Origin of the sequence: Streptomyces sp. 2323.1 (assembly GCF_900221035.1) — a bacterium.
GTDB classification, from domain to species: Bacteria; Actinomycetota; Actinomycetes; order Streptomycetales; family Streptomycetaceae; genus Streptomyces; species Streptomyces sioyaensis.
In genome coordinates this window covers 173,015-288,357 of the sequence record NZ_LT907981.1, presented here as the reverse complement: position 1 = coordinate 288,357, position 115,343 = coordinate 173,015, and the positions used below count along the sequence as shown (strand labels likewise).

The window sequence follows — 115,343 nt, the reverse complement described above, 5'->3', positions numbered from 1 at the left end:
GCCGTCACCGTCGCCCTGTCCAGAGCGGGCAGCGACATCCCGTGGTGCGCGCCGTCCTCCACCATGATCTTGATGAAGTGCGCGCCCTCCGCCTGTCTGGCGGCCACGAACGCGTCGGCCTGCTCAGGACCGGCCACCGTCGGCAGGTCGGGCATGGTGACGCCGGGGTGCCCTCCGGGCGCGCTCGCCAGCAGCCCCGCACTGCGCAGATCGGCGAGGTCGGCGCGCTCGCCGGCCGCCGCGCACAGGGCCCGGGTGGCGTCCGGCGGGCCCATGAACATGTCCAGTTCGGTCGTCACCCCGAAGGCAAGCGCCATTTCGAGATTGCTCTCGGCGCCGAATACGTGCGTGTGCGCGTCGATCAGCCCTGGCAGCAGGGTCATGCCCGCTCCGTCGATCACCTCGGTCGATGCCGATGTCGATGTCGATGAAGTTGCCGATGCCCGCGAGGCGGGATCTGCCATGACGCGCGTGATGAGACCGTCGGCGAACTCGACCGAGCCGCAGCCCAGCAGCCGCTCCCCGTCGAAGATCCGCACGTTGTCGATGATCACCTGCTGACCCTCTCGCACCTCTCCCACCGTTCTCTCACCGTCCGATTCCGATCGCTGTGGACCCGTAGAAACACAGCAAGTTGAAAAAGAGCACAAAGCCCATCGCCGGGAGCATCAGCCCGGAGGATTTTCTGCGCACGAGGAAGCGCCAGGCGCCGAGGGCGGGGAAGACGATGCTCAGCGCCGGCAACCAGCCCGCCGTCCCGAACAGCAGGAGCGCGAGTGCCACCGCGCCCACGGCGAGCGCGAGCGAGAGAGCCGCGCTGCCGCGTGGGCCGAGCACCTCCGAGTACAGCCGTGCCTGCGGGTCCCGCCGCCACTCGGTCTTCCGCGCGAACTCGAACTGGAGGAAGGCGCAGGCGAACATGGCCAGCAAGGGCACAGCCCGCCCGTCACCGTCGATCGCGTGGCTGGTCAGCAGCGAGAGATAGAGGTAGACGGAGAGCAGCAGCTGCACCGGGTAGCTGACGAGGAGATTGACGAGGAGGCCCTCGCCGATCCGCGGGGACCAGCGTTCCAGCGCGACCAGGAACAGCGTGTATCCGAGGCCGAGCAGGATCATCAGGACGGAGAGGGCCGAGACCAGCGTGTTGAGCACGACGAGGAGTACGGCGATCAGCGCCATGGCGCCGCGCAACTCCGCCACCGTGATGGCACCCGTCACCAAGGGCCGGTCCGGGTGGTGCCGGCGGTCGTAGTCCAGATCCTTCTGCTCATCGACCATGCGGGCGAACAGCAGGGCCAGCACCACGCTCACCGCGCGCACCACGGTTGACCAGGAGGGCGTCCAGTGCGAGGAGGGCCCCGAGAGTGCTTCCGCCGTGCCCTCCAGAGCCAGGGTCCACAGCACGCCATAGGTGACATAGATCTGCGGGCGGAACATCCGCAGGACGAAACGGCCCAGCCGTACCGGCACGCGGGAAACAGCCAGGGCGTCACTCAACTGTCCCACCGGTTCCAGGACATGACGTCGTCAAGCGGCTTCCGCCGGGTGCGGCGGAAGCCGGGGCCGCCCGTGACGTGCCCGACGGCCACCAGGGCGACCTGGGTGAACTCGTCGGCCGGGAGACCCACCAGCGCCGCCACTTCGCGTTCGTGGGCGAGGTGCACCGTGGTCAGTGCGGTGCCCAGGCCACGGCTGCGGGCCGCGAGCATAAAGCTCCACAGCGCCGGATAGATGGTGCCGAAGAAGCCGGACTGCCGGGCGAGTGGCGCGTCTGCGGGCAGCCGTCCGTGTACGCAGGCCAGGACGAGCGCGGGCACCTCGTGGAGATGGTCGGCGAGGTAGCGGACGCCGGCCACGGCCTTTTCACTCATCGCCGACGGGGGAGTGGCGGCGAGATAGTCGTCCGAGGCGGACTTGTAGTGCCGTGCGATCCCGGCCTTCGTCTCCGGATCGTCGATCACCAGGAAGCGCCAGTTCTGCCGGTTTCCTCCATTGGGTGCATGGAGGGCGAGCTGGAGGCATTCGGTGAGGAGCGGCCGGGAGACCGGTCGGGACAGATCGAGCCTGCGGCGCACGGTGGGGGTGCAGGTCAGCAACTCGTCGATGTCGAGGGTGGGGGGCGGCGTGCCGGGGGCGTCGGTCATCTCAACCCCGCGTCCCTGGCGCGGCGGTGAGGCGCACTTCACCGTCGGCGATGGTGCGTCCGTCCTGCTTCATGGCACAGCGCAGCACGGCGTTCGTCCCGTCGCCTGCTGTCCGGACGCTCTCGCAGGTGATCGGCAGATCCAGCTCGCCGAAGCCGGTGAAGCGCGCGCTCAGTCCGGTGAGGACGGCCGACGCCGACGGCAGCGTCCCGGTTTCGACGGCGGTGGCGATGCTCAGTTGCCGGAAGGCCTCAAGGATCAGCATGCCGGGGACATGGTCCAGGGGGTGGTCGAACAGGACGGGGTGGCCGGTGTCGACGACGAGTCGCGCGGTCCCCGTACCGTCCCCGCCCGGCGGGAGTCGGAGCGGGGAGATGACCACGTTCGCGGGATCCCTGCGGTCGACCAGGGCCTTGGGAATCCGCCGCTCCGAGTCGTGGGCCTCGAAGGGGGCATTGAGGGGCAGCCCCAGCGCGGCGCGTCGTTCCTCGCGCATCGCTTGCCATCGGGTGGCCGTCACCCAGGACATGTTGCACTCCAGCGTCGCCGCCACACGGTCGCCGATCAGCGCGCTGTAGCTCACCCGTGCCCCCGACACGCCCTCGCTGCCATGGAAACGGCGCAGGATACGGCAGCGCAGCACCACCTCGGTGGGCACGCCGCTTACCGTCAGTGCTGCCAGGTCCGTGTCGCGCAGGGCGATGTCCCGCAGGATGAACTTCGTGCCGAACGGCATCTCGAACAGCTGGTGGCCCAGCATGATGAGCGTTTGCCGGGCCGCCTCCACCAGGACCATCGGGTCGTAGACGTGATGGCAGCCCGCCGTGTCCCGGTAGAAGGCGTGCGAGCGGGGTATCTGCATCCCGACGTCGAGGGTGTCCTCGTCCCGGGCGAGCACGCCGGTCACGAATACCTCGGTGAGGCTCATCCGATGGACGAGCTCCCGTGGCACCGTGCGGCTGAATTCCACCGTGTCCATGCTTCTCCCTCCGCGTTACCGCACCGCGAGCTGCGCCATGTGGCGCTGCCAGTCGGGCACGCTGACTCCGTCGAGCACGGGGCCCAGCCCCGTGCGTTTCATCGGCAGCACATGAGTGCCGACGATCACCACGTCCCAGGGGTCGAGCGGAAGTCCGGCCCGCCAGATCGCTTCCATCAGCCGCCGGTAGCCGTCCTGGTCCCAGGCGGCGAGCCGGGCCGCGCGCAGTTCGTCCCGGACGGCACCGGAGGCCAGGGACTCCTCCGCCTCCTGCACTGCCCGCTTGAGCCGTTCCGCGGCCGGTTCGAAGGTGAGATCCCGCTCGGGCACCTCGGCGTGCAACTGCTCGGCCAGCTCACGCGCCCGGGCCGACTGGTCGTCGCCCGCCAGCGCGGAGGCGTAGACCCGCTCCCGGAGCGCGGTGTCGAAGTGAATGCCCAACTCCCGTGCCACATCGGCCGGTTCGTCCGGAGTGTGGACGAGATTGAGCAGATAGCTGTAGCGGCCGATCTCGTAGCGGAGCTGGCCGGGGATCCGGGCCAGCGGGTCGGTCGGGCCCTTCCGCTCGGTCACGACGACCGACGTCGGCGGAGCCTCGCCTTCGTCCGCTTCGGGGCGCACCACGAGCACCAGCGCGTCGCACGAGTCCATGAACATGTCGGCGAGTCGGCGGCGCTGCGGTGTGGCCAGGTTCCACTGGAAGTACCACAGCGCCCGTACGGCGGTACGGGTGAGCCGGGTGCGTTCCGCGGCCACGATCCTCAAGCCGCCGCGGGCCAGCCAGTCGACCGTCGTCGGTATCTGCCGGCTGACCACGGCATCGGGTTTGAGCAGCAGCGCGGCGTGCCGGTGGAGGAAGCCGTCGACATCGGCGGTGAGGGTGCCGAGCTGTTCGAGGCTCTCCAGGAAGTAGGTGTCCGAGCCGAACAGGGTGCGCTTGCGCGGATCGCAGCTGAGGGCCGGGGAGATGTCGTCGCCGAAGGGGCGGGCGTTCGCCGTGGCGCCGGTCATCGGCCGGCTCCGATCGCGTCGCTTCCGGCCGAGCCGGTCCCGTGCGCGATGGCGGCCGAGCCGGTCCCGTGCGCCACGACGGTCGCATGCGGTCCCGTGGTGTCCGGTCGGGCGCCGCCTGCCTCCGTGTCGTCGCCGTGCGGGACGCCCAAGTAGCCCGACTCCAGGCAGTGGTCGAAGATCGTGCGCAGGAAGTCCTGCCCGTTCTCGGGTGCCCTGCGGGCGGTCAGACCTGCCGTGTGGGAGTCGTCGAAAGTCATCCGGCGCCGGAAGTAGCTTTCGTACAGCGTCATGACGCGCTCGTAGTACAGCCGCTCCCGCCGGGACAGCCGCTGGGCGTCGAAGCTCGTCGGAGGGACGAACCGCGGCACCTGGAACGGCGGGTACTCGGCCATCACATCGGAGAAGTCCCGCAGCGTCAGCGGTGCGCCCACCGCGTGGAAGGTGCGGCCTGCCGCCTCCTCGAAGCGGTGGGTGACCTCCGTGATGACGTCCGCCACATAGTCCACGGGCACCAGGTCGAGCCGCGCCTCGTACTGGCCGGGGATGGAACGGACCCTGCCCTCGGTGGCCAGCTTGAGGACGGCGTAGATGTTCTTGTAGTCGCGCACCACGCCGGTGCGCTCCTCGCCGACCACGATGCTGGGGCGGACGATCGCGGCGCGCACCCCGTCGGCCTGGGCCTTGTGCACCAAGGTCTCGGCCCGGAACTTGCTCTGCTCGTAGGCGTTGGCGAGCTGCTGGCCCTCGTCCAGCTCCGTCTCACGGATCAGCCCGTCGCGCTCACCGCACACATAGGCCGTGCTCACGTGCACCAGAGGAACGCCGCCGGCGCGGGCCAGCTCGACGACGTGGGCGGTGCCGTCGACGTTGACCGCCTGGTAGACCTCGTCGGGGAGACCGAAGTCGGTGATCGCTGCGCAGTGCACGATCCGGTCGAGCCCGCCCGCAGCCAGCGCCTGGTATGCGGCCTCGGGCAGGCCGAGCCGGGGCTTGGTCACATCCCCGGACAGGCACGTGACTGCGCCGGTCTCCAGAGGGGTGCCGTCGTTGCGTACGAGCACCGGGTTGTGGTGGACCAGCGCGGTCACCTCATGTCCGGCCGCCGCCAGCCGGGCGGTGACCTCCGCGCCGACCAGCCCGGCCGCGCCGGTCACCAAAACCCTCAGATTGTCCTTCATCGAGCTGCCTCCTCCATCCGTGCCTCACTCCGGGCGCCGTCGCGCCGACGCGCGCGGACACCGTGCTGCGCGCCTCGTCCTCGTTCAGGGGGTGTGCTGGTGTGTGACGTCAACGTTCCTCCCGCAGCGTCAGGTGGTGGCCACATGCGGCTGCGCGCCCCCGCTGGACAGCAGATCGCTCGCCTCGTCGAGGGGCAGGTCCGCGTCGAGATGGGCGCCGAGGCGCAGCCAGTCGTAGCCGATCTCCAAGGTCTGCCGCCATCCGTCCGAGGAGCCGAAGGAGGACGGGAAGGTGTGCGCTCCCGTCGCCTGCCGGACCAGTGCGACAAAGCCGTCCAGCGCTGTGAGCGCCGCGCTGCCCTGCGCGACGGAGTCGATCGTGAGCGTTTCGAGGCGCCGGGCCTCCGCGCGGATCCCGTCGGTGCTGGCCCCCGCCGGAAGGAGGGCCAGCGCGCGGACGACCTCGGAGTCCGGCGGCAGCGGGTTGACGCCGTACGCGCTGAGCACCCCGCGCAGCGCGAACCGCAGCATCCTTCGGGCGCTGAGTTCGGCGACGCTCCACTGCTCGCGGTCCAGGGCGCCGACCAGGTCCTCGCGGGCGTTCTCCACCAGCACGTTGGACCACACCAGGATCATCGCCGCGGCGCTGAACCGGCGGGCCGGCATGGGCACGAGAGCGATGGCCTCCGCATCGCCGACCGCCGCCCCGCCCACGGCCACGAGGGGCTGCGCGGTGCTCGGCGGCGGTGTGACGGCACCCGAAGGGGCGGCGAGCGGCATGGCGGGCACGATCGGGCCTTCGCCCTTCCACGCCGCCTTCACCAGGCCGAAGCGGAGGAACCGGGCGATCAGCGGGCCCGCGTGCGGTGCTCCTGACGCGTCCGCCGCGGCCAGCACCATGTGCAGGGGCCGGCCGAAGACGAGGGAACGCCAGGCCCGCGCCACCCGGTCACCGAGGACGAACACATCCTGCTTGCCGCGTACGACGTGCACACGGTCGCCGGTCTGCCAGGTGGTCACCCCGTCGGCCCTGGCCACGGTGATCTGCTCGGAACCGGGCGCGGCGCCCGCCACCCCCAGATCGGCCAGGAGCCGCGCGCCCTCGGTGAGGTACGTGGCGGGGTCGAGACCGGACGCGTCCAGCGAAGCGAGCGTCCGGTACCGGGCGGACAGCGGGTGGTCACCGAGACGGTCCAACTGCAGGGGCAGCCACTTCGGCTCCAGGTAGGTCTCTCCCCGTCCCGCCGCCCACGACTTCACGGCCTGGAGCAGCCCGGCCTCGGTCCATGCTGCGGCCTCCTCTTCCTGGCCGAGTTCCCGCAGGACGAGCGCGTACCGCATCGACTGGCGCGCGTGGTGCGCCCACCACTCCTGAGCCGTGGCCTGGAAGTCGTCGAAGGACATCAGCCCCTTCACCTTCGCCACCAGCTCCACATTGCGCAGCGGGAAGCTGCGCAGCAGACGCTGACAGCGGTTCAGCAGGTCCTCCGGGACCGCGCCCGGGTCGCCGTGCGCGGCCGTCGTGACCGCGGAGAACTGCTCGGCCAGCTGCCGCACGGAGCGGGTCCGGACCTCGACCCGTCGCCCGTCCAGGAACAAGAGCGACGGCATGGTGGGCAGGTCCGCGTCGCTGTCGGCGATCAGCAGGAAATCGATGTCGGACGAGGAATTGCCGAAGCCCTCGGCGATCGAACCCTCCAGAACCACACCGCAGTTGGCCGCGGCGTGGAGGTGCGGAAGGGTCTTGTCGAACAGGTTCTGCAGATAGTCCTCGCTGAGGATCACTCAGGCCTCCCGGTCGTGACGTGGGCGCTTCGCGCTCTTCGTGTCCTTCGTGTGCGCTGTTTCCGTCGCGCCGTCCGTCCCGGCCGGGGTGTTCTCCAGCAACGTGATGGCCCCCGTGCCTCCGTCCAGCCGCAGCCGCATCCCGGTCGCGATCTCCGTGACCGCGCCCTTGACCTGGACGACCGTCGGAATGCCGAGCTCACGGGCGACGATCGCCACATGCGTCAGCGGGCTGCCCCGCTCGATGACGAGCGCCGAAGCGGACGGCAGGGCGGCGACCCAGCCCGGATCCGTGCGGTAGGTCACCAGCACACCGCCGTCCACATCCACGGGGGTGTCCGTGACCACGGCGCGGGCCTCCACCACACCGGGGCAGGACGGGGTGCCGCGCAACTCCCGGACGCCGGTGGGCGCCGCGGTGCCCCGCACAAACCCGGCCTGCTCCAGATTGCCCCGCCAGTAGGCGGCTCCGCGCGTGGTGAACCGGGACGGCGCGGACAACTGCTCGTCCTCGACCCGTTGCCGCTTGCGCAGCTCCACGAGGCGGCGCAGATCGGTGTGCGCGGTCGTGCTCTCGTAGGCGCCGCGCAACTCCTCAAGGCGCAGGAAGAACACGTCGTTCCCGTGGTCGATCGCTCGCATCCGGGCGAGATCGCGCCCCATGGCGCGCAGCATCCGCTTCGCCGAGCCGAATGCGCGGGTGCGGCAGAACCTCAACCGCTCCCGGTTGTACAGGGAGCTTTGTGCCTTGCGGCGGACGACGTTGTAGAGCAGCCGGCGCGGCCCGTGCAGGTGCGCGTCCAGATAGGCGTCGGCCTTCTCGCCGGGATGGGCGTTCACCTCGGGCAGTGCGGCGCGCACCATGGCGAACAGGCTGGACGGCTCCTCCCGCAGATCGGGTACTTCGAGCTTGAGCTCGTCGAGACTGCGGTAGCCGTACGCGGCGATGTACGCGTCCACCGACGCCAGGAACGCGGTGTGGCCGCCCTCGCGCAGCGCCTGGTAGGTGTCCGCGGCCCGGGTTTCCTGGATGATGCGGCCCAGTTCGGCATCGTCACGGACGGCGACCGCGAGGTCCGCCAACGCACGGGCGGGTTCGATGGACTCCACCTGGGGACCGGGACTGGCAGCGCTCCACGTGAGCCACTCGGGTGCGTTCGGCAGCCAGCGCCGGTGCAGCAGGGCGAGCCCGCCGATGGACCACAGGATCGCCGCGTCCAGCGTCTGCATCGGACCCCACTTCTCCAACAGGTCCTTTTCCAGGGCGCGGAAACGCCGGTAGACGTCCTGGCCCTCCATGGCGTCGTAGTCGACGTGGTCGAACTTCTCGTACGCCTGGTAGAAGTAGGCCATGAACCGCTCGACGGAGCGGTTCATGGTGAGGAAGCGGCGCACGAACGCGGCTACCGTCCTCGCGCGCGACAGCCGGCCGCGCAGGGACGAGGAGAAGGTGTACGGGTAGAGCGACTCGGCCGTTTCGTCGTCGAGCGGTTCCTCGACGCCGATCGCTATCTCCAGGACTTTCCTGTTGAGTCGGTAGAGGGGCGCGATCCGCACCATCCGGTACCAGTTGAGCAAGTTGTAGTACACCCGGCCATGGAAATAGCCGAGCATGTGCGGAGTCCATTCCTCCATTTCACGCAGCGCGGTGTGCGGGACCCGGAGCCCTCGGGCGTAATTGTCGTAGACCTTGCCGTAGACATGGGCCGCGAAGCTGTAGGTCAGCGGTGAGACGATCCCGGAGAAGCTTTCGATGATGTTGGCGTTGTCCCATATCCGGAGTTCGCCCTCGCTCGGCCCGCACTCCGCCTCCGGCGGCTGGACCGCATTCGGCAGCGCAGTGATGGGGCGGGCCTGCAAAATCCACAGCACATCGTCTTTGAACGCCCACTCGATGTCCTGCGGAGTGCCGAAGACCGCGGCGATACGCGCCCCGGCTTCATGCAGCCGTGCCACGTCCTTCGGGTCGAGCGACAGTTTCTCCCGTTCGGCCGGCAGCACTTCGCTGACCCGATATCCGGAACCCGTATCGTCCGAGTGGTAACGCTCCTGCTTGTCGCCGAGCACGGTGTCGTGCACCGCGCCCGTCGCCGCGTCGAGAACGATGGTGTCGGCGTCCACCGCGCCCGAGACCAGCCCCTCTCCCAGTCCGTACACCGAGCTGATCACATACTGCCGCTGGTCGCCGGTCACCGGGTGGGCGGTGAACATCACGCCGCTGCGCTCGGAATCCACCATGTCCTGCACGACAACGGCGATGCCCGCGCCGCGCAGCGGCAGCCCGTGGCGCAGCCGGTACTGCAGCGACCGCTCGGAGAACGCGGACGCCCAGCACCTCTTGACGTGCGCTTTCACCTCGGCGAGCCCGGACACATTGAGGAATGTGGCGAACTGCCCGGCGAAGGAGAGCTCCGAGCCGTCCTCCTCGACACCGGAGGAGCGCACCGCGACCCGGGAGCGCCCCACATGCGCATACGCGTCTTCGACAGCCGCCGCGGCCTCGTCGCTCCATTCGCCCGACTCGATGAACTCCGCCAGCTGCCCGGAGATTCGGCTCACGTTGTCCTGGGTGACCTCGGCGAGCAGATTCTCGATGCGCCCCGCCCCGTCGAGCGCGGCGAGGAATTCATCGAAGACATCGAGGCCCACGACTGCCCACCGGGGAACGCGGAAACCGTTCCTGGACAGCTCATAGAGATTCTTCCCCTTGCCGCCCGCCAGCCTCTCGGCCTCATCTTGAGGACTGTCGTCGACTATGGTTCCCATCCGATCCCTGCCCTTCGGGCACCCGTCGTGAATGCCACCCCGCTCGGGAATGAAGATGCCTCACCGTAGCGCGGGAATCCACACGGATTCAGATCGTTATCCGCCTCTATCAGTTCCCCTAGTGTTCACCACAAGTTCCCCTTCATCGCTATCAGTTCCCCTAGTGATCGCTGATTCACGGAGGAGTAGCCTGCTAGGTGAAGCGACGACTCCCGTCAGTGCTCCCGCCCCGATTGCTGCCCTCACGCCCCTTGTTCTCCCTGGCCGGCGGCGAATCCCCGGTGGCCAGGAATCCCGTGGCCGCTCCCTCGCAGACGCCGGAGAACTGAGCAGACGCTGGACGACTGGAGAAATAGATGCCCCACCTTCCTCCCGGCTCGCGGCAGCCCGCCTTCCTGCAGACCATGCAGCTGCGCGATCCTGTCCGGTATTTGGAATCTCTACGGCGGCGCCATGGTCCGGTGTTCCGGATGAAGCTGCTCGGCTTTCCGCCCCAGGTGGTGGTTTCCACTGCGGAACTCGCCGCGGAGATCTACCGCACGGACGGCGACGGCAGCCGGGCCGGCGCACTGCGCGCGGGATATGTGCCGTGGCTCGGGAAGTACTCGCTGTTCACGAACGACGGCGAGCCGTGGTGGCGCCACCGCAAGCTGCTGAGCCCGACCCTGCACGGCCGGTCCCTCGCGAGCTACCCCGATCTGATCGCCGAGATCGCCGCGGAGGACATCCGGACGTGGCCGCTCGGCACGCCCTTCGCGCTGCAGGAACGCATGCAGGCCATCACACTGGAGGTCACCCTGCGGCTGGTCTTCGGGGTCCGCGACGTCAACCAGCAGGCACGGCTGCGGGCCTCGCTCCTCGCCCTGTCCAGGGCCAGCGGCTCGCAGGCGTTGTTTCTGATGCCTGCGCGACTGCGTGCCTGGGCGGAGAAGTCACCGCTGGCGATGCGCCTCCCGTTCCTGCCGACGACCCGCACCATGAAGGCCAGCGCCGCAGTGGACAAGGTCGTCTTCGGCGAGATCGCCAGGCGCAGGGCCGAGGAGGACCGCGAAGCCACCGATGTGCTGGGCCGGTTGCTCCAGGCCCGCGACGAACAGGGCCGGTCGATGAGCGACGTGGAGATCCGCGACGAGCTGATCACCCTGCTGGAGGCCGGACTGGAGACCACGGCGACCGGCCTCTCCTGGGCCTTCGAGCGACTGATGCGCTCCCCGGAGGTACTCGGGCGATTGCGGGAGGAGTGCGAGCGGGGCGAGGACGACCGCTACCTCGAAGCGGTCGTCAAGGAAGTGCTGCGGCTGCGCACGGTGATATACGGCTCGGGACGTCTCCTGGACAAGCCGCTGCGGCTCGGCGGATACGACATCCCTGCCGGATGGGCGGCCATCCCCATGTTCTCGCTCATCCATCAGGACAGCGAGGTGTATCCGGAACCCCAGGAATTCCGGCCGGAGCGGTTTCTCGACGAGAGCGCCAAAGCGGCACAGAAGTCCTTCCTGCCCTTCGGCGGCGGCCGCCGCTACTGCGTCGGCGCGCAACTCGCCATGATGGAGATGAAGGTGATCATTCGCGAGGTACTCCAGCGGGTGGAGCTGACACCCACCGACCCCGCCCCGGAGACCCAGCGAATGTGGCACGCCACGCTCATCCCAGGGAAGCACGCCGTCGCCGTGGCCCGCCAACAGCCGCTCAGCCGCAGGCCGTTGGCGGAGGAACCGAGGTGCCCCGTACACCCCGCCGCGTCGGAATAGGCCCGTACCGAATGGCCGGGTACCTGTCCGGCGGCTCATGTGACGGCCCCCCTGGCCCCGACCCCCGGCGGCTCAAGAACTGACTGCAGCTACAGCCTCAGACGCGATCTACAACATCTGGCACTCCGGCAGCACCACTGACCTCATCCTGGGACGCGTGCTCGCGGCGAGGAAGCAGCAACGGGGTGGCCAGGAGGACGACTCCGGCGGCGGCGATCGCGGTGCGGGGGCTGGTGACGGTGGCCAGCAGACCCCATAGGGCGGTCAGGGCCGCGATGGCGGCGCTGCTGCTGACCGACCACGCGGCCAGGGTGCGCGCGACCCGGTCGGGGGCGGTGTGGTCGAGCCGGCAGGTCGCCAGTAGCGGGTTGAACAGTCCACAGCAGGTCACCAGGCCGAATTGGACGACGATGATCAGGACGATCCCCGGGACGCCGGGCTGGACACATGCCAGGCCGAGTGGCCAGAGTGCGCGCAGCACCCCGGCGGTGCGCAGCACCCGGTGCCGGCCGAACCGCGCCACGAGTGGGTGCGCCAGGCGTGAGCCGAGCAGGCCGCCGACGCACGGCGCCGCGAATACGAGACCGTACTGCCAGGGCGCGAACCCGAGGGGGCCCAGCAGGAGTACGGCGAGCAGCGGCTGGGAGGCCATGATCAGGCCGTTGACCACGATCGAGTTGAAGAACAGCGGACGCAGCGTGGGGTGGGTGAGGATATGCCGCCATCCTGCGAGCAGGTCGCCCGCTCGCAGCCGTGCTGCACCGGTCCGCGCGGGGTGCGGTTCCGTCCCGCCGATGGCGCGGATGCCCAGCGCCGAGAGCAGGTAGCTGACCGCGTCGGCCACCACGGTCGTCACCGGCCCGAACAGTCCGATCGCGGCCCCGCCGAGCGGCGGTCCGACCGTCGTCGAGGTCCATGTCGTGGACTCGAACCGGCTGTTCGCGACGAGCAGGTCCTCCGGAGGCACGAGCGCCTTCAGGTACGCGCCGCTGGCCGCCTTGAAGGCGATGTCGGCCGCGGCGGTGACCACGGAGACGAGGAGGAGCTGGGCGAAGCTGAGCAGGCCGAGCGCGAACGCGGCGGGGACACTCAGCAACGCCGCGAACCGGGTCAAATCCATCGCCACCATGACCGGCCGCTTGCGACGGAACTCCACCCAGGGACCCAGCGGCACCGCGACCAGGGCTCCCACGGCCCGCCCGGTGGCAGCCAGCGTCGCCACCTGGGCCGGCCCGCAGTGCAGCACCAGCACCGCGATCATGGGAAACGCGCCGAAGCCGAGCCCCGAGCCGTACGCGCTGACCGCATACGCCGCCCACAACCACCCGAACCGACGCCCCAGCGCCCGCCTGCCCGTCATGCCCACCGTCCCCCTCGCCGAACCGGCCAACCAGCGCTGGCCACCCGCATCTAAGCGAGTCGGAGCCGGCGAGATCAAACAACCGATCAGCCAGGAAGCACAACCATCCGTTGTGCCGATAGCGTGGCCGGTGTGGATATCGAGGCTGTACGCACCTTTGTGGCCGCTGCGGACGCGGGGCGCTTCCAGGACGCCGCCGCGGAACTGTCGATCACCCAGCAGGGCGTCTCCAAGCGCGTCGCCTCGCTGGAAAAGATCCTCGGCGTGCGGCTGTTCACCCGCACCGGGCGAGGGACGCAGCTCACCATCGACGGTCAGGCGTTCCTGCCGCACGCCCGCGCTCTCCTGCGGGCCGAAGAGCGGGCAGTGGCTTCCGTACGCCCCGGCCGCCGCGCGCTGCGCGTGGACGTGATCGGCCGACGGCTCGGCCCGGCTGTCGTACTGGGCGACTTCCATCGCGCGTGCCCTGAGGCCGAGCTCGATGTCGTGACCCTCTTCGATGCCGAGGCGGCCGTCGACGCCATCCGCTCCGGCACGATCGACGCGTCCTTCCGCGCCGTCACCATGCCCGGCCGGCAGCTCCCCGACGACATCGGGGCCGCCCGGGTCTTGGACGAGCCCGTCCAGCTCCTCACCGGACCGGCCCACGAGCTCGCCGCCGCCCGCGCGGTCACGCCCGCCGAGCTCGTCGGGCACCGGATCTGGATGCCCGGTCTTGTTCCCGGAACCGAGTGGGCCGCCTTCTACGGTGACCTCGCCGCCGCGTTCGGGCTCACCATCGAGATCACCGGCCCCGACTTCGGCACCGAGCCCCTGCTGGACACCCTCGCCGACTCCCGGACCTTGGCGACCTTCGTCGGCGCACACACCCGTCTCATCTGGCCCGCCTACCACGACCTGCGCCGCATCGCCGTGCGTCATCCGACACCGGTCTACCCGCACTCACTGGTATGGCACCGCGACAACCCGCACCCGACACTCGCCGCACTCCGCGACCACCTCCGCACCGGGCGGGCTCAGCACGCGGACGCCGAGACCTGGACACCGACATGGGCGTAGGGGCAGGACCGGCGCGTACCCCAGCGCCAACAACATGTGGCGGCATCGACCAGGCGAGACCGCCAGTCAGCTCCACCAGACGCGGAATGTGGTGGGCAACGCCCTCAGCCCGTCCAGCTCTGCCGCCAGCTCGGGTGCGGCCACCTCGATCCGCCGTCCTTCCACCAGCGGCGCGGAGCTGTAGATCTTGCGCAGTGAGAAGTCCCAGCCGGAATGATCACTGGGAGCAGATCCGGCCCTGACCTCCAACCGGTGCAGCTCATATCGGATCATGGCGCTCTCCGCTCGCGTACGGGCGCAGGAGTCGAACGCGGACCACAGCTGTGGATCCGTCATCCGAGCGAGCTGGGCAGGGGTGAGGGTTGCGCTGTCGAGGAGTTGGGAGGCCAGGCGCCGCACCACCGAGGACGGCCCCACGTTGTCCCACGAAGTGTGCAGCCGTGCTTCCGCGCAGATCAGGTCGACGAGCGCTGCGGCGGTCGCACGGTCGGCCGAGGCCGCGGCGTCCCTGATGTCGAGTCGGCGCAGCATGACGGCTGGATCGGTGTCGAGGCGTCCGGCGGCACGCCCACTGCGTACGTAGGAATCGAGATGGTCGAGGTTCAGCAGGCCCGATCCGTTGGTGAGCGGCGAGTGCGGCTGCTTGCCGAGTGCGGCGGTGACGGCCTCGACGCTGATCCCGTGCTTCTCCAACACCGGACGGACCGGGTCGGTCCGCAGCAGCTGCAAGCCGATGGCGTGATGGTCAAGGCCGGAAAGGCCTTCGAAGGTATGGCTCAAGGGCAGGTGGCCGATGTCGTGCAACAGCGCCGCGACCCGCAGAAGTTCGTCCTCCGGACGGAAGTGCGCGACCAGTGCGAGGACGCCGAGGGTGTGCTCAAGCCTGGAGTACGACTGCAAGGTGCTGATCGTCGAGGCCCCGCCGTGCGCAACGAAGTGCAGGCGCCGTAGCGGTTCGGTACGCAGCAGGCTGACTTCCACGGGATTCAGGCGGACGGGTATCCGCCACAGTGGGTCGGTGAACACCGCGGTACGGCCCACCACATTGGTCGGGACGGACCAGGCGGTGGCATCCCCGTTCTCGCGCAGCGAGCTCGGCTCCTTTTGGCTCTCCACCAGGTCACTCTAGAGCGGACGCCGACTGCCGGATGCCGGCCGATCACCAACTCCTCTCGGAGCCGCTTGCACCAGCAAGAACCGACCCGTGGGATTGTTAGGCAAGCCTTACCTCATCTATGCTCCACGGGCTGGGTCCCTGCCGCGTGCGCCGAACGGCTGGGGCCCAGCCGTATGGCCTGACCGCGGAGTCCTACCCGAATCGGAGAATTTGCCGTGCCCATATCCGCACAATCTGCCCCTGTCACTGTTGAGGGTGCCGGATGAAGGGCAACCGGCTGGCGCTGGAGTCCGCCCTGACGGCGCTGGCCCCGGCAGTGTGGGGCAGTACGTACCTGGTGACCACGGAGCTGCTGCCGCCCGGCAGGCCGCTGCTGGCCTCCACGGTGCGGGCGCTGCCGGCCGGGCTGGCGCTGCTCGCCTTCGGCCGCGTACTGCCGCGTGGGGTCTGGTGGTGGCGCGCCCTCGTGCTGGGCGTGCTGAACATCGGCGCCTTCTTCTACCTGCTGTTCGTGGCCGCCTACCACCTGCCCGGCGGCGTGGCGGCGTTAGTGGTTGCGGTGCAGCCGATGATGGTGCTGCTGTTGGCGGCACTCCTGCTCAAGGACAGAATCCAGCCGCTGCAGGTGGCAGCGTGCGGGCTCGGTGTGGCGGGCGTCGCGCTGCTGGTCCTGCGGCCGCAAGCGGGCATGGACACCGTCGGGGTCCTGGCCGGACTGGGCGGGGCGGTGTGCATGGCGTCCGGCATCGTGCTCACCAAGCGGTGGGGCCGCCCGGAGGGTGTGGGCGTGTTGACGTTCACCGGTTGGCAGTTGACGGTCGGCGGCCTCGTTCTGGCACCGGTCACGCTGGCCGCCGAAGGACTCCCCAGCCACATCACCGGTACGAACGTCACCGGGTTTGCGTATCTAAGTGTGATCGGCGCGCTGTTCGCGTACGCGATCTGGTTCCGGGGCATTGGACGGCTGCCCGCGCTGGCGGTGTCGATGCTGGGATTCGCCAGTCCGCTGACCGCGACGGTCCTCGGATACGTGGTGCTGGGGCAGGCATTGACGCCCGTGCAGATGGCCGGCGCCCTTGCTGTCATCACTGCTGTCGTGCTGGCCCAGCCCAGGCGGCGAAAAGTCCCTGCGACGACGACCGAAGAACCCGTCTCCCATGCGTCCCAGCACGCACCGGCCACCAGGGGAAAGCTGTGAAGACCGCACTGTTGACCGCACGCACAGGCGACATGCACCGGGGCCGCTGCCTGCCCGATCTGCTCAGGGAACAGGCTGAGGCGCAGCCTGAGTCCCTTGCCGTCGTCGGCGGCGGCCGGGGCCTGACCTTCCGGGAGTTGGAGCAGGCAGCCGGCGGGCTGGCGGCCTCCCTGCTGCGCCTGGGTGTGGGCGCCGATGACTGTGTGGGCCTGTTCGCCGAACCGTCGGTGGACCTGATGACCGGTGCGTGGGGCATCCTGTTCTCCGGGGCCGCCTATCTGCCGCTGTCCCCGGAGTATCCCGAAGACCGGCTGCGCTACATGATCGAGGACAGCCGCACCCGGGTGATCGTCGCCCAGGATCATCTGGCCGCCCGCCTGAAGGAGCTCGCCCCGCGCGGGACACGGGTCGTGACGCCGGCCGACGCGGCAGGGTGCTCCGAGGTCCGCCCGGTCGCGCCCCGGGCGGACTCCCTGGCGTACGTCATCTACACCTCCGGCAGCACGGGCCGGCCGAAGGGAGTGATGATCGAGCGCCGCAGCATCCTGTCCCAGATGCGCTGGATACACGCCTGTGGGCACCTGGGCAAGGGCACCACGGTGCTGCAGAAGACGCCGATGAGTTTCGATGCGGCGCAGTGGGAGATCCTGGCCCCCGCGATGGGTGCCCGTGTGGTGACGGGCGCGCCGGGTCTCTACCGGGACCCGGAGGCCCTGATCACCACCATCGTCGAGAACGAGGCGACCACGCTCCAGTGCGTGCCCACTCTGCTGCAGGCGCTGCTGGACACCGAAGAGTTCCAGCAGTGCACCACGCTCAGACGGGTGTTCTCCGGAGGCGAGGCACTGTCCCGGCAGCTCGCGCGGACCTTCTCGCGCGACCTTCCGTGGGCGTCGCTGGTCAACTTGTACGGACCGACCGAATGCACCATCAACGCCACCGCCTGCCTGGTCGACCCGGACACCCTCGGAGACGGCCCCGGCACGGTCCCGATCGGCGTGCCCGTCGACAACACCCAGTGCTTCATCCTCGATGCGGACCTGGCGCCGGTGGACATCGGCGAGACGGGCGAGCTGTACATCGGCGGCGCCCAGCTGGCCCGCGGCTACCTGCACCGGCCCGACCAGACCCAAGAACGCTTCATTCCCTCGCCGTTCGTTCCCACCGAGCGCCTGTACAAGACCGGGGACCTGGCCTACTGGAACCCTGACGGGACCATCCAGTTCGCCGGCCGGGTGGACAACCAGGTCAAGCTGCGCGGCTACCGGGTCGAGCTGGACGAGATCGCCGTGGCCATCGAGGAGCACACCTGGGTACGGCGGGCGGCGGCGGTAGTCACCGACGACCCGAGGACCGGTTTCCAGAACCTGGTGGCATGCATCGAGCTGAATCCGAAGGAAGCAGCCTTGATGGACCAGGGGAACCACGGCGCCCATCACCAGTCCAAGGCGAGCAGGCTTCAGGTCAGGGCGCAGCTGTCCGACCCGGGGCTCAGGGAGTCCGCGGAGCTGACGGGCAGGCCGGTGGTGGAGCTGCCCGGCAGGCAGACCTCCCAGCGCCGGCGCCGCGAGGTCTTCGCCCGCAAGACCTACCGCTTCTACGACGGCGGCCAGGTCACCCGGGCCGACATCCTGGAGCTTCTCGACCCGCGGCCGGCCCGTAGTTTCTCCCGCGCCCTCGATGAGCTGAGGATCGCCGAGCTGGGAGAGATCCTTCGGTGGTTCGGCCAGTTCCACAGCGATGAGCGGCTGTTGCCGAAGTACGCCTACGCCTCCCCGGGGGCGCTGTACGCGACGCAGATGTACCTGGAGACCGGAGGAGGCGTAGCCGGTCTCGCGCAGGGCGTGTACTACTACCACCCGGCGGACCACACCCTGGTGCGGGTCGGTGAGGCCGGGGAGCGCTCCGGCGGGTATCTCTCGGTGCACTTCGCCGGAAAGAAGCGCGCCGTCGAGCCGGTGTACAAGAACAACATCCAGGAAGTGCTGGAGTTCGAGACCGGGCACATGGTCGGCGTGTTCGAGGAGGTGCTTCCCGAATACGGGCTGACCATCCGCCCCCTGGCCCACCAGCCCTCTCTCAAAGACCGGCTGGACGTCGACGAAGAGGACTACTACCTGGGCACGTTCGAGATCCGTTCCGACGACGGTGCGCCACGACAGGACCCGACCGAGGTCTATGTGCAGGCGCACCCTGGAGGGGTGGCGGACCTGCCGACGGGCCAGTACCGCTACGCGGACGGGGAGTTGCAGCTGATCTCGGACGCGCTGGTGCTGCCCAAGCACGTGATCGCCATCAACCAGCAGGTTTACGAGCGGGCCGGCTTCGGCATCACCGCCGTCAGCCGGGCGGACCAGAAGTGGCTGGAGTACATCAGCCTCGGGACGAAGCTGCACCACCTGCAGCGCAACGACCTCGGGCTGGGGTTCATGTCGTCGGGCTACAGCTCCAAGACCGGCCACCCGCTTCCGGCGGCGCGGCGCATCGACGACATCCTGGCCGCATGCGGCATCGCCTCGGGCGCGTCGTACTTCTTCCTCGGCGGCCGGGTCAGCGAGGAACAGATCCGCAGCGAGGGCATGTACGAGGACGCGGTCCACATGAAGGGCCCGGCGGAGATCATCAAGGATGAGCTGGCGCACTTCCTGCCCGACTACATGATCCCGAACCGGGTTCTGGTCCTGGGCGAGCTCCCGCTGACCGCGAACGGAAAGGTCGACGGGAAAGCCCTCGCCGCTTCCGAGGACCTGCGGTCGGCGGACAGCGCAACCCCGTACGTGGCTCCCGCGACGCGCCACGAACGGTGGCTCGCCGAAGCCTGGGGGAAGGCGCTGAAATACGACCACGTGTCGCTGGCGGACGACTTCTTCGCCGCCGGCGGGAACTCACTGACCGCCGTCACGCTCGTCAACAAGATCAACCGCGAGTTCGGCACACAGCTGCCGTTCCAGGTCGTCTTCGAGTGCCCCAAATTGGGCGACCTGGCGGCCCGGATCGCCGGCAACCGGACCGAGCCGGCCTCGCGGTTGGTACCGCTGCACGCCGGGAGCACCGGCAGCGCGGTGTTCTGCTGGCCGGGGCTGGGCGGCTATCCGATGAACCTGCGCCTCCTGGGACGCGAAACAGGCCTCGGCAACCCGTTCTACGGAATACAGGCATACGGCATCAACGCCGGCGAGGATCCCTACCCGACCATCCGGGAGATGGCCGCCGCCGACGTGGCGGAGATCCGACGCGCGCAGCCCGAGGGGCCGTACACCCTCTGGGGCTACTCTTTCGGCGCCCGGGTCGCCTTCGAAGCGGCCTGGCAGCTGGAGCAGTCCGGCGCACAGGTGGAGAACCTGTTCCTGATCTGCCCCGGCAATCCGGAGGTCCGCGAGGCCGACGGGGACCGCTACGGGCGCGAGGCCGCCTACCGCAACCCGGCGTACGTGACGATCCTCTTCTCCGTCTTCGCCGGCTCGATCAGTGGGCCCGACCTGGATCAGTGCCTCGAAGCAGCACGCGACGAGGACAGCTTCATCGCCGTCGTCCAGCGCCTGCTCCCCGCCCTGGACCAGGAGCTGATCCGGCGGATCACGCGGATCGTGGCGCAGACCTACGAGTTCGAGTACAGCTTCCACGAGCTGGCCGAGCGGCGCGTGCACGCGCCGGTGACGCTCTTCAAGGCCGCGGGCGACGACTACTCGTTCGTCGAGAGCAGCTCCGGCTACTCCGCGGCTCCCCCCAGGGTGGTCGACCTGGACGGCGACCACTACAGCGTGCTGAAGGAACAGGGCATCGCCGAACTGGTCTCGGCGATCCGCGCCCGTCTCGGCAGGTAATCGTCTCACCCCTCGTAGAAGCCCCCGTGCACCGAAGGGAGCAGGTGGAGCCGACGCGCCGCGAATCCGATTCGTGGGCGCGTCGGCAACAAGCACACGGGCAGTCACCGGCCGGGGACCGCTGAGCCGCGCCCCGCGCGCCGTGCCACCACACAGCCGTGCCGGGACCGCGCACTACGCCCCCGCCTTGCGGAAGATCCGGGCGCCGAGGAAGACCGAGATCGCGGCGAGTACCGCCGCGACCAGCGCGCCCCGGATCATCGCGGTGCTGCTGTACTGGCCGAGGAACGCGGCCCGGACCGCTTCCACCAGGTAGCGCAGCGGCACGAGTTGCGACACCACGTCGAGCCACCGGGGCGCCAGCGACATCGGCAGCAGGATGCCGGAGAGCAGCATGACCGGCAGGTTGATGGTGTTGACCACCGGGGCGAACTCCTCGGGGGAGTTCAGCCGCATGGCCAGCCCATAGGACAGCGATGCCAGCGCCACCGTGAGGGCGGCGACGAACAGAAAGCCGATGAGGACGCCGAGCACCGGGGCACGCAGCCCCATGACCATGCCTGCCAGTACCAGCAGCAGCGACTGGGCCAGCATCTGCACCACATCGCGCAGCACCCGCCCCATGAGCAGCGCCAGCCGGCTGACCGGGGTGACCTGCATCCGCTCGATCACACCGTGCTGCTTCTCGATGAGAATGCCGATGCCGGCGAAGGCGGCGCTGAACATGCCGAGTTGCACCAGCAGCCCCGGCACCAGCGTCTGCCAGGCGTCACCGCCCGTACCGAGCTGTACGTGTGTCAGCAGGGGACCGAAGAAGAACAGCACCAGCAGCGGCATCAGGACGCCCACCACCAGGCCGATCTTGGCGCGCAGCGTCTGCCGCAGATAGCGCCCGAGGATCAGGCGGGTGTCGGCCACGAGGTCGGCCAGGCCGGAACTCTTCCTGGCGGCATGGCGTCGGGACGGTACCTCCGCGGGCTCGGATGCCGTCGGCACCGAGGACGCGGCGGGGGACGAGTGCGGCACGTCAGCCTCCGTGGGGAGCGGGCGGTCAGACAGCGACAGGGGCGTCGGGAGCGGGGGTGTGGTGGCCCGTGATGGCGAGGAAGGCTTCGCGCAGGCTGGCCGATTCCGAGCCCGCGTACCGCACCTTCAGGTCCTGCGGGGCGCCCTCGGCGGCGACCAGGCCGTCGTCGACGACGATGAGCCGGTCGGAGAGGACGTCCGCCTCGTCGAGGTAGTGCGTGGTCAGAAAGACCGTGGTGCCCTCGGCCCGGATGCGGTGCACCAGATCCCATACGTCGGAGCGGCTGCCGGGGTCGAGTCCGGTCGTCGGCTCGTCGAGGAACAGCAGCTCGGGCCGGTGGGTCAGGCCCAGGGCGATGTCGAGGCGGCGCCGCTGGCCTCCGGAGAGCGCACGGGTGGGCCGGTCGAGGAGATCGGACAGGTCGAGGTCCGCGGCGAGTTCCCGTGCGCGGTTCTTGGCCGCGGTCTTGCCGAGCTTGTACAGCCGGCCCTGGGTGACCAGCTCCTCGCGCACGCTGATGGCCGGGTCGACCCCGCTCACCTGGGCCACATAGCCGATGCGGCGGCGCACCCCGGCCGGGTCGCTCGCCAGATCGTGCCCGGCGACCGTGGCGCTTCCCCCGGTGGGGGGCAGCAGTGTGGTGAGCATGCGCATCGTGGTGGTCTTGCCGGCGCCGTTGGGGCCGAGGAAGCCGAGGATCTCCCCGGCGGCCACGGTCAGGTCGATCCCCCGCACCGCCTCGACCGGGCCCTTCTTGGTCGTGTACGTGCGGGCGAGCCCCTTGGCGCTGATGATCGGGGCGGTCATGGCGGCCTCCTGCCTCGCGGATGCGCATCTCGTCCGGTCGTTCACCGCGCACTCGAATGATTTGCTCGCTTGAGCATATTCTGACATGGCTGAGCAAAACTCTTCGAGTTCTGTCGCGCCGAGCACGAACTCCGCGGCAAATCCCTAGCGTTTGCGCCGCCGCGCAGGAAGCGGCGCATCCGCCGAGCTCAGCCGAGGTGCCGGGCCGGGAGCGGCTGGTCCGCGCACACGGTCTCCCACATGGCCCGCATGGATTCCCCGATGGTGTACCGGGGGTGCCAGCCCAGGAGGCGTCCGGCACGGGAGATGTCGACCTGGATCCAGTCGGCGCCCCTGCTGCGCACCTCACCGCGCTGCTCACGGATCGTCTCCGCCGGCAGTCCGGCGGCCGCGACGAGCTCGCCCACCAGGGTCCGTACGTCCATGGCCCGGCCGCAGCCGATGTTGACCAGTGGGTCGGCGCGCGTCATCCGGGCCGCCCGGACCACGGCGTCCACGGCGTCCCGGACATCGACGTAATCACGCCGGGCATCGGCGATCGTCAGCTCGATGCCGGTGGCCGCGTCGGCACCGCGGAGCCGGACCGCGAGCGACCCGAAGAAACTCTCCAGCGCCGGGTGCGGCCCCAGGGTGTTGGCCAGCCGGAGGACCACGACGTCGAGGGCGCCGTCCCGGGCGGCGTCGAGAACCATCCGCGAGGCGGTGAGCTTCGCCTTGGCGTAGGGATTCTCCGGGGCGGGCTCCGTGTCCTCGCGGATGGACGTCCCGAAGGGGACCGGGCCGTACTCGTGGATGGTGCCGAGGTGGACCAGCCGGGGAGGGGCCGGCAGCTTCACCAGCGCGCCGATCAGCCGTTCCACCAACTGCACGTTGGTGTAGTGCAGTTCGTCCCCCCAGCCGAGGGTGGCATTGACCACCACGTCGACCTCTTCACGGGTCAGCACCCGGGCGAGCTCGTCGCTGGTGCTGCCCGCGACATCGAGGGACAGGAACCGGTGGGCGGCGACCTGCGGCGCATACCGGCGGGCGATCGCGACGACCTCGCACCCCTCGGCCGAGAAGGCGGCACACAGGTGCCGGCCCATGCAACCGGTGGCCCCCAGCACCGCGACACGGACGGGGCCGGGAGACGGCATCAACGGTGCCACGGCACCTTCCTCATCACTCACCGATCCGGATATTCCTCAGTCACCGAGCCGGACCGCCGACCGGTCGGGGTGCCCCGCCGGTTCGCCGGCCGGCCCGGCCGACAGACAGTCGGCGTACTTCGGGAGCATGCCCTGTGCCTCGGCCTCCGCCAGGCTGGGCGCGACGGTGTCCCGCGCGGAGAGGAGGAACTCCACCTCGGACGGCCAGGGCAGCCCGATCGCGGGGTCGAGCGGGTCGATCGCATGCTCCAGCTCGGCCTGATAGGCGCTGCTGACGAGGTACGACATGACCGTGTCGTCCTCAAGTGCCAGAAAGGCATGGGCGAGCCCGTCGGGGATGTACACGGCCCGGAAGGACTCCGAGTCCATCTTGACGAGGTCCCACTGTCCGAAGGTGGGTGATCCCACCCGGATGTCCACGACGGCGTCCAGCGCCTGCCCCCGCGCGCAGTAGACGTACTTGGCCTGGCCCGGGGGAGTGGCCGTGAAGTGCAGCCCGCGCAGCACCCCTCGCGCCGACCGGCTGTGGTTGGTCTGTGCCACGGGGAACCGGTGGCCGACCGCCGCGACGAACGCCTCGTCCTGCAACGGCGAGACGAACAGGCCGCGATGGTCCGAGTGGATGTCGGGCGTGAACTCGAAGCCGCCGGCGACGGCGAGTTCTCGGGTACGCATCACGGATCACCTGCCCGTCGCGTCGTGTGCGGACGACGCCGCGGGGCGCGCCCCGGGCCGCTGCGGCCGGATCGGTTCGGTGCGCCTCATGTCACTCACGTTTTCGCGCTCCCACCACGTTCGGAATCAGGTTTGTGCCTTGCGCAGGCAGGTGCAGCTCGTCGCCGCACCGCGCACGGTCCGTGTGCTCCGACCGGAGGGACGGGCCGGACCCGGCTGTGGCTGCCTCAGTATGGGCGGGACCCATGTGGAAGATTCCCTAATGCCGGGTCCGGACGGTCCCTGTCGGGCGGAAGCGGCACGGTCAGACGACGGAGAGCTCGGGCAGCGGGAAGACCAGCTTGCCGCCGCCGGCCAGGAAGTCGCTCTCCCGCTCGATGAAGCCCTCCCGGTAGATCCAGGGAAGCACCAGCAGCTGGTCGGGGCGCCGGGACTTGGCCTCCTCCTCGGACACGATGGGGATGCCCGTGCCGGGCGTGAAGCAGCCGGACTTGTCGGCGTTGGGCTCGCCGATGCACGGCAGATCGTCCTCGGTCAGCCCGCAGAACTGCAGGATGACATTGCCCTTGGTCGAAGCGCCGTACCCGAGGGTTACCTTGCCCGCCCTGCGCGACTCGTCGAGGAAGTCACGAAGGCCGTCGCGATAGCCATGGACGCGCTTGGCGAAGGCCTCGAACGGGGCCATGGTGTCCAGTCCGAGGGCGGTTTCCCGGGCGCGTACGGCGGCCAGCCCCGCCTCGTCCACGGGGTAGCGGCCGGGCCGCTTGGCGAGGGTGACACAGAGGCTGCCGCCGTAGACCTCGGTGAGCTCGGCCTTGAGGACGGTGAACCCGACGCGCTCGGCCATCCACTCGATCTGCTGCAGCGCGTAGTACTCCAGGTGCTCATGGCACACCACGTCGTAGGCGGTGCCCTCGATCATCGCCGGCAGATAGCTCTGCTCCATCACCCAGATGCCGTCGTCGTCGAGGACGTCGTACACGTCCTGCATGAACGCCATCGGCCGCGGCAGGTCGTAGAACATCGCGATGGAGGTGACGACCTTGGCGCGGCGCGTGCCGAACCGTTCGGTGAACAGGTCGCGGGAGAAGAAGTCGGGAATCAGCTCGACGTCCGGCGGGTAGTGCTCGCGGAACTTCGGCCCGGTCGGATCGATCCCGACCCGCGCCGGGCCGGGCGTGGGGTAGCCGCGCAGCAAGGTGGAGTCATTGCTGCCGATGTCCAGGACCAGATCGTCGGGGCCCAGGTCGACCAGGCCGGTGATCGCCGCGACCTTGCCGTGCAGATGCTGGACCATGAACGGGCGTATCCCGGAGCGGTATCCGTAGTTCTCGTTGTACATCAGCCCGAAGTCGGCGGTGTGGCGGAGCTGGACGAGGCCGCAGCCGTCCGGTGAGCACTTGAGCAGTTCGAGCGGGACCGTCGGGACGGCCTCCTCCCGGGTGCGGGGAAAGACGCCGGTGAGAGCCTGCGGCCCCAGGTCGAGGACCGGCAGCAGGTTGCGGTTGCCGCAGATACGGCAGTCTTCGATGATCATGGATTCTCCAGGTCGCGTTCCACCATCGGCTGGACCGGATCGGAACCGGCGTCGTGATCCCACGCCAGGCGCGGCGAGCCCCGCCAGGTAACTGCCGGTGACCCTAATGCCGAAGTCCCGGGTCCTCCTGATTCCGAAGCGCATTCTGGAAAATGCTCCAGAACCCGCACGCCGGAGCCACCTTCCTGAGGAGCCGGTGGCAAGCTCTGCGCCCCGGGGAGCCCCGGCCGCACCACCGCACCACCCCGGCGCAGGGTCGCCCCGTCTGCTTGCGTGTGCTAGTTTTTGCTTAGCTATGCAACTCGCCGTGGTGTCAGGGTCGATCGAGCTCTGGTGGCGCAGACTCTTCGGAGAGTGGTCCGATCCCGCACGGACGGGCAGCAACAGACGAGTCAAGGAGCAGCGATGGCTGCACTGCGTGACGAGACCGAGTTGACAGAAGACAGCAATCAACGTGAGCAGACCGCAGCCCGCCGGCAGTTCGCGGTGACCCTGCTCTGTGATGTCGTCCTTCCCGTGGGCCTCTACTACGTACTGCGCAGCGCGGGCTTCAGCGAACTGGTGGCGCTGCTGATCAGCGCCGCAGCGCCGGCACTCAGCACCGGATACTCCATCGTCAAACAGCGCAGGGTCGACAGCGTCGGCCTCTTCGTCATCGCCATCCTCGTGCTCGCCGGGCTCGGCTCCCTCATCTCCGGCAGCCCCCGCCTGGCCCTGGCCAGAGGCGGCTGGTTCACCGGGCTGATCGCGCTGTGGATCCTCGGGTCGCTGTTCACCTCGCGCCCGTTCACCTACCGGGCACTGAAGACGCTGCTCCCGGGCAAGTCGGAGACCCTGGAAGGGCTTTGGCACACCGATCCGCAATTCCGCCGTATCTGGCGCGGCCTGACCGTGCTGTGGGGATGCGGGCTGCTCGTCGACGCGGCGCTTCGCGTCATCATGGCGTACACGCTGTCCGTCGATACGGTGCCGGCGCTCGACGGTGCGCTGTATTTCGTGACCTACATCGTGCTCCAGGTGATCACGCACATCATCCTGCACAAGACCGGTGTGTTCCAGCTGCTCTTCCCCGGACGGGGGAGGCGGCCGGCCAGATCCCGGGCCTCCGCGGGCACGAAGGGCGACGGAACGGCCTGACAAGAGCCGAGGGAAAGCTTCCGCACCCGGGTGGGCGATCACGCAGCCGAAAGCTCGTGACCGCCCACCCGGGTGTTGTGCTGTCACGCCTTTTCCATACGCTCTTCCGGTGCATCCGGATGTTGCCTGGACTTTCTCCGTGCGGGGAATTCCCGAAACCCAGAAGAATTCCTAGTTATTCCTGAACAGCCTTGCCGGGTGTGCACAGCGCGTGACCAGAATACCGGCGATCGGTTCACCGCCATGGGAGAAGTTGATGCTGACCCACGTGCCGCTTCCGCAACGTCAAGAGCTCACCTCACGTGGCATGTTCCTGGCACACCCGCGCCTGCCGTGGCCGCTCAGGGCGATGAACGCGCTGCTCGGGCCGCTGGCGCCGCGGCTGTGGCCGCTGGAACCCGAAGCGCTCAAGCGCAAGGCGGCCCTCAGAACCAAGGTGCCGGCCGCCGCTGAGGGCAGCGCCTTCGAGGAACCGCTGGCCCTGCTGTGCCACTCGCTCACCAATGAAGTCCAACTGAGCGCGAACGGCAGATTCATGCTCCACAGCCAGCTGGTCAAGAACCTGTCGACCCGGCTCCGACTGGCGGAACTGGCCGCACGGCGCCCGGAGATCTTCGACACCCCGGTACCCGAACCGCTCTTCATCACCGGCGCACCGCGCACCGGCACGACCTTTCTGCAACGGCTCATCGCCCGGGACCAGCGCTCCCGTTCCCTCCCGCTGTGGGAATCGACGCACCCTCTGCCCGACGGTGAGCTGACCGCGCCCCGCAAGGACCCCGACCCCCGGATCAAGGCCAGCCGGGTCGAGGTCGGGATGACCAACCGGATCCTGCCCGAGCAGGCCTCGATGCACGAGCTGGTGTACGACGAGGCCGAAGAGGACAACCTGCTGCTGTCGCTGAGCCATTGCTCACCCATGTACGAGGACATCGGGCTGGTCCCCGCGTACGCCCAGTGGTACACCACCGCCGATCACGCCGAGGGCTACCGCTACTTCAAGCGCGTCCTGCAGTTCCTCCAGTGGAGCCGTCCGGCCGGTGACCGCTGGGTCCTGAAGTCCCCTGGCCACGCCGAAATGCTGGTGCCGCTGTTCGGCGCCTTCGGGGACGCCACGGTGGTGCAGACCCACCGGGACCCGGTGACCTCGGTGATCTCCTTCAGCAATATGGTCGCCTACGGCGCCAGGGTCTACTTCGACCACCCGAACCCGCATCTGATCGGGAAGTTCGCCGCCAACATCATCGAGCGGTCGCTGCGCGCCGCGCTGCGCGACCGCGCCGGCCACGAGCACCAGGTCGTGGACGTGCTCTTCCGCCCGCTCGTCGAGGATCCGATCCGCGAAGTGAGCCGGGTGTACGAGGCGGCCGGCCGCGAACTCGACGACGTCACCGAGAAGGCGATGCGCGAGTACGCCACGGCCGAGAAGCATCGCAGCGGCCGGCACCGCTACGCCGCCGAGGACTTCGCCCTGAACGTCGGCGAACTCAGAGAGCGCTTCGCCTTCTACTACGACCGCTTCGACGTACCGCAGGAGAAGCGCTGACATGAACGATGACGGCCTCAGGTGCGGATGCGCCGGCGCCACGGTCTGGTTCACCGGCCTGCCGGGCTCCGGCAAGACCGCCGTCGCGCGGGCCCTCGCCAGCACCCTGCGCGCCCGGCGCCACCGGGTGGAACTCCTCGACGGCGACGCCCGGCACGCGACGCTGCCCACCGGGCCCACCCGGGACGACCCGGGCCGGCACGCGGAGCGCACCGGCCTCGCCGCCGAAGTCCTGGCCCGTAACGGCTTCCTCACCCTGGTGTCCGCCACCGCCCCCGGCGCGGACAGCCGCGCCGCCGTACGCCGGCGCCATGAGGCGACCGGAACCCCGTACGTCGAAATCCACTTGGACGCACCGCAGTCGGTCTGCGACAAGCGCCGGTCCGCCCGGGAAGCGGCCGGGCCCGCCGCCGGCCCGACGGCGGCGGACGCCGCGTACGAGCCACCGGCCGAGCCCGACCTGCGCCTGGCCACGCACCACATGTCGGTCGCGGAATCCGCGGCCGCCGTCTACGCCCTGCTGGCGGACAAGGGCGTGGTGCGCTCCCGCTGCGACGAGACTTCGGACCGACTCCTGCTCGATCCCGACCCCGGTCCCGATCCCCATGCCGGTCAAGGGACTTGGAACCTCTGACGGAATGACCCTGGAAGCCGGTGCCGTCGCCTGCCGGCCCCTGGCTCAGCGATTCCGGGCGGTTCCCGCGGACCCGGGCGGCCTTTCCCGGCCGGCTGCTGCGTCGAGCAACATTTTCGCGGCCAGCGTCGCACCGTCGGTGCGGATCGTGCCGGCCACGGCCCTCGCTCGTGCTCCGGTCTCAGGGGCCAGAGCCGTGGTGAGTGAGTCTGACAGGGAGCTGACGGTCGGTGTCGGACCGGCGTGTGCCGCGCCGATGCCCAGCTCGGCCACCCGGGCGGCCCAGTACGGCTGGTCCACGATCTGGGGCACCACCACCTGAGGCGCGCCGGCCCGGGCGGCCGTCGTCGTGGTGCCCGCGCCGCCGTGGTGCACTACGGCGGCCACCCGGCCGAACAGCGCCTGCTGGTTGACCTCGCCGACGACGAAGCAGTCGTCCCGGTCGTCGATCAGGGCCAGGTCGGCCCAGCCACGGGCCACGACCGCGCGACGCCCCTGCGCGCGGACCGCGTCGATGGCCACCCGGCCGACGTCCTTCGAGGTGTGCATGGCCATGCTTCCGAAGCCCACGTACACCGGCGGTTCACCGGCCTCCAGGAACGCCTCAAGGCCTTCCGGGAGCGGGCGTTCGTCCGGCAGGATCCACGCCCCGGTCGGCACGAGGTCGAGTTCCGTCATCTCCCGCCACGGGCCCAGGACCGGATCCGCCGCCAGCCACGGCTGATCGGTGAAGACGTGGTCACGGACGTTGTCCACCGGTGGCAGGCCGATCGCCGCCCGGTGACGGTTGAGCGCCTCCCCGTACAACGCGTTCACGCGCTGGGCGTCCTGCTCCCACAGCACCTTGAGGTCCGTCTCCTCCCGCGGGGACGGCGTGCCCGGCCGTGCCCCCGGACGGAAGTGCCGCGACGGCAGTCCGAACGGATGGAAGCACGCGAAGACGTAGGGGATGCCCAGCTTCTCGGCCACATCCCGTGCGCCGGCCGGCATCAGGCCGGTCGCAAGGAGCGCGTCACCTCCCTCGGCCGCCGCGGTGAGCGTGTCAAACCGCGCGGCGACCAACTCGGGCGCGAGTCGGAACGCGTCCTGCGCCGTCGGCGGCCGCTCGCCGGTCACCACTGACCGCACCGAGGGGCCGAGCGGCACCAGCTCCACGCCGACACCGGCCAGCAACGCCGCGAACTCCTCGTCCGGCGGTGCGCACACCCGTGCCTCCGCGCCGAGTTCCCGCAACCGCACCGCGACTGCCGCCAGCGGTTCGACATCCCCGCGCGACCCCCACGTCGACAACACCACACGCATATCGCTGATCCCCCATTTCCGCAGGTCCTGGCTTTCGGCCGCCGATTCTGCGGTATGACCCGGGTCTTGCCGCAAGCCCCCCTGTGCGCTATAGGTTGAGAGTGGCAGGGAGAGGAACTCCTTGCCTTTTTCTTTTGTGGTCCGCTGTGGACGGACGGCCTTTCGCGAAGCGGCGGCCCGCCGTGCCACCCTCCCGGGCAACAACTCCTGGCCGCATCAGAGTTGACCATTCCGCCCCAACAACGTCATCATTGATGACAACATCGATGATTTGGAGTGTGGGGCGGATATGGCAGGGGGCAAAGGCCGGGCTGTGCGGTTGTCGCCGGAGCTGATCGTGGAGGCGGCCGTGCGGATCGCGGCGCGCGCGGAACCGGACGGGCTGACCGGACGGGCTCTGGGCGAGGAGCTGGGCGTGGACCGGTCGGCGGTGTGGCGGCATTTCGCGGACCGGGACGCACTGCTGCTGGCTGTGGGTGACCGACTGCTGGCCATGGCAGTGGAGCGGGTGCCCGACGACCTGGGGCCGCGGGAGATGCTGCAGGAGCTGGCCCGCTCCTTGGTGGAGGTCTTCGAGGCACACCCCTACGTCGGTGCGGCCGTCGCGTGCCGGACCACCCGCGGCCCGGGGGAGTTCGCCGCGATCGAGACGATGCTCGCGGCGCTGGAGGAGATCGGTCTGGACCAGCGCAGCGTGGCCCGATACCAACGGATGCTCGCCGACACCGTGCTGGCATACGCGGGCATGCGTGCCGGGTATGCCGCGCTCCCGCAGGAGGTACGCGCCGCTGACGAGCATGCCTGGGCCGGGGCGTACGCCACCGTCTCCCCCGAGCGCTATCCGGCCCTCACCACGCATCTGCCCCACCTGGCCGCGCAGGACGACGAGGCCGTCTTCCAGACGCTGATGGAAGCGTTCTGGCTGGCCGTTGACGCAACCGCCCGCGCCACCCCCAAGGACGCCGATGTCTGACCAGCACCCCGCCGCAGAAGCCGCCGACGAGGCTGTCGACACCGACCACAAAGCCCCGCAGGGCAGCGGCCCCGAGCCGGCAGCGCATCCCCGGCCCGCTTCCGCCGCCGACACCGCCTCCCGGATATCCGCGCCGACCGACAGCACCCCTGGCACCTCGCGGTCCGGGAGGCCGTGGGCACGGCGCGCACTACGACGCACCCTGATCGCGCTGCCGGTCGCGCTGGGCGTGCTGGTGGCCGGCTCCTACCTGGCCACCGCGCTGCTCGACATCCCCTCGCCGCCCACGCTGGCCCAGCTGTTGACCACCGAGCCCTCGCAGCAGGGAAGCCTGTTCGCCACCCGCACCATCCGCGCCTCGGCCGCACCGGCGCCCCTGCCCGTCCACCACGAGCCGCTTCCTGCCACCGTGCCGTGGAAGGGCAAGCGGGTGCCGACCGAGCAGTTTTTGGCCACCACCCGTACCAACGCCTTCCTCGTCCTCAAGGACGGCCGGCTGACCCACGAGTGGTACCGCGACGGGGTCGGGCCCACCACCCGCCTGTCCTCCTGGTCGGCCGCCAAGTCGGTGGTCTCCCTGCTCGCCGGGCAAGCCATCGAGCAGGGCAGACTCCGGGAGGACGATCGCCTGGTCGACCTCCTGCCCCAGCTGAAGACCGGCGGAGCCTACGACACCATCACCGTGCGCAACCTGCTGGACATGACCTCCGGCGTCGACGTCCCGGAGAACTACAACGAGCACTACCCGCTGACCGGTACCGCCCGGATGTACCTCACCCGTGACCTGACTGCCTTCGCACACGACCATCGCGCCCTGCAATATCCGCCGGGCAGCCGCGGGTCCTACCGCAGTATCGACACCGAACTCCTCGGCCAGATCCTGGCCAAGGTCGAAGGCCGACCCCTGTCCGACCTCCTGGCGGACAACATCTGGGCACCCATGGGAGCCCAGGACAGCGCCACCTGGAACCTCGACCACGACAACGGCAACGAGAAGGCGTTTTGCTGCATCAACGCCACCGCGCGCGACTACGCCAAGCTCGGCCAGCTCGTCCTGAACCACGGCAGCGCCCAGGGCAAACAGATCATCCCCCTGGCATGGATCACACGCATCGCCACCCCGGCACCCCACAAAGTCGACGGCTGGGGCTACTCCGCGCAGTGGTGGCACCCCGACGGCGGCAACGGTAAGGACTACTCCGCCCTCGGCGTGTACGGCCAGTACCTTTACGTCGACCCCGTCAGCAGGACCGTCATAGTGAAACTCAGCGACTACGGGGACCAGCAGGACGAACAGGAGACGTTCGACGCCCTGCGTGCCATCGCTCAGTCCGGCTGAGCTCTACCTGCTTTGCCGCCACGGGCACCCCGCACCTTCTTTCGGGCTGTCAGACCTGCGGCTGCCGTTCCCCGGTGGCCGCCGCGCGGGACAGCGCGACCACCCGGTCGAGGGTCGGGTCGCTGATGATCGTGGCGAGCTGCGCCATGAACGCCTCTTCCCGGCCGGACTCCAGCACCTCACGGCAGACACCCGCGACCATCGCGAGCAGCGACAGCGAGTCACCGCCCATCCGGTGGAAGTCCGCCTGCCCGTCGAGCCGGCAGCGCTCCACGCCCAGGGTGCGTGCCCAGACCTGGGCCACCGCCTCCTCCACCGGATCCACCGGCGCGGCCACCTCCGCGCGGAGCGGTGCGGCGCCCGGCTCCTCGGTGAACGGGTCCGGCAGCGCCTTTTCATCGACCTTGCCGCTGACCGTGTACGGCAGCTCCGGCACGAGGACGATCGCGGCCGGCACCATGTAACGGGGGAGCCGTTCGGCGGCGAAAGCGGTCAACTCCTTCGGTGTCACCTCCGCATGGGCCAGTACGTACGCGAACAGGGACTTGCCCGGTCGGCCGGGCCTGGCCCGGGCCACCACCACGACCCGGGCGGCCGCCGGATGGCCCTCCAGACACTGCGCCACCTCCGCCGGCTCCACCCGGTGGCCCCGCACCTTGACCTGGTTGTCGATCCGTCCGATGAACTCCAGCCCGCCCGAGGGAAGGACCCGGGCCAGATCGCCCGTGCGGTATACCCGGGTGCCGTCCGCCAGCCTGGGGAAGCGCTCCCGGTCCAGGTCCGGGCGGCCACGGTAGCCGCGGGCCAGCTGCGCCCCGCCGAGATACATCTCGCCCACCTCACCGGGGGCGACGAACCGCCGTTGCGCATCGAGCAGAAACACCTGGGTGTTGTCGGCCGGCATCCCGATCGGCACCACGGCCCGGCTCAGATCCGTCTCCGGACGGAAGGTGTACGCCGTGCACCCGATGGTCGCCTCGGTCGGCCCGTACTCGTTGACGATCCGGCACTGCGCCCCGAACATCTCCTGCGCCCGCGCCGCGACCTCCACCCGCAGCTGCTCACCGATCACGATGATGGTGCGGAACCCGGCCGGGCGCATGTCCAGTTGCCCGATCAGATCGAGATGGGAGGGCGTCAGATTCAGCGTATTGGCGCCCGACTCCGCCAGCAGGCGGCGCAGCGAGAGGTGATGGGGCTCGTCACGCAGCAGGATCACTTCGCCGCCCGCCAGCAGGGGCAGGAACACGGACGTGCCCGAGACATCGAAGGACGGCGAGGTGAGGAGCGGGAGGCGGGCTTCGGCATCCACCCCGAACTCCCTTGTGGCCCAGTGGACATAGTGCTGCAGGCTGCGGTGCTCGATCTGCACGCCCTTGGGCCGGCCCGTCGAGCCCGAGGTGTAGATGAGGTAGGCCAGGTCGTCCGGCGCCACCTCGACGTCCTCGAACGCGTCGTCCCCCGCGGCCCCGGAACGCTCCGGGTCCGCCGCCGCGGCCATCAACTCGTCCAGCACCAGCGGCACACACCCGTCCGGTATGCAGTCGCGCTGCTCGTACGGCCGCTCCACCAGGCAGTACGCGGCCCCCGCATCGGCCAGCAGCCCGGCCAGACGGATGTCCGGATGCTGCGCATCCACCGGCAGATAGCAGGCACCGGCCCGCAGTACGCCCCACAGCCCCGCCACCCCCGCCACCGACCGGCCGGCGAGCAGGGCGACGACGCTGCCCCGGCCGGCGCCGCGACAGGCCAGTTCGGCGGCCACGGCATCCGCGCGGCGGCTCAGCTCGGCATAGGTGACCGTCCCCTCCGGCCCGCTGAGCGCCACCCGGTCGGGCGTCCGCCGGACCTGCTCGCGGAAGAGCCGGACCACCGAACCGTCCGTGGGCAGCGCTCGCGCGGTGTCGTTGCCCGCCCAGTGGCGGTGCGCACGGGGCGACAGCGCCTCTTCGACGTGGTCGAGCAGCGCCTCGGCACGCTCCGCGACGCCGGGGCCGTCCTGCCACGCCAAGGTGATCTCGGTGTGGCCCGCGCTCTCCATCATCTCGATCGAGGGCGGGCTGCCGGGACCGGTGCCGCCCAGGGTGTACAGCGTCCTGGCCCGGAATCCGGCGGTGCTGAAGTCCTGGAGACCGAAGGCGCCCAGATGCGTGACGAAGCCCAGGGCGGAGAACCGGCCCTTGCGGACGGCCGTACGGTCGACCGCCGCCGACAGCAGGCGCAGCACCGGCAACGGCGCCTGGAGCAGGCGGGGTTCGGTGCGCAGCGCCAGCTCCTCCTTCGCGGAGAGGGCGGTGAGCATCCTGCGATGCGTCTCCTCCCAGCCGTCCCCGGGGGCGACATCCAGCACCAGCGCCTGGGACAGCCAGGCCGTGGAACGGATCGTGGCGTCATGGCGGCGCAGATCGACCGGAACGAAGAACTGCCCCCTGCCCTCCGGTCCGTACTCCGCCGCGAGCGCGGTGGTCACCTTTGCCGTGATCGCCGGGTGGCTGCCGTCGACGGTCCGGCGCCGCCAGAGCACCCCGCGCCCTCGTCGCGGCAGCTGCCCCAGCGGGGAGGGCCAGGCCAGTTTCCCCACGCCCTGCGGGATCGGCGGCAGCCCGTCCGGCAGATCGAGCTGCTCCAGAAACTCGTCGCTGTTGAGCCGCGCGGGCGCGCCCAGCGGCTGCTCACCGCGCAGCACCCGGAACACATCGACGGCCCAGGGCAGCAGGCCCCGGGCATCGGTCACGGCATGACAGGCCCGGAAGACCACGGTGACCGGATCCCCGGGAAACAGCAGCACTTCACAGGTCGGCCCCGACGGACTCAGCGGCTTGCGCAGCGCCGGTGAGTCGAGGAGCTGCCCGTCGAACGGGCCGGGCAGGACGTGCACCAAGGGGGCGGTTCCGCTGTCCACCCACCGGCGCCCCTGCCGTCCGAGCCGGGTCCCCGGGCACGCCGTCGAGGCGGCCGCGACCGCCGTGCGGAGTTCCTCGGCGTCCAGGGTTCCGTCGCCTTCGATGACGTGCTGAATGGTGTTCCGGCCGCCCATGCCCACGTACAGCCATTCCTCGGCCGACAGGGGTCTGGTGTAGGGCTGACACTCGGAAGAGTCACGCATTCCTGGCCTCCGGGGAGAAAGCCGGCTCCATGCTGCCGGTCGGCGCATATCATGCGCCCTCGGCGACTAGGGGAGCCCTTAGCTTTTGCCGGACCGGGAACTCTGGAATCCATGATTCCGATTCGGTCGGACGTGTGGCAGCCGTGCGTCTGACGTGCGCGGGACGGGCGACATCGCGCAGTGGCCGGCCGAACCGGCCCTTACGGCACCGACTGGACCGTGCTCCCGGTGGAAGCGGCGAAGCTGACGTCGCCGTTGTACTGGGCGGTGATGACGTGGCTCCCCTTGGACAGCGGATTGAACGACGTCGTGGCCGTCCCGCCGACCAGCGGCACGGTCTGTGGAGTGCGCCCGGTGATGGCGACGGTGACGGTTCCGGTGGGCACCCCCGCACCGGGGGCGACGGGAGCCACGGTCGCGGTGACCGTGACCCGGTCACCCGTCGTCGAGGGGTTCGGCGAGGAGACCACGGTCGTGGTGGTGGCGGCCTTGTTGACGGTCTGGGTGTCGGTGCCGCTCGATGCCGTGAAGCTGGCGTCCCCGCTGTAGGTGGCGGTGACGGTGAACGGGCTCCCCGTGGGGGTCGCGTAGGCGTGGGTGACGGTGGCGATACCGCCGGACAGCGTCGCCGTGGCGGAACTCGTACCGTCGCCGAAGCTGAACGTGACCGTCCCGGTCGGCGCACCGGCCGCCGTGGAGACGGTCGCCCTGAGGGTGACCGGCTGGCCGACCACCGAGGGGTCCGGGGACGAAGTCACCGTGGTGGTCGTCGAGTTCTTGTTGACGGTCTGGGTGTCGGCGCCACTGGACGCGGTGAAGTTGGCGTCCCCGTTGTAGGCGGCGGTGATGGGGAACGGACTGCCTGTCTTGGTGGCGTAGGTGTGGGTGACGGTGGCGAGACCGCCGGACAGCGTTGCGGTGGCGGAGCCCGTACCGTCGCCGAAGCTGAAGGTGACGGTGCCGGTGGGGGCGCCGGCTCCCGGGGCGAGTGCGGAGACCGCGGCGGTGAGGGTGACCGACTGGCCGGCTGCTGAGGGGTCGGGTGAGGAGCTCAGGGCCGTGGTGGTGGCGGCCTTGTTGACGGTTTGGGTGTCGGTGCCGCTGGACGACGTGTAGTTGGCGTCTCCGTTGTAGGTGGCGGTGAGGGTGTACGGGGTGCCGGAGGTGCTGGTGTAGGTGTGGGTGGTGGTGGCGGTGCCGCCGGAGAGGGTTGCGGTGGTGGTGGGGGTGCCGTCGCCGAAGGTGAAGGTGACGGTGCCGGTGGGGGTGCCGGCTCCTGGTGCGACGGACGCCACGGTGGCGGTGAGCGTGGTGGGTTGGCCGACGACCGTGGGGTCGGGTGAGGAGCTCAGGGCCGTGGTGGTGGCGGCCTTGTTGACGGTTTGGGTGTCGGTGCCGCTGGACGACGTGTAGTTGGCGTCTCCGTTGTAGGTGGCGGTGAGGGTGTACGGGGTGCCGGAGGTGCTGGTGTAGGTGTGGGTGGTGGTGGCGGTGCCGCCGGAGAGGGTTGCGGTGGTGGTGGGGGTGCCGTCGCCGAAGGTGAAGGTGACGGTGCCGGTGGGGGTGCCGGCTCCTGGTGCGACGGACGCCACGGTGGCGGTGAGCGTGGTGGGTTGGCCGACGACCGTGGGGTCGGGGGAGGAGCTCAGGGCCGTGGTGGTGGCGGCCTTGTTGACGGTTTGGGTGTCCGTACCGCTGGACGACGTGTAGTTGGCGTCCCCGTTGTACGTGGCGGTCAGCGTGTAGGGGCTGCTGGAGGCGCTGATGTGGGTGACGGTGGCGGTGCCGCCGGAGAGGGTTGCGGTGGTGGACGGGGTGCCGTCGCCGAAGGAGAAGGTGACGGTGCCGGTCGGCGTGCCGGTGCCCGGTGCGACGGACGCCACTGTGGCGGTGACCGTCATCAACTGCCCCACGACGGAGGGATCCGGCGAGGAGACCACGGCCGTCGTGGTGGCCGCCTTGCCGACGGTCTGCGACTCCGTGCCGCTGGACGACGTGTGGTTCGGGTCTCCGTTGTAGGTGGCGGTGAGGGTGTACGGGCTGCCGGAGGTGCTGGTGTAGGTGTGGGTGACGCTGGCCAGGCCGCTGGTCGCGGGAGCCGTGACCGGTGCGGTGCCGTCGCCGAAGTCGAAGGTGACGGTGCCGGTGGGGATGCCGTCTCCTGGCGCGATGGCCGCCACCGTGGCGGTGATCGTCGTGGGTTGGCCGACGACCGTGGGGTCGGGGGAGGAGACCACGGCCGTGGTGGTGGCCGCCTTGTTGACCGTCTGGGTGTCCGTACCGTCCGACGGCAGGAAGCTGGTGTCCCCGTCATAGTGCGCGGTCACGGTGAAGGGCCCACCCGCGCTCGTATACGTGTGGGTGACGCCGGCCTGGCCGCTGGTCGTGGGCGCCGTGACCGGTGCCGAGCCGTCGCCGAAGTCGAAGGTGACGGTGCCGGTCGGTACTCCGGCTCCCGGCCCGAGGGGAGCCACGGTCGCCGTGAGGGTCACCGGCTGGCCGGCCACTGACGGGTCCGGCGCGGCGGTCACCGTCGTGCGGGTCGACGCCGGCGCGACCGTGTGGAGGTCCGTGCCCGAGGAGGAGCTGAAGTTGGAGTCCCCGCTGTAGTGCGCCGTGACCGTGTAGGGGCTGCCCGTCGCCGCCCGGTAGGTGTACGCGACGGTCGCCGTGCCGCCGGAGACCGGTGCCGTGATGGGAGCCATGTCGTCGCCGAAGGTGAAGGTCACCGTGCCGGTGGGCACTCCGGCGCCGGGCGGGGTCGGTGCCACGGTCGCGGTGAAGGTCACCGGCTGGCCCGTCACCGTGGGATCGGGGGAGGAGGTCACCGTGGTCGACGTGGTGGCGGCGCCCGCCGACACCGTGTGGAGACCGGTGCCGGTGGTGGGGGCGAAGTCGGGGTCCCCGCTGTAGTGCGCCGTGACCGTGTAGGGACTGGCGGACGCGGCCGCATAGGTGTGGGCGAGGGTCGCCACGCCGCCGGAGACCGGCGCCGTGACGGGTGCGGTGCCGTCGCCGAAGTCGAAGGTGACGGTCCCGGTGGGCGTGCCCGTGCCCGGAGGGACGGCGGAGACCCGCGCGGTGAACGTGACCTCCTGCCCGGCCACGGACGCGTCCGGGGAGGAGATCAGGGTCAGGCCGGAGGAGGCCTGGCCGACGGTCTGGGCATCGGTGCCCGTGGAGGGGCTGAAGTCGGCGTCGCCGCTGTAGGCGGCGGTGACCGGATACGGGCTGCCGGAGGTCCCGCCCCAGGTGTGCGTGACGGTCGCCGTGCCCGCGGCGACCGTGGCGGTGGCGGCGGGGGTGCCGTCGCCGAAGGTGAAGGTGACGGTGCCGGTGGGGGTGCCGTCGCCTGGTGCGACCGCGGTGACGGTCGCAGTGAGCGTCACCGGCTGGCCCGCCACCGACGGGTCGGGGGAGGACGCCAGGTCAGTGGTGGTGGCGGCCGGGGCGACGGTCTGGGTGCCGGTTCCCGAGGACGGAGTGAAACCCGAGTCCCCGCTGTAGTCGGCGGTGATGACGAAGGGGCTGCCGGAAGTCTCCGACCAGACATGGGTGATGCTCGCCGTGCCGTCCGTCACGGGTGCGGTGACGGACGTGGTGCCGTCGCCGAAGTCGAAGGTGACCGTGCCGGTCGGGGTCCCGGCTCCCGGGGGCGCCGCCGAGACCGTCGCGGTGACGGTCACCGGCTGGCCGGGCACGGAGGCGGCCGGCGACGAGCTGACCACCGTCGTCGACACCGCCGGCTGCACGAGGTGCGTATCGGTGGCCACCGAGGCGATGAACTCGTCGGCGCCGCTGTAGGTGGCGGTGACGGTGACGGGGCTGCCCGTCGTCTGCCCGTAGGTGTGCAAAGCCGTTGCCGCACCGTCCGCCACGGGAGCGTCGACCGGCGTGGTGCCGTCGCCGAAGTCGAACGTCACCGTCCCCGTCGGCGTCCCGTCCCCCGCGCCGTCCGGCGCTACCCTCGCGAAAAACGTCACCGGCTGCCCGGTCACCGACGGCTCCGGAAGTCCGTTGAGCGTGGTGGTGGTTGGCGCCGGGGTGACGCTCTGGGTGTCGCTTCCGGTGGAGGGGCTGAAGTCGGTGTCCCCGCTGTAGGTGGCGGTGACGGTGTACGGGCTGCCGGACGTTCTCGGCCAGACGTGGGTGGTGTCGGCCGTGCCGTCCGTGAGGGGTGCGGTGACGGCGGGGGTGCCGTCACCGAAGTCGAAGGTGACGGTCCCGGTGGGGAGGCCGTCTCCCGGCGCGATCGTCGAGACGGTGGCCGTGACGGTCACCGGCTGGCCCGCCACCGACGGGCCGGGGGCGGAGACGACGGCGGTGGCGGTCGCGGCCGGGGCGACGAGCTGGGTGCCGGTGCCCGTCGAGGGACCGAAGTCGGCGTCCCCGCTGAAGTCGGCCGTGAGGGTGTACGGGCTGCCGGACGTGCCGGCCCAGACGTGGGTCGCCGTCGCCAGACCGGCCACCACGGGAGCGGTGACGGCCGCGGTGCCGTCGCCGAAGTCGAAGGTGACCGTGCCGGTCGGCGTCCCGTTTCCCGGCGGCGCCGCCGAGACCGTCGCGGTCACGGTCACCGGCTGCCCCGCGACCGACGGATCGGGCGTCGAGGTGACCGCCGTGACGGACTGCGCCTGGTCGACGGTCTGCGTGGCGGTACCGCCGGAAGCGGTGAAGTCGGTGTCCCCGCCGTAGTCGGCGGTGACCGTGTACGGGCTGCCGGACGTGCCGGAGAAGGCGTGCTGCACGGTGGCCACGCCGCCGACGACGGGCATCGCGACCGGGGGCGTACCGTCGCCGAAGCCGAACGTCACCGTCCCCGTCGGTGAACCGCCGCCCGCCACCGGTTTCACGGTCGCCGTGAAGGTGACCGGCTGGCCCGCGACCGATGGACCCGGCGCGGCGGCCACCGTGGTGGTCGTCGCGTCCTGCAGGACCGCCTGGTTGGCGGTGGCCACCGCGGAGGAGAAGTCGTCGCTGCCGCTGTAGGTGGCGGTGACCGTGTACGGGCTGCCGAGGACGGAGGCGTAGGTGTGCGTGAGGTGGACCGCTCCGCCGGCCAACGGTGCCGTGCTGGGGGCCGTGCCGTCGCCGAAGTCGACGGTGACCGTACCGGAAGGCACCCCGGCGCCCGGCGGCACCGGAGTCGCCGTCGCGGTGACGGTCACCGGCTCGCCCGCCACCGAGGGGTCCGGACCGGTGGTCACCGCGACGGTGACCGCGGACGGGAGCACGGCCTGCGAGGCGGTGCCCGCGGAGGGGCTGAAGTCGGGGTCGCCGCTGTAGGTGGCCGCAATGGTGTAGGGGCTGTTGACCGTGGTGGTGTACGCATGCGTGACCGTCGCCAGACCGGCCACGGCGGGAGCGGTGACGGTCGGAGTGCCGTCGCCGAAGTCGAAGGTGACCGTTCCGGGCGGCGCACCCGTGCCCGGATCAACGGCCGCGAGATTCGCGGTGATGGTCACCGGCTGGCCGACCGTGGACGGATCCGGCGACGAGAAGACGCTGGTGGACGTCGCCGCCGGGTTCACCGTCTGGCTTTCGGTGCCCGTCGAACCGGTGAAGCTCGCATCGCCGTGGTAGTCGGCGGTGACGGCGTACGGACTGCCCGAGGCACTGGTGTAGGCGTGGACGGCGATCGCCGTCCCGTCCGCGACAGGTGCCCTGACGGTCGCGCTCCCGTCGCCGAAGTCGAAGGTGACCGCGCCCGTCGGGGAGCCGGCGCCCGCCTCCACCGCCGCGACGGTCGCAGTGAAGGTGACCGGCTCGCCGGTCACCGAGGGATCGGGGGAGGACACGACCGTCGTCGACGAAGCGGCCGGGGCGACCGTCTGGCTGTCCAGGCCGGCCGAACCCGCGAAGTTGGTGTCACCGTGGTAGACAGCGGTGATCGAGGAGGAGTCCGCGGCGGCGGTGTAGGTGTGGGTGGCCGTTGCCGTACCCGCGACGAGCGGGGCGTCGACGACCGCGGTGCCGTCGCCGAAGTTGAAGCTGACCGTCCCGGTCGGGGTACCCGAGGCGGGCGGGACGGCCGCGACCGTCGCGGTGAAGGTCACCGGCTCGCCGACGGTGGACGGGTCCGACGCCGAACTCACCGTCGTCGACGTGGTCGACACGCTGATCTCCACGCGCTGGGCAGTCGCACCGGAGGAGGCCGCGAAGTTGCCGTCACCGCTGTAGTCGGCGGTGACGGCATAGGGACTGCCCGCGGTGCTGGTGTACGTGTGCACCACCGTGGCCAGGCCGTTGGAGACCGACGCGGTGCCGGGCGCGGTGCCGTCGCCGAAGTCGAAGGTGACCGTGCCGGTCGGGGCGCCGGCACCCGGCGGAACAGGCAGCACCCTCGCGATCAGCGTCACGCTCTGGCCCACCGCCGAGGGCTCCGCCGACGAGGCCACCGTGGTGGTGGTCGCGGCCGGAGCGACGGTATGGGCGTTGGTGTCGTCGGAGGGCGCGAAGTCGGCGTCACCGCTGTAGTGCGCCGAGATGGTGTAGGAGCCGGCGCTGGTGTACGGGTGGGTGACCGTGGCCGTGCCTCCCACGAGCTCGGCGATGAGAACCGGGGTGCCGTCGCCGAAGTCGAAGGTGGCCCTTCCGGTCGGGATGCCGGCGCCGGGTGCGGTGGGCGTCACGGTGACCGTCACCGACTCGCCCGTCACGGACGGGTCGGGCGCCGCGGTCACCGTGGTGATGGTCCCGGCCTGCTCGACGCTGTGGATGTCCGTGGCGTTGGAATCGAGGAAGTTGGCGTCACCGCTGTAGACGACGGTGACCGCGTACGGGCTGCGCGCCGCACTGTTGTAGGCGTGGGTGAGTACGGCGCTGCCGTCGGTGAGCGGTGCGGTGACGGGTGCGGTGCCGTCGCCGAAGTCGAAGGTGACCGTCCCGGTCGGGGTGCCCGAGGCGGGCGGCACGGCGGCGACGGTCGCGGTGAAGGTGACCTCCTGGCCGGTCACCGAGAGGGACGGTGCGGCACTCACCACCGTCGCCGACGCGGCCTTGGTGACGACCTGACTGTCCGCCCCCGCCGAGGGGTTGAAGTTGCCGTCGCCGCTGTAGGTGGCGGCGACCGTGTACGGGCTGGCCGTCACCTCCGGATTGGTGTGGGAGACCGTCGCCGTGCCGCCCTCGACCGGTGCCGTGACGGGCGGGCTGGCATCGCTGAACTCGAAGGTCACCGTCCCCGTCGGCGCACCGGCCGCCGGATCCTCGGGGGTGACCTTCGCGACGAACGTCGTCGACTGCCCCACCGTGGAGGGATCGGGCGCCGAGGCGAGGCTGGTGGTGGTCTCGGCCGGCTGGACGGTCTGGCTGTCCGTCCCGGTGGAGGTGGTGAAGTCGGTGTCGCCGTTGTAGGTGGCGGTGACGGTGTAGGGGAGGTCGGCGGCGTCGGTGTAGGTGTGGGTGGTGGCGGCGGTGCCGCCGGAGAGGGTGGCGGTGGCGGTAGGGGTGCCGTCGCCGAAGTCGAAGGTGATGGTGCCGGTGGGGGTGCCTGTTCCGGGCGGGAGGGCGATGACGGTGGCGTTGAAGGTGACCTGTTGGCCGACGGTGGAGGGGTCGGGTGTGGAGGTCACCGTGGTCGCCGAGGATGCCTGCCCCACCGTCTGGCTGTCTGTCCCGGTGGAGGTGGTGAAGTCGGTGTCGCCGTTGTAGGTGGCGGTGACGGTGTAGGGGAGGTCGGCAGCGTCGGTGTAGGTGTGGAGGGTGGCGGTGCTGCCGTCGGTGAGGGGTGCGGTGACGGGTGGGGTGTCATCGCCGAAGTCGAAGGTGACGGTCCCGGTGGGGGTGCCCGCAACGGGCGGGAGGGCGGTGACCGCCGCGGTGATGGTCACCGGCTGTCCGGCCACGGAGGGGTCGGGTGTGGAGGTCACCGTGGTCGCAGTGGAAGCCTGCCCCACCGTCTGGCTGCCGGTCCCCGAAGAGGCGGTGAAGTTGCCGTCGTCGTTGTACGTGGCGGTGACCGTGTACGGGCTGCCGACAGTGCCGGCGTAGGTGTGGAGGGTGGCGGCGCTGCCGTCGGCGAGCGGCGCGGTGACGGGCGGTGTGCCGTCGCCGAAGTCGAAGGTGACGGTCCCGGTCGGGGTGCCCGCACCGGGCGGGAGGGCGGCGACCGTTGCGCTGACGGTCACCGGCTGTCCGGCCACGGAGGGGTCCGGGTCAAGGCCCACCGTGGTGGCCGTCGCCGCCTGTTGGACGGTCTGGGTGTCCGTCCCGGTGGAGGTGGTGAAGTTGGCGTCGCCGCTGTACGTGGCGGTGACCGGGTACGGATTCGCGGCGGCGTCCGGATAGGCGTGGGTCACCGACGCGGCACCACTCGACACCGGCAGGGTGAGCTGCGGGGTGCCGTCGCCGAAGTCGAAGGTCACCGTTCCGGTCGGCACACCGGCGCCCGGCGGGGCGACGGCGACCCGCGCCACGAAGGTGACCGACTGCCCGGCCGGCGACGGGTCGGGGGTGGAGGTCACCGTGGTGGTCGTCGGTGCCGCCTCGACGACCTGGGTGTCCGTGACGGTGGAGGCGGTGAAGTCATCGTCGCCGCTGTAGTTGGCAGTGACGGCGTAGGGGGTGCCCGAGGGCCCGGTGTAGGCGTGACTGACCGTGGCCGTGCCGTTCGTAACTGCCGCTGTGACAACGGCAGTTCCGTCGCCGAAGTCGAACGTGACGGTGCCGGACGGGGTGCCCAACGTCGGCGGGACCCCCGTCACGGTAGCCGTGAAGGTGACCGGCTGGCCGACCAGAGCGGGGTCGGGCGTGGAGGTGACGGCCGTCGCCGAGGGCGCCTTGTAGTCGAAGGCGGCGGGCACCGTCACACTCCCCCCGGGGGTGGTGACGGTGACGTCGGCGAGGCCGGGGGGCCCTGCGGGTGTCACCGCGACGATGAGGGTGTCGGAGAACGCGCGGAAGGAGACCGCGGGGAGAGCGCCGAAGCTGACGCCGGTGACGCCGGAGAGACCTGTTCCGGTCAGGATGACGGTGCTGCCGCCGGCGATCGGCCCGGTGGCCGGGATGACACCGGTGACTGACGGTGCGGCCGCATAGGTGTAGGGCAGACGGTTGCTCACTCCGCCGACGCTGCTGACGTAGACCGGGACGGTGCCCGGACCCGCGACAGGGGGAGCGATCACCAGGAGCCGCGCGTCGGAGAGCACCACGGGGAAGGCGACGGCATCGCCGAAGTGCACCAGCAGGGCGGTGCTCAGACTGAAGCCGCGGAGTTCGACGACATTGCCCCCGCCGACCGGACCGGCCGCCGGGTTGATGGCCGACAGGGCGGGCCAGTGGAGGTAGTAGAAGTAGCCGATGCGGGCGGTGCCCCCGGGGGTGGTGACCGTGACCGGGACCGCTCCGCTGCCCGCGGGGCTCACCGCGACGATGGTCTGGTCGTCGAGCACGACGAAGCCCGCGGCCGGGCGGGAACCGAAGTACACGGCCGTGGCGTTGCTGAAGTGGCTGCCGATCAGCGTCACCATGGTTCCGCCGCCGGAGGACCCCTGGTGCGGAAAGACACCGAAGAACTGGTTGAGGAGCCCGTACGCGCCGATCAGGAGCCCGCCCTGGGCGTACGGGGTCAGCATGGAACTGCCACGGCGGGTGCCGTGCCTGTGGTGACCGCGTCGGCGGCGGCATCTCCCGGGCGCGGCATCGGCAGTGGCGGGTACGGCCCCGGCGGGGAGGCGCACCGCCCCGCGACCACCCGTCGCAGACCGGTGACGTGCACAGGGCGGACGGCACGGACAGTATGCATGACGGCTCCAGACCAGCTCGCGGGCCTGCCGCACCATCGGCATCCGCGCGCATCGACATGGCCGGTACCCGTACGTCCTCAACGGAGGAGGGCTCGGGCGCAGCAGTGTCCGCACGCCGACGTTCCGCACCTGGCACGGCGCCTTCCACTCCCCCGGAGAGGATGGGCGGCCCACCGGATCGGACGGTCTCAGTAATCCATTCCGGTGAGGCGAAGGCAACGCTCCGGGTGCGAGCTCACCCGAAAGGCCGAGCGGAACTCGCCGCCCTTTCACGCCCCTTGACGCGGCGCGAGCCCGACGGGCGCCCTACACCCAGTGCGGCACGTTGTGCCCGGCCGGAGACAGCTCCACCCCGAATTCGAGGATCGCCGAGATCGCCTGAGCGATATCGGCCGGGGACTCCACATGGACGACGGGGAACGGAAACCGGAGCAGATTCCTGGGCAGCGACGGTCCGAGGACGAGCCCGAGCCGGGTGCCGTGCGCCTGCATCTCCGCCGTGAGCGCGCCGAGTTCGGCCGGCTGCACCACGTTCCGCAGGAAGAGGTCCCCGACCTCGTCCGCCGTACGGAGCGTCTTTGCTTCCAGCGCGGAGCACAGCGGCACGGCGGGGGCGGTGAACGGGAGACCGGGCACCACACACCGCATCCTGGCGTGCGCCTCCCCGCCGAGCGGACTGTGCACCGTGACGCGGTTGCCCTCGCTGATCCGGACGGCGCCCTCCGGGGCCTCGGCGGCAAGTCGCGCCAGCGCCTCGCCGTCCCCGGTCAGCAGCACCACCCGGTACGTTCCGCTGGTGTCCCGGCCCAGGGCGCCGCCGAAGCGGACCCGACCGTGCACGGCGCCGCGGTACCACTCGGGGTCCTCGCCGGCCGGCAGAAAGGCCAGTGCGATGGCCCCCGCACGGTCCGGGCCTTCGGTGGCGGCCTCGTCGGCCAGTGTCCGGATCAGCGCCTCGCGCGGGAGGGCGCCCGCCAGAGCGGACGCGACCATCGTCCCGATGCCCAGGCCGCCCAGCACACCGGGCCGGATCTTGTGCACCGCGAGCACGTCATGGATCCCGAGCATCGCCGTCGCCAGCGCCAGCCGGCCGATGAGGGCGCGCTCCCGCGCCCCGGCCCGGTCACGGCCCCTGCCGAGCAGCCGCCCGGCGTCCACGCCCGTCCAGTCGGCGACCTTTTGGTACCGGTGGCGCAGCACCGGAGAACTGTCGTAGAACGCGGCCAGTCCGCTCGGGTCGCAGGCGTCGAGATCGGTACCGCAGAGGAACGCGAGACCGGCGTCCGTCATCGGCGAACGGCCGACCGGGCCAGCGTCGGCACCAGGACGGCGGCCGCGACCAGATGCATGCACAGCAGCGTCACCTTGACACCGGTCGTGACGCCGCCCTGGACCGGGGCGATCAGGGAGAGGGCGAGGACCACGACCGCGACGGCCGTCCACACCTGGCGCGCCCGCTGGGTGAGGCGTTCCAGCAGGGCGAGCAGCGCCCAGGCGGCCAGTCCGACGACGAGGCCGGCGATGACGACCGCGGCCGGTCCGATGTGCTGGACCACGTCGCCGGGCTTCATCCGCACATCGAGCTGTACCCCCAGCAGTACCGCGGCGATCACCCACACCACGAACGTGGCGGCGGTGGTCCCGAGGACGGCCAGAACCCGGGCGGACCGTGGTGATGTCGCGGCCATGATGAACCAACCTCCTGAGGCGGACGTACAAGACCTGGCACGGCGGGGCGGGGTACCGCACCGCTGTCGTTCCACCGGCAGCGACCGCTGCACCGTGAGGCTAGGCCCCGCGCGCGGTGCTGCGCCACTGCTCCGGTTCCCCCACCCCTGAGAACCGGGGAAACGCCCAGACTTCCGCCGTATCGGGCCGATAGACCTTGTGCTGGTGGTCCGGGCCCACTGGATAGTGGCGGCAGTAAGTGCTTCCCGATCCGCTCGGGACGACGGTGCCGGCCGCGGCGCGGCCGGGCCGGTCCACTGGAAAGGACGGATCACCACGATGAGTTCACCCCTTGCGGACGACGGCCTGTGGTGCCGGCGGTTCCACCCGGCCCCGGACGCGGGCCGGCGCCTGGTGTGCTTCCCGCACGCCGGCGGTTCCGCGAGCTTCTACCACCCCGTCTCGGCCGCACTCAGTCCCCGCGTGGACGTGCTCGCCGTGCAGTACCCCGGACGGCAGGACCGCCGCCAGGAACCGGCCCTCGACGACATCGGCCTCCTGGCGGACCGGATCGCCGAGGCGCTGGGAGCCTGGACCGACCGGCCGCTGACCTTCTTCGGCCACAGCATGGGCGCCCTGGTGGCCTTCGAGGTGGCACGGCGGCTGGAACGCGACGGAGACGGCCCCGTGCGGCTGTTCGCCTCCGGGCGCCGGGCGCCGTCCGCGTACCGCGACGAGCAGGTGCACCGGCGGGACGACGACGGCATCGTCGCCGAGCTGCGGGCGCTGAGCGGCACCGACGCGCGGGTCCTCGACGACGAGGAGATGCTGCGGATGGTGCTGCCCGCCCTCCGCAGCGACTACAAGGCCGTCGAGACCTACCGCAGCGAGCCCGGAGCCGTCGTGCGCTGCCCCGTCACCGTGCTCGTCGGGGACGACGACCCCAAGACTTCCCTCGACGAAGCCCGGAGCTGGGACGCGCACACCACCGACGCCTGCGATCTGCGGGTCTTCCCCGGCGGGCACTTCTATCTGGCCGACCGACCGACAGAGGTGATGGACGTGCTCAGCGAGCACTTCACCTCCGCCGCCCTTCCCCACCATGCATAGGTGCCGCCCCGCTGCCCCGACCGAGCCACCCCTGGAGCCCTGACAGCCATGCCTGAACCGCTACTCACCGCGTCGGCCACGCCGGCACCGCGCACCGGGCGACGGCCCAGGGTCGGTCACATCGACTTCCTCAACTGCCTGCCGCTGTTCTGGGGACTGGCCAGAAGCGGCAGCCTGCTCGACATGGACCTGAGGAAGGACAGCCCGGACGGCCTGAACGACGCACTCGTCGCGGGCGCGCTCGACATCGGGCCGATCAGCCTCATGGAATTCTTCAAGCACGCCGACGACCTGGTGGCGCTGCCGGGCATCGCCGTGGGCAGCGACGGCCCCGTGGAGTCCTGCCTGATCGTCAGCCAGGTGCCGCTGGACCAGCTGGACGGCGAACCCGTCGCACTCGGATCCACCAGCCGGACCTCGGTCCGGCTCGCCGAGCTGCTGTTCGCGGAGTCGATCGGCGTCCGGCCCGCATACTTCAGCTGCCTGCCGGACCTCGAAGCGATGATGCAGCAGGCACGGGCGGCCGTGGTCATCGGTGACGCCGCGCTGCGCGCCTCCCTGCACGAGGCGCCCCGGCTCGGCCTGCAGGTGCACGACCTGGGGCAGATGTGGCGCGACTGGACCGGACTGCCCTTCGTCTTCGCCGTCTTCGCCGCCCGCAAGGACTTCCTCGCCAGGGAGCCGGAGACCGTCCGCCGCGTACACGCCCACCTGCTGGCGTCCCGCGATCTGTCCCTCACCGAGGTCAAGACGGTCTGCGAGCAGGCCGCCCGGTGGGAGGCGTTCGACGCCGAGACGCTGGAGCACTACTACACCACCGCCCTCGACTTCAGCCTCGGTGAGCGCCAGCTCGCCGGAATCGCGGAATTCGCCCGCCGGGTCGGCGGCGGACAGGCCGGCTTCCCGCCGGACGTCCGCGTCCAGCTCCTAGGCACCGACGCGATCAGCACGTGACATGACCGGCAACGAGCCCGAAAACACCCCCGGAAAGGCCGTCGACATGCCCCGACCGTCCGAAGCCACCGACCGTGGCCTCCAGTCCGTACTGGACCGTGCCGCCGAGGGCGGCAGGGTGACCCCCGAAGAGGCGCTGGACCTCTACCGTTTCGCTCCGCTGCATGCGCTGGGCTCAGCGGCCGACACGATCCGCCGCCGCCGCTACGCGGGCACCGAGCACATCGCGACGTACATCATCGAGCGCAACATCAACTACACCAACGTGTGTGTGACGGCGTGCAAGTTCTGCGCCTTCTACGCCGCGCCCAAGGACACCGCCAAGGGCTGGACCCGCGATCTCGACGACATCCTGCGCCGCTGCGCGGAGACCGTCGAACTGGGCGGCACCCAGATCATGTTCCAGGGCGGGCACCACCCGGACTACGGCGTCGAGTACTACGAGGAACACTTCTCGGCGATCAAGAAGGCCTTCCCGGAGCTGGTCATCCACTCCCTCGGCGCCTCCGAGGTCGAGCACATGGCCCGGATCTCCAAGGTGTCGGTCGAGGAAGCGATCCAGCGCATTCACGCCGCCGGGCTCGACTCCTTCGCGGGCGCCGGCGCCGAGCTGCTGCCGGCCCGGGCCCGTAAGGCCATCGCGCCGCTGAAGGAGTCCGGCGAGCGCTGGCTGGAGATCATGGAGGCGGCGCACGGCCTCGGCGTGGAGTCGACCTCGACGATGCTGATGGGCACCGGTGAGACCAACGCCGAGCGCATCGAGCACATCCGCATGATCCGCGACGTCCAGGACCGCTCCCACGGCTTCCGGGCGTTCATCCCCTACACCTACCAGCCCGAGAACAACAAACTGAAGGGCCAGACCCAGGCGACGGTCTTTGAATATCTGCGCATGCTCGCCATCGCGCGGATCTTCCTGGACAACGTCCCGCACATCCAGGGCTCCTGGCTGACCGTCGGCAAGGAGGCCGGCCAGCTTGCCCTGCACTACGGCGCCGACGACCTCGGCTCGGTGATGCTGGAGGAGAACGTGGTCTCCTCGGCCGGCGCCAAGCACCGCTCCAACCGTATGGAACTGCTGCAGCTGATCCGGGCGGCCGACCGGGTCCCGGCCCAGCGCGCCACGACCTACGAGCACCTCCTCGTGCACGACGACCCGGCCAACGACCCGGTCGACGACCACGTCGTCTCGCATCTGTCCTCCACCGCCCTCGACGCCCCGGATGAGGCGCGCAGCCACCCCGAACTGAAGGTGATCGGGGCGAGCTGACCGCCTCGTCCTCGGTGCCGCGCGGCGCGACGGCCCTTCCCACACGGTGACCGGATCACTTGGCTGATCCGGTCACCGGTGTGCTGTGTGCTGTGTGTAGGACGGCGGCCGCTGTGCGCTGCCGGGCCGCCCACGCCCACAGGCCGGTTCCCGAAGACACCTCTTCGGGAACCGGCCTGTGGGCTGCGTGACCTGCGTTTCTGACGGGCCCGCCGGCCCGGGGGTCAGGCCGACTCGGCCTCCGGTCCGTACACCTCCACCTCGTCCTTGACGCGCCGTACGTGGATGCACTCGCCCGGGCACTCCTTCGCCGAGTCCGCGACATCCCGGATCAGATCCAGCGGCAGCGGCACGGTCGCCCGGGGCGCCTGGCGCAGCTCGTCGTCCTCACCCTTCACATAGGCGAGGCCGTCGATGTCCAGCTCGAAGACCTCCGGCGCGTACTCCACGCAGATGCCGTCTCCGGTGCACAGGTCCTGGTCGATCCAGACCTCGAGTTCGTCGTTGTTCACGTTCACGTTGGTGGACATACCGCCTGCCTGCCGATCGTGGTCTTGGTCTGTGGTTTCGGGCGCTCGGGCCGGCGGGCTTCAGACCCGCATGGGCTGGGGCGACTCACGGCGCTCAGGGTCCGGGCCCGGGTACTCGCGGATGGTCTCGTAGCGGGTGTTGCGCTCGACGGGGCGGAACCCGGCGTCCCGGATCAGGTCGAGAATGTCCTCGCGGGTCAGCTTGTCCGGCGTACCGAAGTCATCCGCGTCATGCGTGATCTTGTACTCGACGACCGAGCCGTCCATGTCGTCGGCACCGTGGTTCAGGGCCAGTTGAGCCGTCGATACGCCGTGCATGACCCAGAAGACCTTGACGTGCGGGACGTTGTCGAAGAGGAGGCGGGAGACCGCGAAGGTCTTCAGGGCCTCCGCGCCCGAGGCCATGGTGGTCCGGGCCTGGAGCTTGTTGCGGACCTTGCCGTCCTGCATGTCGACGAAGTCGTGCTGGTAGCGCAGCGGGATGAAGACCTGGAAGCCGCCGGTCTCGTCCTGGAGCTCACGCAGCCGCAGCACGTGGTCGACGCGGTGGCGGGGCTCCTCGATGTGCCCGTACAGCATCGTCGAGGGCGTCTTGAGGCCCTTCTCGTGGGCCAGGCGGTGGATGCGCGACCAGTCCTCCCAGTGGGTGCGGTGGTCGACGATGTGCTGCCGCACCTCCCAGTCGAAGATCTCGGCGCCGCCGCCGGTCAGCGACTCCAGACCGGCGTCGATCAGCTCGTCGAGGATCTCGGAGGCACTCAGCCCGGAGATGGTCTCGAAGTGGTGGATCTCGGTGGCGGTGAAGGCCTTCAGGGAGACGTCCGGCAGCGCCTTCTTCAGCTCGCGCAGCGACCGCGGGTAGTAGCGCCACGGCAGCGTCGGGTGCAGACCGTTGACGATGTGCAGCTCGGTGAGGTTGTCGTTCTCCATCGCCTTGGCGAGGCGGACGGCCTCCTCGATCCGCATCGTGTACGCATCCTGCTCACCCGGCTTGCGCTGGAAGGAGCAGTAGGCACAGGAAGCCGTGCACACATTCGTCATGTTCAGGTGACGGTTCACATTGAAGTGCACGACGTCGCCGTTCTTGCGCGTCCGCACCTCATGAGCCAGCCCGCCCAGCCATGCCAGGTCGTCACACCCGTAGAGCGCGATCCCGTCCTCGCGGGACAGCCGCTCTCCCGCATAGACCTTCTCCTCCAGCTCACGCTTGAGTCCTGCGTCCATCCCCAACTACCTTCCTAGTGCTTGACCTTGGCAAAGAGTGCTCACAGGCGCTGATGGCATCGCCTTAGTAGATTCCTTCGGGAGCGGCCCGGGAGACCTGCAGTGGTTGGACGTTCGCCACCCCGTCGCAGGGCCAGTCGGCCGAGGTGCGGTACCGCGCGGCCTGGTCGCGTTCGAGGATGTTGGGCAGGAAGAGATCCTCGTGCAACACCGTGAGCCGGACCTGCCCCACGTCCCCGTAGCCCACCGTCCGCGTCGGATCGTTCTTGTCGACGACGGCCATGGTCACCTGCGGATAGTGCGGGACGTACGGAAGGACGTCGCCGTCCTCCTCCGCGGGCAGGCCCATGGCACAGCCGAAGGTGTTCCCGTAGGCCGTCCCGATCGGCCCGCCGTCCAGCGCCGCGGCGAACTCCCGGTACATCGCCGGCACGATCTGTGTGCCGCCGAGCCCGACACCGTCGAGCTGCTCGACCAGTTCCGGACGCTGCCGCACCAGCGCCTGGAACAGCGCCGGCGTCGTCTCCAGGTAGTCGATCCGCCGGCTGCTCATGAGGTCCGTGATCTGGTCGACGACATGATCGACATAGTGGTTGACCTCGGCCAGCCGGCAGCCCCGGATGAGCTGTTTGATCCAGCGCGGGTCGAGGTCGATCCCGTAGACGACGGACGCATACAGATGGGCGATCTGCGCGGCGCCCTCGCCCACCACATGCGGCCCTCCGGGAGTGGCGTAGACCCAGGTTCGGCCCGGCTCAAAACCTGCCGTGACCAGGCCGAACCGGCGCCAGAGGGAGTGGTGGTCGAGCATCGGCCGGGTGTAGAAGACATGGCACGGTCGGCCGGTGGTGCCACCCGAGTCGAAGACGCGCCCCGACAGCGGGCGCGGCACGGCCTGCGGGACCAGGTCGACGGGGTCGAGGTCCCGCAGCGCGGCGAGTGTGAAGTGACCGAACGCCGACAGTTCGGTGTAGTGCGTGATGTCGAGCGGGTCGAAATCCAGCTCGTCACGGCGCTTGAGCCAATAGGGACTCCCGGTGTCCGGAGCGAAGTGGCGCCGTACGACATGCCGGGTCCACGCATCGAGGTCCATGGACAGCCAGCGCTCCATGCGGGAGGTGTCCAGTGGTGCGGTGGTCGGCGGCATCGCCGTTCCTTTCCTGCCGGGAAGGCCGCAGTCGCGCGCGGATCTGCGGGAGCCGGGCTGCCGCCCGCGTCACCCGGCCGGACCGGCACCGGGGTGCAGTCCGACACGGCGACGCCGGCGGCCCCTCTTCATACTCGCCGAGTCCACTCTGGGGAATTCCCCATACCCACAACGGGTTTCCTGGGAGGGACGGCGCCGGAGCTCCGCGCCGGCTGCCCGAACGAACCCCGGCGGAGGGGACCCATGGCCCAGCGGCTGACGATCGCCCACTCACCGTGTCCCAATGACACCTTTGCGTTCCATGCCTGGTCCCACGGGTTGCTCCCGGAGGCTCCCGGCCTCGTGGTGACCATCGCGGACATCGACGTCACCAACGGCCTCGCGGAACGCGGCGGCGCGGATCTGCTCAAGATCTCCTACGCGGCCCTGCCGTACGTCCTGGACGAGTACGCGCTGCTGCCGTGCGGCGGCGCACTGGGCCACGGTTGCGGGCCACTGGTCCTCACCCGGCCCGAGGACGGCCCGGCCGGCTCCGGCCCGGAGCGGCTGGCCGGGCGGAGCGTCGCGGTGCCCAGCGTGCGCTCGACCGCGTATCTGCTGTTCCGTCTGTGGGCGGCGCGGGCCGTACCGGGCGGCGTGGGCGAGATCGTGGTGATGCCCTTCCACGAAATCATGCCTTCGGTCCGGGACGGCGCGGTCGACGCCGGACTCGTCATCCACGAGGCCCGCTTCACCTACCAGCAGTACGGGCTGCACCGCCTCGCCGACATGGGTGAGGAATGGGAGGCAGCCACCGGCCGGCCGATCCCACTCGGGGCGATCGTCGCCCGACGGGACCTCGGGGAGGACCGCCTGCGGGCGGTGGCCCGCGCCGCCACCGACTCCGTCCGCTTCGCCTGGGACAACCCGTCGGCCTCCCGTCCCTACGTCCGCGAACACGCCCAGGAGATGGCCCCGGACGTGATCGACCAGCACATCGGCCTGTACGTGAACGACTACACCGCCGCCCTCGGCGAGGACGGCTACGCAGCAGTGCACGAACTGCTCGGCCGGGCCGCCACCGAGGGCCTGGTCCCACCTGTCGCTCCGGGCGCGCTGGACTTTCCCGGGGTTCGGTAACCGCCACGGCCCCGCGGCCGGTCTCTCCACCGTGGTAGACAGACCGCCCGCGGGGCCGACCCGGGGCTAGCTACCCCTCGACGGTCACCGGCACCGCCTGCGCGCGGACCGCGTCGACGAGTTCCATCGTGGCGATCGCGTCCTGCCGCCACCGGGCCTCCCCGGGGTCGGCCGCGGCGCCGCCGGCGGTCACGGCCGCGGCGAATCCGGCGAGGGACCGGCCGAGCTGATCCGCCGCCGGGAGCGTGAACTTCTCGACATGGTCCTGTTCCTCCAGCACCAGCACCGGCTGGTACCCGGCCGGCGGGGTGAACGCCCGGTCCACCGTGACCTTCGCCCCCGCGCCCCACAGGGAGTAGAACGAGCCGTAGGCGTGCTCGAAGCCGAACTCGACGCTCGCCAGCACACCGGACGGTGACACCAGCAGCGCCTGGCCCGACAGATCGAGCCCGTCGGAGCGCCGCACACGCGTCGTGGCGCCCGCCACCCGCAGTCCGGGGCCCAGCAGCATCGCGGCCGCCCGTAGCGGATACACCCCGGCATCCAGCAGCGCCCCGCCACCGAGTCCGGGCACATACCGGATGTCCTGCGCGGGCAGCGGCGGGAAGCAGAACGCGCCGCGGAACGAGCGCAGCCCTCCGAGCCGCCCCTCGGCTATCAGGGACGCGACCGCGTCATGCTGCGGATGGTGCAGGAACATGAAGTTCTCCCGCAGCACCAGGTCACGGTCCTCGGCCAGGGCGACCACGGCCCGGGCCTCGTCCGCCGTCGTGGCGATCGGCTTCTCGACCAGGACGTGCTTGCCCGCGTGCAGCGCCCGGGCCGCCCACTCGCCGTGCAGCGACGGCGGCAGGGAGATGTAGACGGCGTCGATGTCGTCGCGTTCCAGGAGCGCTTCCGTGGTGGCGGCGGCGCAGCCGAACCGGTCGGCGAACCGCTGGGTGCGCTCCGGGCTGCGGCCGCCCACCGCAACGAGTTCGGTCTCCGGGCAGTCCGACATCGCCGGAAGCACCCGCCGCCACCCGAAGGACGACGTACCCAGCGCACCGAAGCGCACCGGCTTCTTCCCGGCGCCCGTGTCGCCGCGGTCGAGGGACGGGCCGGTACGCGCGGACAGCTGCTGTGGGGGAGTGGTTCGCTGAGCTGGCACGGAGTCATCCAATGGAAATCCTCGGGGGCTGAGGCGGGGCGGTCTGCCACCACCCCGGTGATCGGTGGGCGGCCGTACGGCCACGGAACGCCGGCCCTGCCGTGACAGCCGGGCCCGGGGGAATCAGCCCCAGGTCACCGGCAGTTCGTACACGCCGTAGTGCATCGCGGTCTCCCGCAGGGGCACCTGCTCCGCGGGCACCGTGAGCCGCAGGTCCGGGAAGCGGTCGAACAGCTTCTGGAAGCCGATGCGCAGCGACGCCCTCGCGAGGTGCTGTCCCAGGCACTGGTGGATCCCGAAGCCGAACGCCAGATGCCGGCGCGAGGGGCGGTCGATGTCGAACTCGTCGGCGTTCTCGAAGTACCGCGGATCACGGTTGGCCGAGGGCAGCGAGAGCACCACCGTCTGACCGGCCTTGATGGTCCGGCCACCGATCTCGACATCCTCCAGCGCCACCCGGCTCGCCCCGAAGTGAGAGATCGTCAGGTAGCGCAGCAGCTCCTCGACGGTGTTCTCCATCAGCTCCGGCCGCTCCCGCACCTTCGCCAGCTGCTCGGGGTGCTCCAGCAGCGCGAAGGTGCCCAGCGCGAACATGTTGGGAGTGGTGTCCAGCGCACCGCCGATGGCGATCCAGGCGATGTTGAACATCTCCTGTTCGGTCAGCTCGCCGGTCGCGATGAGCTGACCGAGCAGGTCGTCCCCCGGATCGCCGGCGAAGCGCTCGGCCATCATCCGCTCCAGCGTCGCATTGAGCTCGTTGTTGTGATGGATGAACTCCTCGAGCGTGTAGTCGATCCGCATGATGACCGAGAAGTGCTCCGCCAGGGCCGTCAGATCGCTCTCCGACACCCCCATGATGGAGCAGGTCGACCTGGCGGGGATCTTCTCCGCGAAGACCTTCACCAGGTCCACCGGCGGCTCCATCTCCGCCATTTCGTCGAGCACCCCGTCGATGATCCGTTCCAGCGTGGGCTCGTACTGCTGGATCTTGCGTACGGTGAAGAACCCGGTCAGCAGCCGCCGGTAGCGGGTGTGCTCCGGAGCGTCCATCCGCACGAAGTTGCCCGGCGCGGAGGGCTCGGGGGAGTACTCCTCCACCTCGAACGGCGGCGAGTGCACCAGCGCCAGCAGCTCACTGCGGTGGCTGAACCGCGGGTCCGTCATGATCTGGCGGATGTGATCATGCCGGGTGATCAGCCAGCCGTCCTTCTCGCGCGGCGACAGCTCGAAGGTCACCGGGCTGATCGGGTCCTCCTCGCGCAGCTGCGCGTATTCGGCGGCCGGATCGAAAGGGCAGGTGCGCTTGTACGGGATCACCGGCGCTTTCGGCTCGTAAACCATGACTCCTCCGTTGCTGTTGGTGGCCACTGGGGCGCCGCGCTCGGGGCCCGTGCGCAGCGGGCAGCCGCACCGGGTACGACGGGCGGCCGTCGCAGACCGAAGACATTGGTCCGGTTCGGGAAGCGGGACAGCTCGATGCCGTGCCCCGTGGGGGCGGGCGGTGGCCGGTCGAGCGTGCGGTCGAGGGCAGGTCCGCACTACGAGGTGCGCGAGCGGCGCCCCGGAGTAGTGGATCCCATGGCGACTCCCCTTTCGGTGTGGCCCGAGCCCGATGACAGCCACAGCCCAGCACGGACCGGTCAGAGGGAGCCAGTCCGGTGGGGGAACTCTAGGGAATTGCCAGTCGGGGACGCCCGGCGGAACAGCGCTGTGAGGGGGCCTTCCGGGCCTGTTCTCCGGCGGTGTCCCGAACCTGGCCGGGAGCGGTCCCGCGGCAGGGCCGTACGGCCGCGACGAGGCCGGCGGACGGGCTGTACCTGCCACCACGCTCCCCCCGCCGCCTACTGCGGAGGGTTCCCGTGCTTACGCGGCGGCAGATCGGCCTGCTTGGTGTGCAGCATCGCAAAGGAACGGATCAGCACCGCTCTGGTCTCGCCGGGGTCGATGACATCGTCCACCAGACCTCGTTCGGCGGCGTAATAGGGGTGCATCAGCTCGGACTTGTACTCCTTGACCATCCGGGCCCGCATCGCCTCGGGATCGTCGGCCGCCGCGATCTCCTTGCGGAAGATGACGTTGGCGGCACCCTCGGCGCCCATCACCGCGATCTCGTTCGTCGGCCAGGCATAGGACAGATCCGCGCCCACGGAACGGGAATCCATGACGATATAGGCGCCGCCATAGGCCTTGCGCAGGATCAGCTGGATCCGGGGAACGGTCGCATTGCAGTACGCGTACAACAGCTTGGCCCCATGGCGGATGATGCCCCCGTGCTCCTGACCCACGCCCGGCAGGAATCCGGGCACGTCCAGCAGGGTCAGCAGCGGGATGTTGAACGCGTCGCAGTGCTGGACGAACCGGGCCGCCTTCTCCGAGGCATGGACGTCCAGCACACCGGCGAGCGACCGGGGCTGGTTCGCGACGACGCCGACGACCTCCCCGCCGAGCCGGGCCAGCGCACACACCACGTTCGTCGCCCAGCGCTCCTGGACCTCCATGAATTCGCCGTGGTCCGCGATCTCCTCGATGACCTCGCAGACGTCGTACGGCTTCTTGCCGTCCGCCGGGACCAGGTCCAGCAGGCGGTCGCAGCGGCGGTCGGCCGGGTCGGTGGTGGGGACGGTGGGCGGCCGCTCGCGGTTGTTGCCGGGCAGCAGCGACAGCAGATAGCGCACATCGTCGAGGCAGGTCTGCTCGTCGTCGTAGGCGAAGTGGGAGACACCGGAGATCTCGGAGTGGACGTCGGCGCCGCCGAGGCCGTTCTGGGTGATCTTCTCGCCGGTCACCGCCCGGACGACATCGGGGCCGGTGATGAACATCTGTGAGGTGTCACGGACCATGAAGACGAAGTCGGTGAGTGCGGGGGAGTAGGCGGCGCCGCCGGCACACGGCCCGAGCATCACGGAGATCTGCGGGATGACGCCCGAGGCGCGGGTGTTGCGGTGGAAGATGCCGCCGTAGCCGGCCAGCGCCACGACGCCCTCCTGGATGCGGGCCCCGGCGCCGTCGTTGAGGGAGACGAGCGGGGCGCCGGCCGCCAGCGCCATGTCCATGACCTTGTGGATCTTGGCGGCATGGGACTCGCCCAGCGCGCCGCCGAAGATCCGGAAGTCGTGCGCGTAGACGAACACCGTCCGGCCGTACACCAGCCCCCACCCGGTGACCACACCGTCGGTGTACGGCCTCCGGGCCTCCAGACCGAACCCGCTGGCACGGTGCCGGCGCAACGGCTCGACCTCGGTGAAGGAACCCTCGTCGAGCAACAGGCCGATCCGCTCACGAGCGGTCAGCTTGCCCTTGGCGTGCTGCGCCTTGGTCGCCCGCTCACCGGGCCCGTTCCGGGCCTGCTCATGGAGGGCGTGGAGTTCGGCCACCCGCCCCCGGGCATCGTGCGGCACTCGCTCGGCGGGGCCTTGCTCGCAGTAGGTCATCGGCAGCGATTCCACCTCTCCACATCGGCGCTTTCCCGCAGGTCCCCGGGTGTCTACGGGTTCCGCGGCCGCGCGGCGGGTGCCGGTACCGAGGCCGGGTCCCGCGGCCGTGGGGCGGGCGGCACGGAGGCCGGACCGCAGAATTCCAGCGTGCCGTCGCGTCTCCAGCGGCCGAGCCGGCCCGAGGCCAGCACCGGCGCGGTGTCCTCCGCCAGGCAGGCCCCGTCGGCGCTGCGAATGCTGCCGTAGGGCAACGCGGGCCCCGTGGCGTGGACTTCACCGGTCTGTCCGGTCGGCACGGGGCTGCCGGCCGGGTCCACCACCTGCACATGGACACCGGGCACCGGGCGGCTCGCCCCTGGATGCTCCGGCCAGGGGTTGTCGGGGCTGAATTCCCGTACCGTCCAGGGCATCGTGCCGTCCGCGGCGGCGAACTCCACCCACAGCGGCGCACGGGGCAGCACCTCGAAGTGCCGGTCGATCACCGTGCGCGGACAGGGGCCGCCGATCAGCACGGTCAGCCGCGGCGGCACCGGGTGGGAGGCCAGGGAGGGAGACTGCAGCAGCAGCCCGTATTCGTCCGGACCGAAGACCGCGGCGGCCTTCCGCTTCGGGGCCGGTGAGCAGGTGAAACCGTCGTAGCGGGACGGCACATGGAGCGTGCCCCCGCAGGCGAACGCCCACCACATCGCGGGCAGTGTGGTCGTGCGGACGGGAGGATGGTGCACGATCACCCCGTCGTGCGCACTGCCGGCCCGGCGGATCCTGGCGGACAGCGCCAGCTGCCATGCGCGATGGTCGGTCAGATAGCCGCCGACCCCCTGGCAGTCCGTATCGGAGACCAGCAGGTAAGCGGCCTCGGTGTGCCCGGAGCGCGGCAGCGCGGGGTCCGGCCGCTGGGCGGCGATCTTGCTCCAGGTGGCCGGGTCGTCCAGCACCCACGACATACAGCGGTAGCTCCAGACCGGTCGCGTCACGGTGCTGCACAGCACCGCCTGGGCCCCGCTGACCTCGATGATCCGGTCGAGCCGCGCACCGCGTGACGCCGCGGGGACCGGTACGCACACCCCTCCCGCCTTCAGCACCGCGAGCTGGCCCACGACCGCCTGCCGGTGATCGCCGCAGTGGACGACCACCGGGTCGCCCAGCTGCACTCCGCCGCGTACGAGCGCCGACGCCAACTGCCCGGCCCGGGTTTCGGCTTCGCCGTAGGACAGATGCTGCTGCCCTTCCTGGACGGCTCTGGCCATCGGGAACCTGCGGGCGATGCTGGTGAACATGCCGTCGAGGGTGAGCGGCAGGGTCTGCGGAAGCCGCCGCCGGTACGGTCTGGGTTCCACCTGTCCGAGCCTGCTGCCGTCGGACAGTGTCTGTTGGTCGGACAGCGTCTGTTGAGCGACCACTTCGTCCCCCTTTCGTGCCGGCCCCCACAAAAGAACCCGAGTGACTTCCGCGCGGAAATCCAGGTGCGCAGTCGTGGCCGCCCGCGGCGGAGGCCGGGAACGGGAGCTTCCGCCGGCCGCGGCAGGAACGGCCGGACCGGCGCGACCTCGGACGAGCTGCCGCCCAGACCCCGCGGCAGCGTTGTCCGCGTCAGCCGCAGCCTTTCCCACCGGGACGAACCATCGGCCGACCGCCAGCTTCGCCGCACGTTTTGGACGCGGACAAGGCCGTTTGCCGGGAACTAGGAGAATTGCTGGTAGTCCGGTGGCGTGGGGCGGATGGTGCGGCTGTGGAGTACGAGACCCCGCATGACCTGACCGCCAAGATCCATGCCGGGCTGAGGCGCCCCGCCGTATCGTCGCGGCGGTGGGGGCACGGCACGGCTCCCGGGCCCGCAGGTCCAGCAGGTTTCGCCAGTCGGTTGCCTGGTCGGGCGCCGGGTTCCGGGCGCCCGACCAGGCACTGCCCCGGTTACAGGTACGGGCGGGTGATCAGCTCAATCGCGTGACCGGCGGGGTCCTTGAAGTACACCCCTCGACCGCCGTGCTCGTTATTGATCTCGCCTGGGCGTCGCATCTGCGGATCGGCCCAGTGCTCGATGTCGCGCTCACACAGCCGCCGATACGCCCGGTCGAACAGCTCGTCGTCGATCAGGAACGCATAATGCTGCATCTGTATCTCCACCGGCGGCTCGGCGAACTGAAGCAGCACACCGTCGGGGAGCTGGATGTTGGTGAACGGGCCCCAGGACGGTGCTTCCGGGAGTTCGAACAGCTCGCGGAAGAACTGAGCCGACGCGTGGCGATCCTTGGCGGCGATGATGGTGTGGTTGAACGTGACTGTCATTCAGCTGACCTCGTTGATGTTCGACACGAAAAACGGACTCGCAGTGCACGAGTGTGGGGAGGTCCGCGTGCCGAACTGAGGGGGTGCCTTCTGTGCACCCGCTGTGCGATCAGCCGTCCACCGGGTGGCCAATCCGTGTGTGGCGTAGCGCCGGTCCGGTGTTCACGTTGGGTAACGTTACTTGATCTTGCTGGCGGCGACAAGAGCGCAGCGTTCGGCTGCCCCTCCGGCACCCCTCAGTCACCTCGACCGCCAAGATTATTCTTGCGTGAGGAAAATCGGGCAACGCTGAGGAATCTCATGGTCGATGACGCGCACTCCCACTCCACCCGCGCTCCTGCGTCCTTCTCCGCTGCGTACGACGCCGTACTGGTCGCCTGGCCCGTCCCCGTCGAGCCGGTGGACGTCCGCACGGACTTCGGGACCACGCGCGTCAACGTCTGCGGACCCGCGGACGCTCCGCCGCTGGTGCTGCTGCCCGGCGGCGGAACGACGTCCACCGTGTGGTACGCCAACGTGGCCGAACTGGCCGCCACACACCGGGTGTACGCGCCCGACATCCTCGGCGACGTCGGCCACAGCCCTGCCGAAGGTCCACGACCCGTCAAAAAACTTGCCGACCTCATGGACTGGCTCGACACGCTCCTGAGCCACTTCGGCATCGACGCGGCCGACGTGTGCGGCTACTCGTACGGTGCGCGGATCGCCCTCGGCTACGCCCTGCACGCACGGGACCGGGTACGCCGTCTCGCCCTCATCGACCCCAACAACTGCTTCGCCGGTATGAAACCCGGCTACCTCCTGCACGCGCTGCCGCTCCTCATCCGCCCCACCGCCGCCCGCGCCCGCGCCCACATCGCCTGGGAGGCGGGCGGTCTGCCGCTCGACGCGGTCTGGCAGGAGGTGTACGCCCTGGGCGCGGCCCGCACACCGCCCGCGAAGGTGGTCATGGCACGTCGCCCGCCCGCCGACCGGCTGCGCGAACTCACCGTCCCCACGCTCGTGCTCCTGGCCCGGCACAGCAAGGTGCACGACATCGAGCGGGTGCGGGCCGGGGCGGAGGAACTGCTGCCGGACGTCGAGTGCGCGGTCATCGAGGATGCCTCACACCACGGCCTTCCGATGTCGAACTCGGAGGAAGTCAACCGCCGGCTGTCGGCGTTCTTCGCGGCCGGGGATTAGGTCCTGACCGCGCAGGCAGATCCCACCCATCCTCATTCGTTGATGGGCGTAAAGGGCCTAAACTCCGGCCCTCGTCACTGACCCACCCTTCCGTCGATGCATTCGCGCAACAGGTCGGCGTGCCCGCAGTGGCGGGCATACTCGTCGATCCTGTGCACCATCAGCTCCCGGACTGCGATCCCCTCCTTCCCCACCCGCTCGCCCAGGTCCGGGTGTTCGGCCAGCGCGGCGTCGGTCGCGGCCTGCTCACGCTCCAGATCGACGTACGCCGCGTCGACCACGGCCTGTTCGGCGACAGCTCCGTCGAAGTCCGCGTCACGCTTGCCGTACAGCTTCGGCAGCGGGTCACCGTCGCTGATCCAGTTCCGCCAGTCCCGTTCCACCTCGACGAGGTGCCGCACCAGGCCGAGCAGCGACATCGTCGACGGCGGCACCGACCGACGGGCCAGCTGCTCCGCATCCAGGCCCTCGCACTTCATCCGCAGGGTCATGCGGTAGCCCGTCAGGAAGTCCTGCAGCGTCGCAAGCTCGCCGTCCGGACTGACTCCTTGATCGCGGGGGTCGTCGTCCGGATCGGTCCACATATCGGGGTAGACGGTTGCCTTGGTCCATCGCGCGGGTTGCTCACTCATGCGCGGCATGTTCGCCTCTGACGGCCCCAGTTCGCTACTTGGTTTTCGCTTCGAGGTGATGCGATGGTGGCATCAGGATGAGGTGCCGGTCTCGGCGACGAGGCCTCCAGCTGACCGCGAGTCAGCCGCCAGATCTGGTCCTCACCGGTCTCGGCCGGGGCGAGGCGCTCGGCGGGGCGGCGAAGGTGTTCGGTGAAGCCGAGCCGGGCCGGGACAGCGCCGCTGGCGCGGTTGGCCGGGTCATGGACGACCTCGACGAAGTCGACGCCAGGGAGGCGGAAGGCCTGCTCGACCAGGGCGCGGGCGGTCCGGGTGGCCACACCACGGCCGGTGGCGCCAGGGTGCAGCCAGTAGCCGATCTCGCGGCCGTTGTCCGGGACGTCGTCGCGCCGGAACAGCCCGCAGGCGCCGACGATCGCCCCGTCCAGCACGATCGCGTAGGTGAACTCCTCGCCGCTCGCCCAGCGCTCCGGGCGTTGGGCCAGGAAGTCGGTGGTCCTGGCCAGGCTGTGCTCAGCGACCCAGGGCATCCACGGGCGCAGGTGCTCCAGCGACTCCTCGATGACCCGGAAGAACTCCGGGAGGTCCGCCTCGCCGTTGAAGCGGCGCAGCGTAAGGCCGTCCAGCTCGATCACCTGCTGTGGAAGATCCATGCCAGGAGGATCGTATGCAGCCGCTTCTGTCGGCAACGGGGTTTCGAAACGTGGTCCGGGGCGGGCTGGGGACGGCGGCGCTTGCCGCGGGCGCCGTACGCGCGTCGCCGGAAAACGGCCTGCGCGCCGCACCCGCAGACGGGCGACGGACCGCCGCTCCCGAAAGAGCGCCCCTGAACGCACCTCATGCTCACACGCGCGCCGTAGAGCTTCCCGCAGAGCTCAAATAGCCTTCTATGTCGGCCAGTTGGTCCAGAAGTTACGGGAGGACGCGATGGGCTCGCTCTTGCTCAGGACGACGACATTCCGGCGTATCACGATGGGAGTCGCGGTCGGCACACTGCTGCTGCTCAGCCCGTCCCCGGTAGAAGCAGCGTCCCCTCCGCCCAGCGTGCCGACCGGAGCTGCGGTGCCGGCAAGGATCAGCCTCACCTGCGGGACCAGCGTCAACCCGAACACCCTCTCCCGCCCCGAAACGATCACCTCCACCCGCATCGGCCGCGCCACGGTGTCGCTACGCGACGGTCACCGAGGCGGCCGGATCTACCTCTGGGCGCGCATCACCGGCGCACGCCGTGGTGACACGGTGCGCCTGGACTGGACAGACTTCGGCCTGGGGGGCCGCCGCCACCAGTGTTCCGCCACCGTCCACACCGGTTCGGACCAGCACACCGTGGCCGCCCAGTACCTGCAGAGCGGCAGCGACCACCGCGAGTTCCGCGCATGCGGTCACCACGACGGAGCCACGAGGTGCACACGGTGGATGCCCTAGGCACTGTTCGACGGGTCGTGTGACCTGCTCGCGCTGACGTCGTTCCGGTCGGTGTGGGGCGGGGTGATCTGTCGGATCAGGAGTGGGCTCGGCTGGAGCCGCACTTGCCGAAGGACGGGGGACGAGGCGGGCGTTGGAAAAGTCATCGCAGGGTGATCAACGGCATTCTTTTCCGGCAGCGGACCGGTGTCCCGTGGCGTGATCGGCCGGCACGGTTCGGGAAGTGGAAGACGGTGCACGACAGGCATCGCAGGTGGTCGGCGGACGGCACGTGGGAGAGGATCCTGCTGACTGTTCAGGCCCATGCAGATGCGGAAGGCCAGATCGACTGGAGCATGGTCAGCGTGGACTCGACCACCTGCCGTGTCCATCAGCACGCCGCCGGCGCCCGTACCGACGCGCCGCGCACCCCTGGACGACGCGGTCGACCTGTTCGACATCGTTCAGATGAGGCCCTGGGGCGTTCCCGTGGCGGGCTGACGTGCAAGATCCATCTGGCCGGTGAGGGCGGCCGGCGGCTGCTCGCGTTCGTCATCACACCAGGCAGCCCCATTCCGCTTTGGCTTCGTTCGTGACCTGCTGGACAGCCTTAGCGGACTTACAGCGGTGATGGCGTCGGCGTTGTGCGCACTCTTGCCGTCGTCGCCTCAAGTCCGCGCAGGCCAAGGGCGGCTACCGCGAGGCCGTGGCTTGGGCCCGCTTCGGGTAGGGGCCGGCCCGGTCCGCTCATTTTTCGTTGCCTCTTGCGCCTGGTGATGCTGGAGTGAGCGGATGGATCAGGACACAGTGCTGGCGGTCTTCGATCGCGAGGTGCGACAGGGCATCCGGGCCGATGGGCCCGGAGCCCGGGTAGAGCGGGTGGGCGGCGTCGTACGCCATGTCGGCGCAGACGCTGACGGCTGGAACGGAATCGTCTGGTCGGACCTGGACGAAGCCACTGCAGACGGCTCGGTCGCGGAACAGGTGGAGTACTTCACCTCACTCGGGCGCGGGTTCGAGTGGAAGCTGTACGGGCACGACCGGCCGGCCGACCTACCCGGACGGCTGCGGGCGGCGGGTTTCGTACCCGAGCCCGAGGAGACGCTGATGGTCGCCGACATCAAAGACCTGTCCACGAGCGTCGAACTACCCGAGGGTGTTCGCCTGCTCCCGGTGACCGATGCTGCCGGGGTCGAGCTCGCGGTGGCCGCGCAGGAGCGGGCGTTCGGCGAAGCGCGGCCGTACCACCGGCAGCTGTTGCTCGGCCAGTTGGCCGCTGGCTTACCTCCCGCGGTCGTCGCCATGGCCGGTGACGTGCCGGTGAGCGCCGCACGGATGGAGCTGCACCCGGGTACGTCCTTCGCGAGCCTGTGGGGCGGGGGCACAGTGCCAGAGTGGCGCGGCCGGGGCGTCTACCGGGCCTTGGTCGCCTTCCGCACCCGCGTCGCAGCCGAACACGGCTACCGCTACCTCCAGGTCGACGCGTCCGACCAGAGCCGTCCGATCCTGCGACGCCTCGGGTTCGTGCCGCTGGCCACCACCACCCCGTACGTACGCTGACCTCACCCAGAACGCGGCATCGACCGACCGGGCTCAGCGCCGCGAGGAAGACGAGGCCGCCGGTGACCGCGAGACTGGTCAGCACCGCCGGGAAAGCAGCCCATGGGCCTGCCCGGCGCGGCCTGATAGGACCCGTCGGACACGCCGTAGGGCTTGTTCGGTCGATCACGTGCGGAGCCAGATGGTGTGGGCTGCGGCGGTGGCGTTGCAGTTGAGTCAGGGGTGCCCGCCGTACGGACGCCCCTGACCCTGCATGCTCAGCAATGGAGTGGCGGTTCGAGCCAGGAAAGGGGTTTGACACGCCCGGCGCGTGCATGGCTTGGGCGCGGCAGCGCATCCAGCTGGTAGCCGGCGAGGAAGACACTCCTCTGACGCGTGCTCTCGCCCGGGCCGACAGCAGCTGGGCGGCGGCCTTCGCACTCGACGATCAGCAGCGGCTCGTCATCAACACTGACGTCACGCTGGCGTTGAACCGAGAGCCTGTAGGTGAATGGTTCTGCGTACGCTCTGCGACCGCGGCCAGCCCCCGCGGATCCGGCCTGGCGCTCGGGCAGCTCGACGTGCTCCCCGGCGGCACGACCAGCAGATCGCCCTCACCAAGGAGGGGCAGCGCGCCGCCGTCGGTGCCGCAGTCGGCCAGCAGGGGCATCACGTTGCTCGGTTCGGTGGTGGCCTCGTCGCTGCCGGACCGCTTCTCAAACCCCGTAGGCCCGAAGCCCCCTGCATTCGCGCCGAGTTCCGCCCGTGCGGGGTCTCACGGTTTCGACCGCGCGGGAGAAGGATCTGCGGCCGAGGGCGCCCCACATCGCGGAATATCCGGTTCCGCGGAGAGGTCTGACGGCCCATCAGTACGATCACCGCCGTTGAATTCTGCACCTCCGCCCAGGTGTTGTCTCGTTCGCTGCTTGATTCGCCGGTGCAACTTGATGATCCGTTCGTCCCTGCCAGCATGTGGCGGCGCGGGCCGACCGTCGGCGCGCCGGCTCAACAACCCTCTGCGGCCCGGCCCCGGAGGGGAGCCGAGACGAACCAAGGAGTGGAACATGTCGCGTCCCACCCGGCGCCAGATACTGCACGGCAGCGCCGCGGCCCTGGCCGGAGCGGCGCTCGCCGCACCGGTCGCCTTCGCCGACACCGCTGCCGCCCGCCCCGCCGACGGCCACGGGCAGATGGCGGGAGACGGGCCCTCCGGTGGCCACGAGATGCCGGAGCCCTTCGACGAGATGTATGAGGGCCGCCACATAGAGGGCTGGCCGGCAGACGAAGGAGATGCCCAGAACGGAGGTCACAACAGCAGCGGAGCCCACGCGGGGCGCCACGCCGGCCCGCACGACGGCATGGACTTCGTCGTCCGCATCGACAACGACGACCTCCATGTGATGCGGAACGCCGATGGCACCTGGATCAGCCTGGTGAACCACTACGAGACGTTCACCACGCCACGCGCCCTGGCGCGCGCCGCCGTCCGTGAACTCCAGGGCGCTGACCTGGTCCCCGTCGTCACCGGCTGAGGCCTGCCCCTGACCGTCCCCCCACCGAGGAGTCCTCGACATGGCAGTCCGGAAGAACCAGGCGGACCTCACCGCCACCGAAAAGCGGAACTTCGTCGACGCGGTGCTGGAGCTCAAGCGCAGCGGCCGCTACGACGAGTTCATCAGCACCCACAACGCCTTCATCATCGGTGACAGCGACGACGGAGAGCGCACCGGCCACCGGTCACCGTCCTTCCTTCCCTGGCACCGCAGGTTCCTGCTGCAGTTCGAACAAGCCCTGCAGAGCATCACGCCGTCGGTCATGCTTCCCTACTGGGACTGGACCGCCGACCGCACGCCCCGCAGCTCCCTGTGGGCCGACGACTTCCTGGGCGGCGACGGGCGGAGCGGCGACGGCCGGGTGACCTCCGGGCCGTTCGCCTTTGGCAGCGGCAAGTGGCCGATGAACATACGGGTGGACGGCCGGACGTTCTTGCGCCGCTCGCTCGGCACTGGCGTCCGCGAACTGCCGACGCGCGCCGAGGTCGACCGGGTGCTTGCCATGAGCGTCTACGACGCCGCTCCCTGGAACAGCTCCTCCGACGGTTTCCGTAACAACATCGAGGGCTGGCGCGGCCCGAATCTGCACAACCGGGTGCACGTCTGGGTCGGTGGCCAGATGACCACCGGAGCGTCACCCAACGACCCGGTCTTCTGGCTGCACCACTGCTTCATCGACAAGCTCTGGGCCGACTGGCAGGGGATGCACCCGAAGTCGGGCTATCTGCCCACCGGCGACACACCCGACGTCGTCGACCTCCACGACACGATGAAGCCATGGAACGACGTCACGCCGGCGGACATGCTGGACCACACCAAGTTCTATACTTATCAGTGACAGGTCCATGACATTTCGGTCCGTAAAAGGTGCCTGATCGCGGCTCCGTCCGGGCCGGATCCTGACCGCGGAGCCCGCCTCCTTCGCCGCCGAAGGTCGCCCCGACTGCGCCGGTGCGCACGGGGTGCGGGCCCTACGGCTCTTCGGGCTCTGCGGGCCCTACGGACCCTTCCGACTCTGCGGGCACGGCCACTCGCCGCGGTGCGTGGCCGTGCCGGCGGGGGAGGCCCGGACAGTAAGGGGAGGCCCGGACGGGCCCTCAGCTTCCGCGTTTGACGCGTCCGCGGACGGCAAGTGCGGCAAGTCCCAGCAGCACCGGTTCGGTGAGCCGGGAGACCATCTCGGTATACGTGCCCCAGAGGGTGAGATCCTGCCCCGAGGACCGGAACAGGACGGAGTTCAGAACGACCCGCAGGGACTTCTCGAACCGCTCCCCGGTGAACCGCTCGCCCACGGGAAGGGTGAGTTGAGGTTCGGCCTTGTCCATGACCATCCGTAGGGAACCGCCGCCCTGCACCCGTCTGACCTGCTGCTGCGGCTCGGTGTCGGGGAGCCCGAGTCCCATCATCAAAACCACCGTGCCGGCCACCGCACAGGCGAGCCACCCCAGTGCGCGGGACGCACGCAGCCCGTAGCCGGCCAGGAGCCAGTACGCCTGGAGGAGCCATCGCTCGGCGCGCCGCCAGGTGTGGCTGTGGCGGCGCATCTCCATTTCGCCGTAGTAGAAGTCGGCGGCCCCGGGCTGGTCCAGGGCGTCTTCGCGGGCCTTGCGGAGCTGCCGGTAGGTGGAGGTCAGGGTGGCCAGTCCCGGGACCGTATCGGGGTTGTCGGGGGCTGCTCCCCAGCCCCGGCGGGCCGTTGCGCCCCGGCCCGGCAGCGCACGCCACTGCCGTTCCTCTTCGAGGACCAGCCGTCGTGTCCAGGAGCGTGGCACGCCTCGGTGCCACCGGACGCCCCGCGGAGATGCGCCGAGCTGCCAGTTTCCTTCGAACCCGAGCTGGTCGAGGTGGTGGGTACCGGCGAAATGGCAGCCGCGGAGGTCGACATCGGCGACGGTGAGCATCGCCGCGTCCACGCCGCGCAGGGAGACGATCGACGCCGTGTGATCCGCGCCGTCCGCGCGCGCCGCCGCCGGCTGCCGCAGCTCGGTGACCAGGTCCGTGGAGATCCGGCAGGGGTGCAGGAGCACGGCACCGGTCAGATCAATCGCGGCGTAACGGACACTGAGGGTCACGGGTCCCTCGCACCGCGCCGCTCGCGCATCGACCCGGGACGCCGCCAACGCCAACCGCAAGGGGCTCCTGAATTCCGCCTCGGCCAACGACAGTGCCCCGTCACACGTCAGAGGACCCACCCAGTCCGCCCCGAACACGCCACGGAGAAATACGGCATCCTCGGCGAACCGCGCCCGCTCCAGCCACAGTCTGCCCTCGATCCGTACCCCGCCGAACCACGCCGTCCCGCCGAACCAGGTATCGGCGAAGCCCGCGTCGTCGCTGATGTGGGCCCCGCCGAAATCGGCAGGTCCGGCAAAGCGCGCCCCCTTGAACCACGCGCCGTGCCGGAAGCGAACGCTGCCGAAGTCCGCCGCGCCCTCGAACCTGGTCCCTTGAAAAGAGGCCGGGCCCCGGAACTCCGCACCGGCGAAGGACGCACTCTCCGCGAATCGCGCCTGCTCGAAGAGCCCGGAACCGAACACCGGAAACACGTCCTCACCGGTGAGGCCGGCGAGCACCGCCGCCAGCAGGCCGTCGTCGAAGGTGACTCCCCGGCAGTCCACGTCTGCCCCGGCAGCCAGCTGCGCGAGATACACCGCACGGGCATCCGCCGCCAAGTGCGCCAGGCACCTGGCCCGCCCGCCGGCTCGGACGCCCCGGCACCCCACCGGGTCGGCGTCCGTTGCGCCGGCGCCACAGTGGTCCCATTCCGGTGAAGTCGTCTCCATGGCTTGATCTCAACAGGCACCGCGCGCTGTGCGCAGCCACTTTCCGCGTCCTGCGCGCGCTCAAGAAGGTCCGTGCTCCCGCTACATGACGCGACCCGCCGGCTGCCCGTTGCTGGCCGCCCGTCTCCCGCCGCTCTCGGTCGAGGACCGTATCGAGTCCTGGCATCGAACCCGAGTGGATGCCACGGCACCTTGAGTGGTGAGACTCTGGGAGCGACGCGACGAAGGGGAGAGCCGTGGCCAAGGTCAACATCAGTCTCGATGCCGAGCTGGTAGTGGAGGTGATGGTCCTGGCCGGAGTGGGATCGCCCCAGGACGCCGTCGAACTGGTCGTACGCGACTACATTGCCCGCGGCCACCGCACGGAGGCGCGTACCGAACTCAAGGACCAGGGGCTGCGCGAGGCCGCCGTCAAACCGCCGGAGCCGCAGGGCTGACCCCTCGGCGGTCGAGACGTCGGTCAGCTGAGGTAGTGCGCGCGTCCCTCGTCGTCGAGCTCGAAAGAGCCCTCGGGGATGATGCAGAACTCATTGCCCTCGGGGTCGGCCATCACCAGGAACCCCCGTCGGCGTACTGCTCCAGCCTGCGCCCGCCGAGCGCCTCGACCCTCTGCTGCTCGGCGGCCGGGTCGGGTGAAGTGATGTCGAAGTGCATACGATTCTTGCCCGACTTGGGTTCGGCGGTCTGCTGGAAGCCCAAGCCCAGGTCGTTCTCACGCCGCAGCCATACGTACGGTCCCGTGCGCCCCACGACCGGCCTGCCGAGCAGCTCGGACCAGAACGCGGCAAGCCGCTCGGGGTCGGTGGCATCGACGATGAGGGCATTGATCCGCATAGGTGCGTCCGCCATGCCTTGATCCTCTCAGGTCGGGCAAGGCCGCGCACGGCGCCGCCACCTGCGCCGTGCGCGGCGGAAGAGCCAACCGGTCGGTGGCTGCCGTGGCGGGACGGCATTCTGCCTGGTGTCGGCCGTGCGCTTCAGCGCGACGGCAGGTGTGTTTCAACTAGAGTGGGGCCTGGAGGTGATCCTGTGCCCAACGAGCAGGACAAGCTGTTCGCATCGGTCGACGCGCTGCTGGAGCACGTGGCGGACCAGGACGCGCTGCCGGATCCGGCGGAACGCCGGCGGCTGCGTGAGGCGGGCGGCCTGAGCCAGGATCAGGTGGCGCGTGCCCTGTCGGTACGGCGGGAGACGGTGACGAGCTGGGAGGTGGGCAGGACCGAGCCGCGGCCGCCCAAACGAGCCGCATATGCCCGGCTCTTGGAAGGCCTTGCCGCCCGATACCCCGACGTCGCCACCACGGCCGACTGCCCCGCGCCGACGGTGCCGGAGGCCTCCGCGCCGACCGCACCGCAGCCCGTCGCCCCCGAACCCGCCATCCCGGCCCCGGCTGCTCCAGAACAGGCATCGGCACAGGCACCAGCACTGGCCCCGGCTGCCGCCGACGCTGCGCCCCGCCAGGCCGTCCACACCGAGCCGCCGCCCCCGTCACAGCGACCGGCCGCGAGGAACGCCCCGCCGAAAAACGGCCTCCCGAAGAAGACCCCGCCGAAATACGCCCCGCCGAAAAACACCCCACCCAAAAAGCCGGCCGAGGCTCCGACCGACACCGACCCACGCTTCGCCCACGGACCGCTGGGCGTGCTGGACGAAGACGGTTCGCTGTATTGCGTCGGCGGGCTGGTGCTCGACTGCCCGGCCAAGACCCTCCCGGCGCTGGTCGAATGGACGCTGTCCGAGGCGAAGCTCGGTGCGCCGCGCCTGCACCGGTCCGGCAAGGACGCCGACCCGCTGATCGTGCTGACCGCTGCGGCCGCCGGACGCCTCGGTCTGCCGGCCGAACTGGAGGACCGTCGCGGTCTGCGCCTGCCCGAGGACCACCAGGTGCTCAAGCAGCTGGCGCGTGCCGAGTGGAAGCTGACCCGGCGCGGCTTCGGTCCCTGGGCACGCATCTACCGGCCCACGGAGGGCGGCAGACGCCAGTGCGTGCAGCTGGCCGTCCTGCCGTGGGGCGCGCTCGATGAGCGTTCCTGGGGTGCCACGGGGCAGCTGCCGCCGGCCGACGTCGCCGCGGTCCTCGGCTCCTACGCCCAGCGCGTCATCACACCGCTCGGCTCGACCGCCGTATGCGGCCTGGAACTGATGACCGCGCTGCGCCCGCCCACCCGCGCCGTCAAGAACGCGTCCGGATCCTGGGAGTCCGGTCCGATGCCGGGCTCGCTCACCGAAGCGGTGGATCCGGCGCCGCCCGAGGCCCCGATGGAACACCCCGTCGTTGCCGCCCGCTACCCGCGCTTCCACGAACGCACCCCCGACCAGGTCGTCGACGAGGAAGCGTACGACTGGTTCCGCCCCCTCACCGACGAGGAGTGCACCGCGGGCTACACCCACGCGGTCGGCCTCGATGTGAACATGGCGTTCGCCGCGGCCGCCAACCGTCTCCTCGTCGGCCTTGGCCCCGCCACCCATGAGAAGCGCCCCGACTTCGACCCGAAGCTGCCCGGTTCGTGGCTCGTGGACCTGTCCCACCTCGACCTCGATCCTCGCCTCCCGTCCCCGTTCACCCCGAAGGGCATCCGCCCGACCGGACCGGCCTGGTACTCGACCTCAACCGTCGCCTACGCCGTGGAACTCGGTGCCCGGGTGCAGCCGGCAGAGGCGTATGTCCGCCCAGAGAGCGGCGCCTACCTCGACCCCTGGTACACCAGACTGCGCGACGCCTACCTGGCCACCATGGCCGACCTCGGCGTCACCACCGGCATGACCGACGAGGATTTCCTGGCCGCCATGGCCCGCCACAAGAACGTCGACCCGGGCCGGGCCGCGGTGCTTTCCGCCATCAAATCCAGCGTCAAGGGCGGCATCGGCAAGCTCCGCGAACGCCCGCAGAGTGCGAAGCACAAGCACGGTGAGCGCTGGCCGGCCCTGGAACGCCCGACGTGGAGCCCGCACATCCGGGCGGAGCTGATCGGCAAGGCCCGCACCAACATGCATCGCAAGATGACCAGGCTCGCCGCCGCCGGCCTGTTCCCCGTGGCGGTGCTGTCCGACTGCGCCGTGTACCTCTCCCGGGGCCCCTCGCCGCTCGACTTCCTTCCGTACACCCCCGAAGGCAAGCCGGTGCCGGGCGGGTTCCGGCTCGGGGTGTCCCCTGGCATGGTCAAGCACGAGGGCACCCAGGATTTCCTGTGGCTGGCTTCGATGATCGAGGACGAGCAGATCAATCCCGCCCGGCACATCAAGGGCACCGACGCCGCCGCCGACGGAGAGTAGACCAGCGCGATGGGCATCATCCAGGACAGCCTCGACAAGGCCGCGGAGCACACCACCACCCGCCCCATCCCCAAGTCCGGACCGGCGCAGATGCGGTTCCTGGTCAAGACGGAGAAGGGCTCCACCAAGGCCGTTGCCGAGCTGCTCGGCATCTCGCAGCGTACGGTCGAGCGCTACGTCAAGGCGCAGATCAAGCGGCCCCGCAAGGACCTCGCCGCACGTATAGAGCGGGAGGTCCGCAAGCGATGGCAGCCGCGGGTCCGCGAGCGGGCGAAGAGGCGGGCGGCGACCACCGACGGCATCGTCATCGAGACCCGGGCCCGCTTCGGCTTCACCGCCGCCCCCGGCTCGACCGACGACGGCCGGATCCGCCTCATCACCCAGGCCCTGCCGCCCGCCTACGCAGCCCGGCTGTTCGACGCACAGGCCGCCGGCGCCGCCGAGCAGGAGCTCCAGAACATCGCCGCCGAGGGCCTGCAGGAGATCTACTTCAAGGACCGCGGCCGCCGCGCCGACGGCCTCCTGGTCGAGTTCACCGACATCGATTACGTAGAACTCGACTACTGATCCTTGTGATCCCTGCATGTGCGAGGGCCGTGACACTGAGCCAAAGCACGATAGTTGTCCCCAAGGCAGGCGTGCTGTCACCAGGGCCACCGGGGGGCGAATGCTGAGCAGAGTTTTGGACCACGGTGCAGTCTCAGCTGTCCACCCCAGCTTCCCACTTGCGCCGGCGCAGCATGTGGTCGCTGAAGAGGTGTCGGCTCTGGTCGAGCAGTTCACCCACCTCTGCGTCGCCGCGCCGCCCGTCCGGCGACGGATGCCAGCGCTGCACTGATTGCGCGGCCCAGGTGCGCAGCTTCATATCCGGGTCCTGGAACAGACCGACCGCCGCCCGTAGTGCCGCGGTGCCGCCGCGCGCGTCGAGCAGCCGGAAGGCGCCGACGCGGACGTGCCGCGGCCGATCGGAGCTGGTGCGCTCCAATAGCCAGTCGGCGGGCAGTTCCTTGGCCGAGGGCAGCAGAGCGGCGGCGGTCTCGCGGACGACACCGGCGGCAGGGTCGTCGAGGAGCGGCCGCAACCGCTTCGCATCCGCGCAGTCCAGCGCCCTCAGCCCTGCCACCGCTCGCGCCCGCACCCCGGCCGCCGGGTGCACGAGCAGCGGCTGCAGCAGCCCGGCGTCCGCGCGGTTCCCGCACTCGGCCAGCCCGATAACCGCGCCGGGCGGCAACTCAGGGTCGCCCGGTGTCGTGCACCGCTCCCGGTACCAGACCGCCGGGTCACCACCCTGCTGTCGTACGACATACCGGGCACAAGCACGCACGAGCGCGGAACGGTCGCTGAGAAACGGCTCCGCCTGCTCTGACCGCCCCGCCCGTCTCAATGCGGTGACGCCGGCCGAACGGGTACGCGGGTTTCGTGCGGACAGCAGTGGAGGCAGCACACCTTCGTAGGCATCCTCATCCCCCAGAGCCGTGAGCGCCGCTGTGGCACACAGGTCCTGGACCACTGTGTCCTGGTCCCCGCCGGCCGCGCGGGCCAGCTCAGAGGGATGGAGCAGTTGGCCCTCGATCGCCAGCCGGTACGCGAACCGCCGGACGACGCGGTCGGGGTCAGCGAAGAGAACAGCGAGCTGCCCGTGGGATGCCTGGCGCAGGATCTGGCCGAGCACGTCGACGCCGAAGGCCCCTCTGTCGCGGCGGCCGACGCGGAGGATGAGCGGCGCGAGGTCGAGGGCAGAGTCCACGTTCAGGGCCTCGCGCAGCAACTGCCGGGCGAGCTCGCGCACTGGGCCGACCCAATCGGCGCAGCGGATCACGACCAACGGCAGCAGACCGGGGCATCGGACCGACTGACGCACCGCCTCCTGACGGATCCGCCCGTCGCGGTGGCAGAGGGCGAGTGCAAGCCGAGACTCGCCGAGCTGAGTCAGGTCGGCGGGCAGTGGGGCGGAATGCTCCCGCCCCGGCAGGAACTGCGGGCGGTTCCAGGCCACCTCACGCACTCCTGCGTCCAGCGCGAGCCAGTCAGCGGGGTCGGCGACATCAAGCGTGCTGTGAAGCGGCGTACCTCCCGCGAGCCGCGTCGCTGCCGCTGTCCCGTCCTCGATGTCCTCAAGCATTCCCGCCCCTCCAGCAGTCGTACCAGGTGATCGTAGGGGCGGGGTTCGCGTAGGGCGCGCGAAATATGGCCCGTGATCGCCAAGGGCCGCTGTTCGGCACCCTGCCCACCAGAAGCCGAACGCGGTGACATCGCCCCTGCTTCGCTTGCCGCTGGTGACAGGTAGCGCGCCGCATCGGTGACAACCACCATGCTTTGTCCTACTGAAGCCGCAGGCCGGCGGATGCCGACGGTGACAACTATCGTGCTTCGGCACAGACACCGTCACTGTGGCTGAGCGCTGTACTTAGCCGGGGAGCGCTTGAGGTGGCGAGGCTGAGCACGCTTGCTGGCGGCTTGTTGGCGAGCGTTTCTCCCGAGAGCTCTCCCAGAGCTCCGGGCGGGCCCCGGGGGACGGCCGACAGGATCGGCGGCGCAACTACGGGACGACGTGCCGGAAGCTGGTACAGCCTTGCGACGGGGGTGTGCAGGAGGTGGACAATCCCGTCATGACGAGCTCTGCACCGGACTCCCGCAACGATGGCGGCTATCTTCTCGACAATGCACAACCCGAGGCGGGCACCCGCTTCGATGCGCTCAGCGAGCTCTTCGACCCCACCACCTTCCGGCACATCGAGGGCCTGGGGATCGCCTCGGGGTGGCAGTGCTGGGAGGTGGGGGCGGGCGGCCCCTCGGTGGTGACATGGCTGGCCGACCGGGTCGGGCCGACCGGTCGGGTGCTGGCGACCGACATCGACACTTCCTGGGCCTCCCGGGCAGCGGGAGGGGGCATCGAGGTGCTGCGCCACGACGTGGGCCGGGACGAGCCGCCAGGGAGCGGCTTCGACTTCGTCCACGCCCGGTTGGTGCTGGTGCATGTGGCCGACAGGGAACGTGCCCTACGCGCGATGGTCGGCGCATTGCGGCCGGGCGGGTGGCTGCTGGTGGAGGACGCCGATCCGGCATCGCAGCCGCTGATCCGCCTGGACGAGTACGGGCCCGAGCAGGCATTGGCCAACAGGCTGCGAGCCGGATTCCGCTCGCTGCTGGCGGCTCGCGGTGCCGACCTTGCCTACGGACGCAAACTCCCCCGACTACTGCGGGAGGCGGGGCTGGCCGACGTCACCGCGGACGCCTACTTCCCGATCACCTCTGCGGCCTGCGACGTCCTGGAGGCCGCGACGATCCGACACGTGCGCGACGGACTGGTCGAGGCAGGCCTCGCGACGGACGAGGAGATCAATCGGCATCTCGCGAACGTCACTTCGGGCCGCCTCGACCTCGCCACCTCCCCGATGATCTCCGCGTGGGGTCGCCGCCCATGAGGCCCGCCGGCTCGGCCCGTCGCCAGAAAACTCCCCCCACAGTGTCCGCAAGGGCCTCGGTCACGCGCCGACGTAGGCCGCGAGATGCTCGCCGGTGAGGGTGGAGCGGGCGGCGACGAGGTCGGCGGGTGTGCCCTCGAAGACGATCCGGCCGCCGTCGTGGCCGGCGCCGGGGCCGAGGTCGATGATCCAGTCGGCGTGCGCCATGACCGCCTGGTGGTGCTCGACGACGATGACCGACTTGCCGGAGTCGACGAGCCGGTCCAGCATGCCGAGCAACTGCTCGACGTCGGCGAGATGCAGACCGGCGGTCGGCTCGTCGAGGATGTAGACGCCGCCCTTCTCGGCCATGTGGGTCGCCAGCTTGAGCCGCTGCCGCTCGCCGCCGGACAGCGTGGTGAGCGGCTGCCCGAGGGTGAGGTAGCCGAGCCCGACGTCGGCGAGCCGGCCGAGTATGCGGTGTGCGGCCGGCGTGGACGCCTCGCCGGCGCCGAAGAACTCCTCGGCCTCGGCCACCGACATCGCGAGCACCTCGCTGATGTCGCGGCCGCCGAGGCGGTGGTCGAGGACCGAGGCCTGGAACCGCTTCCCGTCGCACTCCTCGCAGGTGGTGGCGACGCCGGCCATCATCGCCAGGTCGGTGTAGAGGACGCCGGCGCCGTTGCAGGTGGGGCAGGCCCCCTCGGAGTTGGCGCTGAACAGCGCCGGCTTCACGCCGTTGGCCTTCGCGAACGCCTTGCGGATCGGGTCGAGCAGTCCGGTGTACGTCGCCGGGTTGCTCCGTCGCGAGCCGCGGATCGCGGTCTGGTCGATCGACACCACACCGGCGCCGGCGGCCCCCGACTGCTGACCCAGCGACCCGTGCACGAGCGAGCTCTTGCCGGAGCCGGCGACGCCGGTGACGACGGCCAGCACCCCGAGCGGGATGTCGACGTCGACGCCGCGCAGGTTGTGCGTCGTCGCCCCGCGGATCTCCAGCGAGCCGGTGGGCGTGCGCACCGTCCCCTTGAGGGCGGCCCGGTCGTCGAGATGGCGTCCGGTGACGGTGCCGCCGGTCCGCAGCCCCTCCACGGTGCCCTCGAAGCAGACCGTGCCGCCCGCCGTACCGGCGCCGGGGCCGAGGTCGACGACATGGTCGGCGATCGCTATCACCTCGGGCTTGTGCTCCACGACGAGCACCGTGTTGCCCTTGTCCCGCAGCCGCAGCAGCAGGTCGTTCATCCGCTGGATGTCATGCGGGTGCAGGCCGATGGTGGGCTCGTCGAAGACGTAGGTGACGTCGGTGAGCGAGGATCCGAGGTGGCGGATCATCTTGACGCGCTGCGCCTCGCCGCCGGACAGCGTGCCCGACGGCCGGTCGAGCGAGAGGTAGCCAAGCCCGATCTCCACGAACGACTCAAGGGTGTGCCGCAACTTGGCGAGCAGCGGCGCCACCGACGGCTCGTCGAGGCCGCGGACCCATTCGGCCAGATCGCTGATCTGCATCGCGCAGGCGTCGGCGATGCTGATCCGCTTGATCTTCGACGACCGGGCCGCCTCGCTGAGCCGGGTGCCGTCGCATTCGGGGCAGCTGGTGAAGGTGACCGCCCGCTCCACGAACGCCCGGATGTGCGGCTGCATCGCCTCCTTGTCCTTGGACAGCATCGATTTCTGGATCTTGGGGATCAGCCCTTCGTAGGTGAGGTTGACGCCCTCGACCTTCACCTTGGTCGGCTCCCGGTAGAGGAAGTCCTGCATCTCCTTCTTGGTGTACTTGCGGATCGGCTTGTTCGGGTCGAGGAGGCCCGACTCGGCGTAGACCCGCACGGTCCAGAAGCTGTCGGACTTCCAGCCGGGGATGGTGAACGCGCCCTCGGCGAGCGACTTGGAGTCGTCGTAGAGCTGGGTGAGGTCGATGTCGGAGACCGAGCCCCGGCCTTCGCAACGGGTACACATGCCGCCGGTACGGGTGAAGGTCACGGGCTTGGCCTTGGCGGCACCGCGTTCGACCGTGATCGCGCCGCTCGCCCGGACCGAGGCGACGTTGAAGGCGAACGCGTTGGGCGAGCCGATGTGCGGCTGCCCGAGCCGGCTGAAGAGGATGCGCAGCATCGCATTCGCGTCGGTGGCGGTGCCGACCGTGGAGCGCGGGTCGGCACCCATCCGCTGCTGGTCGACGATGATCGCGGTCGTCAACCCTTCGAGCACGTCGACCTCCGGCCGCGCCAGCGTCGGCATGAAGCCCTGCACGAAGGCGCTGTAGGTCTCGTTGATCATCCGCTGCGACTCCGCGGCGATCGTACTGAACACCAGAGAGCTCTTGCCCGAGCCGGAGACACCGGTGAACACCGTCAGTCGGCGCTTAGGAATCTCGACGCTGACGTCCTTGAGGTTGTTCTCGCGCGCGCCGTGCACGCGGATCAGACCGTGGCTGTCGGCAACGTGCAGCGCAGGCGACTGCGTATCCGTCCTCGCGGCTATGCTCATCGTGTCTCCCTCTGTCGGGCGGCCGCCTTGGCGGCATCCCGTCGGCGTCGCCTGGCTCGATTGGGCCAGCTTAAGCAGTACGTCCGGTTCTCCTTCGCCTCGGCCCGTGGAGCCTTGCGGCCCGTGGAGCCTTGCGGCCCCGGCCCCGCGGCGCGCCGGCCAAGCCTTCAGACCCATCAGCGGCCGTCGCGCACCAGCTCTCGGCCGGCCAGCTCGTTCACCTCGCGACAGGCCTGGATGCGGCGCGGGGAGATGCGGAACCAGCGGTACGGCGTGGCCGGCGCACGCGGGTGTCGCGACGACGCTGCGAGCGGGGCGGAGGGCCGGCACTCATCCGCGGCCGGAACTGACCGGGGGGCCGGCGCTCATTGGTCCTGAAGCAGCCCGAGGACGTTGCCATCGGGGTCGGTGACGGTGGCCACCAGGCGGCCGCCACCGACGTCGCGCGCGGGCTCCTTGAGGGTGGCACCCGCGGCGGTCAGCTCGGCCAGCTTCGCCTCGATGTCCGGCACGTGCCAGTAGGCAACTGGTGAGGTCATGCCCTGCGGCCCACCGCCCGGCACCAGCCCGATGTGCTGGCCCGCGACATCGAAGCCGACGTAGTAGGGCTCGTCGGCCTGCGGCGGTACGCCGAGCAGGGCGGTGTACACCTCCTTGGCCGCCGCCAGGTCGGAAACGGGATGCAGCACGGTCTTGATTCCCTGGGTGGAAGAGCCGGTCATGGTCACTCCTGAAGTCGTGGGTCTGGGCGGGGTGGTCTGGCTCGAAGACGAACGGGGAAGAGCGGGGAATTCGGACTCGACCGCCCGATCGCCCCAGATGGCAGGTCGGCCGCCGTCTTAACCGGGCCGGGCCCGCAAGAGAAGGAGAACCACCGGAACCACCTCCGAGCGGTCGTGAGAGAAGGCCACGGATGCATCCGGGGCGTCGTGCGGGAGGAAACTCGCGTGCGGGGTGATGTCCATGGCGGTCACGCTAGCGCCCTGAGCCGGAGTTTCGTCGTTGCCTGTGGATAAGTCGTTTCAAGGCTCTTCGCACGGTGGTGACGACCGATGCCGGCCAGGAACTGCAGTCCAGGCCGGCGCCGGCCGACAACTACGGAGCTTCGGATCAACCGTGCCGAAGCGCGCTGAGGGCCACATCGCCACGTATGGCTGGGCTGGTCGGACCCGGGGCGCTGGTGGCGGCGCTGGGCGCAGGTTGGTCGGCCCGCTGAGCGACTAGGGCGGCCAGCTGATGGTGGTGGCCGGCGCCGACCGGCTCGGCTTCGTGGCATGGCGGAAGGCCGTGACGTCCCAGAGCTCGTACTGCTGGAACATCGGGGCCCAGCTGCTGCCGGAGGGCCGGGGCCGGGGCCGTGGCACCGGCACGCAGGCGCAGCGGTTGCTGGTGCGGTACCTGTTCGCGCACACACCTGTGGTGAGAATCGAGGCGGACCCCGAGACGGCGAACATCGCCGAACAGCGCGCCCTGGAGAAGTCCGGCTTCGCCCCAACGGATCGCACCCTCCCGAGCCTGCCGACCACAGGTGAGGAACTCTGGCCGGCCGCGATTCCCGGTTCCGAGGAGAGCCGTCAGGGGGGTGGCCGGTGGCGGCCGGGTACGCCACACACAAAGAGCCGGGTACGCCACACAAAGAAGGGGCAAAGAAGCGCCCTTCGCCGAGTGTGTGCGCTGCGCATCCCATCGGCCGGGGGAGGACGGCAGCCATGCGGGACCGACCGTTGCTGCCAGGGTTTGTGTCCGCCTGACCATGCGGATTCCATCGTCCAACGGGCCTTGTGAGATCGCCCCGTTGACTGCCATGGTCACCGGTATCGCAGCCTGCGCGTCTCCGACACCTGACGCATGCTGCACCCCCGCACCGCGCTCACGGACACCACGGATACCCGAACCCGCCACCCGCCACCCGATACCGACGCCGGCCGCCCGGCACCCGCAGCTGATACCGACCGCACACCGGGAGGCAGCGAGGCCGCCGGCACCCCGGACGCCCGCTGGAAGGGGGGGCCGCCGACTCCCGCCGCCCCCTCGCACCGCATGTGCCGGCGCCGCCACCAAGGAGGACCCATCGCCGCGCCCGCCACACTGTGCCGACCGGCCACCGACGCGATCAGCCACGGCCTGAACACGGTGCCCGCCCCGGTGCTCGTCCTGGGCGGCGTGCTCGGACTCCAGGGCGGTGCCGCGTTGACCACCGGCCTGTACCCGCTCGTGGGGCCGGCGGGCGTCGTGGCGCTCCGTCTGACGCTCGCGGCCGTGCTGCTGGTCGCCCTATGGCGCCCGGGATGGCGCTGGGACCGCAGGACGTGGAGCCTGGCCCTGGGCGCCGGCACCCTGATCGCCGTCCATCACCTCAGCTACTACGAGGCGGTGGACCGGGTCCCGCTGGGCGCAGCGACGACGATGGAGTTCATCGGTCCGTTCGCCCTCGCGCTCGCCGGCTCCCGCCGGCCGGCCGATCTCCTGTGGGCCGCGCTGGCCGCCACCGGCGTCGTACTCCTCAGCCGCTCCGGTGTCCCGATGAACGGGGCCGGCCTCCTCTTCGGCCTCCTCGCCGGAGGCTGCTGGGGCGGCTACATCCTCGTCGGAAAGCGGCTCGCAGCGCATCTGCCGGACGGCCGCGGCCTCGCGCTCGCCGTGAGCTGGGGCGCGCTGCTGAGCCTGCCGTACGGCATCCTCCAGGCCGGCACACGGCTGCTCGACCCGGGAACACTGTCCATCGCCGCCGCGGTGGCCGTCCTCTCCAGCGTGCTGCCCTACTCCTTCCAGATGGCGGCACTGCGCCGCCTGCCGCCGGGCGTCTTCGGGGTGCTCACCAGCCTCGAACCCGCGGTGGGGGCAATCATCGGGCTGTCGTTCCTCGGCCAGCACCTCGCCCCGCAGCAATGGACCGGAGTGGCGGCGGTGGCGCTGGCCTCGGTCGGCACCGTCGGCCGGGGAACGCGCGCGGCCTGACCCTCCACGCGCAAGCGACGTCCACGAAGCCGACCCCCAGAGCACCGGCGGTCCGGTACGCACTCCCAGCTCCGTGTTCAGTGCACGGAGAACCCGCCGTCGACGAAGACCGCCTGTCCGGTGACGTACGCAGAGGCGCGGCTCGCCAGGAACACCGCCGCGCCGGCGAAGTCCTCCGCCAGCCCGTTGCGCCCGACCATCGTGCGCGCCGCCAGCGCCGCGACCTTCTCGGGGTCGGACGACAACTTCTGATTGAGCGGCGTCATCACAAACCCTGGCACGAGCGTGTTGCAGGTGACGCCGAACGGCGACCATGCCTCGGCCTGCGACCGGGCCAGCGACTCCAACGCCCCCTTGGAGACGCCGTAAGCGCCACTCTGGACGAACGCGCGATGTGCCTGCTGCGAGGTGATGTGGATGATGCGCCCGTAACCCCGTTCGGCCATGCCGGGCCCGAAGCGCTGTCCCAGCAGATGAGGCGCTTCAAGGTTCACCGCCATCGTGGTGTCCCAGACCTCCTCGTCCAATTCCCCTATCGGCGGCCGCAGATTGACCCCGGCACAGTTGACGAGGATGTCGGGCTCCCCGAAGGCTTCGACCGCCTCCTCGGCCGCCGCGCGCACACCGTCGCGTGTGCTGAGGTCTGCACTCACCCATGCCGCCCGGCACCCCTGAGCTGTCAGCTCACCGACCGTGGCGGCCAACTCGTTCTTCCTGCGCGCCACGACCGCCACACTCGCCCCTGCACGCGCGAGAGCCTCGGTGATAGCCCGGCCGATGCCGGAACTACCGCCGGTCACCACTGCCACCCGGCCATCCAGCGAAAACAATTCAGAGAGGTATGCCTGCGAGGTCATGCCTGAACTTTAGGACGGGTGGCGCAGGACCGGATGGCCGGGCTCGCGTCTGACGGCCTGCGGGACCGACTGACACCTGAACGAACGGAGGGCAGAAGCGGTTGTCCATATCTGACATAAGCCACGGCAACCGTCAGGCCGTCTACCGGGACCGCCATACCTACGTCTGGGACGGCAACGCCGACCCTGCCACCCCGCGCGATGACCACCACCACATCGTCGACTCGAAGACCTGAATTCGCCACGGCCGCCGAACCGCCTTGCAGCTCCAGTCGGATCGGCCGAGCAATCGGTCCAGCAGCGACGAGACCCACACCGCCGATCACTAGCAGGCAGCGAGAAGGTCAGCCAGGATGCCCGTCGGGTCATGCAGCAAGCGGGCGCCGCCGGTCACGACGCGGCGCGTCCCCGGATCGACGGGATCTGTCTTTGCCCAGGTCTCCGGGCCGATGCCCATCTCGACTTCCAGGCCGGAGGCCGTGGCGTAGCGACGTTCCATGATGGGCCCCCAGGACCGGGTGCGGATCAGCTTGCACAGGCCGAGTTCCATGGCCCATGCATCGTCGAAGTATCCGGGCTCGTCCGCAGTGAGCAGGACGATGTCGATGTCGGAGTCGGGTCGCGCGGCGTTGCGCGCGCACGAGCCGACCAAGAGCAGACCGACGATGTCTTCGCGGCCCGTGGCCCAGCGTGTGATGCGGCCGATGACCTCCTGGATCTCGACGATGCGCTCCGGCGACAGGCCATTGGGCTCACTCACTGACTGGTCATCACGATGCACTGGAATGCCCCCTAGCTGTTGCTGGTCATGACGTTGTTGGCAGCGCCCTGTCAGCCGGTGTCCGGTATGCGGCGGTAGCTGCTCGCGTTAGCGGATGTCGTGGTCGGGGTGGGCCATGTCGTATGCGTGCCGTGCCTCGGAGATGACGGCACGGTGGGCAAGGGACCAGTCGGCGAGTGCTTTGACCAGGTGCGTAAGGCCGGCCCCGGTCTCGGTCAGGCGGTAGTCGACCTGGGCCGGGACGGTTGGGTACACGGTGCGTAGCACGAGGCCGTCGCGTTCGAGCCTGCGCACGGTGAGGGTGAGCATGCGCTGGGAGATGCCGTCGATGGCGCGTAGGAGTTCACGAAAGCGGCGCGGTCCACTGGCGAGTTCGACGATCACGAGTACCGACCACTTGTCGCCGATGCGGTCCAGGACATCGCGGATGCCGCAGTCGGGGTGGTCCTCGCGTCCGCAGGGGTCGAGGTCGGCGGGGGCGGTGGTTACGCCGGTGTTCGTGGGTGACATCAAACTGCCTCCTTGTGGCCGGTGGGAGTGCGGTCGAGTATCAAGCATAGTTACTGATGAGAACCACCCCGGAAGGATCGATTGATCATGATTTTGGTGAGCGGAGCGAACGGGAACCTCGGCGCGGCCACGCTTGCGGCGCTGCATGCCCGTGGTGCCGTTGCGATGGGCGGCAGCCGTACGCCGGGTGAGGGGATGCGGCGTCTCGACTTCGACGACCACGTGAGCCTTGATCTCGTTGGTGTGTCGACTTTGGTGCTGGTCTCCGCCGGTTATGCCGAGGACGACCAGGTCGTCAGGCGGCACGCGGCGGTGCTGGACGCCGCCGTCCGCGACGGCGTCCGGCACGTCGTCTACACGAGCCTGGCCACTGCCGGTGATCATCTCGGTTTCGCTCTGGCTCACCGTGCGACCGAGCGCCTGGTGCGGGCGAGCGGGTTGCCGTCGACGATCCTGCGCAACGGCCTTTATGCCGAGCTCTTCGGCGGTCTGCTGATGTGGGCCAGTAACGGTGTGGAGTCCGCATTCGGGGATGGTGCCGTGGCCGCAGTCGCGCGAGAGGACCTGGCCGAGGCTGCGGCGATAGTAGCGGCGAATACGGCACCTCACAGCGGGCGTGTCTATGACCTCGTCGGCACGCCGATCACGGCGGGGCAGGTGGCCCAGGAACTCGGTGTCGCGCATCGCGGCATCAGCCTGGGCGAGTACCGGCGCAGGCTCCTTGAGGAGACGCCGGGGCTGCTGCCGTTCCAACCGCCGATGCTCGCCTCGATCGCCACGGGCATCCGGCACGGCTTCCTGGACGGTACTGCACCCGACCTCACCGACATCCTTGGCCGCGCAGCTCGCGATCCACTGGCTACCGCCGTAGCGGCCGCGTCCGCCACCAGGCCGGAAGCGAGCGTTTAGCGGCGGCGCCAGCGACACGCGCTCAGCGATGAAGCGAGTCCTCCCGGCGATCGCGACGGGAGGACTCACTTGTGTCGCCAGACTGCTTATCTCGCAGAACCGATCGACATCCGGCACCCCCTGGCCACCAATGGGTGTCTCTGATGAGAAAGACCATTCATGCATCACCGCAATGCGCCCCTTTCCGTCGAGGGCCGCCGACGCCTCGTGGAACGCTGTGAGAACCGTCCGATCGCGCATGTCGCCGCTGAGATGGGGATCTCCCGGGCGTGTGCGTCGAAGTGGGTGAACCGCTATCGCCGCTGTGGCGACCTGGGTCTGCACGACCGGTCCTCAGCTCCGCATCGTCAGCCGACAGCGACTGGGGCCGACGTGGTCGCGCGGATCGAGGAGCTGCGCCGCACTCGAAAGTGGTCGGCGGCCAGGATCGCGTTCGAACTCGTCGGCCAGGGCACTCCGATCGGCCGTCGTACCGTCAGCCGGCTGCCGACAGTCCGGATGGTTCGGCCCGCTCCCGCGGCCTGCCGCAGCGTCCTGGTCGTCGCCGAGGCCGGCGAGAAGGTAGTTCTGGTCGTCCAGGTCGTCCTCGACGCCGTCCGGACCAGGCCCCGTCCAACGCGCCGCAGGCGGCTCCCGATTGATGGGCCCGTGCCGGAGCCGCTGTGGCTCACCCAGCCTGCCCGTAGTTGGTGAAGAAGCCGACGAGGCTGTGCGGGGCGTTGTCGTCGAGGCACAGCTTGTGGATGTGGGAAGCCTGGGCGGCAGCGGTGGCACTGCGCGGGAACAGAGCCTCCTCGTACGCGGTGAGCGCGGCCTCGATGTCGTCCGGGTGCGCGGCGAGGGCGTTGCCGAGTTCGGCGCCGTCGTACATGGCGAGGTTGGCTCCTTCGCCGGACGGGGGCATCAGGTGGGCGGCGTCGCCGAGCAGCGTCACGCCGGGCACGCGGTCCCAGCGGTGTTCGATCGGCAGGGCGTTGATGGTGCGCGGGACCGGGTCGGTTTCGCCGTCCGTGATCAGGGCGGTGAGTTCCGGGGCCCACCCATGGAACTCCGCGGCGACGTGGGCCGTGGCCGCGCCGGCGTCGGTGAAGTCGATGGCGGCTATCCACTCCTGCGGCTTGATGAGCGTGACGTAGGTGTGCAGGACGCCGTCCGGCTCGCGGTGGGCGGAGATCCCCTTGCCGGGGGCGAGGGCGAAGAGCGAGCCGTCGCCGACGGCCCGGGCGCTGGCCGGGTGGCGGGTGTCGCCGTCGAACAGGTAGGTCTCGATCAAGGACGTGCCGACGTACTCGGGTTTGGCGTCGGACAGCAGCGGACGGATCCGCGACCATGCTCCGTCCGCACCGACCAGCAGGCTGGTCGTCACGGTCTCCCCGTCCGCGAACGTCACCTCGTGCCGGCCGCCCCCGAGGGGCCGGACCGCGGTGACCTTGCGCCCCCACTGGATCGTGCCGGCGGGCAGCGAGTCGATCAGAATCTGCCGGAGGGCGCCGCGGTGTACCTCCGGACGCTTGCCGGTACCGTCGTCGGGCTCGTCGAGCAGGACCGTTGCGTCCTTGTCGAGTACCCGCGACGCCTCGGCGCCCTTGTGGATGATGCCGAGGAATTCCTCGAACAGTCCGGCCGCCTTGAGCGCGAGCTGCCCGTTGTAGTCGTGGATGTCGAGCAAGCCGCCCTGGGCGCGAGCCATCGGCGACGTCTCCGCTTCGTAGATCGTCGCCGGGATGCCGTGGACGTGGAGGACGCGGGCGAGCGTCAGTCCTCCAAGCCCCGCGCCGATGATCGTGACCGGATTGGTCATGGTGCTTCCTTCCTGATCGCGGACCGCTGGGCGGACGCCCGGCGGTCACGACTGGAACGCTGTTCCAGCAGGGTTAGAGTGGAACGGCGTTCCATGCATTGTCAAGGTGGAACAGTGTTCCAAGGCGGCTAGAATGGAGGCATGGCAAGCAGGACGCGTCGTCCGGAACGACGGCAGGAACCGCTCTCCCGGGAGCGCATCATCAGCGCTGCCGTCGAACTCCTCGACACGGTGGGCGAGAGTGGTCTCACGTTCCGTGCACTGGCCGAGCGCCTCGCGACCGGCCCAGGGGCGATCTACTGGCACGTCACGGGTAAGGCCGAACTCCTCGCTGCCGCCACCGACGCAGTCGTCACCACCACCATCACCGGCGACGACACCGACGCGACGCCGCAGGAGGCGATCCGCGCCCTCGCGCTCGGCGTGTTCGACGCGTTCGACGCCCACCCATGGGTCGGCACGTACCTCGCCCGTACGCCCGGGCAGTCGCCGATGCTGCGGGTCTTCGAACGTATCGGACGCCGGGTCCAGGCGCTCCGAGTGCCCGAAGCCGCCCAGTTCACCGCAGCGTCCGCGCTGATGAACTACATCCTCGGAGTGGCGGGTCAGAACGCCGCCAACCTCCGGACGCTCCAGCCGGGCACGGACCGGACCGAGTTCCTCGACGCCGTGGCGGCCGCATGGGCGGAGCTCGACCCCGACCAGTACGCGTTCACCCGAACCGTCGCCGGACAACTGCGCAAGCACGACGACCGAGCAGAGTTCCTCGCCGGCATCGACCTCATCCTCACCGGAATCACCGCTCGCCAGTAGCCGACCCGCCGACCCTCACCATCGCAGCCGGCATCCCTTGGCCGTCGCTCGGGCATGCGCAGCCGAGACATGCGACGGTCAGGCGCCGTGGTCTGAGCATCTTGCCGCTGCGACTGAACTGAGGCGGGGCCCCGGTGCGCCGCACCGGGGCCCGCAGGGGAGCTATGGGGCTTCAGAACGTCCAGGTGGTGTACCACGTGGCGTGGCTGGAGGGATGTGCCAGGTCGGTGGTGACTCCGCTGAGGCGGCCGTCAGCGCCGCGGGAGCCTATGTAGCGGCCCGTCGAGCCGTCGCTCCAGGCTATGACGAAGTAGAGGTAGGAACCGTCCACGAACCCCTGCTCGATGGTGCCCGTTGTCGCACTTCCCGCCCTGGCTATGCCGGTGAGATTGCCCTGGGCGTCCTGGGTCACGGAGAGCGTGGTGTTGGACGAATTGCTCTGGTACAGGGTCCAGATTCCTCCGACGTTGAAGCCGGCTTCGGCCGCCTTGGCCACCGGTGCCACGGAGGGCCGGTGCGCCGCGGCCTGAGCGGCGGGTGCGGCGAGGGCGGTGCCACCCAGTGCGACGGAGAGAGCCACGGCGACCGTGACGAGTCTGACGCGCATGCGGATTCCTTTCCCAAAAAGGCAATTTATGCGGCATAGGGCCTTCTGCGGAGACCTGAGCTTGGCAGGGGCAGCCGTTCCCAACCAGGCGAGAACCGGTCATTGGCGGACATGCGGTCGGCCGGAATGCGACGTGTCGGCACCGAGCCCGGTAAGGAATCCGACGGCAATGTCCGTCCGGGGGCGGGTGGCGGGTCGTCGCCCTTGACCTCGACGAACGCGTCCCGCGCCGGTCCGGGCCCTGGGAGGCGTACGAGGGCGCCGACGCCGTGATGCAGGCCGGTAACAGTTGCAGGAAGCGGCGGGCGTAGGCACAGCCGAGGGTGTGCGCGCCCAGAACGTAGGGGCAGGAACGTCGGCGGCACGCAGCAGTTCCCGCAGTTCAGCGGTAGCGGTCTAGCTATCCCAGACGGTCGGCCCAGTCCTCCGGGACTCGGCCCGCGGGGCCGGGGGTGGGCTGATCGGCCGGGTGGCTCTCAGGGGGAGCCAGGGGCGGGCCCGAGGCGTACACCTCCGAAGTCTCGTAGCTGTAGAACCAGGTTTCGCCCGGTTCGAAGCTGCGGATCACCTGGTGCCCGGTGCCCCGCGCGTGGGCCGTCGCATGCTTGGCGGGTGAGTCGTCGCAACAGCCGATGTGGCCGCACTGTGCGCAGCGTCGCAGGTGGAACCACCACCCGCCGTCAGCGTCGCACTCGGCGCATCCGGTTCCGCTGGGTGGGACGGTGGGGTCGATTCCGTTCGGGGAATTCATGACGGCTCCTGTGGGGGACGGGGGTCGGGGGAGGCGAGCGGGAGACGTACCTGGAAGCGGGTGTCGCCGGGGACGGAGTGGAACCGCAGGTCCCCGTTGTGCTTGTTGACGACGATCCGCCATGAGATGTCCAGGCCGAGACCGGTACCCTCACCCACCGGTGTGGTGGTGAAGAACGGGTCGAAGACGCGGTCGCGGATCTCCGGTCGGAGAGCAACTCCTCACTCGGGTTCGTCGCTGTGGAATGCACGAAATTCCTTACCCGGTGCGGCACCCGTCAGGACGCCGATCACGGGAACGCCAGGCCATCGGCCGAAGCCTGCGCTACTGCTCCAAGAGGGCCAGTGGCGCTGGATGCGTCGTCCCGGGACATGCTCGGGGCATCAGTGGGGGAGGGGGCTGCTGTCCGCAGGGCCGCCGAACGCGGCGGTGTGACTGCTCGATTCAGCAGCAGGAACAGCAGCTCGCCGGGGTACCGGTCGAGGTGCAGTTGGATTCGTCGATCTCGACCATGGTGTGACCCAACTTCACGGTCTCCAGACTCGCGCCCGGCGAGGTCGGCAGGATGTCCAGGTCGTCCGCACTTGGAGGACGTCTCGATTGGCGTGGCTCGGCGGTCCGGGTACCCCGCCGACTGGAAGGTGCGACGGGCAAGGTCACGGGCAGCGCGGCGAGCGGTCCCGGTGGTCAGGGTGGTCCGACGGGCTCGTGCGGCCTGGTTCTGCGGCTGCGGCGGCCAGAACCGCCAGGCCGCTCGCGAGGATGTCCGCGCCGAACTCGACTTCGAGACCAATGTGCGCTCGGAGGTGTGGTCGACCACATGGGCCGCGCCTTGGGCCTCGACCCGGCGGAGGTCGAGCGCAAGGTGCAGGAAGTCCTCACGGAGAACCGCGCCCGGATGATCGGCTCCGGCCAGTCCTCCCCGTAAGAGGGGCGAGGTCCCGCTGCCGGACCGACGGCGCAGGGCCCGGCCGGGGCCGCCCCGCGGTGGGACGACGAGGGGGATGTCCAGGCCAGGCCGTGGGAGCTGTGCGCGATGCTGTGCACGTGACCGGCCTCCCGGGCGGTGGGTACGCCGAGCATGCGCCACATGAGGCCGAGCCGATCGTCGATGAGGAGGCTGACGCTGCATCTGCCCGTCCGGTGGTGGTGGCACCACGCCGTCATCGGACTGTTCGACGCCGCCCACGGTCCACCGCCGCGCTGACCTGCCGCTGCCCGCCCCGCCCGCCAAGGGCCCGATCGGAGACGAACCTGTGGAAGAGCCGGTGCGGGCCGGCGGCTGATTCCTACCCGGAACCGGCGACTCTCGCCGAATCACCTCACACGCCGTCAGCTCACGCCATCAGATCATCAGCCGATGGATTCGGGCTCAGCCCCAGCCGCATTCACCGATCAGCGGCCAGCACTGCCGCGAGGCCTTCTTGCAGATCCTTGACGAAATACTCGGGAACCTCCAGCGACGGGAAATGTCCCCCGGTTTCAGGCGACCTCCATCGGACGATCTGTCGGAACCGCTCCTGTGCCCAGGCGTGCGGGCACTTCTCGATGTCGCGGGGATACACACTGATTGCTGACGGGACGTCGACCCGAAGTTCGGGGTCGAGCGAGTTGTGGCTTTCGTAGTAAATGCGGGCCGACGATGCGCCCGTCCGTGTCAGCCAATACAGGGTGACGTCGTCAAGAATGCGGTCTCTGGAAATCGTCTCGAACGGGCTGTCTTCGGTATCTGTCCACTCAGCGAACTTGTCAAGGATCCAGGCGAGAAGCCCGACCGGTGAGTCGACGAGCGAGTAGCCGATGGTCTGCGGTCGGGTCGCCTGCTGCTTCGCGTACGCCGCGTGGTGGCCCCAGAAATCGCGGGTTTCCTCGGTCCATTTGCGCTCGGCCGCCGTCAGCCCGTCCGTTGTCAACCCGGGCGGTGCCTGCGCGGTCGTTGTGTGGATGCCGAGAACGTGCGCCGGGAACCTGCCGCCGAGGACCGTGGTGATCACACCTCCCCAGTCGCCGCCGTGGGCTACGAACTTGCTGTAGCCGAGCCTTCCCATCAGTTCCACCCATGCGGCCGCGATCTTTTCGATTCCCCACCCGGTGGTGGCCGGCTTGTCGCTGTAGCCAAAGCCCGGCAACGACGGGACCACGACGTGGAACGCCGGCGCGTCCGCATCTTTCGGATCTGCCAGCTCGTCTACTACGTCGATGAACTCAGCAATGCTGCCCGGCCAGCCGTGCGTCAAGATCAGAGGAGTGGCATCTGCGCGCGCGGATCGGCGGTGCAGGAAGTGGATTCCCAGACCATCAATGGTCGTGCGGAACTGGCCGATCCGGTTGAGGCGCGCTTCGAACGACCGCCAGTTGTACCCGGTGCGCCAGTAGTTCACGACGTCGGCGAGGTCGGCGAGAGGTACGCCCTGTTCCCATCGGCGAGGGTCGGGCGCGGTGCGATGGACCGTCTCAGCTTCCGGCAGCCGCGCCGCGGCCAATCGCGCGCGCAGATCGTCGAGGTCAGCGTCAGTTGCGTGGGCTTCAAATGCTTGCACGTCGCTGGGCATGAGACCTCCTGGTCGTCGTGGAACCGGCTCGGGCTGGTAGCGAACCGTCTAAGACGGTTCTAGCGCGTTCGGTGCCGGCGCGCAACCGGCTAAGGTGGTTCCATGCATGCTCGGTTCCCTGACTTCCGCCTCGGCAAGGTGCTGGCGACCAGCTTCACGGCGACTCTGACGGAGCGTCGTGGCGACGCTGTGGAACGCATTCCCACGCCGCAGCGACTCGTCGACTGGCTGGCAGTGAGTGGCCTCGCCGTGGAGTCATGCACCACCGCCCAGTTCGAACTCGCTCGGGAACTGAGGGAATCAATTCACGCCGCCTTGACCGCGGCCGCGGTCCAAGACGCTCTCCCTGTGTCTGCCGTCGAAGTCATCAATGACTGCAGCATTCAGGGTCGGGCCGCGGCTGTCCTGACGCCCGAGAACAATCGGCGATGGCGACTCAGCTCGGCTTCCTGCGTAGAAGATGCCCTAGGCGTGATCGCCGCCGACGCGATCAGCATCATCGCGGGCGAACGAGACGGAAAATTGGCCTTGTGCGCATCGCCAACCTGCCAAGCCGCCTTCTTCGACACCAGTCAAAGTCGCACCCGCAGATGGTGTGACATGAACACGTGCGGGAATCGTCAGAAGAAAGCGCGCTTCAATGCCAACCAGCGCAAAAATCCCAGATCAGCAACGTAATCGTTACCCGGTACACATCCAGGTGGGCCCCACGTCTGCGACACATCTGTCGCGTTGGGTGCACCCCAACGGCACCACCAAGAGAATCCGTCGCGGAGGAGGACTGGACGCCGCTCCGTTACCCGGACGCCTTCTGCCCGGAACCGGCGGCTCTCGCCCGGATTACCTCACACACCGTCAGCTCCAGCTGATCATCAGCCGGTGGATTCGGGCCCAGACCCTGTCCACGAACCATCGTAGACAGGACTCGTATACCTTGACGCGCCCACGGCAGGGCTGGCCGTGCACCGAGTGACCATGAGCGCGCTCGACCGGCTGCATACCCTCCCGAGCCCCGCCGCCCCGCCTGAGCAGGGCCAACGAGTAGCGGCCCTCACGAATGATCGAGGCTGGTGTGCCATACAGTTTTCATGGCTGTGTTTGCGCTACCGCCCGACGTATGGAGGAGCATGCTTGTGAATGCACACGATGAGGTGTTCATCGGAGGGCACTGGCGACCTGCGGCAGGAACAGACGTCATTGAGGTTATCAACCCCTCGGACGAGCTAGTCATCGGAGCAGTCCCAGCCGGTTCTGCAGCCGATGTTGATGCTGCAGTCAACGCGGCTCGTTCGGCGCTGCCGGGGTGGGCGGCCACCGCGCCCACTCGCCGTGCCGAGTTACTGGCTGCGTTGTCTGACGAACTCGCTGCCTGCCAGGAGCAGATGGCTTCACTCATCACAGCTGAGGTGGGTACCACGATCGGGTTCTCCCGCAGGGTTCAAGCCGGTCTGCCGGTCACCGTGACTCGCTTGCACGCTGAGCTTGCGGCCGACTTCGCCTTCGAGGAGCGCGTTGGCAACTCGCTTGTCCTGCTTGAGCCCGTCGGAGTCGTGGGCGCCATCACACCGTGGAATTACCCGGTGCACCAAATCGTCTGCAAGGTTGTTCCTGCACTCGCCGCAGGCTGCACGGTGGTCCTCAAACCTGCGGAATTGACGCCTCTTTCGGCCCAGATGTTCACCGAGTGCGTGGCAGCCGCAGGCTTCCCTGCGGGGGTCTTCAACCTGGTCACCGGCAGGGGAACGGAAGCTGGGGAGGCACTGGTACGCCACCCTGGGGTCGACATGATCTCGTTCACGGGTTCCACGACTGTCGGCAAGCACATCGGGGCCCTGGCCGGCGCTGATGTTAAGCGCGTAGCCCTGGAACTTGGCGGCAAGTCCGCCAATGTCATCCTCCCCGGAGCAGACCTTGCCCGGGCTGTTCGTGCCAATGTCGCTGATGTGATGCGCAACGCAGGACAGTCCTGCAACGCGTTGACGCGCACGCTGGTGCATGCCGATGACTATGAAGAGGCGGTTTGGATCGCCGTCGAGGAGATTGCTTCCTATGTTCCCGGCGACCCGGCCGATCCCGACTGCCGCCTGGGCCCTGTGGTGAGCAGCGCCCAGCGAGAGAAAGTCCGCGACTACATCCGTCGTGGTGTGGCAGAGGGTGCCCGTCTCGTCGCGGGTGGACCTGAGGCCCCTGAAGGACGAGAAAAGGGCCACTACATCCGCCCTACGGTCTTCGCTGACGTCACTGCCGAGATGAGCATTGCTCGCGGGGAGATCTTCGGCCCTGTGCTCTCTTTCATGAGATACGAGGACGAGGCGGACGCTCTGCGCATTGCCAATGATTCCGACTACGGCCTGGCGGGGGCCGTCTGGGCGGCCGATGAGGATCAGGCAATCACCTTTGCGCGCTCGATGGAGTGCGGCCAAGTGACGGTTAACGGCGGGGCGTATAACCCGCTCGCTCCCTTCGGCGGCTACAAGCAATCAGGCGTCGGGCGAGAACTCGGCAAGCACGGGCTCATGGAATTTCTACGGACTAAGTCGCTACAACTCTGACAGTGATGATGCACTTGTGACGCCGCTGGCGGGTCTGCCCTGAACTCTGACTGAACCCGTTTCGTCCCATCACGAAAGGGTGAAAGGAGCAGCGCAGGTGGGGTGCTCGGTTCGCGCTGGGGGAGGTTGGGGTTTGTTTCGTGCAGTTCCTTCGTGTTCTGGCACAGCTGCGCAACAAGGCCCGCCACCCCGACGTACTCGCCGCACAAACGCGTCAAACCTATACGGTCACAGACGAGTTGGACCGACCGGCCATGTAGACACCTCGCGTAAAGCCTACGAGCAGGCTGTGGGTCAGGTGAGGGGGTGGGCGCCCCACACGTTCTGGAGAGCTGGCTGCACGTCTTCCCCAAGTACGGCGTGTGTCATCCCGCCTGGCAGGGTGGGCAGCTCAGCCCAGTGAGTCACGGTTTCAGCGCTGGTAAGGCCGTAGGGTAAACGGACAACCTCGTCGGAGTCGACGAAGCAGTCTCTGTGCTCTGCCCCGTCCTCACTCCAGTGCAGAGTCGTGAAGTACATCGGTCGCACCAGCCAAAATTCCTTACCCAACGCCGTGTCGGACTTGACCTTGCCGTTCGCGTCAGCCTTATTGCCGTCGCCGTCACACGAGACGACTGCGAAGCCGGCGACGAGCAGCGCCCCCGCGAAAGCAGTCCTCAACATGGCTGAGTACCCACCACTCCTCAGCACCCTGTTCAGCTCTTTTCCCTGGTCGAGGTGTTGGGGGCGGGCGATTGCGTCTTTGTGGTCTCCGGAGCCACTTCCCGATGCCGGAGGGGCTCGAACGTAGCGAGGCGGGACGGTCAGCGGTATCGAAGGTTCGATCGTGCCGACGGGCGGATGCGGGAGGCGGCACTCGAACCTGACACGCGGATTATGATCGACGGGCCCTGCGTCCGCAATGACCCACTTATGGCGATTTCTGTACCGTTGGTACAGGCTAAATGATCTCAGGCAGTGCGGGGCTGCAGCGCCAGCGACGGACCGAGGCGGTCGATGATGCGGTCGGTTGACGACTTCGAGACCCCGAACAACGGGGCGAGCTGTCGCAGGGTCAGGTCCGTCCGCCAGTACGGCGACGACCAGCAAGACCTGGTTCTCCAGCGGCAGGCTCTCCAGTCGGGTGGAGGCGGCACCAGAAGGGGTCAAGGAGGTCCTTGCTCTTCTGCGCGGGGCGAACCTCATCGCTCCCTCTTGCGATAACGCGTCCCCGCCCGCCCCTTGGTTGATCGATCTGCGGGTCAGGCGTCGTGGCTGCCCCGGGGTCTGCGCATCGCGTGAGGAAAGTGGGTCCCATTTGATGGCAGCCTGGCGGCTCCAGAGCGAAGGTAACGCCCGCATACGCAACTGTGATGCCGCGCGCCTGTCCCACGGTTGGTGGGACAGGCACTTAAATGTCGGAGCGTGACTACAGAGCCGCAGCGCTTCACGATCTTGTTGATCCCCGAACATGTTGAGGACAGAGGCGGTGCATCCGTGGAGGACTCAGCCGTCCGATCGGCAGTCGTCGAGGCGACAGGCGAGACGGGCGCCTCGGGCTACCCCCGCTACGTCGGACACGGGATCGTGGCCGACATCGACCCCAGTACGCGCACGGTCGAGGCGATGCTCGTCGATGGTGCAGAGCTGGACTATGGGCTAACCGCCAGGGTCACTGTCGCTTCCTGATCGCGGCGCCGTTAACTGGCGGCTCATGGCAACCCCAGGTGGGTTCTCCGCCCATGGCGAAGTCACAGGGCCCTCTACCGCCTGGACGGTCGGACCGGATTGCCGGATTGCCGGATTGCCGGGTGGTCGTGGTCGGTGACCGCCGGCACGTCCGTGAGCCACGAACGTGGAAGCTGACATCCCGAGCCTCGTCGGCGTCCACCACCTGAAGGTGCCGGTACGCGATCTCGCCCGCTCCGAGACGTGGTACGGGCGCACGCTCGGCTACCGGCGGGCAGCCGAGTTCGTCGAGCAGGGGGTGTTGATAGAGCCGAGGCCGCCGCCGGTTTCGACTACTTCGCGATCGCGGTGCCCGAGATCGCCGCGATCGAGGCGCTCGCCCCTCGCCTGGAGGCCCTTGATGAGCCGCACGGCGGCGTCTGGCGCGGCCTGCGCGGATAGGTGCTGCCGCGCTGCTGCATGACCCCGACGGTCACGAGGTGCGTTTCTACACCATCGAGGAACACACCTCGCACGAGCCCGGCGAGGTCATGCGGATGGTGGACCCGCAGGAAAGCGCCGAGCAGGTGCGGCCCGCCGCGCCGTAGGCGGCCGACCGGAGGTTCTGTCGACCCGACAGAGCGTCAGGTCCATCATGCCTGCTCAGGGGGTCCTCGCGGCAGGACGGACGGCGTGCCGTTCGTCCTTGTCCGCGCCTGGGATTCGCCCGTTCGCCCGCACACTCGACGGCATCCACTCTCCGCTTCGCGTGTCGGCTCCCGTCCCTTGGGGGCCGCCGCGTGAGCCGTGCTGCTCTGCCGACGGGTCGGGGTGACCGGAGGGCGGTGAAGCGAAGGGGGATATGGAGGATCACAGGGCTTAGGAGGTGTCTCTTCGATCTTCGGCGGGGAGGCGCGCCTCGGAGGGGTAGTCGAGCTTCCCGATCACAGTGGCCAGGGTTCCACCGGTTTCACATCGAATTTCCTGCAGACCAGGACATGATCGAAATGGTCACCTCACAACAGCGGTGATGGGAAGGGCCGTCCGTCGAAGCCAAGGTCGGGCGGGGCCGGCAGCGAAGTGCACAAGCGGAAGGACTCTTCCGAGTAGTGCGGATGATCTTTCACTGAGTACTGTGAAGCATCGGATGATGGGCAGTTGTTCGTAAGCCGCCCTCGTGACTCCGCGCTTGACCGCTGGCGCTTGCCATGCACGAAGACGCCTCTGCGGCGGGGTTGGTGCGCCGCGGGACGACGACTCGTTCCCCGGCCCCGGCCGCAGGGTGGTTCGCGGCGCCGGAACGGGCGATGCGTGTGCCGCCGACGCCGCAGAGGCCAGAAAGTGAGCAGATAGATGCAACCGACGTTCGTACTGGTTCACGGAGCTTTCGCGAACTCCTTCTCCTTCGCGCCGCTCCAAGCCGAACTCGGCCTCCTCGGACACCGCTCCGTCGCCGTCGACCTTCCAGGGCACGGGTTTGCCGCGACGTACCCGCGCGCCTACCAGGCACCGCAGGACCTCGAAGGGCTCGCCACCGCGCCCGGGGCCATCAAGGATGTCACGCTCGCCGACAACGCCGCGCACCTCATCGGGATACTGCAGAGGGCCAAGCGCAACGGGCCCGTCATCCTCGTCTCCCACAGCCGAGGCGGCATGACGGCCACCGTCGCGGCCAACCAACGGCCGGACCTGATCGACCGCATCGTCTACGTCTCCGCCTGGTGCCCCGTCAACCTCGACGTCAGCGCCTACTACGCCGAGCCCGAGATGGCCACGGTCGACGCCACAGGGCTGGCCTCGGCGATGGTCGGGAACCCTGCCGAGCTCGGGCTGCTGCGCTCCAACTTCCGCACCGCCGACCCCGGCGTCCTCGCGGCCTTCAAGGCGGCCTTCCTCGCCGACGGGACGGACGAGGAGTTCATGGTTCTCCTCAACACCTTCCAGCCTGACGAGAACCTGGACGTCGGCACACCCGACGACCGGGCACAGGCCGACACCTGGGGGCGGATCCCCAAGTCGTACATCCGGCTGACCGAGGACACCAGCGTGCCGCTCGCCATGCAGGACCGGATGATCCGCGAGGGTGACGCACTGACGCCAGAGAACCCCTACGACGTCCGTGCACTCACCAGCAGCCACCTGAAGTGGCTGGTCGACCCGGCACCGGCGGCCCGAGTTCTGGGCGAACTCGCCGCGCTCTCGCTCTCGCCTGCCGAGTCATGATCGGAGCCAGATGAGGAGAGCGGCGGCGGTGACGGCGCCGAGGTAGACGTACTCTCGCTCGTCATATCGGGTAGCGACGGCTCTGAACTGCTAGACACGGCCCAGCGCACGACCTGGACGGGGTGTTCCTCCAGCTCCATGTCGCACACTCGCCGTCGCCAGGTTCGTACCGCTTGCCATCGCCACCCCGTACGTACCCACGCTCGTCTGACATCGCCCGGAACTCGGAGCCGGCCGGCGGGACTCAGCGCCGGTCGGCGACGACGAGGCCGCCGATGACCGCGAGGCGGGTCAATACCGCCGCAAAGGCGAATGGCGCCGCCGGCCAAGCCGATCGCATCGCTCAGGTAGCCGGCCACGGACAGGGCATCGGTCGGGAGGTAACCTCCCGCCTTCGGCGCGGCATTGGCCTCGACGAGGCGCTCGCCGGGACGCCGACGTTCAGCAGGGAGAGGCCGCCGGGAGCTGGCCCATGCCTGCCCGGCGCGGGACTGATCGGACCCGTCGGACTCGCCGTAGTGCCCTGGGTCCGGGCGTGGTGGCACGGCGAGTGCCGATTACCGATGAGGCCCTTGCCTTCGGCAGGATGGGTGCCATGACCGAGATCCGTACCCCCCGCCTCCTGCTTCGTCGCTGGCATGACGACGACCTCGCGCCTATGGCCGACATCAACGCGGACCCGCGGGTCATGCGCTGGATCGACGACGGCTCGGTGCGCGACCTGGACCAGACGGCAGAGGCCATCGAGCAGTGGGAGGAGGAGTGGGACGAGGAGGGCTTCGGCCTCTTCGCCGTCGAACTGCTGGCCTCGGGTGAACTGGCCGGTTTCACGGGACTGTCCGTGCCTGAGTTCGTGCCGGAGCTTGGGCCCGCCGTGGCGATCAGCTGGCGGCTCGGCTCACAGTTCTGGGGTCAGGGATACGGGGCCGAAGCAGCCCAAGCAACACTGGAGTTCGCGCTCCAGGACCGTGGCCTCGACCGCGTCATCAGCATCAGCCGGGTCGGTGACGATGCCTCCGAAAACGTCATCCGCAAGCTCGGCATGGTGCTGGAGCGTGAGACGGCACACCCGGTGTACGGCTTTCCGCTGCGCGTTCACACCATTGACCTCACCGAGTACCAGGCGTGAACAGCCAAGAAATCGGATCGTCACGAGGCAGCCGTTCGCCGTCCACACGTCCTCGACCTGCATTGATCGCCATGGAGTGGGACGCCCAGGCGAATGACTCTGCTTTCCCACCGCGACCTGCACTTGCGCAGAAGCTGGTCAGAGCCGTTTTCGGAGTTCGGCTTCAGCCTTTTGTTCGTGGAGCCAGGTCAGCAGGCGTGAGAGCAGCGGTTTGTCGGCTGCGGTAGCCCGGGGGCCGGTTCGCTTTCGGTGCTTCTCGGGCAAGCCGGTATTCGTCGACTCGCGGATGAGTTGGTGATAGCGGGACGGGGGCGTCTGGAGGTGTCCATGTCGCTGATGCTGTGGCCTTCCACAAGGTGAATTCGACACAACAAGGTCGGCTGCAGAGGACTCATGAGGGGGCGGCATCGGCTGTCGCCCGGCCGGTGGTCCGCTCCACCGAGCAGCCGGATCGTCCCGCTCTCCCGTCCGGACGTCACGGTTGTGTAATACAGCGATCCTGGGCGTCAACGCGCGAGGCGCTGACGACATCTCACCTCGCAGCAACGACATGAGGAGTTGGAGATGCTTCGTAAGCGCTTACGCTTGATCGCCGTGCCGGTCGCGGCCGTGGCCCTTCCCCTGACCGTCGCCGGTTCCCAGGCCAGCGCGGCCGCCGTGCCGGCCCCGGGCGGCGCGGCATCGTCCGGCAAGGCCGCCACGGCGACGGCCCCGTGCCTGGCCGATGCCACCACGCTGGTCGGCGACCTCGACGGTGACAGTCGCCCCGACAAGATCACCAACCCCGGCCTCACCGGCACCAGGATGACTGTCCAGTGGGGGGCCGCGAACGGTGCGTTCGGCAAGAAGCACGCCGTCAGCGCCCTTCTCGGTGCGAAGAAGGGAGAGGTCGCGTCCGCCGCGGTCGCCGACTTCCAGCGCGACGGCAGCCTGGACATGGTCGTCAACCTTGTCACGCCGGCCGACGGGGACGACCCCTCGACGGCGCGCGTCGCGGAGTACCGTCCCGGCCCCCTCAAGCGGTCGAACCTCGGCTCTGCCCACTCCCGGCACTCCGACATCGGCGACCACGGCGAGGTGCGGCAGTTGCGGATCGCCAACTACGGCGGCGACGCCTACCCGGACCTCGCGATCCTCAACAACGCCGGCGATGGGCAGCTGGACCGGGACGTGCGCCTGACGAAGCCGGGCCGCGGGCCGGGGAACTACGACTACCAACTGCAGGTGAAATACGGGCAGTTCGGGACGACGTCCGAGCCACCGTCCATGCCCGCCGACGGCTGGAAGCACTTCTACAAGCCCTGCTCCTGACCGCAGACTGGGCGCCGACGGCCCTGCGGAGCACTGGCGGCCCCGGCGCCGGAGCGCCTGAACATGCGGGTGAAGGCGCCGTCCTCGGCCCAGGCCCCGTGACTTCCACCAGTTCCCTCGTCAGCACCTGCAGCCCAGCGATGCGCAGTGCGCCGCAGCACGGCGCACTGCGCAGTCTCGAAGCCTGCGGATGTGTCGTACCTGGGTGGCTCGTGATATCGGGTGCAAGTACGCGGCGGATGCGGCATCGCCAGCAGGACTTCCTGGGCGCTCTCTGCCACGTAGCGCGTCACAACTTGCAGCTCGTCCATGGCCAACTCGAATTCACCAGAAACAGTCGCCATGGACTCGATCCTCCCATCACTTGGAGCGCTGCCCCGGTGGCGTTCGTGGCTGCCGCCGGGACGTCGGCGGCCCGTCCGTCCGTCAGTTCTCCGCTGCGTCCTCGTCGAGTCCGGGCGCGTCCGGGTCGCGCAGGGACCGCAGGGCGCCGCGGCCGGGGTGGAGGCGGGGAGGCTGTAGCGGCCGAGCACGTTGAGGTTGCGGTGCTTGAGCGGGGAGAGCTGGGCGACGTCCTCGTCGTGGATCTCGTGCCCTTCGGCACGCAGCTGGGCGACTGCGGCGTCGATGTACCGCGTCGTCAGAGCACGACGGCGTTCAAGACGGGGCCGAGCGAGCCGAGCTGGTCCTCCACGCGGTCCCGGTACGCCTGGTGGATGGTGCCGCGCCTGCCGTGGCACACGTCGCGGGCCAGGCTGTGCCGGGACTCCTGCACGGTCAGCTGCCGGTTCATCCGCCCCCGGAGGTGTCATCAAACGGGTCTACGACGTGGAGCAGGTGCTCGGTCTTGGCGAACCGCCCGTACTTGGCGAACGCCTGCCCCAGTGGGGTCGGGTGCCCTTCGCGGCCGAACATCCGCAGCAGGTCGTAGGCACGGACGCGGATGTGTATCGGGCATCCGGACCTTGGGACTTTGGTTTGGGGTTTTTGGAGGATGGCGTACAGGTTCGGCGGCTCTGACGGCCTGTTGGGATGTCGGTTTCGAGTGAGTGCCGCTGACTGGTGTGGCCGCCCAGCGCGTCACAGCGTCGCGGTCGTCTGTTCCCCGGACGCGCTGCCTGCGAGCCATTGGTCCCACCCCAGGTTGAAGTCGGCGTAGCCGTTGTCGGCCGGGGCCTTGGCGCGGGGGGAGCCGGTGATGGTGATGGGGTCGCCCTGCTTGACCTGGCCGTAGAACCACTTGGCGTCCGATATGGACAGATGGATGCAGCCGTGCGAGCCGCGGGCGCTGCCGCTGCCCGGAGTGGGGTCGCCGGTCGAGTAGTGCACGTACGTGCCGGACTGAGTCAGGTGGACGTCCCAGGGCAGCGTCAGGTCGTAGTAGTTGGGGCTGCCCTTGTCGCAGCTGATGCCGACGCTGCAGGAGGTCATGTGGACCTTCTCCTGCTTGTCGATGACGGCCATCGTGCCGTTCCACGTCGGGTACTGGGCGCTGCCCGCATTGATCGACAGGGTGCGTACCGCCTTGCCGTTCCGGGTCACCTTCATGGTGTGGCCGGTCACCGAGACATCCGCGCGCACGTCGTCGCCGATCTTGAAGGTGTGCGTGTATTCGTTCACGCCGTAGCGTCCGTTGCCGTTGCTGACGCCCTTCATGTCAGCGTCGATCTTCACCTTCGTGCCGGAGGGCCAGTACGTCTTCGGCCGCCAGTCGGCGCGCTTGTCGCCCATCCAGTGCCAGGCGCCGGCCACGGGCTGCGACGTGCTCACCTTCATGTGCTTCTCGACCGTGGCCCGCGCCTTTGCCGCCACCGGGTTCGTGAAGGCCACCGAGATCGGCATGGCCACGCCGACCGTGGTTCCCGTCTGCGGGGTGATCGTCTCCAGCAGCATGGGCGGGCCCGCGGGCTTCGTCGGTGACGGCGAGGCACTCGCACTCGCCTTTCCCGACGCCTTCGCGTCATCCCCGCTCGCCTTGCCACTGTCGCCCCCGCCGCAGGCACTCGCGCCCACCAGCATCGCGACCGTGACGAGTGCGATCCCTATGCCTCCCGTGCGCCGTCCCATGACCTGCCCCGCTCTCTCGCTCCCCGGCCCTGAGGGGCCCGACTCCTTGTCAGACAGCGGCGGAATGGGCCGCAGTTGCGTGCGGCACGTAGATCTTTAGTGATCCACGCCACTCAAGGGTCGATGGCATGCACTCAACGTTCGCGTCACGGGACATTACGCTCCCGGTCGTTGGAGTCTGGTTCTCGGGTGGGTGCCTGGCAGGGTGGACACGGGCACGGCTTCTACGAGTGGCGGAGCGTCGTCGCCACCAAGTCCGCGAAGGCCCACAAGCAGCCGTACTTCATCAGCCCCGAAGACGGTCAAGTCATGGCCTTGGCCGGCCTGTATGAATTCTGGCGCGACCCGGCTGTCGAAGACGACGGCGCAGCGGGGGCGTGGTGGTCGATCTGCACGATCATCACCACCGAAGCCACCGAAGCCACCGAAGCCACCGAAGCCACCGATGCCGCTGGCCCCCGCCTTTTCGCTCTGTCCGGATGGTTCTCGTTCGCGGACAAGTGACTAGCCCTGCCTGCTCTGCCGGGCAGCCGACCTCCTAGACTGCCCTCGTCCCAAAGTTTGATCGGAGCACGACATGCGTCGCCTCATCTTCGTCCCCGCCCTCGTGGCAGTCGCCGCCCTCGCACTCGCCGGGTGCGCGCAGGACTTCGGCCAAGGCCCTGAAGGCCGGGTCACCGAAAAGACCAAGGACGGGAAGAAGTTCTACCTGGTCGTCGATCCCACGAAGCAGGGCAAGGAGAAGAAGTTCCGGGTCAGCAAGTACGACTACCACGACTGCAACCGGGGCTCGAAGTACCCCAAGTGCATTGACGATTAGCCCACGCAGGCCCTCCCCGCTCGGCCACCTCCTCCAGGAGTCCGAGACGGGCACAGCCACCAGTGCGGTCACCAACTCGTCCGCCTGTCCAAGGACAAGCCCAAGGCTGCGCCGGCTGCTGGACTCGGCGGCCGACGCGCCGGCGTACGTCGTCGGCCGGAATACCGACACCCTGGCACGGATGCGATATCGGCGGGCCTGCGGGAGCGGTCGGTCCTCCCCGCGGTCGCCGGGCTGATAGCCGGATACGCGGGATACACACTGCTCGCCGTCGCCGGCCTGGTGGTGATCGAGGCGAGCTCGCCGACCCTCCTGACGGCGCTGACCCTCGCCGGGGCCGGCTACCTGGTGTGGCTCGGCTGGGGCGTGCTGAGGCAGCCGGCCACCTTGATCGCCTCCGAGCAGGCCATGGCGCCCTCCCGGATGCAGATCATGCTCAAGGGGGCCGGGACCAGCAGCCTGAACCCCAAGGAGCTGCTGTACTTCTCCCTCTTCCCGCAGTTCATCGGTCCCTCGACGCACTGGCCGGTCGCCGCGCAGACCGGACTGCTCGGCACGCTCCACATGACAGCCTGCGCCGTCGTCTACCTCGCCGTCGCAGCTTTGGCGCGCACCGTCTTGAAGACCCGGCTATCCGCTGCCCGGGCGGTCACCCGCGCCTCCGGTGCCATGATGATCGTCGTCGGCGGGTTCTTGCTGGTGGAGCGCTTGGCCGGCTGAAGCGTCCTTCCCGCCGTACGCATCCAGTGAGTCCGCCGAAGGGGAGCACGTGGAAGACCAGACGCAGCAGGAGCAGGCGAGTGTCGTCCAGGGCGGCCGACGACAGCTCGTCGCAAGCGGGCAGCAGACGCTGATCCGAGTGAACCGGCCCGAGCGGTGAGCCCGCACCATCCCCATCCCCATTCCCGTCCCCACCATCCCCGCTGGTTCCGGGCGCGGATCGGTCTCGGGCCGCAGCCCGGGCCGCGTCGAGTTCCGTCCGCCGCCCCTGCAAGAGGCAACGGCTCGCAGCTCCTTGCCCGTGCAGTCGACGGTGCCTGAGCCGTGCGGCGTACCAGTCAGGCTGCTGCCCGCGCCATGGGCCGTGCCGCTGGAAGTCATCGGAGCCCGTCATCTTCTGTTGCGGCCGGGGGTGGGGTTCTTGCGGATCTCCTCGGTGGCTGCGTGGAACGCGGGGGCGGCGTGCCTGAAGTAGTCGAAGAGCAGGGCGCGTTGCTCGGGGGTGTAGCGCGCCAGGATCTTGGCGATGTGGCGGCGGGCCGGGCTCACGGCCTCCTCGATGCGGTCGAGTGCGTCGGGCACCGGCTCGACGATCACGCGTCTGCGATCCTTGGGGTCCGCGGCGCGGCGCGCGTACCCGGCCCGTTCAAGGCGGTCGATCAGGCGGGTGGTGGCGCCAGTGGTCAGCCCGGTCCTGGAGGCCAACTCGCCTGAAGTAAGGCTGCCTTCCCGTGTGATCAGGCTGAGTGCGTACCACTCCGAGGTGTGCAGTCCTGCCGCCTCCGCACTGGCCAGGCCCTGGAGGCCGACCGCATCCAGGTACTCACGGAAGACCACATGCTCATCCGCGGCGTCTGCGGGGGTTGTCATCGGCGGAGCCACCTCCTAGAGTTATCTGCATGCATGCAGATACTGTTTTCAGTCAGATTCTGCTCCAGTCTAACCAAAGGGGGGAGTCGCCCGCCATGACGACCACGGATGACGTCGCTGCGGTCACCTCGGCACTGAACGACCTCGTCGCCGCATGGGGGCGGCACGACGCCCAGGCCTACGGCGAGCTGTTCACTGAGGACGCCACCTACATCACCTTCGTCGGCACCCTCTACCAAGGGCGTCAGGACATCGTGGACAGTCACCGCTCGCTGTTCGCGGGGTTCCTCAAGGGCACCAAGCTCGCGGACGAGGTGCTCGACATCCGCTTCCTCGGGCCCGATGTGGCCGTCGTCAATGGACGCGGCGACACCTACAAAAGCAAGCGGCCGCCAAAGCTCACCAAGATCCAGACGTACACACTGGTTCGCCAACACGACGGGAAGTGGCGTATCGCGGCTTTCCACAACACCAAGCGCAAGCCGCTGATGGAATCCCTCTCCTACAGGTTCGCCCCGGGCCTCATCCCTGCCGCCGAGAAGTAAGCTCCGACGGCTTGCCTCACCAGGTTAGAAGTGTGGGGAACACGAGCACCCCGGCCTCGGTGAACTGCCCGGGTGGTGCCGCGCGCAGAGGTGGACGCCTCATGGCCCCGTGAGACCGGCTTCGCGAACGATGGCGGCTGCCCGCCAATCGGGCGGGCTTGTGGGACAACCCCGCACGGGTGCAAGGCCCAGGACGCTGTGAGCCCGCACACTGAGGCCTGGAGGAGGCAGGAGACACCGTGGACGCGCCAAGCCCTCAAGGAGTCCCGAACTCCGCACCAACCCGCGCTGATGACAGTGCCCCGTACGGAATCATCGGCATCGCGCTCGCCGCCGTACTGACAGCCGCCCTCGCCCAGGGCGCCTGGGAGTGGTTCTCCACATACATCGGAGTGACACTCCTCGCAGTAATTTTCTCCTTCTACCAGCTACCGACGTGGACACCCGGCCTCAAGTCTGCCTACACGAGGAATGTGGTCGCCTATTCACTGATCGTCGGCCTGTGCACGACGATCACGGTGGCCCCCATGATGCAGCGCTGGAAATGGCTGTTCCCGATGCCAGGCACCCGTACAGGATGCGTGGGGGTGGGCGCTTACGAGGGCAGCCGTGTGGCGCTGGCGAACCCGACCGGCGACGAAGCGGCCGCATTGGCTTACGCCCACATCCAGCGGCACAACGTCGTGGCTGACTGCCTGGCAGCCACGACGACCCGGTGGCTGCCCGTGTACGGGGCCGGGGCCGCCGTACTGGTATGCCTGGGCGCGTGGCTCATCGGCCGCGCCCGAGCAAAAAGAGAAGCGGCCGAACACCTTCACAATCCTCGTCGTGACCCCTGATCAAACTCGGCACAGGCCCGGCGACTACCCCCACCTCACCAACACCAGCACCGAATCCTCACGACCCCTGCCGAGTGAAATTATATGCATTCTTAGCCCCACGCGGGCGGGGCTCTCCGCGGCCAATGCCACGTCAGCCAGCCCCTGGAGGTCACACTCTGGGGCTCGCCGAAGCCCCGCGCCCGCCGGCCCGGGATCGCGAGAAAATACCGCGTGCGGACCGGCGTCAGCATCACGAGCCCAAACACCGGTGTTCTCGTGGTCACCGACATCTTTGGCTCCGAGCTACCACGAAGTCGCCGGCAAATCCTTGACCTGGTTTCTCCTGTTCCATTCCACTCATTCCAAAGACGGAGCCAGAGAAAGACAAGAGCAGAAGGGCGAGAGCAGAAAGACGAGAGCGGGAACCGCGCGGCAGCTTGCTTTGCGGCTCCGTTGCAACGTATTGCACCGTCCGCCAGGACGCCTGAGGGGATGTGGGTATTGCGGAGCGCCGTATGAGCCCGGGCCGCGGCGGCTGGTGCATCCAGCGTCCCTTTCGTCTCGAATCGCCGGCGGGTCGGCAGCGGGAGACTCCACCTCCCGCAGCTCACGACCAACCCGCCTACCGCGCCGGCCGATCGGCACCTGAAGGAAGAGGAGAACACCATGACCACCAATTGGTGCACAAGCGCTGCTCAGGGGCGGCGGGGAGGTGTGATGGCGGGTGCCCTCGCCACCGCTGTCCTCACCAGCCTGACGCTGATCGGCTCTGCCCCGGCCCGAGCTGCTGACGACACGGTGGCGTTCCCACGAAGACGTACGAAAAGGACGAGGACGTCCTCGCGGACCTGAAGAAGTGGGCGCCCGTCAAGGACGCGGAAAGCGTCATGGGATACCCGAAGGGCCCGGACAGGGGTAAGGACGGCAAAGTCAAGGCCGTCCTACGAGGACGTGAAGCGCATCTACGACGCCGCCACGGCGGTCGAGGACGCCAAGAAGGCGGCGAAGGCGTACTCGGACAACCCGCAGAACCCCTCCGATGCGAGGAGAGTCGCCACGGCTCTGGTGGAAGGCAATACTCACGCGAAGAACAAGGCCGACGACAGCGCCGAGATCAAGAACAGCACCACGGATGACAAAACCGTGAAGTCAAAGGACATACGCCGCGATGGGCGACCAGCCGAGGCGTACTGCGGGGGTCAATTCGACAGCCCGGGGCTGGAAAACCCTCTCCTGGCAGGCGCATGCGCCTTCGTCGGCAAGCTCGACGACAGGGAGGTCTCCACGTACCCTCAAAGGGCAGCGACAGACGACATAGCAGGCGGCGGAAAGATCCAATACAAGGTTCAGGGACAAGTCACCGACGAGCAAAGCAAGACGGAAGGCTGGTCGGTGGGCGGCAAGCTCACGCCGAAGATCACCCTCACTCCCGAAAACGGAGGGAAGGGCGGAGAGGTAGGCGGTGAGATCAGCTACACCTACAGCTACTCCTCCTCAAACGCGTGACGAGCACGTCGGAACAGACTGTCGAAACCGACGTCCCGGACGGCAAGAAGGGGTTCATGGAAGGCCGGGGCAACGGTTCCTACTACCTCGGCTACATCGTCGTCCGCGCTCTCGATGCCGATTATGATGAGGGCACGAGCGGAAAGGGCGAGCGCATGATCCTCATTCCCGCCCGGGTCTACGTCCAGTCCGCTGAGACCACCAGCCCGGTCACCTGGTTCAAGCGGCTGGGATCTTAGGCGTTGACACGGTGACCGTGAGGATCTGGCCTCGGACCTGCCTTCGTCGCTACCGCCCACGGGGGCGTCGCACACACCGAAAACACCGAGTGCGGCGCCGCCGTCATTCTCGACATCTTCTGCTGAACCGCCTCCATGGGCTGAGGGTCCAGCTGGTGGTGCTCCTCCCGCGCGTAGGGGGACCTATCAGCTGCTTGTCACCGTCCCCATGGCGCTGGCCGGACTGATCGGCGTCGTCGCAGCCGGAGCTGCCTGGGTCCGAGTTGAGGCCATGAACTCCGCCGTGATTTCCATTTGTCGGAGCACGCTCTCGGTCTGCTCCTGCGTCGCACGGGTGCTGTGGCCGGTCAGCGTGCTGCTCCCGGTCTTGAGGCAGACCGGGGAGGGGACCCGGACGAACTCCGGTGCAGCGTACGTCCGGATGAAACCGCCGGAGGTCTTCGTGGCGTGCGACCACTCATTTTTCCAGTTGGCGGAGATCCCAGACCACGTGGCTCTCCACGAGCTTGTCACCCTCGAATGTGTAGATGTTGATGCCCTCAAACGACACCGTCCGGTCGCTCGGCTCGTTACCCAAGAATTCGCCCGTGTGTCTCCCCGTTGCCGTCCAACGAGTTACCACCTTGTCTCCCTCCGCAATCTGGTCCTGGATCTCATGGCGCAGATCGGCGAACGCTGCGTACATCCGCTGATAGAACTGCCTGGTTTCTTCCAGGGAGAATGCTTCACGGCCGGGAAAGTTGAGCTTGTAGTTTGGAGAGAAGAGTTCGTCCAAGACGCCGAAGTTCCCAGCATCAAGTTCAGCGAACCGTCGTCTCACGATTCCCTTGGCGTAGTCAGTACTCAGTCGCGTGCCCATGAAATTTCCAGTCGTTCGGCTGTGTTCGGCAGGTTTTCTCGTGCCCGAGCCGCTCAGGGTAGTTTCAGCCGACCGGGCAACTGGGAGCCACGAGGATCATCGCCGTCAATTCGCCCCATCGGCTGCGCACAATGTCACCGGGACGAGTTCGGCGGTCGACGCTGAGCTGCGTGGTGTGGACAACCTCCGGAGGGGTCCACCGGTCAGCAGGCGGGCCACGGTCGTGCCGTGTCTGGAGTATCGGGAGTACGAAACGACCGCTCCTCATCCCCGGTTACGAATCGAGACCACGATGTGGCGCACTGCGCAGCGGGACCCACCCTTCCTTGGTCCCGCGGGTGCGTGGAGCAGTCGACCCGGTGCCGCCGAACCAGCCGCCGTTCGGGACCAACCGCGGGTGCGGGGAGCAGGGGACAGGCATGTGATCCGGGCTCACCTCGGAGGCCTAGGGTCCGTCGTCAAACGGATCTTGCCCAGAGCAGGAATGACGCGAGACTGACCGCTGCTTCGTAGGAGGCAGCGGTCTTGTCGTATCTAAGGGGTGTCCCGCAACTGGTCTTGGCGTGAAGGTGGTTGGTCAGGACTGGATCCTGGGGACCACTGGGGCGCTCCGCCGCCACGGTCGTGTCGTTCTCGTGGACTGCCCGGTTTGATCACTTGGTGTCCAAGGCGGCCCAGGATGCGACGGGTGACGGGCGGATCCGCCTGGGGAAATGAGCGGCAGAATCCCCCTGGTACGCGATACGGTGCGCCGATGTCAGCGATCAAGAAGTTCCAAGTCACCTTTGACTGCGCAGAACCTGAGCGCCTCGCTCGCTTCTGGTGTGAAGTGTTGGGGTACGTCATACCGCCGCCGCCGGAAGGGTTCACCACCTGGGACGATTTCAACCGCACCCTGCCTCCTGAGGAGCAGGGATCATGGTTCGCCTGTAGTGATCCCTCAGGCGTGGGCCCGCGCCTGTACTTCCAGCGCGTCCCCGAAGGCAAGATCGTTAAGAATCGGGTGCATCTCGACGTCCGGGTCGGCACCGGGCTCGTGGGGGACGAGCGCCTCGCCACGCTCGAAGCCGAGTGCGCACGACTGGTCGCGCTCGGTGCGACCCACGTGCGAACACTGTATGCCGATGAGGAAAACGAGTCGTGCATCCCGATGCTGGACATCGAGGGCAACGAGTTCTGTATCGACTGAGCACTCTCCGAGCCGGGGAGGCGGGGAGCCGCCTCCCTTGGGCCTCTCCGGTCTCGTATGGGGAGGGAGTTACCCCACGTTGCGGTGGAAGCGAGGGAGAGCCTCGGAGGTGGGTCGTTTCGTCCCCTGCCGGAGTGGAGCGCGCGGGCGGACCCGGGCCCCGAGAGGGGACGCATAAGGCCGGGGCCGGCCAAGCCTGAGATGGCCCAACCTTCGGCGCTGCCCGCCCAGTCTGGTGAGGACGGGGCCGTCTCCTGGCCGGTGCACAGAGCGGCGAGCGGGGAGCGTTGCCCCTTGCTCAGGATGCGCAGTGCGGGCCAGTCGATGTCGGGGTGTTGCTGGGGCAGGTCGTTGATGTATCTGGTGGAGAACCGGGGAACATATGTGGTGCCGGCCTTGGTGGCACCGAACTGCCCCCGGCCGTGGGAGGCCAGTTCGATCCAGCCCAGGCGGCCCACACCACCCCGGGCCAGTGGCCGACGGTGGGCGCGCCGTGGGCGTCGGCGGCAGCCTTCTCGCGGGACGGCCGGAGAGCTGGTGCGGGTCCTTGTGCCGACGCAGGGTCGCAACGGAATGGGGCACGCGGAGGCGTGTCCGTGGGGGCGTGCGGTCCAGTGAGGGGCGCCCTTGTGCGGTAACGGAGAGGCTCAATACGATCGCACAATGTTGGGGGGTGGCCTCTGACTCTGCTCTGCTCGCCGGGTGCGGAGCAGTAAGTCTGCCGTCCGGTGCGGTGCGTCGGGGGTTGGCGCCGAGGTGCAGTGGCGAAGGCCGCTGCCCGTGTGAGACTCGTGGGCTGCAACTTCCTGGTCATGCATGGCTCAGTCGAGGCATTCGGGGGTGGGACCGTTGGGCGTGATCGGCCGGGTCGACGGGCGCGTCCGGAGACGCTCTGCTACGCGTGGCAGTGCACAGACGCCTTGGAGTGCCTGATCGCGGTGGTAGCCGGTCATGGTCTTGGCGTGATCGACCTGGGGCGACGCGCGAACACCGCAGATGCGGCGCACCGGGTCACGGGTGAGGGCGCAGGCCTGGACGGTGGCCCAGTTCTGGAGGCGAGTGGCCCGGGTGCTGGTGTGCCAGGGCAGGAGCCGGCACCTCCGGCGGCAGAGCCAACGCTGCTCACCCGTCCGTGGGCGAGCGTAACCACGAGGACAGAGGAAGGTGATCACTGTGTTCGGTGGCCCTGGAAGGCGGGCTGGTGGGGGTGGGCGTCGCGTACGCGTACTGCTCTCCATCGCGGCGCTGGTCATGTCCTTGCTCACCACCACGCAGACAAGACCGGCCACAGCTACCGTGCCGGCCTGGCCGTTGCCGGGGGCGGTCAGCGGAGACACGTCCGTACACGACCCCTCCATGGTGAAGGTCGGGAGCCAGTACCTGGTGGCTTCCACGCACAAGCAGGTCGAACTCCGGGTATCCGACGACCGGATCAACTTCAGACGACTGGGCCCCGCCTTCAGCAGCGTCCCGGCCTGGTGGAGTCGATTCAGCTCCTCCAACGACGTGTGGGCACCGGATGTCTCGTTCCACAACGGCAAGTACTGGATGTATTACTCGGTGTCCAGCTTCGGTTCCAACAACTCCGGAATCGGGCTCGCCACCAGTGACACCGGACAGCCCGGCACCTGGGTGGACACCGGAGCACCCATCTTCACCTCTCCCCACGCGGGCTATGACTTCAATGCCATCGACCCCAACCTACTGGTGGACAAGAATGGCAAATGGTGGCTGACCTTCGGGTCGTTCCGGCTGGGCATCTACATGGTCGCCCTCGACCCCCAGACCGGAAAGCCGTCGACCACGGACACCCGGATTCGCCACCTGGCGCAGCGGCTGCATGTCTGGCCCGACCCGGTCGAGGCACCCTTCGTCTACTACAAAGACGGCTACTACTACCTGTTCGTGTCCTTCGACTACTGCTGCAAGGGCGTCAACAGCAACTACAGCATCCACGTCGGCCGCTCCACCGCACCCGACGGCCCCTACGTCGACCAAGCCGGGCGCAACATGGTCGGAGACGGCGGCACCCTGCTGCTCGGCACACACGGCAACTGGGTGATCGGCCCAGGCGGGCAGTCCGTCATTCACGACAACGCGGACAACCACGACCTGCTCACCTACCACTACTACGACGGCCGGGACAATGGCCAACCCAAGCTGGGCATCAACTACTTGGGCTGGGAGAACGGATGGCCTTACGTCTACTAAGACCGTGTCCTATGTGGTGAGGCGGACGTGGCGTTTGTAGCAGCAGTTGGCGGCCGCAAGCCCGAGAAAGGCAGGTAGTTGCGGGGGCCTCGATCGTAGCGTGGGCTGAGTCCGCGGTAGCCCGACAGCCATGACATGGTCTGCTCGATCACCCATCTACGCCGCCCAACAGCTCGCTGGACTCGATGCCCTTGCGGGCGACGCGGCTCCAATTCGCTTACCCCACAGCCATTTCCGCCGATCGGGTCGGGCATACGCCTTCTCGGCGTGCAAACACTGAGGCTTGATACATCGGCCGCGGTGCGGGTCGTGTCTCGTTTGGTGACCTCGACCATCATCTTCAGTCCTTTGCTGTCGTGGGTGTTCCCAGCCGAGACGAAGGCTCTGGCCAATCTGGCTGCGGATGCCACTGGCGGCGCGGGTTCGGTCAGTCGATCTTCCGGTAGTTCATGAACCAGTGGGTGTCGAAATAGCGGGCCATCGTGAACGGGTGGTGCGGGTCGATGAGGATGCGGCAGACGAACTCCGCGGTCTGGCAGTCGAAGGGGACGTCCTCGCCGTCGAAGGACCGGACGACGACGGGCCAACGGTCGGGGTCGTCGCCGTCGGCCCTCCAGCAGTACAGGTCCTCGTGCTCCGTGCCCGCCCAGATGAGCAGCCCGTCCTCCCTGAGACCCGTCCACGGCTCCTGGTTCAGGTCCAGGTATCCGTCGAAGGCGCCCGCGCCGAACGTTTCGACCATGCGCTTGTACTCGCTCGGGAGCGCGGTGCCCAGGCGGGACTCCACCTCCGCCCAGTACACGTCCGGTCGCTGGGCGGGCTGCGTCCAGCCGGTGATCCGTATGAGCCGCTCCATCCAGTCGACGTCCTCGTCCTCGTCCGGAGCGACCGCCAAAGGTTCTGGCACCTCCCTGCGAGCGACCACAAGCACCGGCCGTTCGACCCCTTCGACGTCTCGCGCCGTACCCGTGCCGACCCACTGATCCCCGTACGCCCACGCCCGTATCTTCACGGCCCGGTCCTCGAAGGGGACAAGGAGAGTCGCGCCCCTGGAATCGTCGACCGTCGGATCGGTGAATCCGTCAAGGACGAGAGTGCGCGGGAGGCCAAACCTGCTGGCGAGCAGGTCGGTCAGAGCCTGCGGGTCCACGCCGCTGGGCAGGTACATGTAGCCGTCCCCCGGGCCGAGCTGGGCCAGCAGGTCGTTGACGGTCGCTTGCGTGAGCTCCATGCCGACAGTGAAGCGCACCGCACTGACAATGGACGTGCCCGGACGTAGCTGACGTCAACGACGCGGGCGAGTGACCTCCGCCTGTCGCATTGGGGGTGCAGCTGGCATGCTGCAGCCAGCCCGAGGGCCTGTTAGGCCGTTTTTTCGGGTGGTCCGTGTGGTCCAGATGTGGATGGCCGTGAGGTGAGAGCCTTGCGCCGGCCTCCGTGGCGAGGTGGTTTTTGGTGGTCGGTCCGTCGCGCGACGTGTAAGGGCATGTTCGGTGGGCTCGCCGGACGGGGTTGATCGTCGGGCGGGGGCCGGGACCATCCCTGCGGGTGTGGGGAGCGGATCGGTGGTGGTTCCCTCGGTACGAGCACGACGGGCCTGGTTTCGTTCATCGTCAGGAGCAGTGTTTGTTGGTGTGTGCTGGCTCTGTCCACTTCGTGTGGTGACGTACAGAGGGTGACTGTTGGTCTGCGCCTGCTGGTGGTTTTAGTGGTCGTAGGCGGCAGTGCGCGCATGACCGGCTGGCCGCGCCTGAAACTGGCTCCACTCATCAGGCCTCCTGGAATCGATCATCTAGGGTGGCGCGGTGACTGATGAGCAGGAGCGGGTGCAGCCGTCGGGAGTGCGGGCCACGGCGGTGGGGGTGGCCAGAGTGCGGGCGCTGGAGACCGAGCGGGAGAACGCGCTGTTCCGCGACCCACTGGCACAGGCCTTCGCCGCCGCCGGCGGCCTGTGGCCCTCCTCGCCGCCGCGGCCCGATGACGAGGCCGCGCGACGCCGCCGGCTGGCCGTGTCGTTCTCCATCGTCATCAGGACGAAGTTCCTCGACGAGCTGTTGCAGCAGGCCGCCGCGTCCGGGGTCCGGCAGGTCGTGCTGCTCGGTGCCGGCATGGACAGCCGGGCCTTTCGGATGGACTGGCCCGAGGGCACCCGGCTGTTCGAGGTCGACACCGCCGCCCCACTGGACTTCAAGGCTTCGGTGCTGCGCCAGGAGCGGGCCGTTGCGCGCTGCGAGCGGATCACTGTCGCGGTGGATCTGCGTGAGGACTGGCCAGGCGCGCTGGCCGCCGCGGGGCACGACCCGGCCGTGCCGACCGCGTGGATCGCCGAAGGACTACTGATCTATCTGCCCAAGGATGCGGTGGAGCTACTGCTGGCCCGGATCAGCATGCAGTCGGCGGCGGGCAGTCGGATGGGGCTGACGTTGGGCTCGCGCGGCGTGATCGAGCGCTTCGGTGCGGACGCCGTGCCGGGATCGGCGGCGTCCATGTGGTTCTCGGAGATGCCCGACGACCCGGTGGGCTGGCTGGCCGGGCACGGCTGGGAGGCCGACAGCCACACTCTGCGCGAGCGCGCTGCCGCTTACGGCCGTCCGATCAGCACCCCGCCGCAGCGCGAGGAGCGGCCCGGCGGACTGATCTCGGCGGTCCGCCGGTAGAGCGCCTCCCGGTTCCCTGGATGATCGATTCCAAGGCGGCCTGATGGGTGGAGCCAGTTTCATGTGCGGCCAGCCGGTCATGCGTGCACTGACCGCCTACGACCGCTGAAGTCCGCCCGAAGTCGCCTGGCTGGACG

General features: G+C 69.2%; 88 protein-coding genes and 10 pseudogenes (1 of these 98 cut by a window edge). 46 read left to right on the top strand and 52 right to left on the bottom strand.

Annotated features, from left to right (window positions below; all coding sequences use genetic code 11):
- The 8 genes from CPH93_RS01190 to CPH93_RS01155 form a co-directional block, all read right to left on the bottom strand.
- Positions 1-554: the 5' end (the start) of an amidohydrolase family protein gene (locus CPH93_RS01190; RefSeq protein WP_231977130.1), read on the bottom strand. The gene continues 724 nt to the left of window position 1, outside the view; 554 of the gene's 1,278 nt are visible here — the first part of the coding sequence; its start codon is at positions 552-554; its stop codon lies off the left edge, out of view.
- A gap of 34 nt (positions 555-588) precedes the next feature.
- Positions 589-1,506, bottom strand: coding sequence for a UbiA family prenyltransferase (locus CPH93_RS01185; RefSeq protein ID WP_143048128.1), 918 nt, complete (start codon positions 1,504-1,506; stop codon positions 589-591).
- On the bottom strand, positions 1,494-2,144 hold the full coding sequence (locus CPH93_RS01180) for a nitroreductase family protein (RefSeq protein ID WP_096211640.1): 651 nt from the start codon (positions 2,142-2,144) through the stop codon (positions 1,494-1,496). The genes CPH93_RS01185 and CPH93_RS01180 overlap by 13 nt, the downstream gene beginning before the upstream one ends.
- A gap of 1 nt (position 2,145) precedes the next feature.
- On the bottom strand, positions 2,146-3,123 hold the full coding sequence (locus CPH93_RS01175) for a ScbA/BarX family gamma-butyrolactone biosynthesis protein (RefSeq protein WP_093488052.1): 978 nt from the start codon (positions 3,121-3,123) through the stop codon (positions 2,146-2,148).
- A 15-nt stretch (positions 3,124-3,138) separates the two neighbouring features.
- Positions 3,139-4,134 (bottom strand): nucleoside-diphosphate kinase, encoded by a 996-nt coding sequence (locus tag CPH93_RS01170; protein WP_093488054.1) that lies wholly within the window; start codon positions 4,132-4,134, stop codon positions 3,139-3,141.
- Complete coding sequence (locus tag CPH93_RS01165; protein ID WP_093488056.1) at positions 4,131-5,315, bottom strand: SDR family oxidoreductase; 1,185 nt, start codon at positions 5,313-5,315, stop codon at positions 4,131-4,133. The genes CPH93_RS01170 and CPH93_RS01165 overlap by 4 nt, the downstream gene beginning before the upstream one ends.
- Positions 5,316-5,444: 129 nt before the next feature.
- Positions 5,445-7,100 (bottom strand): hypothetical protein, encoded by a 1,656-nt coding sequence (locus CPH93_RS01160; protein ID WP_096211639.1) that lies wholly within the window; start codon positions 7,098-7,100, stop codon positions 5,445-5,447.
- Complete coding sequence (locus tag CPH93_RS01155; RefSeq protein WP_096211638.1) at positions 7,101-9,866, bottom strand: phosphoenolpyruvate synthase; 2,766 nt, start codon at positions 9,864-9,866, stop codon at positions 7,101-7,103.
- A gap of 356 nt (positions 9,867-10,222) precedes the next feature.
- On the opposite strand from CPH93_RS01155, the gene CPH93_RS01150 reads away from it, so the two are divergent.
- A complete protein-coding gene (locus CPH93_RS01150; RefSeq protein ID WP_096211637.1) occupies positions 10,223-11,617 on the top strand; it encodes a cytochrome P450 in 1,395 nt (464 codons plus the stop codon).
- Positions 11,618-11,714: 97 nt separating this feature from the next.
- Here the strand turns inward: CPH93_RS01150 and CPH93_RS01145 are convergent, their stop codons facing one another.
- A complete protein-coding gene (locus CPH93_RS01145) occupies positions 11,715-12,977 on the bottom strand; it encodes an MFS transporter (protein WP_096211636.1) in 1,263 nt (420 codons plus the stop codon).
- A gap of 132 nt (positions 12,978-13,109) precedes the next feature.
- On the opposite strand from CPH93_RS01145, the gene CPH93_RS01140 reads away from it, so the two are divergent.
- Entirely contained in the window at positions 13,110-14,036 is a 927-nt protein-coding gene (locus CPH93_RS01140; protein WP_096215240.1) for a LysR family transcriptional regulator, read from the top strand.
- Positions 14,037-14,102: 66 nt separating this feature from the next.
- On the opposite strand, the gene CPH93_RS01135 is transcribed toward CPH93_RS01140, so the two are convergent.
- Positions 14,103-15,152, bottom strand: coding sequence for an HD domain-containing protein (locus CPH93_RS01135; RefSeq protein ID WP_231977129.1), 1,050 nt, complete (start codon positions 15,150-15,152; stop codon positions 14,103-14,105).
- A gap of 263 nt (positions 15,153-15,415) precedes the next feature.
- On the opposite strand from CPH93_RS01135, the gene CPH93_RS01130 reads away from it, so the two are divergent.
- On the top strand, positions 15,416-16,351 hold the full coding sequence (locus CPH93_RS01130) for an EamA family transporter (protein WP_093488106.1): 936 nt from the start codon (positions 15,416-15,418) through the stop codon (positions 16,349-16,351).
- Positions 16,352-16,383: 32 nt separating this feature from the next.
- Complete coding sequence (locus CPH93_RS01125; RefSeq protein WP_096215238.1) at positions 16,384-20,175, top strand: non-ribosomal peptide synthetase family protein; 3,792 nt, start codon at positions 16,384-16,386, stop codon at positions 20,173-20,175.
- Between the two features lie 174 nt (positions 20,176-20,349).
- Here CPH93_RS01125 and CPH93_RS01120 read toward each other — a convergent pair whose 3' ends face one another.
- The 5 genes from CPH93_RS01120 to CPH93_RS01100 all read right to left on the bottom strand — a co-directional run bounded on the left by CPH93_RS01120 (position 20,350) and on the right by CPH93_RS01100 (position 25,369).
- Positions 20,350-21,105, bottom strand: a complete 756-nt coding sequence (locus CPH93_RS01120) for an ABC transporter permease (RefSeq protein ID WP_040902100.1) — start codon at positions 21,103-21,105, stop codon at positions 20,350-20,352.
- Positions 21,106-21,226: 121 nt separating this feature from the next.
- On the bottom strand, positions 21,227-22,009 hold the full coding sequence (locus CPH93_RS01115) for an ABC transporter ATP-binding protein (RefSeq protein ID WP_096211635.1): 783 nt from the start codon (positions 22,007-22,009) through the stop codon (positions 21,227-21,229).
- 188 nt (positions 22,010-22,197) lie between these two features.
- On the bottom strand, positions 22,198-23,178 hold the full coding sequence (locus CPH93_RS01110) for an NAD-dependent epimerase/dehydratase family protein (RefSeq protein ID WP_231977128.1): 981 nt from the start codon (positions 23,176-23,178) through the stop codon (positions 22,198-22,200).
- 15 nt (positions 23,179-23,193) lie between these two features.
- Positions 23,194-23,832 (bottom strand): dTDP-4-dehydrorhamnose 3,5-epimerase family protein, encoded by a 639-nt coding sequence (locus CPH93_RS01105; RefSeq protein WP_096211634.1) that lies wholly within the window; start codon positions 23,830-23,832, stop codon positions 23,194-23,196.
- Between the two features lie 304 nt (positions 23,833-24,136).
- Complete coding sequence (locus CPH93_RS01100) at positions 24,137-25,369, bottom strand: class I SAM-dependent methyltransferase (protein WP_093649296.1); 1,233 nt, start codon at positions 25,367-25,369, stop codon at positions 24,137-24,139.
- Positions 25,370-25,774: 405 nt separating this feature from the next.
- Between CPH93_RS01100 and CPH93_RS01095 the strand changes: the two genes are divergently transcribed.
- The 3 genes and pseudogenes from CPH93_RS01095 to CPH93_RS01085 all read left to right on the top strand — a co-directional run.
- Positions 25,775-26,506 carry a VC0807 family protein gene (locus CPH93_RS01095; RefSeq protein WP_093488114.1) on the top strand — a complete coding sequence of 244 codons (732 nt, stop codon included), beginning with the start codon at positions 25,775-25,777 and terminating at the stop codon, positions 26,504-26,506.
- Between the two features lie 307 nt (positions 26,507-26,813).
- Positions 26,814-28,052, top strand: a complete 1,239-nt coding sequence (locus CPH93_RS01090) for a sulfotransferase family protein (RefSeq protein WP_159394944.1) — start codon at positions 26,814-26,816, stop codon at positions 28,050-28,052.
- Between the two features lies 1 nt (position 28,053).
- A pseudogene (locus CPH93_RS01085) lies at positions 28,054-28,590 on the top strand (adenylyl-sulfate kinase); the annotation flags it as partial.
- 141 nt (positions 28,591-28,731) lie between these two features.
- On the opposite strand, the gene CPH93_RS01080 reads toward CPH93_RS01085, so the two are convergent.
- Positions 28,732-29,988, bottom strand: a complete 1,257-nt coding sequence (locus CPH93_RS01080; protein ID WP_096211632.1) for a glycosyltransferase — start codon at positions 29,986-29,988, stop codon at positions 28,732-28,734.
- A gap of 289 nt (positions 29,989-30,277) precedes the next feature.
- Here CPH93_RS01080 and CPH93_RS01075 point away from each other — a divergent pair, with 289 nt between their 5' ends.
- Both CPH93_RS01075 and CPH93_RS01070 read left to right on the top strand, forming a co-directional pair.
- Positions 30,278-30,961, top strand: a complete 684-nt coding sequence (locus CPH93_RS01075; RefSeq protein ID WP_093488122.1) for a TetR/AcrR family transcriptional regulator — start codon at positions 30,278-30,280, stop codon at positions 30,959-30,961.
- The gene (locus CPH93_RS01070; RefSeq protein ID WP_096211631.1) at positions 30,954-32,300 is read left to right on the top strand and encodes a serine hydrolase domain-containing protein; all 1,347 of its coding nucleotides are present in this window, start codon (positions 30,954-30,956) and stop codon (positions 32,298-32,300) included. Before CPH93_RS01075 ends, CPH93_RS01070 begins: the two co-directional genes overlap by 8 nt.
- Before the next feature lie 49 nt (positions 32,301-32,349).
- Here the strand turns inward: CPH93_RS01070 and CPH93_RS01065 are convergent, their stop codons facing one another.
- The 4 genes from CPH93_RS01065 to CPH93_RS01050 all read right to left on the bottom strand — a co-directional run bounded on the left by CPH93_RS01065 (position 32,350) and on the right by CPH93_RS01050 (position 46,840).
- Entirely contained in the window at positions 32,350-35,406 is a 3,057-nt protein-coding gene (locus tag CPH93_RS01065) for a non-ribosomal peptide synthetase (RefSeq protein WP_159394943.1), read from the bottom strand.
- 200 nt (positions 35,407-35,606) lie between these two features.
- Positions 35,607-44,981, bottom strand: a complete 9,375-nt coding sequence (locus CPH93_RS01060; protein ID WP_159394942.1) for an Ig-like domain repeat protein — start codon at positions 44,979-44,981, stop codon at positions 35,607-35,609.
- A gap of 477 nt (positions 44,982-45,458) precedes the next feature.
- Positions 45,459-46,442: a malonyl transferase gene (locus tag CPH93_RS01055; protein ID WP_096211628.1), complete on the bottom strand. Its 984-nt coding sequence runs from the start codon at positions 46,440-46,442 to the stop codon at positions 45,459-45,461.
- Positions 46,439-46,840 (bottom strand): DUF6069 family protein, encoded by a 402-nt coding sequence (locus tag CPH93_RS01050; RefSeq protein WP_096211627.1) that lies wholly within the window; start codon positions 46,838-46,840, stop codon positions 46,439-46,441. The genes CPH93_RS01055 and CPH93_RS01050 overlap by 4 nt, the downstream gene beginning before the upstream one ends.
- 319 nt (positions 46,841-47,159) lie before the next feature.
- Between CPH93_RS01050 and CPH93_RS01045 the strand changes: the two genes are divergently transcribed.
- The 3 genes from CPH93_RS01045 to mqnC are packed head-to-tail and all read left to right on the top strand — an operon-like array spanning position 47,160 to position 50,154.
- Complete coding sequence (locus CPH93_RS01045) at positions 47,160-47,930, top strand: thioesterase II family protein (protein WP_096211626.1); 771 nt, start codon at positions 47,160-47,162, stop codon at positions 47,928-47,930.
- A gap of 48 nt (positions 47,931-47,978) precedes the next feature.
- On the top strand, positions 47,979-48,884 hold the full coding sequence (locus CPH93_RS01040; protein WP_093488134.1) for a menaquinone biosynthetic enzyme MqnA/MqnD family protein: 906 nt from the start codon (positions 47,979-47,981) through the stop codon (positions 48,882-48,884).
- 46 nt (positions 48,885-48,930) lie between these two features.
- Positions 48,931-50,154 (top strand): cyclic dehypoxanthinyl futalosine synthase, encoded by a 1,224-nt coding sequence (gene mqnC / locus CPH93_RS01035; protein WP_093489603.1) that lies wholly within the window; start codon positions 48,931-48,933, stop codon positions 50,152-50,154.
- A gap of 224 nt (positions 50,155-50,378) precedes the next feature.
- Here mqnC and CPH93_RS01030 read toward each other — a convergent pair whose 3' ends face one another.
- From CPH93_RS01030 to CPH93_RS01020, 3 genes are all read right to left on the bottom strand, one after another.
- Positions 50,379-50,684, bottom strand: a complete 306-nt coding sequence (locus CPH93_RS01030; RefSeq protein ID WP_093488136.1) for a ferredoxin — start codon at positions 50,682-50,684, stop codon at positions 50,379-50,381.
- A gap of 60 nt (positions 50,685-50,744) precedes the next feature.
- A complete protein-coding gene (mqnE, locus tag CPH93_RS01025) occupies positions 50,745-51,908 on the bottom strand; it encodes an aminofutalosine synthase MqnE (RefSeq protein ID WP_006608176.1) in 1,164 nt (387 codons plus the stop codon).
- Positions 51,909-51,972: 64 nt separating this feature from the next.
- A complete protein-coding gene (locus CPH93_RS01020) occupies positions 51,973-53,055 on the bottom strand; it encodes an AMP-binding protein (RefSeq protein ID WP_096211625.1) in 1,083 nt (360 codons plus the stop codon).
- A 243-nt stretch (positions 53,056-53,298) separates the two neighbouring features.
- On the opposite strand from CPH93_RS01020, the gene CPH93_RS01015 reads away from it, so the two are divergent.
- Positions 53,299-54,174, top strand: a complete 876-nt coding sequence (locus CPH93_RS01015; RefSeq protein WP_096211624.1) for a 1,4-dihydroxy-6-naphthoate synthase — start codon at positions 53,299-53,301, stop codon at positions 54,172-54,174.
- A 70-nt stretch (positions 54,175-54,244) separates the two neighbouring features.
- On the opposite strand, the gene CPH93_RS01010 is transcribed toward CPH93_RS01015, so the two are convergent.
- From CPH93_RS01010 to CPH93_RS00990, 5 genes are all read right to left on the bottom strand, one after another.
- Positions 54,245-55,324, bottom strand: a complete 1,080-nt coding sequence (locus CPH93_RS01010; RefSeq protein ID WP_231977127.1) for a Gfo/Idh/MocA family protein — start codon at positions 55,322-55,324, stop codon at positions 54,245-54,247.
- A 123-nt stretch (positions 55,325-55,447) separates the two neighbouring features.
- Positions 55,448-56,665, bottom strand: coding sequence for a cytochrome P450 (locus CPH93_RS01005; protein ID WP_093488146.1), 1,218 nt, complete (start codon positions 56,663-56,665; stop codon positions 55,448-55,450).
- 500 nt (positions 56,666-57,165) lie between these two features.
- Positions 57,166-58,755 carry an acyl-CoA carboxylase subunit beta gene (locus CPH93_RS01000; RefSeq protein ID WP_096215236.1) on the bottom strand — a complete coding sequence of 530 codons (1,590 nt, stop codon included), beginning with the start codon at positions 58,753-58,755 and terminating at the stop codon, positions 57,166-57,168.
- A 53-nt stretch (positions 58,756-58,808) separates the two neighbouring features.
- Positions 58,809-60,095 (bottom strand): AMP-binding protein, encoded by a 1,287-nt coding sequence (locus tag CPH93_RS00995; RefSeq protein WP_159394941.1) that lies wholly within the window; start codon positions 60,093-60,095, stop codon positions 58,809-58,811.
- 574 nt (positions 60,096-60,669) lie between these two features.
- Positions 60,670-61,044, bottom strand: a complete 375-nt coding sequence (locus CPH93_RS00990) for a VOC family protein (RefSeq protein ID WP_093488152.1) — start codon at positions 61,042-61,044, stop codon at positions 60,670-60,672.
- A 300-nt stretch (positions 61,045-61,344) separates the two neighbouring features.
- On the opposite strand from CPH93_RS00990, the gene CPH93_RS00985 reads away from it, so the two are divergent.
- Positions 61,345-62,226, top strand: coding sequence for an alpha/beta fold hydrolase (locus tag CPH93_RS00985; protein ID WP_096211621.1), 882 nt, complete (start codon positions 61,345-61,347; stop codon positions 62,224-62,226).
- Positions 62,227-62,300: 74 nt separating this feature from the next.
- Here the strand turns inward: CPH93_RS00985 and CPH93_RS00980 are convergent, their stop codons facing one another.
- Together CPH93_RS00980 and CPH93_RS00975 are read right to left on the bottom strand one after the other, a co-directional pair.
- On the bottom strand, positions 62,301-62,867 hold the full coding sequence (locus CPH93_RS00980) for a DinB family protein (RefSeq protein ID WP_096211620.1): 567 nt from the start codon (positions 62,865-62,867) through the stop codon (positions 62,301-62,303).
- On the bottom strand, positions 62,855-63,511 hold the full coding sequence (locus tag CPH93_RS00975) for a GNAT family N-acetyltransferase (protein ID WP_093488158.1): 657 nt from the start codon (positions 63,509-63,511) through the stop codon (positions 62,855-62,857). The genes CPH93_RS00980 and CPH93_RS00975 overlap by 13 nt, the downstream gene beginning before the upstream one ends.
- Before the next feature lie 409 nt (positions 63,512-63,920).
- Here CPH93_RS00975 and CPH93_RS00970 point away from each other — a divergent pair, with 409 nt between their 5' ends.
- The 6 genes and pseudogenes from CPH93_RS00970 (at position 63,921) to melC2 (ending at position 68,192) form a co-directional block, all read left to right on the top strand.
- Positions 63,921-64,283: a hypothetical protein gene (locus tag CPH93_RS00970; protein ID WP_096211619.1), complete on the top strand. Its 363-nt coding sequence runs from the start codon at positions 63,921-63,923 to the stop codon at positions 64,281-64,283.
- Positions 64,284-64,336: 53 nt separating this feature from the next.
- Positions 64,337-64,828, top strand: a pseudogene (locus tag CPH93_RS00965) (IS5 family transposase); the annotation flags it as partial.
- A gap of 226 nt (positions 64,829-65,054) precedes the next feature.
- A complete protein-coding gene (locus CPH93_RS00960; RefSeq protein ID WP_096211618.1) occupies positions 65,055-65,822 on the top strand; it encodes a GNAT family N-acetyltransferase in 768 nt (255 codons plus the stop codon).
- 263 nt (positions 65,823-66,085) lie between these two features.
- Positions 66,086-66,364 (top strand): annotated as a pseudogene (locus tag CPH93_RS37405) (thioesterase family protein); the annotation flags it as partial.
- Positions 66,365-66,865: 501 nt separating this feature from the next.
- On the top strand, positions 66,866-67,333 hold the full coding sequence (melC1, locus tag CPH93_RS00950) for an apotyrosinase chaperone MelC1 (RefSeq protein ID WP_096215235.1): 468 nt from the start codon (positions 66,866-66,868) through the stop codon (positions 67,331-67,333).
- Between the two features lie 40 nt (positions 67,334-67,373).
- Complete coding sequence (melC2, locus tag CPH93_RS00945; protein ID WP_093488166.1) at positions 67,374-68,192, top strand: tyrosinase MelC2; 819 nt, start codon at positions 67,374-67,376, stop codon at positions 68,190-68,192.
- A gap of 259 nt (positions 68,193-68,451) precedes the next feature.
- On the opposite strand, the gene CPH93_RS00940 is transcribed toward melC2, so the two are convergent.
- Complete coding sequence (locus tag CPH93_RS00940) at positions 68,452-70,137, bottom strand: pentapeptide repeat-containing protein (RefSeq protein WP_096211617.1); 1,686 nt, start codon at positions 70,135-70,137, stop codon at positions 68,452-68,454.
- Positions 70,138-70,373: 236 nt separating this feature from the next.
- Here CPH93_RS00940 and CPH93_RS00935 point away from each other — a divergent pair, with 236 nt between their 5' ends.
- Positions 70,374-70,574 (top strand): type II toxin-antitoxin system VapB family antitoxin, encoded by a 201-nt coding sequence (locus CPH93_RS00935; protein ID WP_093488170.1) that lies wholly within the window; start codon positions 70,374-70,376, stop codon positions 70,572-70,574.
- Between the two features lie 137 nt (positions 70,575-70,711).
- Here CPH93_RS00935 and CPH93_RS00930 read toward each other — a convergent pair.
- A pseudogene (locus CPH93_RS00930) lies at positions 70,712-70,971 on the bottom strand (VOC family protein); the annotation flags it as partial.
- 195 nt (positions 70,972-71,166) lie between these two features.
- Here CPH93_RS00930 and tap point away from each other — a divergent pair.
- Entirely contained in the window at positions 71,167-73,410 is a 2,244-nt protein-coding gene (gene tap / locus CPH93_RS00925; protein ID WP_096211616.1) for a telomere-associated protein Tap, read from the top strand.
- 9 nt (positions 73,411-73,419) lie between these two features.
- Positions 73,420-73,977 (top strand): telomere-protecting terminal protein Tpg, encoded by a 558-nt coding sequence (tpg, locus tag CPH93_RS00920; RefSeq protein WP_093488176.1) that lies wholly within the window; start codon positions 73,420-73,422, stop codon positions 73,975-73,977.
- A 133-nt stretch (positions 73,978-74,110) separates the two neighbouring features.
- Here the strand turns inward: tpg and CPH93_RS00915 are convergent, their stop codons facing one another.
- Positions 74,111-75,532, bottom strand: coding sequence for a hypothetical protein (locus tag CPH93_RS00915; protein ID WP_231977126.1), 1,422 nt, complete (start codon positions 75,530-75,532; stop codon positions 74,111-74,113).
- Between the two features lie 487 nt (positions 75,533-76,019).
- Between CPH93_RS00915 and CPH93_RS00910 the strand changes: the two genes are divergently transcribed.
- A complete protein-coding gene (locus CPH93_RS00910) occupies positions 76,020-76,835 on the top strand; it encodes a methyltransferase domain-containing protein (RefSeq protein ID WP_096215233.1) in 816 nt (271 codons plus the stop codon).
- A 60-nt stretch (positions 76,836-76,895) separates the two neighbouring features.
- Here CPH93_RS00910 and CPH93_RS00905 read toward each other — a convergent pair whose 3' ends face one another.
- Both CPH93_RS00905 and CPH93_RS00895 read right to left on the bottom strand, forming a co-directional pair.
- Complete coding sequence (locus tag CPH93_RS00905) at positions 76,896-79,301, bottom strand: ATP-binding cassette domain-containing protein (RefSeq protein ID WP_096211615.1); 2,406 nt, start codon at positions 79,299-79,301, stop codon at positions 76,896-76,898.
- A gap of 365 nt (positions 79,302-79,666) precedes the next feature.
- Entirely contained in the window at positions 79,667-80,023 is a 357-nt protein-coding gene (locus CPH93_RS00895) for a VOC family protein (RefSeq protein WP_093488180.1), read from the bottom strand.
- A gap of 514 nt (positions 80,024-80,537) precedes the next feature.
- Between CPH93_RS00895 and CPH93_RS00890 the strand changes: the two genes are divergently transcribed.
- Both CPH93_RS00890 and CPH93_RS00885 read left to right on the top strand, forming a co-directional pair.
- Positions 80,538-81,086, top strand: a complete 549-nt coding sequence (locus CPH93_RS00890) for a GNAT family N-acetyltransferase (protein WP_096211614.1) — start codon at positions 80,538-80,540, stop codon at positions 81,084-81,086.
- A gap of 63 nt (positions 81,087-81,149) precedes the next feature.
- Complete coding sequence (locus tag CPH93_RS00885; protein WP_231977125.1) at positions 81,150-82,259, top strand: EamA family transporter; 1,110 nt, start codon at positions 81,150-81,152, stop codon at positions 82,257-82,259.
- Positions 82,260-82,336: 77 nt separating this feature from the next.
- Here the strand turns inward: CPH93_RS00885 and CPH93_RS00880 are convergent, their stop codons facing one another.
- On the bottom strand, positions 82,337-83,116 hold the full coding sequence (locus CPH93_RS00880) for an SDR family NAD(P)-dependent oxidoreductase (protein WP_096211613.1): 780 nt from the start codon (positions 83,114-83,116) through the stop codon (positions 82,337-82,339).
- 101 nt (positions 83,117-83,217) lie between these two features.
- Between CPH93_RS00880 and CPH93_RS37180 the strand changes: the two genes are divergently transcribed.
- Positions 83,218-83,352: a hypothetical protein gene (locus CPH93_RS37180; protein ID WP_269460138.1), complete on the top strand. Its 135-nt coding sequence runs from the start codon at positions 83,218-83,220 to the stop codon at positions 83,350-83,352.
- An 89-nt stretch (positions 83,353-83,441) separates the two neighbouring features.
- On the opposite strand, the gene CPH93_RS00875 is transcribed toward CPH93_RS37180, so the two are convergent.
- Positions 83,442-83,876 carry a nucleotidyltransferase domain-containing protein gene (locus tag CPH93_RS00875; protein WP_096211612.1) on the bottom strand — a complete coding sequence of 145 codons (435 nt, stop codon included), beginning with the start codon at positions 83,874-83,876 and terminating at the stop codon, positions 83,442-83,444.
- Between the two features lie 108 nt (positions 83,877-83,984).
- Positions 83,985-84,407: a winged helix-turn-helix transcriptional regulator gene (locus CPH93_RS00870; protein ID WP_096211611.1), complete on the bottom strand. Its 423-nt coding sequence runs from the start codon at positions 84,405-84,407 to the stop codon at positions 83,985-83,987.
- Positions 84,408-84,494: 87 nt separating this feature from the next.
- Here CPH93_RS00870 and CPH93_RS00865 point away from each other — a divergent pair, with 87 nt between their 5' ends.
- Together CPH93_RS00865 and CPH93_RS00860 are read left to right on the top strand one after the other, a co-directional pair.
- Positions 84,495-85,316, top strand: a complete 822-nt coding sequence (locus CPH93_RS00865) for an NmrA family NAD(P)-binding protein (RefSeq protein ID WP_096211610.1) — start codon at positions 84,495-84,497, stop codon at positions 85,314-85,316.
- A 159-nt stretch (positions 85,317-85,475) separates the two neighbouring features.
- Positions 85,476-85,799, top strand: a pseudogene (locus CPH93_RS00860) (helix-turn-helix domain-containing protein); the annotation flags it as partial.
- Positions 85,800-85,983: 184 nt separating this feature from the next.
- Here CPH93_RS00860 and CPH93_RS00855 read toward each other — a convergent pair.
- A complete protein-coding gene (locus CPH93_RS00855; RefSeq protein WP_096211609.1) occupies positions 85,984-87,117 on the bottom strand; it encodes an FAD-dependent oxidoreductase in 1,134 nt (377 codons plus the stop codon).
- Between the two features lie 141 nt (positions 87,118-87,258).
- Between CPH93_RS00855 and CPH93_RS00850 the strand changes: the two genes are divergently transcribed.
- Entirely contained in the window at positions 87,259-87,930 is a 672-nt protein-coding gene (locus CPH93_RS00850; RefSeq protein WP_093488193.1) for a TetR/AcrR family transcriptional regulator, read from the top strand.
- A 172-nt stretch (positions 87,931-88,102) separates the two neighbouring features.
- Here the strand turns inward: CPH93_RS00850 and CPH93_RS00845 are convergent, their stop codons facing one another.
- The 4 genes and pseudogenes from CPH93_RS00845 to CPH93_RS00820 form a co-directional block, all read right to left on the bottom strand.
- Entirely contained in the window at positions 88,103-88,537 is a 435-nt protein-coding gene (locus CPH93_RS00845; RefSeq protein ID WP_096211608.1) for a hypothetical protein, read from the bottom strand.
- A 400-nt stretch (positions 88,538-88,937) separates the two neighbouring features.
- A complete protein-coding gene (locus CPH93_RS00840) occupies positions 88,938-89,288 on the bottom strand; it encodes a UBP-type zinc finger domain-containing protein (RefSeq protein WP_096211607.1) in 351 nt (116 codons plus the stop codon).
- Positions 89,285-89,509: pseudogene (locus tag CPH93_RS00835) on the bottom strand (ATP-binding protein); the annotation flags it as partial. The gene CPH93_RS00840 and the pseudogene CPH93_RS00835, both read right to left, overlap by 4 nt.
- A 1,167-nt stretch (positions 89,510-90,676) precedes the next feature.
- Complete coding sequence (locus CPH93_RS00820; RefSeq protein ID WP_096211605.1) at positions 90,677-91,840, bottom strand: epoxide hydrolase family protein; 1,164 nt, start codon at positions 91,838-91,840, stop codon at positions 90,677-90,679.
- Between the two features lie 102 nt (positions 91,841-91,942).
- Here CPH93_RS00820 and CPH93_RS00815 point away from each other — a divergent pair, with 102 nt between their 5' ends.
- Together CPH93_RS00815 and CPH93_RS00810 are read left to right on the top strand one after the other, a co-directional pair.
- Positions 91,943-92,518, top strand: coding sequence for a CGNR zinc finger domain-containing protein (locus CPH93_RS00815; protein ID WP_096211604.1), 576 nt, complete (start codon positions 91,943-91,945; stop codon positions 92,516-92,518).
- A gap of 455 nt (positions 92,519-92,973) precedes the next feature.
- Positions 92,974-94,392: an aldehyde dehydrogenase family protein gene (locus tag CPH93_RS00810; RefSeq protein WP_096215231.1), complete on the top strand. Its 1,419-nt coding sequence runs from the start codon at positions 92,974-92,976 to the stop codon at positions 94,390-94,392.
- A gap of 294 nt (positions 94,393-94,686) precedes the next feature.
- Here CPH93_RS00810 and CPH93_RS00805 read toward each other — a convergent pair whose 3' ends face one another.
- Positions 94,687-95,055 carry an AQJ64_40280 family protein gene (locus CPH93_RS00805; protein WP_231977124.1) on the bottom strand — a complete coding sequence of 123 codons (369 nt, stop codon included), beginning with the start codon at positions 95,053-95,055 and terminating at the stop codon, positions 94,687-94,689.
- 296 nt (positions 95,056-95,351) lie between these two features.
- Positions 95,352-95,505, bottom strand: a pseudogene (locus tag CPH93_RS00800) (helix-turn-helix domain-containing protein); the annotation flags it as partial.
- A 291-nt stretch (positions 95,506-95,796) separates the two neighbouring features.
- On the opposite strand from CPH93_RS00800, the gene CPH93_RS00795 reads away from it, so the two are divergent.
- Complete coding sequence (locus CPH93_RS00795; protein ID WP_093488210.1) at positions 95,797-96,060, top strand: hypothetical protein; 264 nt, start codon at positions 95,797-95,799, stop codon at positions 96,058-96,060.
- A gap of 1,332 nt (positions 96,061-97,392) precedes the next feature.
- The gene (locus tag CPH93_RS00785; protein WP_096211603.1) at positions 97,393-98,262 is read left to right on the top strand and encodes an alpha/beta fold hydrolase; all 870 of its coding nucleotides are present in this window, start codon (positions 97,393-97,395) and stop codon (positions 98,260-98,262) included.
- A 244-nt stretch (positions 98,263-98,506) separates the two neighbouring features.
- Here CPH93_RS00785 and CPH93_RS37530 read toward each other — a convergent pair.
- Positions 98,507-98,722, bottom strand: a pseudogene (locus CPH93_RS37530) (MFS transporter); the annotation flags it as partial.
- A 135-nt stretch (positions 98,723-98,857) separates the two neighbouring features.
- Between CPH93_RS37530 and CPH93_RS00780 the strand changes: the two are divergent.
- Both CPH93_RS00780 and CPH93_RS00775 read left to right on the top strand, forming a co-directional pair.
- Complete coding sequence (locus CPH93_RS00780) at positions 98,858-99,391, top strand: GNAT family N-acetyltransferase (protein ID WP_096211602.1); 534 nt, start codon at positions 98,858-98,860, stop codon at positions 99,389-99,391.
- A gap of 564 nt (positions 99,392-99,955) precedes the next feature.
- Positions 99,956-100,702 (top strand): FG-GAP repeat domain-containing protein, encoded by a 747-nt coding sequence (locus tag CPH93_RS00775; protein WP_096211601.1) that lies wholly within the window; start codon positions 99,956-99,958, stop codon positions 100,700-100,702.
- Positions 100,703-101,128: 426 nt separating this feature from the next.
- On the opposite strand, the pseudogene CPH93_RS37525 reads toward CPH93_RS00775, so the two are convergent.
- Both CPH93_RS37525 and CPH93_RS00765 read right to left on the bottom strand, forming a co-directional pair.
- Positions 101,129-101,641, bottom strand: a pseudogene (locus tag CPH93_RS37525) (Tn3 family transposase); the annotation flags it as partial.
- A gap of 141 nt (positions 101,642-101,782) precedes the next feature.
- Entirely contained in the window at positions 101,783-102,769 is a 987-nt protein-coding gene (locus tag CPH93_RS00765; RefSeq protein WP_093488216.1) for a L,D-transpeptidase, read from the bottom strand.
- A gap of 189 nt (positions 102,770-102,958) precedes the next feature.
- On the opposite strand from CPH93_RS00765, the gene CPH93_RS37400 reads away from it, so the two are divergent.
- The 3 genes from CPH93_RS37400 (at position 102,959) to CPH93_RS00750 (ending at position 104,309) form a co-directional block, all read left to right on the top strand.
- Positions 102,959-103,273 (top strand): SOS response-associated peptidase family protein, encoded by a 315-nt coding sequence (locus tag CPH93_RS37400; protein WP_331716973.1) that lies wholly within the window; start codon positions 102,959-102,961, stop codon positions 103,271-103,273.
- 73 nt (positions 103,274-103,346) lie between these two features.
- Complete coding sequence (locus CPH93_RS00755; protein WP_096211600.1) at positions 103,347-103,589, top strand: hypothetical protein; 243 nt, start codon at positions 103,347-103,349, stop codon at positions 103,587-103,589.
- Between the two features lie 84 nt (positions 103,590-103,673).
- Positions 103,674-104,309 carry a LysE family translocator gene (locus CPH93_RS00750; protein WP_096211599.1) on the top strand — a complete coding sequence of 212 codons (636 nt, stop codon included), beginning with the start codon at positions 103,674-103,676 and terminating at the stop codon, positions 104,307-104,309.
- A gap of 390 nt (positions 104,310-104,699) precedes the next feature.
- Here the strand turns inward: CPH93_RS00750 and CPH93_RS00745 are convergent, their stop codons facing one another.
- The gene (locus CPH93_RS00745) at positions 104,700-105,179 is read right to left on the bottom strand and encodes a MarR family winged helix-turn-helix transcriptional regulator (protein WP_096211598.1); all 480 of its coding nucleotides are present in this window, start codon (positions 105,177-105,179) and stop codon (positions 104,700-104,702) included.
- A gap of 95 nt (positions 105,180-105,274) precedes the next feature.
- Between CPH93_RS00745 and CPH93_RS00740 the strand changes: the two genes are divergently transcribed.
- From CPH93_RS00740 to CPH93_RS00725, 4 genes are all read left to right on the top strand, one after another.
- Positions 105,275-105,724 (top strand): SgcJ/EcaC family oxidoreductase, encoded by a 450-nt coding sequence (locus CPH93_RS00740; protein ID WP_096211597.1) that lies wholly within the window; start codon positions 105,275-105,277, stop codon positions 105,722-105,724.
- A gap of 239 nt (positions 105,725-105,963) precedes the next feature.
- Positions 105,964-106,563: a hypothetical protein gene (locus CPH93_RS00735; protein ID WP_096211596.1), complete on the top strand. Its 600-nt coding sequence runs from the start codon at positions 105,964-105,966 to the stop codon at positions 106,561-106,563.
- Between the two features lie 933 nt (positions 106,564-107,496).
- Complete coding sequence (locus tag CPH93_RS00730; RefSeq protein ID WP_096211595.1) at positions 107,497-108,051, top strand: hypothetical protein; 555 nt, start codon at positions 107,497-107,499, stop codon at positions 108,049-108,051.
- Positions 108,048-108,290 (top strand): hypothetical protein, encoded by a 243-nt coding sequence (locus CPH93_RS00725; RefSeq protein ID WP_096211594.1) that lies wholly within the window; start codon positions 108,048-108,050, stop codon positions 108,288-108,290. The genes CPH93_RS00730 and CPH93_RS00725 overlap by 4 nt, the downstream gene beginning before the upstream one ends.
- Before the next feature lie 457 nt (positions 108,291-108,747).
- Here the strand turns inward: CPH93_RS00725 and CPH93_RS00720 are convergent, their stop codons facing one another.
- On the bottom strand, positions 108,748-109,149 hold the full coding sequence (locus CPH93_RS00720; protein ID WP_096211593.1) for an ester cyclase: 402 nt from the start codon (positions 109,147-109,149) through the stop codon (positions 108,748-108,750).
- Positions 109,150-109,903: 754 nt separating this feature from the next.
- Between CPH93_RS00720 and CPH93_RS00715 the strand changes: the two genes are divergently transcribed.
- Positions 109,904-110,338, top strand: a complete 435-nt coding sequence (locus tag CPH93_RS00715; RefSeq protein ID WP_096211592.1) for a VOC family protein — start codon at positions 109,904-109,906, stop codon at positions 110,336-110,338.
- A gap of 1,251 nt (positions 110,339-111,589) precedes the next feature.
- Positions 111,590-112,549, top strand: coding sequence for an arabinan endo-1,5-alpha-L-arabinosidase (locus CPH93_RS00710; protein WP_096211591.1), 960 nt, complete (start codon positions 111,590-111,592; stop codon positions 112,547-112,549).
- A 9-nt stretch (positions 112,550-112,558) separates the two neighbouring features.
- Here the strand turns inward: CPH93_RS00710 and CPH93_RS36070 are convergent.
- Together CPH93_RS36070 and CPH93_RS00700 are read right to left on the bottom strand one after the other, a co-directional pair.
- Positions 112,559-112,926: pseudogene (locus tag CPH93_RS36070) on the bottom strand (transposase); the annotation flags it as partial.
- A 50-nt stretch (positions 112,927-112,976) separates the two neighbouring features.
- Positions 112,977-113,780, bottom strand: a complete 804-nt coding sequence (locus tag CPH93_RS00700) for a hypothetical protein (RefSeq protein WP_096215228.1) — start codon at positions 113,778-113,780, stop codon at positions 112,977-112,979.
- Positions 113,781-114,354: 574 nt separating this feature from the next.
- On the opposite strand from CPH93_RS00700, the gene CPH93_RS00695 reads away from it, so the two are divergent.
- Entirely contained in the window at positions 114,355-115,206 is an 852-nt protein-coding gene (locus CPH93_RS00695; protein WP_096211590.1) for a class I SAM-dependent methyltransferase, read from the top strand.
- Positions 115,207-115,343 lie beyond the last annotated feature (137 nt).

What these genes read in the sequence shown, in the direction of transcription:
- CPH93_RS00815 (WP_096211604.1), top strand. Translation starts at nt 91,943, where the DNA reads ATGCATGCTCGGTTCCCTGACTTCCGCCTCGGCAAGGTGCTGGCGACC.
- CPH93_RS00805 (WP_231977124.1), bottom strand. Translation starts at nt 95,055, where the DNA reads ATGTTGAGGACTGCTTTCGCGGGGGCGCTGCTCGTCGCCGGCTTCGCA.
- CPH93_RS01080 (WP_096211632.1), bottom strand. Translation starts at nt 29,988, where the DNA reads ATGCGTGTGGTGTTGTCGACGTGGGGGTCGCGCGGGGATGTCGAACCG.
- CPH93_RS00905 (WP_096211615.1), bottom strand. Translation starts at nt 79,301, where the DNA reads ATGAGCATAGCCGCGAGGACGGATACGCAGTCGCCTGCGCTGCACGTT.
- CPH93_RS01045 (WP_096211626.1), top strand. Translation starts at nt 47,160, where the DNA reads ATGAGTTCACCCCTTGCGGACGACGGCCTGTGGTGCCGGCGGTTCCAC.
- CPH93_RS01065 (WP_159394943.1), bottom strand. Translation starts at nt 35,406, where the DNA reads ATGCGTGACTCTTCCGAGTGTCAGCCCTACACCAGACCCCTGTCGGCC.
- CPH93_RS01075 (WP_093488122.1), top strand. Translation starts at nt 30,278, where the DNA reads ATGGCAGGGGGCAAAGGCCGGGCTGTGCGGTTGTCGCCGGAGCTGATC.
- melC1 (WP_096215235.1), top strand. Translation starts at nt 66,866, where the DNA reads ATGTCGCGTCCCACCCGGCGCCAGATACTGCACGGCAGCGCCGCGGCC.
- CPH93_RS01015 (WP_096211624.1), top strand. Translation starts at nt 53,299, where the DNA reads ATGGCCCAGCGGCTGACGATCGCCCACTCACCGTGTCCCAATGACACC.
- CPH93_RS01100 (WP_093649296.1), bottom strand. Translation starts at nt 25,369, where the DNA reads ATGATCATCGAAGACTGCCGTATCTGCGGCAACCGCAACCTGCTGCCG.
- CPH93_RS01170 (WP_093488054.1), bottom strand. Translation starts at nt 4,134, where the DNA reads ATGACCGGCGCCACGGCGAACGCCCGCCCCTTCGGCGACGACATCTCC.
- CPH93_RS00960 (WP_096211618.1), top strand. Translation starts at nt 65,055, where the DNA reads ATGGATCAGGACACAGTGCTGGCGGTCTTCGATCGCGAGGTGCGACAG.
- CPH93_RS00870 (WP_096211611.1), bottom strand. Translation starts at nt 84,407, where the DNA reads ATGTCACCCACGAACACCGGCGTAACCACCGCCCCCGCCGACCTCGAC.
- CPH93_RS01180 (WP_096211640.1), bottom strand. Translation starts at nt 2,144, where the DNA reads ATGACCGACGCCCCCGGCACGCCGCCCCCCACCCTCGACATCGACGAG.
- CPH93_RS01050 (WP_096211627.1), bottom strand. Translation starts at nt 46,840, where the DNA reads ATGGCCGCGACATCACCACGGTCCGCCCGGGTTCTGGCCGTCCTCGGG.
- CPH93_RS00880 (WP_096211613.1), bottom strand. Translation starts at nt 83,116, where the DNA reads ATGACCTCGCAGGCATACCTCTCTGAATTGTTTTCGCTGGATGGCCGG.
- CPH93_RS01115 (WP_096211635.1), bottom strand. Translation starts at nt 22,009, where the DNA reads ATGACCGCCCCGATCATCAGCGCCAAGGGGCTCGCCCGCACGTACACG.
- CPH93_RS01055 (WP_096211628.1), bottom strand. Translation starts at nt 46,442, where the DNA reads ATGACGGACGCCGGTCTCGCGTTCCTCTGCGGTACCGATCTCGACGCC.
- CPH93_RS00895 (WP_093488180.1), bottom strand. Translation starts at nt 80,023, where the DNA reads ATGACCGGCTCTTCCACCCAGGGAATCAAGACCGTGCTGCATCCCGTT.
- CPH93_RS00765 (WP_093488216.1), bottom strand. Translation starts at nt 102,769, where the DNA reads ATGGGACGGCGCACGGGAGGCATAGGGATCGCACTCGTCACGGTCGCG.
- CPH93_RS00890 (WP_096211614.1), top strand. Translation starts at nt 80,538, where the DNA reads ATGGTGGTGGCCGGCGCCGACCGGCTCGGCTTCGTGGCATGGCGGAAG.
- CPH93_RS00700 (WP_096215228.1), bottom strand. Translation starts at nt 113,780, where the DNA reads ATGGAGCTCACGCAAGCGACCGTCAACGACCTGCTGGCCCAGCTCGGC.
- CPH93_RS01005 (WP_093488146.1), bottom strand. Translation starts at nt 56,665, where the DNA reads ATGGTTTACGAGCCGAAAGCGCCGGTGATCCCGTACAAGCGCACCTGC.
- CPH93_RS00915 (WP_231977126.1), bottom strand. Translation starts at nt 75,532, where the DNA reads ATGCTTGAGGACATCGAGGACGGGACAGCGGCAGCGACGCGGCTCGCG.
- CPH93_RS01130 (WP_093488106.1), top strand. Translation starts at nt 15,416, where the DNA reads ATGAAGGGCAACCGGCTGGCGCTGGAGTCCGCCCTGACGGCGCTGGCC.
- melC2 (WP_093488166.1), top strand. Translation starts at nt 67,374, where the DNA reads ATGGCAGTCCGGAAGAACCAGGCGGACCTCACCGCCACCGAAAAGCGG.
- CPH93_RS01020 (WP_096211625.1), bottom strand. Translation starts at nt 53,055, where the DNA reads ATGCCGCCGACCACCGCACCACTGGACACCTCCCGCATGGAGCGCTGG.
- CPH93_RS00910 (WP_096215233.1), top strand. Translation starts at nt 76,020, where the DNA reads ATGACGAGCTCTGCACCGGACTCCCGCAACGATGGCGGCTATCTTCTC.
- CPH93_RS00940 (WP_096211617.1), bottom strand. Translation starts at nt 70,137, where the DNA reads ATGGAGACGACTTCACCGGAATGGGACCACTGTGGCGCCGGCGCAACG.
- CPH93_RS01105 (WP_096211634.1), bottom strand. Translation starts at nt 23,832, where the DNA reads ATGCGTACCCGAGAACTCGCCGTCGCCGGCGGCTTCGAGTTCACGCCC.
- CPH93_RS01175 (WP_093488052.1), bottom strand. Translation starts at nt 3,123, where the DNA reads ATGGACACGGTGGAATTCAGCCGCACGGTGCCACGGGAGCTCGTCCAT.
- CPH93_RS00715 (WP_096211592.1), top strand. Translation starts at nt 109,904, where the DNA reads ATGTCAGCGATCAAGAAGTTCCAAGTCACCTTTGACTGCGCAGAACCT.
- CPH93_RS00755 (WP_096211600.1), top strand. Translation starts at nt 103,347, where the DNA reads ATGCGTCGCCTCATCTTCGTCCCCGCCCTCGTGGCAGTCGCCGCCCTC.
- CPH93_RS00780 (WP_096211602.1), top strand. Translation starts at nt 98,858, where the DNA reads ATGACCGAGATCCGTACCCCCCGCCTCCTGCTTCGTCGCTGGCATGAC.
- CPH93_RS00985 (WP_096211621.1), top strand. Translation starts at nt 61,345, where the DNA reads ATGGTCGATGACGCGCACTCCCACTCCACCCGCGCTCCTGCGTCCTTC.
- CPH93_RS00840 (WP_096211607.1), bottom strand. Translation starts at nt 89,288, where the DNA reads ATGAATTCCCCGAACGGAATCGACCCCACCGTCCCACCCAGCGGAACC.
- CPH93_RS01150 (WP_096211637.1), top strand. Translation starts at nt 10,223, where the DNA reads ATGCCCCACCTTCCTCCCGGCTCGCGGCAGCCCGCCTTCCTGCAGACC.
- CPH93_RS00775 (WP_096211601.1), top strand. Translation starts at nt 99,956, where the DNA reads ATGCTTCGTAAGCGCTTACGCTTGATCGCCGTGCCGGTCGCGGCCGTG.
- CPH93_RS01000 (WP_096215236.1), bottom strand. Translation starts at nt 58,755, where the DNA reads ATGACCTACTGCGAGCAAGGCCCCGCCGAGCGAGTGCCGCACGATGCC.
- CPH93_RS00820 (WP_096211605.1), bottom strand. Translation starts at nt 91,840, where the DNA reads ATGCCCAGCGACGTGCAAGCATTTGAAGCCCACGCAACTGACGCTGAC.
- CPH93_RS00975 (WP_093488158.1), bottom strand. Translation starts at nt 63,511, where the DNA reads ATGGATCTTCCACAGCAGGTGATCGAGCTGGACGGCCTTACGCTGCGC.
- CPH93_RS01070 (WP_096211631.1), top strand. Translation starts at nt 30,954, where the DNA reads ATGTCTGACCAGCACCCCGCCGCAGAAGCCGCCGACGAGGCTGTCGAC.
- CPH93_RS01165 (WP_093488056.1), bottom strand. Translation starts at nt 5,315, where the DNA reads ATGAAGGACAATCTGAGGGTTTTGGTGACCGGCGCGGCCGGGCTGGTC.
- CPH93_RS01155 (WP_096211638.1), bottom strand. Translation starts at nt 9,866, where the DNA reads ATGGGAACCATAGTCGACGACAGTCCTCAAGATGAGGCCGAGAGGCTG.
- CPH93_RS01060 (WP_159394942.1), bottom strand. Translation starts at nt 44,981, where the DNA reads ATGCTGACCCCGTACGCCCAGGGCGGGCTCCTGATCGGCGCGTACGGG.
- mqnC (WP_093489603.1), top strand. Translation starts at nt 48,931, where the DNA reads ATGCCCCGACCGTCCGAAGCCACCGACCGTGGCCTCCAGTCCGTACTG.
- CPH93_RS00850 (WP_093488193.1), top strand. Translation starts at nt 87,259, where the DNA reads ATGGCAAGCAGGACGCGTCGTCCGGAACGACGGCAGGAACCGCTCTCC.
- CPH93_RS00990 (WP_093488152.1), bottom strand. Translation starts at nt 61,044, where the DNA reads ATGACAGTCACGTTCAACCACACCATCATCGCCGCCAAGGATCGCCAC.
- CPH93_RS01095 (WP_093488114.1), top strand. Translation starts at nt 25,775, where the DNA reads ATGGCTGCACTGCGTGACGAGACCGAGTTGACAGAAGACAGCAATCAA.
- CPH93_RS01145 (WP_096211636.1), bottom strand. Translation starts at nt 12,977, where the DNA reads ATGACGGGCAGGCGGGCGCTGGGGCGTCGGTTCGGGTGGTTGTGGGCG.
- CPH93_RS01040 (WP_093488134.1), top strand. Translation starts at nt 47,979, where the DNA reads ATGCCTGAACCGCTACTCACCGCGTCGGCCACGCCGGCACCGCGCACC.
- CPH93_RS00785 (WP_096211603.1), top strand. Translation starts at nt 97,393, where the DNA reads ATGCAACCGACGTTCGTACTGGTTCACGGAGCTTTCGCGAACTCCTTC.
- CPH93_RS01030 (WP_093488136.1), bottom strand. Translation starts at nt 50,684, where the DNA reads ATGTCCACCAACGTGAACGTGAACAACGACGAACTCGAGGTCTGGATC.
- CPH93_RS00720 (WP_096211593.1), bottom strand. Translation starts at nt 109,149, where the DNA reads ATGGGCACGCGACTGAGTACTGACTACGCCAAGGGAATCGTGAGACGA.
- CPH93_RS00710 (WP_096211591.1), top strand. Translation starts at nt 111,590, where the DNA reads ATGTCCTTGCTCACCACCACGCAGACAAGACCGGCCACAGCTACCGTG.
- CPH93_RS00745 (WP_096211598.1), bottom strand. Translation starts at nt 105,179, where the DNA reads ATGACAACCCCCGCAGACGCCGCGGATGAGCATGTGGTCTTCCGTGAG.
- CPH93_RS00855 (WP_096211609.1), bottom strand. Translation starts at nt 87,117, where the DNA reads ATGACCAATCCGGTCACGATCATCGGCGCGGGGCTTGGAGGACTGACG.
- CPH93_RS00885 (WP_231977125.1), top strand. Translation starts at nt 81,150, where the DNA reads ATGCTGCACCCCCGCACCGCGCTCACGGACACCACGGATACCCGAACC.
- CPH93_RS00865 (WP_096211610.1), top strand. Translation starts at nt 84,495, where the DNA reads ATGATTTTGGTGAGCGGAGCGAACGGGAACCTCGGCGCGGCCACGCTT.
- CPH93_RS00980 (WP_096211620.1), bottom strand. Translation starts at nt 62,867, where the DNA reads ATGCCGCGCATGAGTGAGCAACCCGCGCGATGGACCAAGGCAACCGTC.
- CPH93_RS00845 (WP_096211608.1), bottom strand. Translation starts at nt 88,537, where the DNA reads ATGCGCGTCAGACTCGTCACGGTCGCCGTGGCTCTCTCCGTCGCACTG.
- mqnE (WP_006608176.1), bottom strand. Translation starts at nt 51,908, where the DNA reads ATGGACGCAGGACTCAAGCGTGAGCTGGAGGAGAAGGTCTATGCGGGA.
- tpg (WP_093488176.1), top strand. Translation starts at nt 73,420, where the DNA reads ATGGGCATCATCCAGGACAGCCTCGACAAGGCCGCGGAGCACACCACC.
- CPH93_RS01125 (WP_096215238.1), top strand. Translation starts at nt 16,384, where the DNA reads ATGCACCGGGGCCGCTGCCTGCCCGATCTGCTCAGGGAACAGGCTGAG.
- CPH93_RS01090 (WP_159394944.1), top strand. Translation starts at nt 26,814, where the DNA reads ATGTTCCTGGCACACCCGCGCCTGCCGTGGCCGCTCAGGGCGATGAAC.
- CPH93_RS00740 (WP_096211597.1), top strand. Translation starts at nt 105,275, where the DNA reads ATGACGACCACGGATGACGTCGCTGCGGTCACCTCGGCACTGAACGAC.